Source organism: Hymenobacter sp. BT730, assembly GCF_030542105.1.
GTDB lineage: Bacteria > Bacteroidota > Bacteroidia > Cytophagales > Hymenobacteraceae > Hymenobacter.
The window spans coordinates 230,686-346,028 of record NZ_JAUOFB010000002.1 but is presented as its reverse complement, the minus strand read 5'-3'; the positions used below and the strand labels follow the sequence as shown (position 1 = coordinate 346,028).

Below are 115,343 nucleotides of genomic sequence, written 5' to 3'. Positions count from 1 at the left end.
TCCTGGTAGCTGCCAATCATCATATACACGCCCGCCGTAACCACTAGCAGCACAAACATGGGCTCGGTAACTACCCCGCGCAGAATCTGCCAGGTGCGGTTGCCAGCGTTGTCGGTGAGCTTATTGGGGCCGAAGCGCTGACGCTGCTGTTGTACTTCAGCGGGCGTGAGGCCGGGCGGCATCTGCTTAGCAGTACTTTCAAGGATGGCAGCCCGAGAAGTAGTGACAGACATATTATAGGGATGATAATCAGGTTAATATCCTGAGAACATCGTCAAAAAACGATGACATATATCACCACTCTTCAAACTGAAGCGCATAAAAAAACCCGGCTCTAAGCAGAACCGGGCTTTAAATATAGACTTCAGGCTGAAGGTTACGCAGCGGCCGTTTCGCCGTTTTCACGGTCTTCAATGGCCTTTTTCAGCTTGGCAATGGCCTGTACGGCACGCTCTTCATCCAGACGGTTGATGTTCAGGAGCATTTTGGTTTTCTCCTGACGCGTAATCACCGGGTGGTTCAGCAGACGGATGATTTCCTCCTTCTGCGCAGCCGTAGCATAAGCTACAGCCGGAGCAGGTTCCGCAACGGGGGCTACGGGCTCAGCGGGCACGGCTTTCATGGCCGTGGGTGCGGCCTGAGCTGAGGCAGCAGCAGGAGCCGGAGCGGCTTTCACCTCGGGCGTGTTACCGCCGTACTCCATTTCCTCCGCTGGGGTAGGCTCATAGCCGGCAGCGCGGATAATCCAGGCCAGAATGTTCCGGTAGGCTTTACCGATAGCGCGCGTTTGCGCCATGCTCATGATGGCAAACTCCTGGTAGAACTTCTTTCCCTGCTCTTTATTGGAGCAGATGGCAAAGCCAGCCCCTACCGTATGGCCGGAGCGCATGTCAAACAGCGTCACTTTAGCCTGATATTTAATTTCTGACTCAGTCGAGACATTGATGACGTGGTCGACGATGGGCACAATGCCCAGGCGCGAGCCGGCATACTGCCAGCCTTCCACGTTCACGAACTCCTTGCCCTGCACCGAAGTGGTGAGCTTGTTGTCCTTGATGAACTTGGCCAAGTCCGTGGCCAAGTGCAGCGTTTCGTCGGAGCGTGCAATATCGTAGCTCTCGACTTTCATCTTCCGAGCTGGCTCTTTGGTGTTCTTGGTTACTTCGTTCATGATGTCTTCCCTTTAATACGTTTTGTTGTTCTAGTGTATAACCCCTCGGGCACCTGATAAGTGCAAAACACAGACCATTTTTTAGTAAATTTTCCTGTTGATTATCAATAAGTTACAAAATATTTTTCAGACACTTTAGCCAACGAGGTTAGTCAACAATTGATTTCTGTCGGGCTTAACCTCAACGACACTAAAAAACGGGTCTTACTGCGCCGATAACCAGTTGGTTTCTACGCAATAAGACCCGTGGCTGTTGCTGGCGCACCTGCTGGGGCGGCCGGCGGAGGTTATTCAGAAATATACCCGTCTTTCATCGTGATGGTACGGTCGGCCATGGCGGCCAGCTGGTCGTTGTGCGTCACGATGACAAACGTCTGGCCCAACTCTTTGCGCAGCAGGAAGAAGATTTGGTGCAGTTCCTGGGCATTCTGGGAGTCCAGGTTGCCCGAGGGCTCATCGGCAAAGATGATTTCCGGGGAGTTGATAAGGGCGCGGGCTACGGCCGTACGCTGCTGCTCGCCGCCGCTCATTTCAGAGGGCTTGTGGTCGGCGCGGCGCTCCAGGTTGAGCATGCCTAGCAATTCGCGGGCCCGCACGCGGGTTTCCTTTTCGGAGCGGCCGGCCAGGTAAGCCGGCAGGCACACGTTTTCGAGGGCGGTGAACTCGGGCAGCAGGTTATGAAACTGGAAGATAAAGCCAATGTGGCGGTTGCGGAACCGGGCCAGGCTGGAGCGGCCCAGCGCACTTACGTTTTCGCCATCAAACAGCACCTCGCCGGAATCCGGCGTATCCAGAGTGCCCAGAATGTGCAGCAGCGTGCTTTTGCCCGCTCCCGATGACCCCACTATCGACACGATTTCTGACTTCTTGATGGTCAGGTCGATGCCCTTGAGCACTTCCAGCGTGTTGTAACTCTTGCGGATGTTAATGGCTTGCAGCAAAGCGGGGTAATGAGAAATGAGCGAGGTTAAGAAGCAAATCTACGCAATGTCAGGCGTAGCATTCGATTCTGAGCTGCGAAAGGTTGCGGCATGCCCTTTTCCTGCGTCTGCCACGAATATTGATACCATGCTTTACCAGTGCGCGTAACGAAATTGCCCACTCGGCAAAAAGGCATAATACAGCACCAGAAGTGCCAAAAACACATACCAAAAAGCGGTGAGAGTACCGGCAACGCGCCCAGGCAGGTAACGGGATAAGATGGAATACATGGGTTTAGCTCAGCAAACGGTAAAAGGTATGGGCCACAGCCTGCCAGGATGGCTCGCGGATAATCACGCAACTAAAGCAGTAGAAATGCAGGGTGAGAAAAACGCCCAGCCATACGGGCAGCACCGGGACAACATTCGGCCGCTTTTCCGCAAACTTCTGATACTGGTGCCAGAACAGAATACCCAGTCCCTGCAAAGCGCCCCAAACCAGATACCGCCCCGACCACTCATGCCAGAGCCCCAGCACCAGCATGGAGGCCGCAATGGCCAGCATGGGCCGGCGGGTCAGGCTCAGCAATGGAGAAAATACGTAGTCGCGACACCACTGAGAAAGGGAAATATGGTAGCGCTTCCAAAAGTCATTTAGATTGGGAGCCAGAAAGGGCGCGGCAAAATTTTCCCCGGTCCGGAAGCCCAGCAGCAAGCTTAATCCAATAGCTATATCCGAATACCCCGCAAACTGCACGTAGGCGTTGCCGGCAAACCGCAGGATGCCCAGATACGTGGCCAGCGCCGGATGCTGCGGCTCCAGAGCCGTGAGCAGGTGCCCCAGATGGTTTGTGAAGAGCGCATTGCCCAGTACTACCACCTTTACATAGCCATACAACACCCGCTCCAGCCCTACCGATACCAGCGCGGCATCCCAGCGACGGCGGCGCACATCCCGTAGAAAATCGGGGAAGCGGTTGATAGGCCCTACCAGCATGGTAGGCAGAAAGAACAGATACCTTAGATAATCAGCCCAGGTATGGTGGGGCAGGGTTTGCTTGTAGCGCTCAATGGCGTAGTGAATCTGCCGGAAGGTATAATAGGACAAGCCCAGCGGCACCCCCACCTGGGTCCACCAACCAGCATGTGTCGGCCACTCCGATTTGAATACCATCCAGACAGCCACCGCCTGCCCGATGGCCAGTAAAACAGCTCCGGCGGGGCGCAGCCAGGCGCTTTTAAATACCCAATAGCTGGCCGCCGCCGTCAGCAGCAGCATCAGGGCCGATATGGGAGCTACATACAGAAGGAATGCTGCGGTCAGCAGGCTGATAGCACTTATCTGCCAGCGCTCCGGCAGCAGCCACGCCGCCGGCACCAGTAACAAGAGACTAAAGAACACGATGGTATGAAGGACAAGCATGTCGTGCTGGTTAGCGGGCAGTCAATAATTTAGGATTTGTTTCCTGCCGCAGCTTTTTAGCCAGCCAGGCAGAGTAGATGGCGCGGCCCTGGAAATTCATGTGAGCTCTATCGTAGAAATACCGGAAGTGATAGAAGCCGGGCTCATGCCAGTAGCTGGCCTGGTAGGCCCGCTGGTATTGCGCAATCCGGTAGCGCAGGGAATCACCGTTACGACCACTATAAATAGCTTTTTCCAGTGGGGCGGGCCGGGGAAAATGCAGCAAAACAATGCGCACCCCTTGCCTTTGGAGCGCCCGGAATACCTGATGCACAGGATGAAGCGGGGCAAAAGGGCGGACTGTCCGCTGTTGAATTTCGGCCACCCAATCGGCCAGGTGCGTCGTATCGCGAGGAGTAGTGGGTACCGGAAAATCCACATCCTGCATAGCAAAACTGGGCCGATTTATATCAATATTCTTTTCCGTGAACCCTAGTCTCTGCTTACTGCGGTTAACCAGTTGATAGGAGTAGCGAGCTATATTATTTAGCAGGAAAGAATCCGGCGAAAGCTCGGACCAATCTTTCATGTTGGTAAGGAGCAGGTTTTCCTCAATACAGAGGATGTCCGGCGGATACTCCTGCAAATACTTCAAAATGGGCGCCCGGTCGGTAAACGACTCCAGATTGGCACTGATGCGGAAAAGGCGTACTACCCGGAAGCGGCCGTTAGTCTTTTGGGTGAAGTACGCCGAGGGCATAACGCCAGTGCCGGTAAGTGAACTACCCAGAATAACTACCCGCGTAACACTATCCTTCCGGGCCTGCCACTCCCGTTGCAACAACTGCCGTGCAGCAACCACTACCTCTTGGTGATAGGAGGCTACGGAACGCACAAATCCCCATTTATATAGAATTCCTATGCCCATGAGCATTCCTAACGCCAACACCCATACCCAGATGGGTGTTGGCTCAGCGGGTGGCGAGTTTCTTGCGCGCAACGTCTTCAGCGGTTTGTAAGCTGTTCATGACCATAATTTCTGCCGTGGAAAACTCCGTTCCCAAGGCTTTTTCCAGCCGTACGATGAAGTCCAGATGGGCCATGGAATCCCAGCCGGCCATGCTGCGCGAGTTAGACTCGGGACGAAGCTGCTCCATTGGTACTTTGAAGGCATGCGTAGCTGCCTCTCGCACCAGTGTGCGAAAATCGGGGCCATTAGCGGTGGCTTGCGCAACGTGCGTTGCCAGCCGCTCCTGCACTACTTTCAGCTGCACTTTTCCAGACAAGCCTTTGGGCAACTCATCCAATGAATGAATTACGGTAGGTACTTTCTTCTCTTCCAGCCGCTCGCGGCAGTAGCTGGTCAGCTCTACCTCAGTAGCCGTAGTTCCTTCTTTGAAAACCACGCAGCTAATTAGCTTTTCCCCGAATACCTCATCGGCCACGCCAAAGCTGACCGCTTCGGCCACAGCGGGGTGCGTGTTCAGAACCTCCGTTATTTCCTCGGGGTGAATGTTGACTCCACCCGAAACAATAATGTTTTTCTTACGACCTGTAATGCGGTAATAACCATCGGTGCTGCGCATGGCTATGTCGCCGGAGCGGAGCCAGCCATCCGGCATCAGTACTTCTGCGGTAGCGGTGGGATTATTGAGGTAAGCCAGCATGACATTTTCGCCGCGCAGCAGCAGCTCCCCCTCGGTTTCATCTCCCAGCTCCTCATCAAACTCATTCACTATGCGGGCCTCCATGTCCACGGGCTTGCCCACGGTGCCAATGCGGTAGCTTTCGTCACCAGGGCCGCAGAACAGGCCACCGGCCACGGTTTCCGTGAGACCATATACGTTCACCAGACGCACGCCGAAGCGCACGGCAAAAGCGCCCCACAGGGCTTCTTCCAAATGCGAGGAAACGGAAATGATAAAGCGAAAATCCGGGGTGCGGAAGCTGTCTTCGTAGCCATCTGAAAAGCGCTGAATGAGCGCCAGCATAGCTGGCACGGCTATCAGGTGCGTTACCCGGTACTTGTAAATGGCATCCAGCAGAGCGCCAATATTGCTCAGGTCGAAGCGCAGTGGCCGGATGCAGACGGCCGCGTTATAACCCGCCAGAATTGGCCCTTGGATAATACCATCGGCGTGGTAGAGCAGGAGGATGTTCATCAGACGCGTATCGGCATCAAACCCGTACACGTTTGTCAGTGTCTGCAAGTGGCTGAACAGGTTGCGGTGCGTAATCTGCACCCCTTTCGTATCGGAAGTGGTACCGGAGGTGAACAGCACATAGGCTACCGTATCGGGACTGATGGCAGTGGGTAGTGGGGCGGGCTTTTCCTGGGCCAGCAGGGCCGGATATGTCTGGCTTGCTCCTGCCGATGACTGGGTGCGGCCCAGTAGCTTCCGAAAAAGCTGCCCTTTAGGAGCTTCCTCCAGCCGCACCGGAAGTACTTTATACTGCTTTGCATCGATTTGCTGCCGCTGCAAAAAAGCCTCATCGGCAATGAACGCCACTGGCTCAGCCGTGCGGATAATAGCGCGGGCCCGATCGGGCTTCACTTCCGGGTCCAGTAGAATAGCGGTGAGGCCATAGCGCAGCATCGCCCAGAAAATAAAGGCAGTTTCCACTTCATCCTCCACCGAAACCACTACCCGGTCGCCTTCCTGAAGCCCAAGCCGGGCAAAGACCCCAGCCAGCTGCGCAATGCGCTCCGTGAGCTGACGATACGTGATACGACGATTGCCCAGATCTAGAAAGGCGGCGTTCTGGCGGGCGGGCTCACTGAAGCGAGCTACGGTTTGGACGACATCGGCCCAACGGGTTGCAGTAAGAGTAGACATCAAAATACAGTGCAGATGAAACAGTAATAACTAGCAAGTGGCATGGAGCCCGCCCAGCCGGCACGCTGTTAGGCTGAGCGGCTGCTTTTTAATCAGCGAAGTAACTCCAGTAGTTGGGTTTTAAGCACTTTCCCATTGGAGGAATAAGGCAGCGCATCCAGTACCTGCACCACAGATGGCACTTTGTGCTCCCCTACCCGAGCCGTGAGATGCGCCAGAAGCTGAGGTACTATCAGGGCAGCATCGTGGCCGGGGCCCAGCGTCACAAAGGCAGCCAGGCGTTCCGTGTCATGGCGCTGAAAGGCACACACAGCGGCCTGGTGCACGGCGGCATGGGCCAGCAGATGCGTTTCAATTTCGGAGGGATACACGACTTCGCTTAAGGCATTCTTGATAAGCTCCGTGCGGCGGCCGCGCAATGTTACGCTGCCATCCGGGTTGGCCACGGCTATGTCGCCGGTGTATAGCCAGCCCTCCCGCACCGGCGAAGGAGTAGCGCTGCCGGGGCCATAGTACGGGCCCTGCATCAGGTTATCACTGTAGATACGCAGCTCCCCTTCCTGCCCTGGATCCACCTGCTGGCCCTGATCATCCACAATCTGCGCCAGGCACCCCACGGGCCAGCCTATGGTATCGGCGGTGGGTTGCGCCTGCTCGGGGCGCTCGGCCAGGCATATGCCGGTAGTCTCCGTGAGGCCGTAATAATTAACGATAGGGAGGTTAAACGCCTGCTGGAAGTCGGTGCGCAGCGTAGGCGTCAGCTGGCTGCCGGTGCTCATCACCAGGCGCAGGCTCCGCAGTTCCGTCCCAATGCGGCGCCCCAGCTGCACCCATTGCCGCAGCAGCGCCGGGCTAGCGGCTAGCAACGTGGCCTGGGAGGTTACTACTGCTTCCGCAAGCATGGAGGCGTGTTGTTTCTGAGCAACGGTTGGGATAATGACGCTGGCGCCCACTTCCAGTGGGGCCAGGGCCGCGTTGCGTAGGCCGCTCATAGCATCAGCGTCGCCCACGGCCAGGAAACGGTCGGTGGTTTCCCACCCGAAAGTTTCCGTTACCAGCCGGGCACTGCGGTATAACTGCCCGTGCGTGAGCGGCACTCCTTTCGGCAGCCCGGTAGAGCCAGAGGTAAATAAAATGGCCGCAACATCTGTAGGAGTAATGGTCGGTGGAGTAGGTTCCCCTGTTTCGGGCTCTTCCTCCAGGCTCAGCCAGTCAGAAAACCACCGGGCATTCGGCGGCAGCTCACTGCTCTCGTCCGTGTCTACCACCAGCTTGGGTACTTCTATAGGCTCATAATCCGCTAGCTTTTCAGCTACCACTAACAGAAGCTTTGGCGAAACTGACTCCAGTATGGTTTGAGCGGTGGCAGCAGGTAGCGTCATGCTCAGGGGTACTACTACAGCGCCTTCCAGCCAACAAGCCCAACTCAGCAACAAAACCTCCGCATGTAGCGGCGCATGTATGGCCACCGCATCGCCCGCAGAAATCCTGCTACGGCGCAGGGCCTGCCGAATGTCCGTTACAATGGCATCGGCCTCTGCGTAGCTGAAGCTACTTCCATCTTCCAGGGCCGTGAGCAGCGTGGCTTCTCCATAGTGCTGCTGGGCCCGCGCCCACAGCCGGGGAATGGTGTGCTCCGGCCTGGGGGCCTGAAATTCCTGAAAAGCCAGAAAATGCTGCAGCCGGTGACTTTGGGCACTAACAGGCACTAACTGAATAATATCCAGGGCGCTAAGCTCACGCAGCAACGGCCTTAGCTCTTCCACAGAGCGCCCCAGCTGCTGGGCTATTTCGATGGCGGTGTATTGCCGGGCGGCCCAATAAAGCACGCTGCGTGCCTCTGCCGACAGTTGGTAGCCATGGGCACTTGCCAAATGTTGCTGATATACCGGGTGCCGCTCTAGTAAGTGGCCCACGGCGCCACCAAACCGCTCGGCGCGGTATTCCACCCGGCCGGTTAGCGGGTTAATGTGCAGCAAGAAATTGATCAGGAGCCGGCAGCTGGCCCATGTGGATTCTTCCACAGCCAGATAGGGCTCCAGCATGGGCTGCTTTTCAGTCCATGTGTCCGGTAGTAAGGCAACCAGGCCGTTATAGTCGGCGGTGGCAGGATTTGGTTTTGGTGCCGGGGTATCGGAGCCACTGTGTTCGTTAAAGTAAAACAGCTCAGGCTCAGAATACACCAGCGCCTGGCGGTTGGTTTGCCGGGCCAGGGGCTCCAGGAATTGCATATACTGCTGGCCATGCAGCAGGCGGCCGCCACGCTCAAAGTAAGGATCCGGCTCGTTATTGGCGAGGTGCACATGCGGAAAGAGCAGGCCACCATCGGGCGCAACCACCCGCATCAGCTCCCGCAGCACCCGGGCCTGCTCGAAGCGGTGCAGCACATCCATACCGATGACCAGGCGCACGCTGTGGTCGTTGAGGGGCAGGGGCTTGTTCAGCTCCTGGAAAAGCAGCTGCACGTTGGCCGGGGCCTGCGTGCCGGTTAGCCAGTATGCATAGCCTTTATAGCCTAACACGTCCCGGTCACCGTCCCACACCGTGAGAATAGTCTGCTCCGGGAACAGGCCCGCCAGCCAGGAGGTATTCCACCCCGACCGGTCCCAGAGATTCAGAATAACGTCGCCGGGGCGGAGTTGCCGGCGCAGCATATGCACGAACGGCAGCAGCGCCCGGGTGGCCTCATTAAAGGGTTGAAAGCATACGTAAGCATCATACACGGGCCGCCGCCCTTTACGCCGCACAAACTCATCATATGCTGGCAGGCGCTGGCGCAGGGTTTCATGTATGGCCCGTGCTTTGGGCTCTATCAGTTCCGGCAAAGGCCAGTCAAGCTGGTCACCCAATATCAGATCATGCACTATAGGCATGCCGAAAGTGCCACTGGCGTGGGCCAGCCAGCCCGTTGCCGGAGCCTGCTCCGGCGTATGCATTGGATGGAAGGTATATTCTTTAAGCCTGGAATGCATGCCTGCGGGATTTTGGAATGACATAATAGTTAAATGAGGCGACTTACAGCCCGCTTATCTTGTAGTACAATAGACCGATTATTTTTCACAATAAAAGTAAATCGTATTACTATTCAAATATAAATATTAAGGTTTGATAATACTATATACTGATTAAAATAGGTTGAATTAACCAGCCGCGTCTGTCTGCCCACTATAGCTTTTCTCGCATGGCAGCAGGTGCTGCACACTCAAACCAAAAATATCCAATGGGCTTTTTTGCATTGAGTTTAAAGGAACGAAATGCCACCACAGCACTATCCTGTGCGAAGCGTGGGGCTGAAAAAACCCTGGATATTATATCCTATTTCCCCCTCCGCTGATAATTCCCTACTTTCGCCCCCGCAAATCCCACCCGAATCTTCCTTCAAACCGACCCTCTATGAACATTCACGAGTATCAGGGTAAAGAAATCCTCAAGCGCTATGGCGTGCGCGTGCAGGAAGGCTACACCGCCGACACCCCCGAAGAAGCGGTAGCAGCCGCCCAGAAGCTGACCGCTGAAACCGGTACCGGCTGGCACGTTATCAAGGCCCAGATTCACGCCGGTGGCCGTGGTAAAGGAGGCGGAGTGAAACTCGCCAAAAACCTGGAGCAGGTGAAGGAAATTGCCGGCCAGATCATCGGCATGCAGCTGGTAACCAAGCAAACCGGTCCCGAAGGCCGCAAGGTGCACAAAGTGCTGGTAGCCCAGGACGTGTACTACCCCGGTGCCGCTGAGCCCAAAGAATATTACATGAGCGTGCTGCTGGACCGCGCTACCGGCAAAAACGTCATCATCTATACCACCGAAGGCGGCATGGACATTGAGGAGGTAGCTGAAGCGCACCCCGAGAAAATTCACCGCGAGCATGTAGACCCCCGCGTAGGTCTGCAGGCTTTCCAGGCCCGCAAAATTGCCTTCAACCTGGGCCTTGAAGGTGAAGCCCATAAGGAGATGGTGAAGTTTGTGCAGGCGCTGTACAAGGCCTACGACGACACCGATTCTGCTATGTTCGAAATCAACCCCGTGTTGAAGACCTCGGACAACAAGATTCTGGCCGTTGACGCCAAAGTAACCCTCGACGAAAACGCCCTCTACCGTCATAAGGACTTCGTAGCCCTGCGCGACCTGAACGAAGAGGACCCCTTGGAAGTAGAAGCGTCGAACTCGAACCTGAACTATGTGAAGCTGGACGGCAACGTGGGCTGCATGGTAAACGGCGCGGGTCTGGCCATGGCCACTATGGACATTATCAAGCTGAGCGGCGGTGAGCCGGCCAACTTCCTCGACGTAGGGGGTGGAGCCAACGCCCAGACCGTAGAAGCCGGCTTCCGCATCATCCTGAAGGACCCGAACGTGAAAGCCATCCTCATCAACATCTTCGGTGGCATTGTGCGTTGCGACCGGGTGGCCAATGGTGTGGTAGAAGCCTACAAGAACATCGGCGACATCAAAGTACCGATCATCGTACGTCTGCAGGGCACCAACGCTGAAGAAGGCGCCCGCATCATTGATGAGTCTGGTTTGAAAGTGTACTCAGCCGTATTGCTGAAGGACGCTGCCCAGAAAGTAAAAGAAGTACTGGCAGAGCAGGGCCTGGCTTAAGCCTCCCCGCTTCTAAAGCAAAAAAGCCCCCACCGGAATTCGGTGGGGGCTTTTTTTATGGTTTTTTAGGCCTTCTCCTTTACAGCAGCCGGCTCGCCATCTACTTTCAACTGTACTTCCATGTTGCCCCGGGTGCCTACCGAGTAAGGGCATATCTCATGCGCTTTGGTCACCAGTTCCGAGGCCCGCTCATGGCTTAGGCCTTTCAGGCTAACGTCCAGTATGGCGCTCAGCCCGTAGCCTTCCCCTTCCTGAAACAGCGTTACGGAGCACTGTACGGTGCTAGCGGGGTCCAGCCGCTCTCCTTCCTTCTGGGCTATAACCAGTAAAGCCTGCTGAAAGCAGGAGGAATAGCCGGCCGCGAACAGCTGCTCGGGGTTGGTTGCCCCCTTCTTCCCGCCCAATACCGAGGGTACCGACATTTCCATATTGATAACGCCATCCTCTGAGCGCACTTGGCCACTACGGCCGCCGGTAGCCGTTGACTCGGCCGTATACAGATTCTTTTTCATAGGAGCAGGGTTAATTAGAATGGGTAGATATGAAGGCTTAACCTGCTACCAGTTAGGAAGGTTATCTTGTTTTGCGCATCCTAATGCGGAACAGAATCTAAACTTACCCCCACCAGGCTGCTTGTTGGACGGTATTTTTCTGTTAGTTTTGCCGCCCCTACCCGCCCGGTCGCGTAGTACAACGGATAGTATAGGAGTCTCCGAAGCTCTTGATCCAGGTTCGATTCCTGGCGCGACCACTTAAAACGCCCTCTGTGCAATCGGAAGGGCGTTTTTGCATTCATGGGGTACAGACTGGGGCACAGTATTATCGTTTCGCATCTCTCGTACATTCATCGCCGCCGCAAAACTTCCTAAGTTGGCATGACTTGAATTTCGCGTTTGCTTGGCTGTTGCCCTTTACTTGTCGTAGTGTTTACAGTAGCCTAAATGCCATGCCCAGCTGGGGCAGCGACTGCGTTAGCGGGTAAAATGCGGGTAAAAAGTGTTAAACCCAAACCGAGCGGACCACATGGCCCGCTCGTTGCGTTTCCCCTACGCCTCAAAATGCGGCCAGTCCTTATACCCTGAAGGCCCTGCACCTCTACCCTCCTATTAGTAGTTGTTTGATTTGTCTACAAAGTGGTTTGATTGGTATTATGCTGCCCTCTCAGAGCTGCGGACCTTTGTATTGCTTCTAGTAAGGAAGCTACCACACCACAGACAATTACTATGGCTAACAAACAAGTTTGGCTGATTACCGGCGCTGGCCGGGGGTTGGGCCTCTACATCGCCCAGGCAGCACTAGCAGCTGGTCACGCTGTCGTGGCCACCGGCCGCAACCCGGATAAGGTAGCCCAGGCCCTGGGCCCCGCCGACGACCTCTTGGTAGTGAAGCTGGACATCACCAGCGCGGCTGACGCAGAAGCAGCCGTGAAGGTGGCCGTAGACCGGTTTGGCCGCCTCGATGTACTGGTGAACAACGCTGCCAATTTTTACGCGGGCTTCTTTGAGGAGCTGACGCCGGAGCAGATGAATCAGCAGCTGGCTACCAGCCTTATCGGCCCGATGAACGTGACGCGGGCTGCGTTGCCCGTGCTGCGCCAGCAGCGGGCGGGGCTGGTTATGACTATCTCCTCCACGGCCGGTCTCGTGGGCTTTGAGTTCGGCACCGCCTACGCCGCGTCCAAGTTCGGTCTCGAAGGCTGGATGCAGTCGCTGCAGGCTGAGGTGGCCCCGTTTGGCATTACGACCATGGTGGTCAACCCGGGCTTCTTCCGCACCGAGCTGCTCACGGAGGAATCTACCCATTTTGCCGACCAGCCCATCACCGACTACGACGAGCGCCGGGAAGCACAAATGCAGTTCTGGAAGGGTGCGAACGGCCAACAGCCCGGCGACCCGGCCAAGCTCGCCCAGGCGCTGCTCACCGTTGCCCAGGAGCCAACGCCGCCCCGCCGCTTTCTGGCTGGTGCCGATGCTGTGGCAACCGCTGAGCAGGTCGCTAGCGAGCTTCTGCAGCAAGCCAACGCCTACCGGGAGTTGTCGTCCTCCCTGGCTTTCGACGAGGCCAACGACACCAGCCACGAGAACTAGCTCGGGTTGGCCGCAATCCGCAAACAAACTACCTCCCCGTTTATGGAAAAGAACATGCAGTCCACGGAAGGGCATGCCGGTGCGAGCCGCAGCCTCAGTCGCCGCGACTTTGTGACCAAGTCCGCCCTGCTCGGGGCCAGCTTAGCTGTCGCGCCTGCGTTACTAGTTGCCTGCTCAGAGCAGTCAACAACCAGCCACAACGGGGGCAACCAAGTACCCCCTACCGCTAACAAGGATATGAAAATCCGAAAATTAGGTACCCTTGTCGTCTCCGAAGTAGGCGCAGGGTGCATGAGCATCAGCGCCAACTACGGCCCGCCCGCGGACAAAAACCAGGGTATCCAGCTTATTCGCACCGCCTACGAACAAGGCGTCCGCTTCTTCGACACGGCCGAAGTGTACGGCCCCTATACCAGTGAAACGCTGGTGGGCGAAGCGCTGGCCCCGTTCCGCGACCAGGTCGTCATTGCCAGTAAATTCGGGTTCAAGATTGATGGCACTACCGGACTCGATAGCCGCCCTGAACACATCCGCAAAGTGGTGGAGGAGTCGCTGAAGCGCCTGCGCACCGACCGCCTTGACCTGTACTACCAGCACCGGGTGGACCCCCATGTGCCCATCGAAGAAGTAGCGGGTGCTATCAAAGACCTCATCCAAGCCGGGAAGGTGTTGCACTTCGGCCTCTCGGAGGCGAGCGCCCGCACCATTCGCCGGGCGCATGCGGTGCAGCCGGTGAGTGCCGTGCAGAGTGAGTATTCCTTTATGGAACGAAGCCCCGAGCATAACGGCGTGCTGGCGACTTGCGAGGAACTGGGCATTGGTTTCGTCCCCTGGGGCCCAGTGGGCATGGGATACCTGACGGGCAAACTCGACGCCCGCACGAAGCTCGACCCGAAAACCGACCTGCGTGCGGGGTTCGAACGGTTTACGCCGGAAGCCCTGGCCGCTAACCGACCCATAGTGGACCTGCTGACCCAGTTGGCAAAAAAGAAGAACGCTACGCCCGCCCAGATTTCCCTGGCCTGGCTGCTGGCGCAGAAGCCCTTTATTGTGCCCATCCCGGGCACCCGCAACCTAGACCACCTTCAGGAGAACCTCGGTGCCCTCCAGGTGCGGCTGACGCCTGCCGACCTGCAGGAGTTGGAGAGCGGTTTCGCCAAAATCAAGGTGCACCGGGGCCGCATGAATGCCCAGCAGATGCAGCAAGTGCAAACCGTATAGCGTGCTCCGCTCATGTTCGTAACGAAACGCCCCCGGGCTGCGTCTGTTAAAGGACCACAACAGCCGCTTTCCCTAGCCAAGACGTTGCCGCAGCCCATGACAGTACCCCTCCCTACCTCTTCTCGGCCGGGCATCTTCCCGCTCCCTTCTTCTGGGGGCGGCGAAGTCACCGTGCTGACCATGCAGGAGGCCGAGTGCGGGCTGGGGCACTACGACCGGCGTGATGTATTCAAATGCGTGCTGGTGCTGAAAGGGGCCAACGAGCTGCATTACGCCACCCGCAGCTACCACATCGATAAGCCCGCATTGGTGTTCACCAACCGCCTAGTGCCTTTTTCGTGGGAGCCAGTCGAAGATACAGGTGAGCAGGAGGGTTACATCTGCGCCTTCACCGAACCCTTTTTGCATTCGGCTATGCGCGGCGTCAGCCTCAAGGAGTCGGTGCTCTACCGGGTGGATGGCAACCCGGTGTACTACCTCAACGATGAGCAACAGCGCTATCTGAGCGAGGTGTTTGCCCGCATGCGTCGGGACTTCGATACCGATTATGAGCACAAAGACGACCTGCTGCGCAACCAGCTCTCGCTTATCGTCCACGAGGCGACCCGCCTGCAGCCAGCCAGCCCCTATACCGGCGTTGCCACCAATGCGGCGGAGCGCGTCACTAACCTGTTCATGAGCCTGCTGGAAATTCAGTTTCCTGTGAGCAAGGAATACCATGAACCCTTCCTGAAAAATGCGCAGGACTATGCCGACCGGCTGGCCATCCACGTCAACAGCCTGAACCGGTCGGTGAAGGAAGTGACTGGTAAGCCCACTACAGTCCACATCGCCGAACGCCTCACCAGCGAGGCCAAACTGCTCCTGCACCACACCGACTGGAGTGTGGGCGACATTGCCGACCGCCTCGGCTTCGAGTACGCCACCTACTTCCACCGCTTCTTCAAGCAGCACACCGGCACTACGCCACGAGCCTTTCGTCAGGCGGCGTGAAAAATTACCACGGAACGGCTATGGGATGTTATCGAGGCCTTGGGATATGACCAGGGCGAAGTACGGCGGCATCTGGAAAAAGCCCCAAATAAGCCCCCATTGGGTTCTTGGACTGTAAAGGCGTTTTGCAACTTGTTGGATATTAAATGGATAGAATTATATTTTAGTTAAAAGCAAAATTCCTAACGCAACTACAAATCCAAATAATTATCTGTATTTCAGTTTGTTATGTTGATTTTTGGTTTGTATTAAAACGTTGACCTTCCTCTTCAAGGCAAGAAAATTTTGTCAGCTTTATATAAGGGTTGGTTTATATTCTAAAAAAGAGTTATTATTGAGTACAATCTTATCTTCAATTAATCAAATCAAGTTATGGCATTAGTAACCTGCCCCGCGTGCTATGGGCAATTTAGCAGCACCGCAACACAATGTCCATCCTGTGGTTTTCAGCGCCATAAGTCTCAAAGAACGCTCATCGGCAAGCTGATCAAATACGCATTCAGCGGATTTAACCCATTGATGCTATGATTTTTACTAAAGACCTAACTACTCGTTTTAACGGGAAATAGTATTCGAAGTGAATGAAGCAAGGTGTTGCGATTGACACAGGCTTTTTATCCTTGATGGTTTTAGCAAGATTGTCAATGTTGGATCTGCTATTTCCACTGATCCTGACCTAAAAAAGCCTAGCAATTAAGCAATTGCACCCCAGTGATGAAACCATTTTTCGGCTCTTCATTAGTCATAATTGGGTAGAAGCGAGCTTTTACAATCAGTTTGACTTGAGTAGTTTCTAAGCTATTCATCAGTCTTCCTGAAGAAGCTGCTAATCCGATAATCAGAACATTCTGGGAACCTGCATCAGGCTTCTCCCCTGCATCTTGTTGAGTGAATGGTGAGGGTGCTACGACCGATTGTCAAGTGCTGCTCCTGAATGGCTGACAGCACTTAGTAATATTCTGCTGATGGAGGATCACTAGTCAGGTGGTACGTCTACTTAGCGGGAAGGTGATAGTGTAGAGCTATTCTATGTATAAAGTGAAATATATGAGGCAAAATTGCTGTTATACTCCGTTGCTACTCTTGCTTATGAATTGTTTATAACATTCACTTACTAGCTGTCTCAAGGCTTTGGGACAAGTGAGGAAAGGGTAGATTATAGATTCGACTTCTGGCGCGACCATAAAACCCCATTTGTAGAAATGCAGATGGGGTTTTTCGTTTTGAAAAGGTCTCTTTGTTCAGAGAATCTTCTTATTTGATTCCTCTTCAAAGTATCCGGTATATTTGGTAACGTGTTGTTCCCTGAATTCCCCCCCGCCCCTATCGTGCATTGCTCGAGGAGGACTTTCCCTGTTGTACTTCGCCTGCTGTTTTTTCTAACGGTTGGCCTGGGGCTGCTGACTGGTTGCTCTCATTCGGTCAAGAAACCCGCCTACCGCATTGGGTTTTCGCAGTGTAGCACGTCCGGGCCTTGGCGCGAGGCTATGCTGGCTGGTATGAAGCGCGAATTGAGCTTTCATTCTGAAGCCCAGCTGCGTATGCTGGATGCCCAGGACAATAGCCAGCGCCAACAGCAGCAAATCCGGGAACTGCTGCGCGGTGGCATTGATTTGTTGATAGTTTCGCCCTATGAATCTGGCCCGGTAACGCCGGCTGTGGAGGAAGCCGTTAACCAGGGTGTTCCGGTGGTGCTGCTGGACCGACGCACCGCCTCGCCCCGGTATACAGCCTACGTGGGCGGCGACAATATGGAAGTGGGCCAGACGGCAGCCCGCTATGCCGCCCGGCTGCTTTACCAGCATGGCCACGTGGCCGAAGTGCTGGGCACCCCCGGTTCCTCAGCTACTACCGAGCGCCACCAGGGCTTTGTGCAGGCCCTGGCTGCCTATCCCGGAATGCAGTTGGCAGGCCAGGTAACCGGTAACTGGAAAGAGAAGACCCTGAAGCCGGAGCTCATCAAGCTGCTACGGGCTCACCCAGAAGTAACCTTGATTTTTGCTCATAATGATGCCATGGGCCGCGGCGCGCATGAGGTCTGTGAGCAGCTAGGCATAGCCAAGCGAGTAAAGGTGATTGGAGTAGATGGTATGGCGGGGCCCGGTGAGGGTATTGACCTAGTGGAGCGCGGAGTATTGAGTGCCTCCGTTCTATACTCGCCTGGCGGCGAGGAAGCCATTCGGACAGCGCTGCAAATCCTTAATAAGCAGGCTTTCAAGCGGGAAAACACGCTCGGCACATTGGTCATCGACTCCACTAATGTGCGCACCATGCAGCAGCAGACCGATAAAATGGTCAGCCAGCAGCATGATATTGAGCGCCAGCAGGGCCTGCTACACACCCTGCGTGCCACCTATGCCAGTCAGCAAACGGTACTGTATATTCTGGCAGCGGCACTATTGGGAGCAGCTGTATTGGGCGCCTTTGCCTGGTATTCGGCCCGCCGCAACCGGCAGATCAACCGCCAACTGGCGGCGCAGAATGCAGAAATTGATGCTATCAACCATCAGTTAATCAGCCAGAACGAGGAGATAAGCAGCCAGCGTAATCAGCTGGAAGCCATGGCCGCCAAGTCCCGTACTGATACGGAGGCCAAGCTGCGCTTCTTTACCAACTTCTCGCACGAGCTGCGCACCCCCCTTACCCTTATTTTGGGGCCGGTTGAGGAACTCCTGACCCACAGTCCCAACCTAAGCTCGGCGCAGCGGCATGACTTGGGCCTGGTACGCCGCAACACCCAGCGGTTGCTACAACTGGTCAATCAGCTACTGGATTTTCGGAAGATTGAAGTTGGCAAGATGGCCGTGCGCGCCACAGAGGGAAACCTGGTCACTTTTGTGCGGGAAATTGTAGATGCCTTTGAAAAGCCCGCCCGGTTACGTGGTGTACAACTGCGTATGCTGGCAGCCGAGCCGGTGCTAAAAGCCTGGCTCGACGTGAATATTCTGGATAAGGTGTTCTTCAACCTGCTCAGCAACGCCCTGAAGTTCACACCCGACAACGGCCACATTACCATCAGCGTGCAGGCGGCCGATGAGGGACGCGCGCTACAAGTAAGTGTGGAAGACACAGGGCGCGGCATTACAGAGCAGGATAAGGCGCACATTTTTGAGTGGTTTTATCAGGGCGACCAGGGAGCGGTGGCCAAGGGCTCAGGCATGGGCCTGGCGCTGGCGCTCGGGCTCACCCGTCTGCATCAGGGCCAGCTTACCTTCAGCAGTCAGCCGGGCAAGGGCAGTACGTTTGTGGTAACGCTGCCCCGTGAGCTACCGGAGGCCTTACGTTCCGCAACGCTCATTGAGCCCATGACATTGGCCCTGGATGAGCCGGAAGCTTTACCAGCAGAACTGCCCGCCGATACGCCCATTGCCACTGACCGGGAAACGCTGGTGCTGGTGATTGAGGATAACGCCGAGGTCAACGAGTTTCTGGCCCGGAAGCTGCAAACCGATTTCCGGGTGCAGACTGCTACGGATGGGCACACCGGCTTCCGGATGGCGACTGACCTGATTCCGGACCTGATAGTGTGCGATGTGATGATGCCAGGCCTGAGCGGGCTGGAAGTAGTAGCAAAGCTTAAGGAAGATTGGCGCACCTCACACATTCCGGTGGTATTGCTCACGGCCCGTACCGCCCCGGAGCAGCAAGTGGAGGGCGTGCAGGCCGGTGCTGATCTGTATCTGACCAAGCCCTTTAACCCTACTTTCCTGCTGGAGAGTGTGCGTACCCTGCTGGCCAACCGTGCCCGCCAGCGGGAGCATTACCGCCGGGAACTGTCCATTAACACGGCCACGGTAGCGGCCGCTAGCCCTGACCAAAAATTCCTGGCCGACCTGACCGCCATTGTGGAAGCTAACCTGATGCGCTCTGACCTAAGCGTGGAAGATGTAGCCCGCAGCCTGGGTATTTCCCGCATGCAGCTTTACCGCAAAGTGAAGGCCCTGTTGGGGACCGGCGTTACGGACTTCATCCAGAGCATCCGCCTGACTAAAGCCCGCGAATTGCTGCTCGATGACACGCTCACTATTACCGATGTAGCTTATGAGCTGGGCTTCTCTTCCCCCTCCTATTTCTCCACCAGCTTTAAAACCCGTTATCAGATTTCTCCTTCCGAGTTCCGTACGCTGCACATTACCCCGCATCACTGAAAGATTCTCGAAAGTGGTGTTATAAAATTGAAACCAGGCTGGTAACAGGCCTGGTTTTTTTATTAATAGTTAACTGATATTCAGCTGCATATAGTATTTTAATATACTGAACGCATTTTGAAAGAAATGAGCAATTGTTAGCAGGGTTGACCGGGGATATTTGTCCGAAACCACTACCGCAATGCTTACGCCGCTCCCCATCGTTTGCTTCGGAGAAATGCTCTGGGATATGCTGCCAGCCGGCAAGCAGCCCGGCGGCGCGCCCTTTAATGTAGCAGTGCATCTGCATCAGTTGGGTGTACCCGTGCAGCTTATTAGCCGGGTGGGCGACGATGAGTTGGGTGCAGAGCTGCTGGCCTTCAGCGCCAGCAAAGGCCTCGATAACCACCTGGTCCAGCGCAGCGCCACGCACCTTACCAGCGTAGTAAAAGCCAACGTGAGCCAGCGCCACGAGGTGACTTTCAAAATTCTGAAGCCCGTGGCCTGGGATTATATCCAGCATACCGACGAGTTGCGCGCAGCCGTGGCTGCCTCCGGCGGGCTGGTGTATGGCTCATTGGCTGCCCGCAGCCTTACCACCCGCGAAACGCTGTACCGCCTGCTGCAGGTAGCGCCTTTTAAGGTGTTTGATGTGAACCTGCGCCCGCCGCACTACAGCCGCGAGGTGGTAAAATACCTGCTCCGCCAGGCCGATCTGGTGAAGCTGAATGAGCCAGAGCTCACCGAAATTATGAGCTGGCTGGGCCAGCCAGCTGCAGATCTAGCTACGGCCCTGCCCTGGCTGGCGGGGCGCTTCGGCCTGCAGGCCGTGTGCGTCACGCGCGGAGCCGCTGGCGCCGCCCTCTGGACCGATAATCAGCTGTTTAACTGCCCGGGGTTTCCGGTACCCGTGCAGGATACCATTGGCTGCGGCGACGCTTTGCTGGCAGCCCTGCTGGCCGGCCGGCTGGCTGGCCTGCCACCTGCCACCTACCTGCGCCGTGCCTGCGCGGCCGGCGCCCTGGTAGCCATGCACCAAGGGGCTATGCCGCCCCTCACCCCTGCCGATATCGATGTGCTTGCTTCTTCCACTCTTACCTGATACCTGTATGCCCGCAACCTGCAACCACTAGTTGGCAGCCCAGCCGCCAGCATGTGGTTCTCTCCCAACCAAGTTTCTTTCTCCCCTTACTTAACCCCATTCCCATGCCGTTTCCTATACCCTTCCCCCCCGGCCACTGGCCCCTTACCAAACGGTTGCTTACCCCTGCTCTGGGTGGCTTGCTGTTCACCAGCTTGGCGCTGGCGCCCTTTGGGGCTGAGGCCCGCGCTACTGTAGCAACCGCCTATTCACCTGCATATCTGGAAGATGTGCGCCATCTGGCAATAGCCGGCGGCACCGTTACGGGCCGCATCGTTGACGCCAAGGGCGCCGCATTGCCCGGCGTTACGGTTGTAGTAGCCGGCACCTCGCTGGGCAGCTCCACCGATACCAACGGCTTCTTCACTATTGCAAACATACCGGCCGGCGCGCAGACACTGGTTATTTCCTCAATTGGCTATACTACGGTGCGGATTCCGGTTTCTGTGGTAGAAGGCCAGTCGACGGAGGTGCAAAGCACTACGCTGGCTGAGAATACCCAGGCCCTGAGCGAAGTAGTGGTAGTAGGCTATGGCACGCAAACCCGCCAGGAGCTCACCACTTCGGTTACCTCGGTTGGCGCTAAAGCCATTGAGCGTCAGCCGGTAGCTGGCTTTGACCAGGCACTACAGGGCCAGGCGCCCGGCGTGCAGGTTACTTCCCCTACCGGGGCGCCCGGCTCGGGCATTAACGTGCGGATTCGCGGCAACAACTCCATTACGCTTTCCAACTCACCGCTGTACGTCATTGATGGGGTACCCGTGCTGCCTACCTACGACCGGGAACTCAGCATTGGCAACCAGAAGCCCAACCCGCTGAATACCCTCAACCCGAACGACATCGAAAGCATTGACGTGCTGAAAGATGGGGCGGCAGCGGCTATTTATGGCCTGCGCGCCTCCAACGGAGTTGTCGTAATTACCACCAAGCGCGGCAAAGCCGGTAAGCCCCAGATTGGCTTTAGTGCCTACTACGGCAAGCAGCAGCTGCGCAAAAAGCTGGACGTGCTTAATTCCCAGCAGTTTGCCACGCTCTATAATGAGATGCTGGTAAATAATGGGGAGGAGCCAGCTTTTGCAAACCCCAATAATCAGGAATTCAATACGGACTGGCAGGATGAGGTGTACCGCAGTGCGGCCATTCAGAACTACCAGCTGAACGTGAGCGGAGGCTCGGATAAGACCCGCTATTATATCTCCGGCGGGTATTTCAAGCAGGATGGCATCATCCTGAACTCCGGCTTCGACCGCTACAACTTCAAGTTGAACCTGGATCAGCAGGCCGGGGAGCGTTTGAAGGTGGGTACCAACCTGAACCTGAGCCGCACCTTCAACAACGGAAGCGTGCGCAGCGAAATGGCCCTGGGCAACTCCGGCACGGTACTGGGTACGCTGGCTCAGATTCCCACCATTCCGGTACGGGACGCTAACGGCGTGTATGGGGCCAATCCTTTCTCCTTCTCCGATAACCCCGTTGGTAACCTGCTGGAAACCCATAACAAAGGTATTACCTACCAGGCTATTGGCAATGTGTATGGTGAGCTGGCGGTATTGCAGAACCTGAAGTTCCGCTCCTCACTGGGTCTTGATTTCCGCACCCAGCTGGAGAATGAGTTCATCACCCGCGAGTATCCCGGCACTTCCCGCTCTGACCCAGCTCAGCGCGGCAGCGCCCGCACCGGCACTACCCAGCAGGTTATCTGGCTGCTGGAAAACACCCTGACCTACAACCCGGATCTGGGCGAAAAGAACAACCTGACTTTGCTGGCCGGTCAGTCGGTGCAGGAGTCTAACCGCTTTGCGTCTAACGCCTCCACCCGCTACTTTGCCTCCAATGCTTCGCCTTATCTGCCAGGCGGCGCTGAACGCACCGGAGCCAGCAGCTATGAGGAAGAGTGGGGCCTGATGAGCTACTTTGGCCGGGCTATTTACAACTTTGATGAGCGCTACCTGGCCACCGTCAGCTTCCGGGCCGATGGCAGCAGCCGCTTCCAGGACAAGTTTGGCTATTTCCCGGCCGTGGGCCTGGGCTGGCGCATCTCCAAGGAGCCATTCTTCCCACAGGGCGCACCGGTTTCTGACCTGAAGCTGCGCGGCAGCTTCGGCGCCATTGGCAACCAGGAAATTGGAGTGTATGACCGGTTCAGCACCTACAATACCGGCTATAACTACCAGGGAACCGGCACCGGCATTGTAGGTGGCATTGGTCCTAACCGCATTGGTAATCAGGATGTGAAGTGGGAAACCACCTACCAGTACAACGCTGGCCTGGACCTGGGCATGTTCTCCGACCGCATCACCCTGAACCTGGATGCGTATCTGAAGCGCACCCACGACCTGCTGACCAACGTTCCGCTGGCTCCCAGCACCGGCGCCCAGGCGCTGGACATTATCCAGAACGTAGGGGAAGTGGAAAATAAAGGCATTGAAGTGGGCCTGAACACGACCAACGTGCAGGGCGAAGAAGGCAGCTTCTCCTGGAGCACGAACTTTAACGTATCCATGAACCGCAACAAGGTGCTGGATGTGGGCACTCTACCCAATGCGGAAGGCGAGCAAGCACCGCGCGACATCATCGGCGGCTACAGCATCACCCGTGCGGGTGAGCCCCTGGGCTCGTTCTATGGCTACACGGTGCAGGGCATTTTTCAGTCTGATGATGAGGTGGCCGCTGCCCCCACGCAGAACAATGCCAAAGCCGGCGACATCCGCTTTGTGGATACCAACAACGATGGTAAAATTACGGACGATGACCGGACCGTTATTGGTAATCCTAACCCCAAAGCCATTGCCGGCCTCACCAACAACTTTGGCTACAAAGGACTGGAGCTGAGCGTGCTGTTCCAGGGTAGCTTCGGTAACGACATCTACAACCAGAACCGGCAGTCGATTGAAGGCATGGCCGACCCCGTGAACCAGAGCACCCGGGTGCTTAACCACTGGACGCCTACTAACACCGACACGGACATTCCCCGGGCAGTGCGCACGGACCCGAATGGCAACAACCGTTTCTCTACCCGCTTTGTGGAAGATGGCACTTACGTGCGCCTGAAAAACCTGACGCTGGCCTACAATATTCCGGTTGGCCTGATTCAGAAAGCCCATTTCAGCGGCCTGCGCCTGTACGTAACGGGCCAGAACCTGATTACCTGGACCGACTATCTGGGCTATGACCCGGAAGTTAGCGCTGACCCCTTCTCCTCTACCGGCTTTGGCCGCGACTTTGGGGTGTATCCACAGGCCCGTACCTACACCGTTGGCCTCAACGCCACTTTCTAAGCTTCTCCTTCGATGAAAAAGATATTCATTCCCATCTGTGCCTTGATGCTGCTAGGCAGCTGCAATGTACTGGACAAAGAACCGCTGCCCAGCGTAGCACCCTCTACCTTCTTTAAGACAGCGGATGATGCTGAATCGGCCCTGACGGCAGCCTATGATGGCCTGCAAAGCACTGGTTTATACAGCCAGGACCTGATTGTGGTGGGCGAAATGCCTTCTGATAACGCCACCAGCGCCAACGGTGACGTAACGCCGCTGGACAAGTTTACCTGGACGCCTAATACAGGCCAGGTCTACAACATCTTCCGCGACTCTTACCTGGGCATTAACCGGGCCAATGCGGTGCTGAAGTATGTGCCGGCTATTACTATGCCGGAGGAGCGCAAAAACCAGATTCTGGCCGAAGCCTCCTTCCTGCGGGCGCTGCACTACTTCAATCTGGTGCGGGTGTATGGCGGCGTGCCGCTACGCCTGGAGCCAACCGAAACCGGCGACCCATCAGTGGTAGCTTTGCCTCGGGCTTCGGCGGATGCGGTGTATGCCCAGATCATTGCGGACCTGACCAAAGCAGCAGCTTCCGCTGATGGAGCGGCTAACCCGCGGCGCGTTACCAAAGGTGCGGCCAATGCCTTGCTGGCTCAGGTATACTTGACCCAGCGCCAGTGGAGCCAGGCCGTAACGGCCGCCAGCGCAGCTCTGAGTGGAGGCTACACCCTGGCGTCTTCCTTCAAGTCGCTTTTCCCGGCGGATAACAATGCCGAGTCGATTCTGGAAGTGCAGAACTCCGGCAGCCTGGATGGTAACAACATTCTGCCTGACCTGCTCCTGCCTGCACCACCGGCTACCTACTCCTTCCCCAAGTTCAACATTCCCACGGCGGAGCTCATTACACTGGGCACTTCCAAAGCCAATGACAAGCGCTGGGCTGCCATTGGCCCCGTAGTGGGTGGTACCGACCACGCCAGCTACATTGAAGGCAGCGGCGGCGGCAATGACAGCGGCCCCTTCGTGTATAAGTGGCCCGGCAACCCCGGCGGCTTCAACAGCGCCGACAATACCTACATTCTGCGCCTGGGCGAAACCCTGCTGACCTACGCCGAAGCGGCCAACGAACAGGGCGGCCCCTCGGCCGATGTGCTGGACAAACTAAACCAGGTACGCACCCGCGCCGGCCTCTCGGCCTTAACCATGAGCTCCCCGGAAGCGGCTTCCAAGCAAAGCCTGCGGGCCGAAATAGACCTGCAGCGCCGCCTGGAGCTGGCGTTTGAAGGATACCGCTGGTTTGATTTGCTCCGCTATGCCCATCATAACCAGGCTGAGGCTGGCGCCCATGCCATTACGGCCTTAACCGTGATGCAGCAGGTGGCCGGTAAGACGGATGCGAACTACCTGCTGTTTCCCATTCCGCAGGCAGAGCTCAACAACAACCCGAACATGACGCAGAACCCGGGTTACTAAACGCTGGCGGCGCTGCAATGCCGCCAGCCTGATTTCCGCTGTCGGGGTATCTGCTTCCTCGGCGGTGTGAAGCCGGGGCCGGTTTCGGGTAAGGGAAAATTGAAACCGGCCCTTGCGCTTCTCTCCTTCCATACGGCGTTTTTCGCCTCTGTATTTTGTTTCGGTATGCTCCGTTCCTCCTCTGCTTTCTCTCTGACGCTGCTGCTAGGCCTGGCGCTGGGCACCAGCTGTCAGCGCCTGGCCCAATCTTCCAGTACTACTGCTGCTTTCTGGCTCACTAATCCGGATAAATCGGTCCTGTTTCAGCGGCAAACGCCGGCCTTGCCCCTGGAGGATGCCCCGGCAGCCACCCCAGCCGGGCCTACTATTGATATTGATGAAAAGCAGACCTTTCAATCCATTGATGGATTTGGCTACTGCCTGACGGGTGGCAGCGCGCAGCTCCTGCACGCTATGACACCCGCTGCCCGCAAGGCCTTGCTGCAGGAAATGTTCGGCACCGAAGGCAATAATATCGGCGTGAGCTACCTCCGCCTGAGCATTGGGGCTTCTGACCTCGATGCCCAGGTATTTAGCTACGACGACCTGCCCGCCGGCCAGACCGACCCTACGCTTAGCAAATTCAGCCTGGCTCCGGATCAGCAGCACCTGATTCCGGTGCTGAAAGAAATTCTGGCCATCAACCCCAGCATCAAGCTGATGGGCTCCCCCTGGTCGCCGCCCACCTGGATGAAGACCAACAACAACTCCAAGGGCGGCTCTTTGAAGCCGGAATTTTACGATGCCTACGCCCGCTACTTTGTGAAGTACATTCAGGGTATGAAAGCCGAGGGCATCCGCATCGATGCCATTACCATTCAGAACGAGCCGCTGCACCCGGGCAACAACCCCAGCCTGCTGATGCTGGCCGAGCAGCAGGCCGAATTCATCAAGAAGCACCTCGGCCCAACGTTTAGAGCGGCGAAAATCGATACAAAAATCATTGTGTACGACCACAATGCCGACCGTCCCGATTATCCAATTACCATTCTCAACGACCCCGAAGCCAAGCAATACGTGGATGGCTCGGCCTTTCACCTCTACGGTGGGCCTATTGAAGCCCTGACCAAGGTGCACGAGGCGCATCCGGACAAGAGCCTCTATTTCACCGAGCAATGGGTGGGCTCCAATAGCAAGTTTGAAGAAAACCTGCCCTGGCACGTTCGCACCCTCATTATTGGCGCCCCGCGCAACTGGGCGCGCACGGTGCTGGAATGGAACCTGGCCGCCGATCCGCAGCAGAATCCGCACACGCCCGGAGGCTGCACGGAATGCCGCGGGGCCATTACGCTGGATGGGGACAAAGTGACCCGCGAAGATGCTTACTACATTATTGCCCACGCCAGCAAGTTCGTGCGGCCCGGCTCAGTACGTATTGCCTCAACCCTGCCGGAAAAGCTGCCCAACGTGGCCTTTAAAGCGCCGAATGGGGACAAAGTGCTGATTGTGCAGAATGATAGCCCGGCGGCACAATCCTTCACGGTTCGTTACAATGGCCGGCAGTTCACTTCAACTCTGAATGCCGGGGCGGCAGGCACGTATGTGTGGTAAGGGCTTCTTCAGGCCTTTCAATACACCTCGCCTTAGTCCTTCCGCAAATATGAACAGGATAATATTCAACATACTGGGCGGCCCCCTGCTGGGAGGCGCGGTTTTCCTCAGCGGCTGCGGCAGCAAAGGGGGCAGCGACCCGACGCCGCAACCACCGGTTCCGCCGGTCAGCGGCCCTTCACAGGTGGCCTTGTGGCTGACTTCGGCCAACCAAACCATGAAATTTCAGAAAAGCACGTTGGTGCTTAACTTTAAGGCCGCCAGCGGGCAGAACCCCACTATTCGGGTAGATACCACCCAAACCTACCAGAGCATCGATGGGTTTGGCTACACCCTGACAGGCGGCAGCGCCACGCTCATCAATCAGCTGGGCGCGGCAGGGCGGGCAGCACTGTTGAAAGAACTGTTTGCTACTGATGCCACCAACATTGGCACCAGCTACCTGCGCATCAGCATTGGGGCTTCTGACCTGAGTGACCATGTGTTTACTTACGATGATGTGCCGGCCGGTGAAACTGATGTGGCCTTGGCCAAATTCAGCCTGGAGCCGGAAAAGAAGGATTTGATTCCGGTGCTGAAGGAAATTCTGGCTATTAGTCCGGAACTCAAGATTCTCGGCTCGCCCTGGTCCGCCCCGGCCTGGATGAAAGACAATAGCAGTCTGAAGGGCGGCTCTTTGAAGCCGGAATACTACGGTGCCTATGCGAAGTACCTGGTGAAATATCTGCAGGCTATGCAGGCCGAAGGCATTAGGGTGGATGCCATAACACTGCAGAATGAGCCGCTGAACCCTTACAACAACCCCAGCATGGTGATGACGGCCGAACAGCAGGCTGAGCTGATTGGCAGCTTTGTAGGCCCGGCCCTGAAGGCGGCAAATCTGACCACCCGAATTATCCTCTACGACCACAACACCGACCGGATAGATTATCCGCTGGCTATTCTGGGCAACGCGCTGGCTTACCCCTACGTGGACGGCTCGGCCTTTCACCTGTATGCCGGCAACATTGAGGCGCTGAGTACCGTGCATAATGCCCACCCTACCAAAAATGTGTATTTCACGGAGCAGTGGGTGGGCGGGCCCGGCAACTTTTCCGGAGACTTCAGCTGGCACATTAACAACCTGATAATTGGGGCTACCCGCAACTGGAGCCGGAATGTGCTGGAATGGAACCTGGCCGCCGACCAGAACTATGGCCCCCACACCGACGGTGGCTGCACCACCTGCCTGGGCGCGCTGACCATTAATGGGAGCACCATCACCCGCAACGTGGCCTACTACACGGTGGCCCACGCAGCCAAGTTTGTGCGGCCGGGCTCCGTGCGCATCGATACCAATGTACCCAACAACCTGCCCAACGTGGCCTTTAAAACGCCCAGTGGCCAGAAGGTGCTGATTGTGCAAAACAATGGCAGCGCCACCCAAACCTTTGATATCGGCTACCGCGACAAAGTGGTGACCAGTACGCTGGCCGGTGGCACGGTTGGAACCTACGTTTGGTAGGCAGACCTATTTGCCCTGATTTATAGCTTTGAATACAAATTACCCCCCTGCCAGCTCTGGCTGCTACCTATAGCCCGGAGCCGGTAAAAAGTAAACGCGGAGCAGTCCGCTTCCACCCTCTTCGTCTATGCTTCCTAAACTTCTCCCTTCTCTGCTGCTCACGGCAGCCCTCGGTATAGGCAGTGCTTCGGCCCAGAAAACTGCCAAGCCTGCTGCTCCTAAGGCCAGCAAAACGGCCAGTACTCCCACCTTCTCGGTGGCAGGCAAGAAAGTGCAGGTTTTTACCACGGCCGCTAATACTGAGCTGCGCCTCTCCGCTGCCGGCGACCTGGCTTTTCAGCCGGCCCCACAGCCCCTGGAAACCCAACTGTGCGTGTTTGTAGACCCCCAGCACACCTTCCAGACCATGCTGGGCATTGGGGCGGCGCTAACGGATGCCTCGGCCGAGACCTTTGCCAAGCTGCCCAAGCAGGCCCAGATGGAGTTTATGCAGGCCTATTACAGCCCCACTAAGGGCATTGGCTACACGCTGGCCCGCACGCCCATCAACAGCTCCGACTTTTCCAGCGGCAGCTACACCTACGTGGCCGATAAGGATGCCGAGCTAAAAACCTTCAGCGTAAAGCATGATGAGCAGTTCCGCATTCCGTTTATTAAGCAGGCTATGGCCGCGGCCGGTGGCAAGCTTACCATGTACGTGAGCCCCTGGAGCCCGCCCGCCTGGATGAAGGACAACAACGATATGCTGCACGGTGGCAAGCTGCTGCCCCAGTACCGGCAGGCCTGGGCCAACTACTACATCAAGTTTATCAAGGAATACGAAAAGCAGGGCATTCCCATCTGGGGCCTCACGGTGCAGAACGAAACCATGGCCAAGCAGATCTGGGAATCCTGCATCTACACGGCGGAGGAAGAGCGTGACTTCATTAAGGAATATCTGGGGCCTACGCTGCACAAAGCGGGTATGAAGGACAAGAAGCTCATTGCCTGGGACCACAACCGCGACCTGATCTACCAGCGCGCCAGTACCATCCTCGACGACCCCAAAGCGGCCCAATATGTGTGGGGCATTGGCTACCACTGGTACGAAACCTGGACCGGTGCCGGCATGAACTTCGACAACCTGCGGCGCGTGCACGAAACCTTCCCCAACACCAACCTGATTTTCACGGAGGGCTGCGTGGAGAAGTTCAGCATGGACCGGATAAATGACTGGCAGCTAGGGGAGAAGTACGGCATGTCGATGATCAACGACTTCAACAGCGGTACGGTGGGCTGGACCGACTGGAACATCCTGCTGGATGAAAAAGGTGGCCCTAACCACGTCGGCAACTTCTGCTTCGCCCCCATTCACGGCGACACGCGCAGTGGTAAGCTGCTCTATACCAACATTTACTACTACATCGGGCACTTCTCCAAGTTCATCCGGCCCGGCGCCAAGCGCATCATCAGCTCCTCCAGCCGTGATATGCTCAGCACCACCGCCTACCGCAACCCCGATGGCAGCGTGGCCGTGGTAGTCATGAACAGCACCGACAACAAGCAGGATTTCCAGCTCCGGCTGCAAGGCCAGGCCGCCTCAGCCGTGAGCCTGCCGCACTCCATCCAAACGTTTGTAATTAAGTAAGCATCTCGAACTCTTTACGCTATGAAAGCAGTCCTTTCGTCCATTTTTGTAAATCGTATTTTAATGGCGGGAGGGCTGCTGGCTGGGGCTCTGTTAGGTTCCCTGCCTACTCATGCTCAGCAGCAACCTACCAAAGCGCCCACCGAAGATGAATGGCACCGCCAGGAGGAAGAACGCCTGCACAACGACTGGGCATATCTGAAACGCTATGCGGCAGCTAATGCGCAACTGCCTGCTCCTGCCCCAGGCGTGCCGCGGGTAGTACTTATGGGCAACTCCATTACGGAAGGCTGGCCCAAAGCCGATTCCGCCTTTTTCGCCAGTCGCAAGCCCTATGAGTTCATAGGGCGCGGCATCAGCGGACAGACGTCGGCGCAGATGCTCTTGCGCTTCCGGCAGGATGTGGTGGCCCTGCGCCCAACTGTAGTCGTAATTCTGGCGGGCAGCAATGATGTGGCCGAAAATCGGGGTCCATACCATCCGCACGCGACTCTGGATAACATTATGTCGATGACGGAGCTGGCCCGGGCCCAGGGCATCCGGGTGGTACTGTGCTCCCTTCCGCCCGCCTACGATTTTCCCTGGCGGCCCAACCTGCAGCCAGCGCCCAAAATTGTGGCCCTGAACCAGCAGATTAAAGCTTACGCCGATAAAAACCGCCTGGTGTACCTGGACTACCACACGGCCTTAGCCGATGAGCGCCAGGGGCTGAAAAAAGCTTATGGCGACGATGGTGTGCATCCCAACCTGGCCGGCTACCGCGTAATGGAGCCGCTGCTACAGCAAGCCGTGGCCGCGGCTTTAAAGCGCAAATAAGCCGCCGCGCTGTTTTATTCTTAGGCCAGTTCTACACTTTCTTGATAGGTCAATAGATAAAGATTCCAGACTTCCGTAAAGCGCACTGACTATTTTGTTGAAGTGTTGCCATGATGGTTAGTCGTTCCACGCGTATTTATTTTGAGAATCTGGTAGGAAAACTGCTGGAGCACCCTGATGGATACGCCATAGTACAGTACAATGCCGGCAAGCGCCAGCTAACTGATTTACAATCCTTTCTTACGCATGCCAGCCAGCTTCTGCACTCCCGCAGCTGGCACCGAATGCTGGCGGATCAGTCGGCTATGTCGCCTTTCACCGAGGAGGAAAGCGCCTGGGTGAAGGAGTATTGGCAGGCCCGCAGCGAACGGCGCATTTATGGAGCCATTGTGCTGCCAAAAGATGTATTTGCCCGGCTCTCGGTAAGTACTCTGGTGAGTGAGGCCGAGTCCGCCGCGCTGACGTACCGGGTGTTTGATAACACCATAGATGCTGCTGCGTGGCTGCAGCAGGTTTAACCTCGCTTATAAGCGGCTTTGTACCATCCGGTACCACTTTTGCTCTCCGACCAGGGTATCTTCAAACATCTTGAAGTAGGCAGCAGCTCTTTCCGCCGTGTACATTTTTTGGAGTAAGTGCTCAATGTCATAATCCTGTCCCTGGACCACAGGATCCATGATAAACACATACTCATACGTACCGTCTTTCTCCGGCCGCCCGGAGTAGAGGACTCTGGTTTGACGGAATACCCGCTGCTCTTCCTGCGGAAGTTTTTTGGCCGCCGGCCAGAAGACTTCATTCACAAATTTCTCGAACTGCTGGCGCTTATCAGGCTTTACTGAGTTGACGATAACCCACACGGAGTCGCCGGGGGCGGCTAAGGCGCGCGGTGCTTGTGGTTGCTGGGCCACTGCTGCGGGAGTTTGGAGGAGTACCAGCAAACTGCCAGCTAATATGGTTTTAAGAGGATAGGTCATGGCTCAACTATAAAATGAGAGATAGAAGCCGAGAGCTTAATGCCTGGTTAATTATATGATTATAAGTATAAATATTATTACTTTTAACAAATCAGCAGTAAAAAGTGCCTTTTCCGCCGGACAAAAGTGGCCGCAGACTATAGTCCGGCTACTATGAAACCGGCCCCAGGGCCCTGTACAGTGGTAGTTATTTTCTCACTCAACCCATTTCCTGAAAGCCATGATCAAGCAACTGTTTTCTACCGGTGCTCTGGCGCTTGCTTTGAGCGTTTGCACGGCCCCCGTGGTGCGGGCCCAGACGGAAACGAAGTCGGACAATGAGAAGACCAAGACCAAAGAGGGAGATTCCGTCACAAAGACCAAAGTGCAGGATGATGGAAAAACCAAGATGAAAGGTAAGTCGGGCACCGGCGACAAAATGAAGTCGAAAGCCAAACCGACGGATGGCTCCATGGGCGGCACTACCGGCGGTATGGAAACCAGCAACCCTGCTGGCATGGATAATGCCACCTCCGGCACCTCGGCCGGTGTAATGGTGGGCGGCGCCATGATGATGCCCGATAAAGATATTGTAATGAATGCCTCCGCCTCGAATGAGCACTCCACGCTGGTATCGGCGGTGAAGGCGGCCGATTTAGTGGCCACCCTGCAGGGCCCCGGGCCCTACACGGTATTTGCCCCTACTAACGCGGCCTTTGATAAGCTGCCCACCGGTACCGTAAATAACCTGATGATGCCCGCCAACAAGACCAAGCTCAGCACCATTCTGACCTACCACGTGGTGCCGGGCCGCCTCCTGGCCGCCGACCTGAAAGATGGGCAGGTGCTGACCACCGTGGAAGGCGAAAACCTGACGGTGCACCGCAACGGCGACATGGTGACGATTCATGATGCGAAAGGCGGCATGGCCAATGTGACTATCCCGAACGTGGTATCCAGCAATGGCATTACCCACGTGGTGGATGCGGTGCTGATGCCAACGAGGTAGGCTTCCCGCAGTCAATAAAAAGCCCGCTGCACAGGTAGTACAGCGGGCTTTTTAATGACTGATTTTACGCCAGCATATCGGCATACTTCTCGTGGTGCTTGTGCAGGTAGGATTTCATAAAGGAGCAGGTGGCTTTTACCCGCAGTTTCTGCCCCCGGGCATACTGCAGGGCTTCATGCGCCAGGGCGTCGCCTATTTTCTGGCCCCGTAGCTCTTCCTCAACAAAGGTGTGCGTGAAGTCAATAATACAATCGTCGGGCAGGCTGTAGGCCAGCTCGGCAGTATAGCCATTTACCAGAACGGTAAATTCCTGCTCTTCCTGGTTGTGCTGAATCTGGGGCTTTTGCTGCTGCATATGCGTAAAGATAAAGGGAGGCTGGGAGGCTTAAAAGTGGCCCTCCAGGCTATACGGCTGGTTCGGGATTTTGGCGAAGCGTAGCCACAAGCTGGCTGGTTTACGTATGGCCTACACAGGGGTGCTTATCACCCCCTCGAATCTCCATCTCTACTCCAAGCTTGTATTCCCATGCAAAAGAACCCCAACGACGGCAGCAACGACAACCCGGACGAGTTCAGCGAATTACGTAATAATCAGCAGCCTGATAATATCCGCAGAGGCACCAGCACGCCTGCACAGTCTACCAGCGGCGTAGCCGGCCAGGATGCCAGCGTACCTAATACATCGGCCACTACTCCTAGCTACGGCGAGTTTGGCGCTCCGCAAAATGCTGCCCCGGTGGAGGGTGTACCCGGTGGCGTACCGGCTCCTTCTACCCCGGCTCCGGAACAGCGTGGCAGTGCCCCCCAAAACCTGGCAACGGGCGAGGTGAAAGCAGCACATAATGCTGAAAGTGATGAGCGCCGGGCTTCCTACAAAGAGGACGACCCGCGCTATGGCAGTGGTACCCGCAACTGGGAAACCCGGGAGCCCGCCAACCGCAGCAACGGCTCCGAAGACGAACCCAGCCGCCTGGACCAGAACGTCTAACCCTCCCATCTTCCCTATTCCCATGGCCACATCCAAGAAAACACCCGCCGAAGAGGCCGGCAAAGGCAAAATGACCCCGGAACAGCAGCGCCACCACGACGAGCTGTATAACTACAAGCGCGACGAGGAAGGCACCCTGGACACGTCCGATATGCTGGACGCTGCCACCTCCGGCCAGCCCGATACCCCCACCACCGGCCCCGACCCGGAGGAAAGCCAGGTAGACGAGCTACGCGACCCGGGCTTCAACAACCCCATCGACGATAACAACCGCTAGAACCGGACATTTTATCCAGTTGAAAAAGCTGCCCTGTACATTACAGGGCAGCTTTTTTATGTTTAATCAAATATTTTTTCAGGCGAATACTTGACTATGCCTTTTCTTATGGCGTATGTTTACGTCATACTTCATAAACAACCTATGACGTTCGCCAAACTCACCGCCTTTACCGACGAGCAGCAGCAGTTGGCGCGTATTGCCAAAGCGCTGGCGCACCCGGCGCGGGTAGCCATCATTGAGCTGCTGGCTGCCCGCCAAACTTGCATCTCCGGCGACATTGCCGCCGAACTCCCGTTAAGCCGCACCACCGTTTCCCAGCATTTGCAGGAGTTAAAAGCCGTCGGCCTGATTAAGGGTGACATTGACGGCCTGACGGTTTGCTACTGCCTGAATACTGAGCTGTTTCAGGAAGTGCAGCAGCAGTTTGCCGCTTTTTTCCAGGTGGCCACCGCCCCTGCTGCCGCCTGTGCTCCTACCGGCTGCGGCTGCTGATAGCTAACCTGCCTTTTCCGTTTCTTTTCACTTTCACGCTACCCTTTCTGACTATGAAAACTGCCCCTTTCCCCCGCATGCACGTGTCGTTGTACGTTTCTGACCTCACGGCCACCCTCAACTTTTACACGGCTTTCTTTGGGCAGCCGGCTACCAAGATAAAGCCCGGCTACGCCAAGTTTGTGCTGGAGCAGCCTTCCCTCATTATCTCCTTCGTGGAAAACCCGGAGCGGGTTCAGAGTCACTTCGGCCACCTGGGCTTTCAGGTGGAAACGGTGGAGGAGCTGGACCAGCGCCTGACGGTGGCCCGCGAAGTTGGCCTGGTAAACCGCGAAGAAATAGGGACCAGCTGCTGCTACGCCAAGCAGGACAAATTCTGGGTAAACGACCCCGACGGGGTGGAATGGGAGGTCTACTATTTCCATGAAGACGCCGAGTTCAATGACCCGCGCTATCAGGCAGAATACGACCAGGCAGCCAGCGGCAATACTCAGTGCTGCATTGCGCCCGCCCCTAAGCAGGGCGTAGCAGCTGAAGTGCTGACTACTGCCCCCATGGCCTTCCCCATCACCGATACGGCGGCTCCCGCCACCGCCGGTTGCGGCTGCGGTACCCCCGCTACGCTTACGCTGGTCCCTACTTGCTGCTAATTCCCTCATAGCTTTACCCCGACAGCCATTCATGCACGGCTGTCGGGATAAACCAGCTTGCCTTCCTCCCTTTTTTGCTACCGCTTCATGACGATTCAACCCCTCACGGAAAAGCACTGGCCGGCAGGCCAGGCCATTTATCAGGCTGGTATGGATACCGGCAATGCCACCTTCACTACCCAGGCACCTGAGTGGGCCGACTGGGATGCGGGCCATCTGCGGCACAGCCGACTAGTGGCGCTGCATGATGATGGTCAGGTACTGGCCTGGGCGGCGCTGTCGCCGGTATCGGGACGGTGCGTGTATGGGGGCGTGGCGGAAGTGAGCATTTATGTAGCCGACGAAGCCCGCGGCCAGGGAGTGGGCCGGCAGCTGCTGAGCGCCCTGATCAAAGAATCGGAGCAAAACGGCATCTGGACGCTCCAGGCGGGCATCTTCCCCGAGAATACGGCCAGCATCCGCCTGCATGAATTGCTGGGTTTCCGCACGGTAGGCTACCGGGAGCGGATTGGGCAGCTGCATGGCGTATGGCGCAACACGGTACTAATGGAGCGGCGCAGTGCCGTGGTAGGCGCCGCCTCAGCGCCGCAGCAGTAATTCAATTAACCCTTCTGCTCCCCCATCCTTCTAAGAATGGTTCCTTCCCCTACTGCTGCCCCGACCATTGTAGCCCGCAAAAAGCTTTCCGGGCTAGACCGGGGCCTCACACTGTGGATTTTTCTGGCTATGGCCCTGGGGGTAGCCCTGGGCTATTTTGTGCCGGGTGTGGAGCGTGCCATCAACTACTTCTCGGTGGGCACAGTAAATGTGCCGCTGGCCATTGGGCTTATTCTGATGATGTACCCGCCGCTGGCCAAGGTGAAGTATGAGCAGCTTCCCCGCGTATTCACCAACACGCGCATTATCGGTCTTTCACTTTTCCTGAACTGGATAGTGGGCCCGCTCCTGATGTTTTTTCTGGCTATCTGGCTGCTGCCGGACAAGCCGGAATACATGATGGGGCTGATTCTCATCGGTATTGCCCGCTGCATTGCCATGGTGCTGGTGTGGAACGACCTGGCCGACGGTAGCCGGGAATATGCCGCCGGTCTGGTGGCTCTGAACTCCATCTTTCAGGTGCTGTTTTACAGTGTGCTGGCCTGGCTGTTCATTACGGTACTGCCCCCGTATTTTGGGCTGAAAGGGTACACCGTTGATATCGGCATCTGGGACATTGCGCAAAGCGTGCTGGTGTATCTGGGCATTCCGTTTGCGGCGGGGTTCCTGTCCCGGTCCATTTTGCGCGCGGCCAAAGGAGACGCCTGGTACGATACGGTCTTTATTCCGGCCATCAGCCCCATTACGCTCATTGCGCTGCTGGCTACCATTGTGGTGATGTTTAGCCTGAAGGGGCAGCTGCTGGTGCAGATTCCGCTGGATGTACTGCGCATTGCCCTCCCGCTGGCCCTGTACTTCGGCGTCATGTTCCTGCTGAGCTTTGCGGCGGGCAAGTGGCTGGGCGCGAGCTACGCCGAGAATACCTCTATTGCTTTCACGGCTACCGGCAACAACTTTGAGCTGGCCATTGCGGTGGCCATTGGGGTCTTTGGGCTGAACTCCGGGCAGGCATTTGCCGGCGTGGTTGGACCGCTCATTGAGGTGCCTGCTTTAATTGCTTTGGTGAATGTGGCTTTCTGGTTGCGCCGCCACTGGTATGGCAGCATTAGTACGGCAGCGGCGCCAGGTAGCACTGCTGGTGTGCCCCCTCCTCTAACTACAACGCCCCATGAATAAGCTGGTCACTTCTTCCGTCATTACCTGTCCTGTGTGCGGCCAGCAGCAAACAGAAGAAATGCCGACCGATGCATGTCAGTATTTCTATGAATGCAGGCATTGCCACACCATACTAAAGCCAAAAGCGGGGGACTGTTGCGTGTTCTGCTCCTACGGCACCGTGCAGTGCCCACCGATGCAAGCCGGTAGCTGTGGCTGCTGCTAAAACCTCTCTCCTGTTTGTTTTCCATGGCTAACCCCAAAAATATTCTGGTGCTTTGCACCGGCAATTCCTGCCGTAGTCAGCTGCTGCACGGCTACCTGCAACAGCTTTTAGGCGAGCATGCCCACGTGTACTCTGCGGGCGTGGAAACCCACGGACTAAATCCGCGCGCCGTGCAGGTGATGCGCGAAGACGGCATTGACATCAGCCACCACACCAGTAACCATGTGCAGGAATACACCCACATTCCCTTCGACTATGTGCTGACCGTGTGCGACCATGCCCGGGAAGTATGCCCCGTGTTTCCGTCCTCGGTCCGCCAGCTGCACCATAACTTTCCTGACCCCGCCAAAGCAACTGGTACGGAGGAGGAAGTTCTGCAGCAGTTCCGCCTCGTGCGCGAGCAGGTGAAGGCCTATGCCCAGGCATTTGTATGTGAACATTTCCCGCAGTTGATACAGGATTAGCTATTCCCGCGTATACTGCAGCAGATTCAGGAAATCCTCCCTCTATTACTGCAGAACTATGGCCTCCCCCCTGCTAGTACTCACCGACTTCTCTCCTGCCGCCGACCATGCATTAACGTATGCCAATGCGCTGGCCGAAAAACTGGACACCTCTATTGTGCTGCTGCATGTGCGGCGCACCTCCCTACTGGACCCCGACCTGCTGACCGGCAAAATTTCTCACCTCAGCGAGGGCGAAGTAGCTACTGCCCTGGCCGAGCGCACCCATCACTTGAGCGTGCCGGCCGTGGTAGAAGTAACCACCGACCAGATAGCCCAGGCCGTAACGGAAGCCACCGAACGCCTGCACCCCAGCCTGTTGGTAGTAGGCAAGCCCGATACCGAATCTACCCCCGATGAACTGGTAACCACCACCTCATTGGAGCTGATTCATGCGGCCACCTGCCCTCTGCTGGTGGTACCCGTTACTTCTGCCGTAGCCAGCCCCCCGGTCCGTATAACCCTGGCCGTAGATGGAAATGCTTTTGCCCTGAGTGCTGAATCCGCCAACATACCGCACTTGCTGCATGAAATTGGTGCTCCCCTTACCGTGGTGCATATAGCCACGCCCGACGAAACGGAATCGGCGCAGCTTTCTCTGGACTCCGTTCAGCGCAGTGGCCTGACCATGGAGCTGGAACAACCCCAGGCCCAGGTAGTGCAACACTCTGACCTGGCCGCAGGTATTCAGGAAGCCGTGCTTCTCACCCAGGCCGACTTACTAGTCCTGATTGCCCGGCGGCACAGCCTACTGGGAGAACTGTTCCATCACAGCATTACGGCCCAGGTAGTGAGACATAGTATTGTGCCGGTGCTGGTACTGCCCAGCGAAGACTGAAAACGGTTGGCTATTATATAAACTAACATTAACGCCCTGCCCTTTTGGCGGGGCTTTTTTGTGCCTTGCTATGTAGAGAAAGACGAGTTTACTGATAATTAAAAGGGAAGCATAAGCCATGGGTACGATGACCAGATAACCCTGTAAATTAATTAGATATATTATATATAATAACAAATAAATATTATTTTCAAGACTATTGTTGTATCGGATTAAATTGTGATTAAATTGGCTTATTCAATTATTGTTTAAGGCGTTGGGACTACTTGATTTCCCTGAGCCCAGAGGCGCCCTGTTGCCAGACCTTAGTATCCACCGTGAGTTCCTGGTTGCGAATACGGTTTCCCTTTTACTCTTCCCTGTTAATCCAGGCTGCTTCACGCTGACCATTTAGAGTTCCTCCTTTCCGGAAAGAACTACCCCTTTTGGAGTTATCACACTGCATAATATATAGTGTGCCTGCTACTTCCATGGCCAAACTTTCACCCCCTATTCCCTTCCTTTCTCTACTCCCTTCGCCCATCTAAGCAATGGTGTGAAGGGAGTAGACACCTCGCCCCAACCTTCATTTTAACAGAAGCCGGTCCAGGTTACCGGCTACTGCCTACTGCTTCCTAAGGTCCAGGTTGAACCCACATTCTGTGGGTTTCTGGAGAGCTGTTGTCTACAGCGACGCGTGCTTGTTGATTTTTCAGTAACGAACCAGAACTGCGCAATCATGACCACAACCTCTCACACACCTATTACACACCAGACACCTTTAAACCGTCCACGAAAGGAAACAACGGCCTTTTGGCGGAGCATGCTGGCACTGGTTGCCGGCTTTTTGCTGTTGAGCATTTCCGCCTTTGCTCAAAAAGCAACTGACAAGTATCAAGGCGTATCCTTTGCGCAGTATGCCAATAAAAACCTGGCTTGGATTCCGGGCATTCTGCAAAGCGGGAAGTCAGAATATTATGAAGGCACTTCAACGCTGCAGCGGGTAGTATTTGTAGGGATTCCTACTACCACCGGTAACAACCACGAACTTACCTTCAAGGTGCTTTCTACCAAAGGCGGCATAAATGCGTACGATTTTGTGACGGGTTATGACCAGGCCTTCCAAGACTATTTCAATATCACTGGCAAGCAGATTATAGCAAACGTAGCCCCGGGCAATCCTTTTGATCCAGCGAATGCGGCCGACCAACTGATTTTGGTAAAAACGGATGCTATTCCACAACCTGCCACCGCCACCATCATTGGCGACCTGTTTAACGGAGCCAACAAGCTCACGGCCACTGCTCCAGCCGGCTCTATCTATAATTCCAAAGGCCGCACGGATGTGGCCAGTGCCATCAGTTTCTATGATGGTGCCACAGTAAACTCTAAAACCTATCCGGGTACATCCTGGGCCTCCGCAAACTCTACTATTCGGCGCGGTGTGCAGCTCTATGGCAGCGCGGCAATTACGAGTGCCCAACTGGTGTTTGATGGATACACCAATGTAGACCCCAGCACGGGTGATGGATATGGTTTATATACCCTGAAATGGACTTCCGCCTCCAAGAATATCATGATTTTGATGGCGGGTCACTTGTCAATAGGCAAGTTCTCCAAATACCCAGCGCTGGAATACGGCGCGAATAAAGGCTCTTCTTCCATTAGCGGCGGTCCTTACCACTTCAAGCTGGATATGCTGGACCAAACGATAAGCCTGGGCAACCAGGACAATCAGATTGCCTCCGGCTCTATTCTGCCTCCCCCAGAATGTAACCTCTCCGGCTCTGACCCGGTGTGTGCTGGCGCAACAGTGGCCCATAGCACGCCCGCCGTAACAGGAACAGGTGTCTCTTACAAATGGACCTTATCCGGCAACGGGGTGCTCGTATCCGGAGGAGTGGATCAAAGCAGTCCTTACACCTCTCCCTCCAATTCCATTAGCGTGCGCACTACCGGCGCCGGAAGCTATACACTTACTGTGGAGGTAACCGCAGATGGAAGGACTAGCTCGCCGTGCCCTACCACCGTTACCGTTAATGCAAACCCCACCGGCACCAACACGTCGCAAACACTTTGCTCCAGCTCCCCAGGCGGTAGCACCGCCGTGTTCGATCTGACCAGTAAGAACACCGCCGTGGGGGGCAGTTCCACTATTAGCGTTACCTGGTATACGGGCTTTTCCGGCGGAGTATTCTCCGGCCCTATTAGTGCGGCCGACGCCGCGGCTTACGTATCGGGCAATGCCACTGTGTATGCCAAGCTAAGCGGCACGGGCGGCTGTATTGGATCGGCCCAAAACGCCCTGACAGTCAATACTACCCCCACTGCCACCAATACCTCGCAAACACTTTGCTCCAGCACTCCCGGAGGCACAAAGGCCGTGTTCAACCTGACCAGTAAAAACTCGGCCGTTGGGGGCACTTCCGATATTAGTGTGGCCTGGTATACAACCTATTCCGGCGGGGCTTTCTCCGGCCTTATCAACACCCCCTCTGCTTTTGAATCGGGCACTGCTACTGTGTATGCCAAGCTGAGCGGCGAGGGTGGTTGCGTAGGGGTGGCCGAAAATGCCCTGACGGTGAATACCACGCCTGCCGGAACCAATGTGACGATGGGCTCATGTCCGACAACAGTAGGCGGTAGCACCGCTGTGTTTGATCTGACCAGTAAAAACACCGCCGTGGGGGGCAGTTCCACTATTAGCGTTACCTGGTATACGGGCTTTTCCGGCGGAGTATTCTCCGGCCCTATTAGTGCGGCCGACGCCGCGGCTTACGTATCGGGCAATGCCACTGTGTATGCCAAGCTGAGCGGCACGGGCGGCTGTATTGGATCGGCCCAAAACGCCCTGACGGTCAATGCTTCGCCTGGTGCTCCTGTGGCTACTATTGATCAGCCCAGCTGCTCTCGCACCTTGGGCGGTATCACTGTAACCAGCCCCTTGGATGGCGGTGGAAATGATTATGAGTACAGCTATGATAAAGGCCAGAGCTGGACTGATGAGGTAATTGCCACCTTTGGAGCCGGGCAAGGCTACAATATCATCTACCGGATTAAGGGCACCGGCTGTATCTCCCTGGCTAATAGCTGCCTCAGTGAGGAAGAATTGAATAACCCGACGGTGGCACCTACTTCAGGTAGCGTGCAAACGAAGGGTGCCTCTTCGCAGCGCAGCATTCGCACGGAAGCCTTTCCCAACCCCACCGGCCGGGATGCAACCATTAACTTCTCCGTGCCGAAGAGTGGGCATGTGAAAGTGCAGGTGTATAATGCCATGGGCAGCTATGTAACCACCCTGTTTGATGGGGAAGCCAAAGGCGGTGAAAGCAACGCCGTACTGCTGAAAGGCTCCCAGTTGCCCTCTGGCACCTACTACTACAAAATAACCGCTGATGGCAAGACCAAAACCAACCGCATTAGCTTGGTAAAATAAAGTCTGACCTGATGCATAAACCAAAAAGGCCCGTCCAGAGTGGACGGGCCTTTTTGGTTTACTGCTCTACCGTTAATAGTTATATTTTCAAAGAATTGGTTAATCAATATATAATTAAGTCATAATATTATTTCATCCTTATGCATAAATGTATTTATTTATGATTAGATTATACTATTATTAAAAGCAAGCCCCTCAGACCTACCATGTAGCTGCTGCCTGAGGGGGTACCGACCCACAAGGTCTGGGGTTCTCCGTGCGTGCGTTTAGACATTGTGATGACGGCATAATCTTATTCCAATAGATAAGACACCTACAAACTCCTAGTGTCTGCTCCTCCGCTGACGGCTATACGGCACCTGTTTCGGATACAGCAACCCGCTGCCCTCATGTTGCCCAAGCGGCTGTGCTTGCACAGTTGCCCCTCCTTTTTCTCGCTTTCAGACAATTATAGGCCAGTTACGCTACTGATCTAAAAGGTTTGTAACCCATTACTGCCTGGCAGAAGCCGGTCTAGGCTACCGTTTTTTGCCCCATTGTTCCACTTAGTCCAGGTCGCCCCCACGTGTTGCGGGAGACGTTTGGTGTGCTGCTTTCGGCAGCAAAACACGCTCTGCTATGTATTAATACTCTATTTAAAACGCACAACCATGAGCTCTACTTCTCACACACCATTTGCTACAGCTGCCACAGTAGAAGATAGCTACTGTAGAAAAAATTTTCCTTTCAAAAAACCTATGGGGCTGCCATTCTTGTCCCTAATCTTTGCCTTACTATTTGCATCAGATGCCTTTGCTCAAGCAGTACCACAAGCTTCTTTGCCTACTTGTACAAAAGGCAGCCGAACAGTTACACCAAAGTGCACCTCCCAAGACCTAAGAGTTATAGATGCCTATCTAACTGCTCCTTCGTGTTCTTGTAACGAGGGTGATACTACTAGGGCTACCCTGAACTTTCGGCTCTTTAATAAGACCGGATCAACCCGAACGTCATTTGCTTATTTCGCCGTTTTAAATCAGCGAGATGAAAATGGGGTGCTGATAAAAAGTGATTATGTACATGGTTGCACAGCACCTGTAGCCCCTGGCGACACTTCTATTGCAACTTTCACCGATGAGCCGATAAAATTTGTCTGCGGTGCATCGTTGACACTGGTAAACGCCTATATAGCCTGGACTGATGCCTCTGGTGGTGATACCCGACAATGCCCTCTGACGTTCTGTGATATTTCACCTAAGTGTGGATTTCCCCAAACCATTGCAATTACTCCCCTGCTGACTGCCTCTGTTGATACCACTGCTTCCTGCGATAATTCTTCAACTGGCAGTATAACTGTAACGCCAAGCGGCGGTAAGTCTCCTTATGACATTGTGATTACAAATTCAAGCAATCAAGAGGTTGCTAACCTTCCTAATACTACCGGTGCTCAAACCGCGGATAGTCTTGCCGCAGGTACTTATAATGTAAGTGTGACCGATGATGCGGGCTGTACCTATACTACAACGGCAGTGGTAGGAAGCAAAGTTTGCTGCGTGGCACCTCCCAAACCAATTATCTGTCAGACGCCAGCTGACCTCTGCGGTAATGGCACCATTTCGTTGACGATTTCTAATGCTGTAGAAGGAGACTGGTACTATGTGGTACAGGGCACAGATATTGATTCTCTGCAAGCTGGAAGCGGCGGCAGCCTAACCTTCACTGGCTTAACCCCTGGCGGCGGCCTTAGGGTGTATGGGGTTGATGTCAAAAATAACACGCGTTGCCCCGGAGAGGAGGCTAATTGTGATAATACTACCATCGGAACTTGCTCAGCTGACTTCAGCGCGCGTTCATCCAGCAGTGCCCAAACCCTAGCTCCCACCAAACAGCGCAGTATCCGAACGGAAGTGTACCCCAACCCCACCGGCCGGGATGCTACTATCAACTTCTCCGTACCGAAGAGCGGGCATGTACTGGTGCGCGTGTACAATGCCATCGGTGAGCCAGTAGCTACCCTGCTTGATGGTGAAGTAAAAGCTGGCGAAAATCGAGCATTGATATTTAGGGGTGACAAGCTGCCTTCTGGTACTTACTACTACAAGGTGACTGCCAATGGCAAAACCAAGACAAACCGTATCAGCCTCTCAAAATAAGGCTTTCCGGTTATGCATATGCAAAAAGACCTACCCGTTTGGGTGGGTCTTTTTTGTATGTCACTAGCCAGCCACAATGCCATACGGTATTGGGCTTTTGGCTACTTTGCTACGGCATGAAGCACTTCTCCCGCAACCTTACTTTTCAGGTACTTTCCGCCATTGCGCTGGGCATTCTTGTTGGCGCGCTATTTCCAGCTGTAGGCGCGGCACTAAAGCCTATCGGCGACGTTTTTATCAGCCTGATAAAAATGCTGATTGCACCCATCATCTTCCTCACGGTGGTGTTGGGCATTGGCAGCATCGGCAACCTGAAGAAAGTGGGCCGGGTGGGCGGCAAGGCGCTGCTGTATTTTGAGTTGATTACCACGCTGGCCCTGGTTATTGGGGTGGCGGCCGCTAACCTGGTGCACCCTGGCGCGGGCATTGATACCAGCCAGGTAGCCGCCCGGGCCGAGGAAACCCGGCAGTTCAGTGAAAAAGCGGCCGGTATGGATTGGGTGGCTTTTTTCACCCACATTGTGCCGGAGAATCTGGTGGGGGCTTTTACCAGTGGCGACGTGCTGCAGGTGTTGCTGATAGCCGTGCTGTTTGGGTTTGCGCTTTCCCGCGTGAGCCCCACCGTAAGCGCGCCGCTTATTTCCACCTTTGAACGCCTGAGCCACGTGCTGTTTGGCATGCTGGGCATGATTATGAAGCTGGCTCCCTTGGGCGCTTTTGGCGGCATGGCCTACACCATTGGCAAGTACGGGGTTCACACACTGTTGCCGCTGGCCAAGCTCATGGGGGCCGTATACCTGACCATGGCGTTGTTCATTTTTGGGGTGCTGGGTGCGGTAGCGCGCTATTATAAGTTCAGTCTGTGGCGGATGCTGAGCTTCATCAAAGAAGAACTCCTGATTGTACTGGGCACCTCCTCCTCCGAGTCGGCGCTGCCGCGGCTGATTGACAAGCTGGAGGCTTATGGCTGCTCCCGGTCGGTGGCGGGCCTGGTTATTCCTACGGGCTATTCCTTCAACCTGGATGGTACCACCATTTACCTTTCCATGGCCAGCATTTTTCTGGCCCAGGCCTTTCACATTCCGCTCACACTGGGGCAGCAGTTCACCATTATTGGTATTCTGATGCTGACCAGCAAAGGGGCGGCGGGCGTCACGGGCTCGGGGTTTGTAGTGCTGGCCTCCACGCTGGCCGCCACTAAGGTTATTCCGGTAGAAGGCATGGCGCTGCTGCTGGGTGTAGACCGATTTATGTCGGAGGCGCGGGCCATTACCAACATCATCGGCAATGCGGTGGCCACAGTAGTGATTGCCAAAAGCGAAAATGAGTTTGATGAAGCCAAGAACCAGGCGGCTCTAGCCGGGCAGGTACACGCTGAATCTGATGTGCGGGTGAATCAGTAAATACGGCCCTGCCGCGTTGCCGGGAACTAGTAAAAGGCTGGTTCGTGTAGTTTATATCCCACCCTCTTACTATATGCCGCCCCTCTCCCCCGAGCTACGCAAAGCGCTGCTTAACCTGCCTCAAAAAGAAAAAGACCAGCTCCTGACCCGCCTCGTGGCGCAGGATACCGTGCTCACCGAGCAGCTAGCCTTTCGCCTGCTGGAAGGCGACGAAGCCCTGGAAGACCGGCGCCTGCGCCTGCGTACCCAGGTAGATGACCCCGTGCGCGGCTACCATCAAACCCCCAACGACCTGCTGCTGGTAGTGCGGCAGCTGCAGGCCCGTCTTACCTATCACACTAAAATTACCGGCGACCTGATGGGTGAAGTGGAGCTAAGCGTGCGGCTGCTGACCAATGTATTTCGGCACCAGCCGGAGGCCGTAGCGCGCCTGCACGGCCCTACCCAGCCCCTGCTCACGCACCTGGCCCGGCGCACCCACGAGGCCCTGAAGCAGAGTTCTAAACTGCACGAAGACTACCTGGTAGAATTGGCCCCCGCCTTCGATGAATTGCTGCAACACCTGTATCAGTCGGCTGCAGCGCCGCTGGCCCGGGAGCTGGGCATTCCACTATCCATGCAACACGCTTAGTGCTGCGCTTTAGCTGCTTTACTCCAGGGCGCGGAAGGTGATAGGCATGGTATAGCTTACCCATACGGCTTTCCCTTTTATGGTGCCGGGCGTCCACCAGGGCATAATGCGCACCAGGCGTAAGGCTTCTTCATCCAGGCCGTAACCCAGTCCTTTTACAACTTCCGCGTCGCGGATGCGGCCCGCGTCATCTACCACAAACCGAACGTGCACTTTGCCGGCAATGCCACGGGCGAGGGCCTGCTCGGGGTAATGGGCCTTCTCGCGCATAAACTGCTGAAAGCCTCGCTCTCCACCCGGAAAGACCGGCATCTGATCGGCCATCAGATACACAATAGGCGCAGCCACTATCAGTGCTGGCTCGGGTTGCGCCACTGCGGTGTTGGTAGCTAGGGTTACCATAGACTTCGATTTCTGGGCGCGCAGCTTACCAGCACAGAACAGCAATAGTAAGAGAAGTAGAAAATGCCGATGCATACGCCCAAGTGGTTGGTTTAGAGACCGGGCAAAGCTAGAGGCCGGCTAAGGGGCGGGAGTTACCGGTGTATTATGGTTCTGTTGTGCTTAAGTTGACGGGAAATCAAGCATCTTTTCCGCTGAAAATACAGTACGTGCAGTAACGACTCATATACTGCTGCCATGTCCTATCCGCCCTCCCCCGACCATATGCGTGTACCAGAAAACCTCTCCGATGCCGACCTGCGCCAGGCCCTGGAAGAGCTGGACAGCAAAATCCAAACCCTGCGTAACCGCGCCCACGCCACCACCGCCAACTCACCACACACCTACCACGAGCACATTGCAGCCTTGGAGGTGAAACGAGCCAAGCTGGCCGAGCGCCTGGGGCCCGCCCCGGCAACTAGCACTACCTCCTCGGCCACTAACGATACCGACCGAAGCACCTGGGACGAAATCTGGCGCGGTATTGAAAACCTGCGCGACGATTTGCGGCATATCATCTAGTCCTCCAACTGGTTTTTACATAAAAAGCCCCCGTTTTCAGCAAGAAAAACGGGGGCTTTTTATGTATTTATAACATTGACTATCAACCAGTATACCATAATAAGCACATAGAAAAATCGACTCAACAAACATCCTTTCCCTTCCAAAATCAGTACAAAGCCTATCTGCCTGCTGCCGCTGGCCTCCCACTTTACTTCCCACTACTATGCGTTATACAACTCACTCTCTACTGGCAATTTTCCTGCTAATGGGTGTTTCCTGCACCCAGGACAAGGTGCTGCAAAACCCGCGCAGTTACGCCACCGATGCCCCCGCACGGCGGGATAACAACAAGGCAAAATCCAAAAAAGACCCGGTTACTATTGGTCTGGGTCTTGATTTGAATGCGAATAATCCCCAGAAATTTAAAACGGTAAAAGCCCCTCCTAAATACAAGTATGGGAAAGGCAACTAGTTATAAAACGACTAAAAGCTTCAACAAAAAGGCCCCGACGTAACCGTCAGGGCCTTTTTGTTGTTTTATAGAGGAGCAGCAGAACTAAACTACCGGCTCGCGGAAGCCAACCCAGGTAAAGCGCTTAATCACGAACTCGGGGTTGGTGAAGGAAGCATTACCGGCCGGGTTGCCGCCCGTCACGTGGAAGTCAGAGAAGCCGGCATTCTGATTCACGTAAATGCCGCCGGTGAGGTTGAAGCTAACGGGCGTACCAGCCAGGCTCATCTCATCCATAATCTGCTCCTTAATCTCGGGGTCGGTGGTATAGGCACCGCAGGAAATAGCCCCGTGCTCCTTGGCCAGCTTGGCCGCCAGATGAATGCTTTCCTGCGTGTCTTTGGTCTTAATTACCAGCATAATAGGGCCGAACAGCTCCTGGCTGAACTGCTCTACTTTGTCGGAGCTGGTTTCGTGGATGCTGGGCGAGCAGGTGCGGGCATTCTGAAACTGAGGATTATCAACACTGCCGTGGGCCAGTACCTTGCGGCCCCCATCCAGGCTGAGTTGCTGCACCCGTTCGTGCGTAGCCGGATTCTGGATAGCGCCAAACACGTGGGGCCCCACCTTGGGGTTGGTAGCCAGGCCCGTTACAGCCGCGGCCAGTTTCTGTACTACTTCCTCATAGGGTACCTGCTGGCCACCTACTTTCACGCCGGCAGCCGGCACGAAAAAGTTTTGCGGGGCCGTGCACATTTGGCCGGAGTACAAACTCACGGAGAAAGCCAGGTTCTGCGCGACTTTGTCCAGGTCGTCGCAGCTATCCAGAATAATGCTGTTCACGCCGGTTTTCTCCGTGAAAACCGTTTTGCCCTTCAGGCTTTCGATGTACTCGCCGAACTGCGAACCGCCAGTGTAGTCTATCAGCTTCACGGCGGGGTTTTCGGCCAGGTCTTTCGTGATGAGACGGTCGTTGGCATCCACGGCCAGCTGGCAGATGTTGGGGTTCAAGCCGTGGTCTTTCAGTACTTTCTGCACCTCCGCAATAACTATTGCAATGGGCAGCACAGCTTTGGGGTGCGGCTTCACGATGACCGGGTTGCCGGTAACCAGGGAGGCGAACATGCCGGGCACCGTGTTCCAGGTAGGGAACGTGGAGCAGCCAATCACCAGCGCTACGCCTTTGGGAACGGCGCGCCAGGTTTTGTGCAGGGTGATGCTATATTTACCCATGGGCTTCTCCCAGCGAGTTTCCTCGGGAAAGCGGGTCTGCTCCTCGTAGCCGGCAGCAATGGCCTCCAGGGCGCGGTCGGCGGCGTGCGGGCCGCTGGCCTGGAACGACATCATGTAAGCCTGCCCCGTGGTGTGCATGGTGGCATAAGCAATTTCAAAGAAGCGCTGGCGCATGCCGTCCAGGCTCTCGGTGAGCAGCGCCGCGCGCTGAGCGGGCTTCAGCTTGCGCCACTCCGTAAAGGCTTCTTCGGCGCGCTGCACCAGGGTTTCCGGCGAGTAAAAAGGGTAAGTAATGCCCAGGGGCTGCTGCTCGTAGGGCGACTCCTCCTGGCCCACCCACTGCTCAGGCTCGCCCTGCAACAGTTCGGTAAAGCGCTGGCCGCGCAGGGCCTGGAATTTCTCCCGACCCTGCTGGTCGGCATCAGCCCCGTAGATTTCGGGGGAGGGATTTTCGGGGAAAGCGGCAAAGAACGTGCGGCCGTGAAGGGCCTTCACGGCGGTGTCGAGGGTGGCTTGGTGTTTGCGGGTGGTTTCCGTCATAATTCAGGTGGGAAGAAGCGGGTAAAGTATTGATCGGGCGGTTTATCGGGTTGGTCGAAAACCCCGTATAGCGGACGCAAAGTACTGCTCCGAAAGCTTAAATTTACAAATCCCCCCGAACCTACCCAGCTTATGCTTCCACCGCTACGCTTCCTCTTGCTGGTCTTGCTTCTGGGCGGTGCGCTGGTGGTACCCGCGCCCTCACGGGCTCAGGCGGCCCCGGCTGCTATGCCGGGCGTTTGCGTGGTGCGCCTGAAAGCTCCGGCTGCTGCCCGTGGGGTAGCCAGTGCGGATCTGCTCCAGTCTTCCTCCCTGCAAAAAGCTCTGCAACAATTGGGGGCTACCCAGCCGCAACAAAAATATCCCCGGGCTCTGCTGCCCCGCCCCGGACAAGCAAAAGGAGTAGATCTGCGCCAGATTTACCAGGTGCGTTATCCTGCCGGGCAGCCGTTTGAGAAGGTACGCCAGCAGCTGCTGCAAACCGGCGTTTTTGAGTACGTGGAGCCACTCTACCAGCGCCGGCCCCTCTATCAGCCCAACGACCCTTTTGCCGATTCTACCCGCGCGGCCAATACCGCGCGGCAATACTATCTGAAAAACATCCGGGCTTACCGGGCCTGGGATATTTCCAGGGGCGATACCACGATTGTTATCGGCATTTCTGACACGGGCACCCGCTTTACTCATCAGGATTTGAAGGGCAAGGAAAAGCGCAACTACGCCGACCCGGTTGATGGCATCGACAATGATAAGGATGGGTATGTGGACAATTTTCGGGGCTGGGACCTGGCCGATAACGACAACGACCCCACCGCTGATAAGCTACCCGGCTTTAACCACGGTACGCTGGTAGCTGGGGTGGCCGCCGCCCGCACCGATAACGGCCGGGGCATTGCCGGCGTGGGCTTTCACTGTAAATACATGCCCCTGAAAGTGTACCCCAGCACGGCAACAGGCTTTTTTGCGGGCTTTGAGTCTATTGTATATGCTGCCGACCACGGCTGCCAGGTACTGAACCTATCCTGGGGTGATGTAGGCGGCCGCTCTCAGTACGAGCAGGACATTATTACCTACGCGGCCGTGAACCGCAACATGGTCATTGTAGCGGCTGCCGGCAACTCCAACGCCGACCTGGACTTTTATCCGGCCAGCTACGACCATGTCATTTCCGTCTCCGGCTCCGATGTAAACGACCGGAAAGGCAACAACATTACCTATAGCTACTTTGTCGATATCACGGCGCCCAGCGAGCAGATCCTGACTACGAACTTCGACCACGACAGCGCCTATACTTCCAATGTTTACGGCTCGTCTTTCTCGGCCCCTTTGGTAGCAGGGGCAGCAGCTTTGGTGCGCCTGCGCTTTCCCCAGTACAACGCCGACCAGGTAGCCGCCCAGCTACGCCAAACCACTGACTCGCTCTACACCATCTCCGGCAATGCCGTGTACCGGCACAAGCTGGGCACCGGCCGGCTGAACGTGGCCCGCGCTCTGGCCCTCACGGACCGGTACGAGGCCCGCGTAGTGCGCGAAGACTTTACCCCCGTGCGCACCTATTTTCAACCCGGTGACACCGTCAGCCTTTCGGTGCAGGTGCAAAGCCTGCTGAATCCCATCAGCGGCCTTAGGGTTAGCCTGACTTCCTTATCACCGTACCTCACGGTGCGCAATGCTACTTTTCCGGTGCCGGGCTTATCCACGCTGGCTTTAGCTTCTAATGCCGACAGTCCGTTTGAGCTTGTTGTAAGTCCTGAAACGCCCCAGGCCACTACTGCCGTGCTGCGCTATCATTTTGTGGCCGATAATGGGTATCAGGACGACCAGTATGTGAAGGTTGTGCTGAACCCGGGCTACGTAACCCTGGCAGCCGGCGACCTGCGCCTGAGCCTTACCAGTCAGGGAAATATTGGGTATGACTCAGCCAACCCCTGGTTGGGGGAAGGGGTAACCTACCGTACCAAAGTACCCATGCTTTCTATTGGTGCGCTGGTGGTGGCTAACTCTCCCAAGCGGGTGTCTGATCGGCTCCCCAATGCCCAGAACAAAATTAACACGGACTTTACGGCGCTGAGTCCGGTGCAGCTTTTGAAGGCCCCACGTTATGCTACAGAAGAAGCCGCCGGCGTATTTGCTGACACGCTGCAGGGGGCACGGCCCGTTACCCGGGCCGGGGTGCGGGTGCGGCAACATGCTTATTCCTGGGCTGAGCCCACTGAGCGGCGTAATTTCATTGTTCTGGAGTATCGCCTTATTAACATCACCCCAGATACCCTGAAGCCCTTGCACGCCGGCCTGTTTATGGACTGGGACCTACTACCGAACCCGAGTGGCAACGTAGCCGCCTGGCACGAGCAGCAACGCCTGGGGTATGTGACTGAGCGCAAGAACCCCAGGCATTTTGCCGGGGTAACGCTGCTTCGGGGCGGCACTCCCTCGTTCTACGCCGTGGATAATGCCGCCCCCGCCGACTCGGCCGTGCGCATTTACAATGGATTCAGTGAGGCGGAAAAGTATCTGATGCTGGCCACTGGCACCCGCAACCGCGCAGCCGGCAATACCCCTGCCGGCGCCGATGTATCCTACATGCTGGGCGCTAAGATACCGGCCCTCGCCCCCGGCGACTCCGTCATGGTAGCGTTTGCCGTGCTGGCAGCCGGCACGCTGGATAGTCTGCTCACGACCAGCAGCACGGCCCAGACCTGGTATGACGGCATAGCGCTACCCGTGCGGCCAGCCTTGCCTACTGCGTGGCAGCTGTACCCCAATCCTACTACCGGCTTGCTGCACCTGCGTATTACAGCCACTTTTTCTGCTCAGCGGGTGGTTGTTTTGGATGGTGTAGGCCGCACGGTCTTCCAGCAGCGCTGGCCCGCGCAGCAAACTACCGCAACCCTTCAGCTGCAGGGGTTACAACCGGGCATTTATATGGTGCAGCTACAGGGCAAGGATGCTGTTTTAACGCGCAAAGTGCTGATTAAACGGCCATAAGTAGCGCTAGCCAACCGTCCTGAGGTCCTTCCAGCTGGTGGTATAGGCGGGGGAACGGTTTGCCTGCCGTCCATGCCAGACCTGTTGGCTTTGGGCGGTGCCTGCGGCTGCCAGCTTTACCATACTTCGCCCAAATCGATGATTCAAGGCATCCAAAGTGGTCATGAGGTGCTGCCGCTGCTCCTGCTCTTTACTGGAGGCGCCAAAAAGGTCTAGCTGGGCACAGCCGGCAGGCTCCAGCCCGCTCAGCAAAACGCCTGCCCGCTGGTAGGCAGTACCGGGTTGCCGCAACTGGCGCAGGGCCCGCAGAGCCGCTTTGGTAAGAGCGGTGGTATCGTTGGTGGCCGTAGTCAAAGGCAGCACCAGAGTTTGGGTATGCGGCCCACCGGCCGTAAACCGATTAGTACCTAAGATAACAGTCAGCAGGTGTGCCGATAGACCCTGCTTACGGAGTTTCTCAGCCCCTCGCTCCACAAATGTGGCTATAGCTTCGGTCAGCGGGCCCAGCCCGTTCTGGGGGCGACCGAAAGAGCGGGTGTGGGTAACGCTGTGGCGCCTGGGTGCAGCATCTGGCTCTTCTCCCCCGCCGGCATGCAGCGCCAGGCATAGCTCACCGCGCAGCTCGCGCCAAAGGCGGACACCCACTACGCCCCCCAGATGTCGTCGTACCCAGGCCTCTGGCATAGCTACCAGATCTGCGGCCGTCTGGATATCCTGGGCCTGCAGCTTAGGCGCGTAACGGCGACCAATACCCCAAATTTTGCCTACAGGAGTAGCCGCCAGAGCGGCCGCCTGCTGTTCCGGGGTGGCTAGCACCAGCACGCCGTTGGTGTGCCGCGCCAGGCGGTTGGCCAACTTGGCCAGCGTTTTAGTGGGCGCCACACCCACGCATACCGGAATGCCCGTTTGCTGGCGCACCGCAGTCTGCACTGCCAGTGCGCAGTCCGTCAGATCAGGAAATAAATAGTTCTGCCCGCTCAGGTCCAGAAAAGACTCATCAATAGAATATACCTCTACCTCCGGTGAGAACTGAGAAAGCACCTGCATGACGCGTCGGCTCATGTCGCCATAGAGGGGGTAGTTGGAGGAAAATACCTGTACGGCATGCTCCTGCAAACGGGGCCGGGCCTGATAGTAGGGCTCGCCCATGGCAAACCCGAGGCTCTTGGCCTCGTCGGAGCGGGCTATCAGACAACCGTCATTGTTGCTGAGTACTACCACGGGTATGCCCTCCAGCTGCGGCTGAAATACCCGCTCGCAGGACACATAGAAGTTATTGCAATCAACCAGAGCAAACATAGGCCAAAGAAACTCAGCAGGTGGGTGGCAGGGCGTGGATTACGTGCGTGACTACCCCGCGCACGGTAAAGCTCATGTCGCCGGTTATTTCCACATTTTGGTAGTGGGCATTGGCAGGCTCCAGCCACAGGCGCGGGCCCTGCTGCCGCAGGCGCTTAATAGTATACTCGCCTTCTACCACGGCCACTACCACGTGGCCGTCGCGGGGCGTGAGGGCGCGGTCAATGGCAATCAGGTCGCCGTCGTGGATACCGGCCTCCAGCATAGAGTCGCCGCGCACGCGGGCCAGAAAGGTAGCCGCCGGGTGCCGGAACAGGTGGCGGTTGAGGTCGAGGGGCGGGTCGAAGTGGTCATCGGCGGGAGAAGGAAAACCCGCCGAAAGCGTGCTGCCGATTACGGGCAACTGTAACGGCCAGGGCTCATCGGGCAAACGGTAAAGATGCAGCAGGCTCATACCGGGGTGGATTAGTACTTGATGGCCGCTATTTACTAATTAATTTAGCAAATCCGCATACTCCCCGGTTTCGTATGTACATTTTCGTCAATTATCTATGCAATGCCATAATTTTATAAGTACTATTAAAACCGCTTTTAAAGCAGTATTTAACCAGAATAACCATATAAAAAATTACACTAAACTTTTTAGTTATATCAAATATCTGTATCTTTGGATATGTCGAAAGTAAAGCTTCCCGTTCCGCTTCCGGTCCAGCAGTTTGCCCGCTGCGTAGATGCCACCCGCCGCCCTGCCAACTATGTAGGCGAGTGGCCTGAGGGTGGCCAGGTCTATCCGGTTCGCACCCTGCCTAATGCCCACACCGGCCAGCCCCAGGTGCATATTCTCGGGTTTTATGTAGAAGCGCCATACGGTGCTTTTGCTGCCCGACGCTTTGAGCCCGTGGCCGATGTGTGGCTGAATTAGCCATTTGGCCCATTTCGCCAACCCTTTATTCCCGGTTGTGGTCTGCTTACCCGGCAGACCACAACCGGGCTTTTTATTACTCCCCCGGCCTCAACCCGAACCCCCGGCGCTACTAACTCTAACGGCCGTACTGATAGAAAATACCGGTGTCGGCGGGTGTCCAGAGGCTGGCTTTCTGCCCGCTGGCTTTCAGGGCGTCGTTGGCCCAGGTATTACAGGTATAGAAGAGGTTGTAAGTGCGGCGGGCATCGTAGAACGTATCGTTTTGGCCGTAATTATGCCCCTCAATGTGCTGCACCCGCCCGGCCGCGTCGTAGGCGAAGCTGTCCTTGATGAAGGCAATCAGGCGGCTATATTCGTCTGGTGTTAAATAGATCTTAACGCACTTGTCGTTTTCGGTGGGCTGGTGGTAATAGGTGGTGTGCATGGCCGAGGTGCCCAGCCAGAACATGGCTTTGAAGGCGGTGCTGGCTTTCAGCTGCGACCAGGTGGGCGTATCCAGATAAAAGCCCTTGTCGCCCCAGCCAAAGCCGAGGTAGTGCCGGGTGGTATCGGCGGCGGGCGTGTCGGCGTACGGTAATAGCTCGCTCCAGTCTATCTGGGCGGTGCGCACGGGCACTACAATATCGGTATGCACGCCATTGGAGAGAAGGTAGGCCTCAATGGCGCCCTCGGAGGGCTGGCTCCGCTTGCCTACCGGTATGATGGAAAGAGCGGCAGATCCTACCAGATATATGGCCAACGCCCCCATTAATCCCCCACCCGCCCAGGCGGCGCTTTTCAAAACATTCTTCAGGGCGTGTGGCATAGAAAGCAATTGGGAAAGGCAAAATTTAGCCCTCATACGTAAATGGGCCGGTAAGTTGCGTTAACGGGCAGAGCGGCGAAGTCCGAGGGCCGCTGCCAGTACCAGGCCGGTGGGTATCCACAGCCACCGCAGCTCACTGAGTAAAGTAGCCACACCGCGCTCGGAAAAGAAGCCCCCGCTTACGGGCGAAACGCGCACGGGCCGCCAGGGCCAGAAAAACCGCTCCCCGCTGAACGGCGCCAGCAATGCCACGCCCAGGCCACCATTGGTGAGCATATCCAGCAACGGGTGCGAAACTGTGGCAGCCGCGAACCAGCTCATCAGGGCTACCCGGCTCCACCCACCACGCCAGCGTTCCGGCATTAGGCAAGCCAGGCAGAGACCAACCAACCCGGCGAAAACCACCGAATGTGTGAAGCCCCGATGCCCCCACATGCTTTCATAGGCAATGCCGAGGCGAAACGTTATGGCGTCAAAATCCGGCAGGATAGCGCACAGGGCCGTGAGCCACCAAAAGGCGGCCGGCTGCTTAGTCGTAGTCAGGCTGCGGCCCAGGCCAACAGCCACGGCCGCATGAGTGAAAATTGTAGGCATAGCAACCCGCAAATAGGCACAGGGGATTTACATTTGAAACTCCTATTTCCTGCTAGCAATGCCCACTGATTTTCCTGAATCCGACTACCGCATACCGGCGTCCTACCGGCGCATGGAGAACATGCACATTGTCTTTTGGCTCCTGAAAGATGTCAGCTGGTGCATGGTTTGGAAACCCTTGGGCTTGCTGATGATTGTGCCTACCCTAACTATTGCTGTGGTAATTGCCTGGCGCACCCGCCACATAGTCTCGGAGTGGGCCCACAACGTGGCCATTGTGCTCTGGATAACGGCCAACTCCTACTGGATGATCAGTGAGTTCTTTGAGTTTGACACTCTACTTGTTGCGCCGGGTATTACGGGCAAGCATCTGGCGTTGGGGCCCTTTGTGGCGGGGCTACTGGTTTTAGGCTACTATTATCTGGTACAGAACCCACGGGCGGTTGGACACCGTGCGGCAGCTAGCCAGTAATGGGACCAAACAGCATACTAAGCTGTGGTTAGTAATTCCTGCAAATTTTTCTGCCAGCCAGACAAGTTTTACGGGTGAGTTGCTCTCTTTTATCCGATGTAATACAGGACAAACAAGATATTTACTCTGTTGTAAGAAAAAGCCACAATACAGGTATTACTATAAATTTCTTTGTTGTTGTGACCGAATAAAAGCAATAATTACTGTGTCTAACTAATTAAAATAAAAATTACAGCGTCAACCTTATGATGATATAAATATGTCTAACTATCATTCACTATCAACTCTATTATGCAGATACAATTAACTATAATCTGTTTATTTTCTACCATTCAGCAACCACCTAATAGGCGTATACTGCACTAGGTATTTATAAGATAGCAGCAGTACTGTCACAGAAAAAAATAGACTAACTATATATTTCACCAGATGAAATATATCCAGAGTAGATTGGTAACCCGCTACCCAAATTACAAGTGGAAAATGTATTAGATAAACCCAATAAGAAGCTTGAGACAAGAAACCCATTATCTTGTTATCCGCACTAAAATATTTATGAAATAAGCCAATAAGACCAAAAATCATTAACCATGATAGCAGGGCACAAAAACCCGAAGTAGCTAGTAGCAGCCAGATACCACCTGTGAGATGAAAGGTTATAACTAGCAGAAAGTAGACAATGGAAATCGGAAAAGAAAGAATCAGCCACAATTTCCATTGCCTAAATAAATAATACATACTATTCCCAAGCGAGTATAATAAAAATCCGAAACCAAAATACCCGGTATAGAGAAGTAGCAATGGAACATTAGGTATAAATGTATTGTCGGTAGCAATAGTCCCTTGCTGCATTAACACAATAAAGCCAGCAGACAGAATAGCCAGCGCAAAAATCAACCAGATAGTATTCTTCTCTTGCTGCGTAATCAATTGCAAAATCTGCTGATAGAGCCTGCGTAATAGTGCCGGGCTCCAGAAAAGTATCAGAAGCATAAGAAGGCATATCTGAAACAAATAATACAGGAACCACAAATGGTGGGTGGGCAAGTTTTGGTATATACTGAGATTATACCAGGACGCTAGGGACTGTGCAACCGGAATATGCCCGCTGTAGTAATTACAAACAATCTGTACCAGCGGGCATATCAACAGCCAACCCGCCAGGAAAGGCAGAAGTATTCTTTTGAGCCTGTCCTGCAGAAAAGCCTTGGCACCACGCTTTTGATAAACCAAATGCGAGAACAGCCCTGCCATTACGAAAAAAACCGGCATCCCGAAGGTCAGCAGCGAAACCAGCATATAGTCATAGCCCGGGCTTCTTTGAATATCCTTTACCGGAAAGGGCGCATACACGGCATATGCTAATGCAGAGTGGAATATGACGCATAATAGCATCATGGTTGACCGTAAGGCATCCAGGCTGTGTAACCGGCTTGACGTACTCATGTGCAATGTTTTCGACTTGAGATAAGCACCTTATACTCAAAAAAAGGCCGCGTCCCCTCCCGGGAAAGCGGCCTTTTTAGCATGACAATTTAAAATTACTTCTGCGAAAGCTGAGCAGCACCTGCTTCTTTTAAACGAATCAGGTTCAGCGCGGAGCCGGCTTTAAACCACTCAATCTGACCTTCGTTGTACGTGTGGTTCAGGGTGATGAGGTCTGTGTCGCCGTCTTCGTGGTGCAGACGGGCCTGCAGGGGCTGGCCGGGCTGGAAGCTCGTCAGGCCGATGATGTCGATGGTGTCGCCTTCCTCAATCAGGTCGTAGTCGGCCTTGTTGGCGAAAGTAAGGGCCAGCATGCCTTGCTTCTTGAGGTTGGTCTCGTGAATACGGGCAAACGACTTCACAATGATGGCGCGCACGCCCAGGTGGCGGGGTTCCATGGCCGCGTGCTCCCGCGACGAGCCTTCACCGTAGTTTTCATCACCCACTACTACCGTTCCAATACCCATGGACTTGTAGTTACGGGCTGCTTGGGGTACGGTAGTATAAGTAACACCCTGCGAAACATAGTCGCGCACCTTGTTAGCCTCACCGTTGAAGCAGTTGGTGGCGCCGATGAGCATGTTGTTGGAGATGTTGTCCAGGTGGCCGCGGTATTTCAACCACGGACCGGCCATCGAAATATGGTCGGTGGTGCACTTGCCCTGAGCTTTGATGAGTAGGCGCAGACCATGCAGGTCGGTGCCTTCCCAGGCCTTGAAGGGCTCCAGCAACTCCAGACGGTCGGAAGAAGGATCAACCACTACCTGCACGCCCGAGCCATCTACTACGGGTGCCTGGTAGCCGGCATCTTCTACGGCGTAGCCCTGGGGTGGCATTTCCACACCGCGGGGCTCGTCCAGCTTCACCTGCTGGCCGTCACGAGTGGTCAGCGTATCAGTGAGAGGGTTGAAGGTCAAATCACCGGCAATGGCGAAGGCCGTTACGATTTCGGGCGAGGCCACGAAAGCGTGGGTGTTCGGGTTACCGTCGTTGCGCTTGGCGAAGTTGCGGTTGAACGAGGTGATGATGGAGTTCTTGCGCTTGGGGTCGTCGGTGTGGCGGGCCCACTGGCCGATGCACGGACCGCAGGCGTTAGCCAATACTACCCCGCCCATTTCAGCAAAAGTATCCAGCAGACCGTCGCGCTGCACGGTGTAGCGCACCAGCTCCGAGCCAGGCGTTACGGTGAACTCCGCATTAACAGTCAGGCCTTTGGTTACGGCTTGCTTGGCAATGCTGGCGGCGCGGGTAATGTCTTCGTAGGAAGAGTTAGTGCACGAGCCAATCAGACCAACTTCCAGCTTCTCGGGCCAGCCGTGCTCACGCACTGCGGCTGCAAACTGGGAGATAGGCCAGGCAGCGTCCGGCGTGAACGGACCGTTCACATGGGGCTCCAGCTCATCCAGATTGATTTCAATCAGCTGATCATAGTACTTCGCTGGGTCAGCAAATACCTCATCATCGGCGCGCAGATGTTGGGCTACGCCGGCAGCCAGGTCGGCAATTTCGCCACGGCTGGTGCCACGCAGGTACGTGGCCATGCTTTCATCGTAGGCAAACACCGAAGTGGTAGCCCCAATTTCAGCACCCATGTTGCAGATAGTAGCCTTGCCGGTGCACGACATGTTCTCGGCACCCTCGCCGAAGTATTCAACAATAGCACCGGTACCGCCTTTCACAGTCAGGATACCGGCTACTTTCAGGATAACGTCTTTGGGAGCCGTCCAGCCGGAGAGTTTACCGGTCAGTTTCACGCCAATTACTTTCGGGAACTTCAGCTCCCAGGCCATACCGGCCATTACGTCTACCGCGTCGGCACCGCCTACGCCAATGGCCACCATACCCAGACCACCCGCGTTGGGCGTGTGCGAGTCGGTACCAATCATCATACCGCCGGGGAAGGCGTAGTTTTCCAGAACTACCTGGTGAATGATACCGGCACCGGGCTTCCAGAAACCAATACCATACTTATTGGAAACCGAAGCCAGGAAGTCATATACTTCCTTGTTTTCGGCGTTAGCCACGGCCAGATCTTCATCGGCACCATTCTGGGCCTGAATGAGGTGGTCGCAGTGTACGGTGCTGGGAACAGCCACTTTGGGCTTGCCGGCCTGCATGAACTGCAACAGCGCCATCTGGGCCGTAGCGTCCTGCATAGCAACACGGTCGGGGGCGAAATCGACGTAGGAAACGCCCCGCTCAAACGCTTGAGTTACCTGGCCACCATAGAGGTGAGCGTACAGAATTTTCTCAGTCAAAGTGAGCGGGCGGCCAACAGCAGCGCGGGCGGCCTCAATGCGCGCGCCCATGCCGGCGTACACGGCCTGAATCATTTCTAAGTCAAACGCCATAACAAAAAGGGAAAAAGTGTATAGGGAAAGCCCCCGTAAAGGGTACGCAAATATAGGTACCTGCTGTTGCGAAGCACAAAACTTTCGCAGCTTTGACACATACAGGCTGCGCAACGCACAAAGTGTGCGCTACAACCTACATTTGGCGTTGGTATTTAAACTAACGGAACCCCTCCGTAGTTTAGCCCCGAACTTAACATTCTAACTTTTTTCCTATGCCCGTTGCCTTCTCTCTTCGTAAGGCCGTAGCCGGGGCCGGACTCGCGCTGGCCGCGGTGGCCTGTCAGTCCAATTCTACCTCCTCCACTGAAAACCAAACGCCGGCCAAATCCGAGGCGGGTACTACTACCGGCACCCCGCCTACCTTAAGCAATGGTAAGTGGCGCGGCGTGCTTTCTGCGCAAGGCCAGCAGATTCCTTTCCTGTTTGAAGTTTCGCAGAGCGGTGGCAAGCCCGTGGTAACGCTGCGCAACGGCGAAGAAAAGCTGAAGCTGGACGAAATCACCACCGCCGGCGACTCGATGACCATCCGCATGGGTGTGTTTGATGCTGCCTTGGTGGTGCGTCAGGACGGTGCTGATAAGCTGAAAGGCGCCTGGGTAAAGTACGATGGCAAAGAGCCTTACCGCGTGGCGTTTTCGGCGGAGAAAGGTGAGAGTAAATTATTTCAAACTACCGGGAAAGCAGAGTCTTTCGACGGTACCTGGAACGTTACGTTCAAAGGGGATGACGGCGACACGTATCCAGCCGTTGGCCTCTTTAAGCAGAATGGAAACGACGTAACCGGCACGTTCCTGACTTCCACCGGTGACTACCGTTACCTGGCTGGTCAGGCCGAAGGCAACAAGCTAAACGTAACCACTTTCGATGGCAGCCACGGCTTCCTGTTCTCAGCGGAGAAGCAGCCTAACGGGACGTTGAAAGGCGACTTCTACAGCGGCAAAAAAGGCCACGAAACCTGGACCGCCACGCTGGACCCCAACGCCAAACTGCCCGATGCTAACGCCATGACCAACATGAGGCCCGGCCAGAAACGCCTCGATTTCAAATTCCCGAACATCTTCGAAGGCGGCAGCATCTCCCCCACCGACCCCAAGTACAAAGGCAAAGTAGTGGTAGTGCAAATCCTCGGCTCGTGGTGCCCCAACTGCATGGACGAAACCAACTTCCTGGCTCCCTGGTACGAGAAGAACAAGCAGCGTGGCGTGGAAATCATTGGCCTGGGCTACGAGCGCACGCCCGATCAGAAAGTGGCTTCACAGAAGCTGCTGAAGATGCGCCAGCGGATGAACATTGGCTACGACATTGCTGTGGCCGGACAGGCATCGGCCGCCGAAGCCAGCAAATCGTTGCCGCAGCTGGCTAAGGTGCTGGCCTTCCCCACCACCATTTTCCTCGATAAAAAAGGTGAGGTGCGCAAGATCCACACCGGCTTCTCGGGCCCCGGCACCGGTAAGTATTACCAGCAGGAAATCGACGAGTTCAACGCTACCATCGACAAGCTGTTAGCGGAGTAATTCCCTCGCATCAGTCCATAAAAAAAGCCTGCTTCCCTGGGGAGGCGGGCTTTTTTTATGGCCTTAGTCAAAACAGGTCTATTCCACTGGGCGCGGGCGTTCCAGCAGCACAATTTCCTCGCCGTGATACATAGCGCGGGCAAATTCCTGATACCCGAACTTGTTAGCCAGGTGCAGGGAAGCGGTATTGCCGGGGTCGATGATGCAGGTGGTGCGCGGTGTGGGTAAGTGCTCATCGGCCCAGGCCAGGGCGGCCTGCAGGGCCTGGCTGGCGTAGCCGCGGCCGTGCAGGCGGGGCGCCAGCACCCAGCCAGCTTCGGGCGTGCCTTTCAGCGAGGGCGTCAGGTCGCGCTGCACATCGAAAAAGCCTACGGTGCCCACAAACCGGCCGGTGGCTTTTTCCTCAATAGACCAGGAGCCGTAGCCCAGCATGCCCCAGTGGCCCATATGGGAAAGCATGCGGCGCCACACATCTTCCTCAGAGTGGGGTTTACCACCCAGGAAACGATAAAATTCCGGGTCCTGATGCATAGCGGCACCCTCGTGCAGGTCGGTGGGCCGGGGGCCGCGCAGAAGTAAGTCGGGAGTATCCAGCACGGGCACTAAGGGTGCTGGGGCAGACAGCAGGGAGAATGGTAGGGACATGCGGCAAATTAGCAAAACCCTGGAATGCGTAACATGCGGCCTAATTCGGCGGGCGTCGTAAAGTATTTCGCGCATCCTCCCGACTACCTCTTCCAACGGATCCGCTTCAGCGGATTATACCTTATGAGAAATTCCTTACGCTTTATTGGGCGGCTTTTGGGCGGACTGGTAGTGGTTCTGCTAGTGGTAGGCGTGGCCTTTGCCAACCTGGGGCCCGAGTTTGGCGGCAAGCCTACCAAGGAACAAAAACTAGCCTATGCCAAAAGCGGCCATTACCGGGACGGTGAGTTTCAAAACCTAATACCCACCACGCTCATGACCGATGGCAGCACGTTTTCGGTGCTGTGGCGCTTTCTCTTCAGCAAACCCGAGCGTACCACCCCAAACGCGCCCCTACCCATGCAGCGGCTCGATTCGCTGAGCATCACGCGCAAAACAACCGATATGCTGCGCGTGACGTGGTTTGGGCACTCGGCTAGTCTGGTAGAAATAGGTGGCCGCAATATTCTGCTGGACCCCATGCTCAGCATCAAAATGGGGCCCCTGTCCTGGGTAACGCCCCGGCGCTACAACCCCATCCTGCCCATTTCAGCGGAGCAACTGCCGCCCATTGATGCGGTGCTCATCTCCCACGACCACTACGACCATCTCGACTATAAAACCATTCTGCGGCTCAAGGATAAGGTGGCGCATTTCTACGTGCCGCTGGGCGTAGGTGCCCACCTACTGGCCTGGGGCGTGGCCCCTGAAAAGGTGCAGGAGCTAGACTGGAACGACTCCATTCAACTTCCGGGCCTGACCATTGTGAGCATGCCCGCCCGCCACTTTTCCGGCCGTGGCCTCACCAACCGCAACTCTACTTCCTGGAGCTCCTGGGTCTTAAAGTCAGCCACAAAGCGCGTGTTTTACAGCGGCGATGGCGGCTATGGCCCCCACTTCCAGACTATAGGCGCCAAACATGGTCCGTTTGATCTGGCCCTGATGGAATGTGGGCAGTATGACCGGCAATGGGCCGAGATTCATATGATGCCCGAACAAACCGTGCAGGCAGCCGTGGATGTGCGGACCCGGGTGCTGATGCCCGTGCATTGGGGCGCTTTCACGGAGGCCAATCACCCGTGGGATGAGCCGGTAAATCGGGCAACGGCGGAAGCGGCGCGGCGGCAGCTGCCCATTACCACGCCCCGGCTGGGGCAGCCCATAACGGTTGGGGTTGGCCCGCTGCCTCAGGAGCATTGGTGGCAGTAAAATATGGGTTGCGCTAGGCTACTTTCTGAAACCGCAGCCGCATGCCCGGCTGTGGCCGTAGCGTAATTAAAGGCACCGAGGCAGGCACCATATTCTCTGGTAGTTCCACAGTGAAATGCCGCAGCGTTTCAAGCAGCACCAACTGAATTTCCGTGAGGGCAAAGTGGTTGCCAATGCACAACCGCGGGCCGCCACCAAAGGGCAGATATCCATAGGCTGGCACTGGGGGCTGCGCTTCGGGCGCAAAACGCTCCGGCCGAAATTCGGTTGGCGCTGACCACAACGCCGGGTGGCGGTGCATGCCGTAGAGGTAGATGGAAAACAGCGTACCCTTTGGAATGCACTGCCCCTGAAACTCGTCTTCTTCCAGGGCTACGCGGTCCAGAATCCAGGCGGGCGGATACAGGCGCATCGTTTCCTGAATTACCTGCAGGGAGTATGGCAAACGGGTCAAATCATCGAAAGTGGGCGGCCGATTTACCAGGCCGGCTGCCTGCAATTCCTCGCGCACCTTCGTGGCTTTTTCTGGGTTTGCCGCCAGTAGGTAGAACAGCCAGCTGAGGGCATTAGCAGAGGTTTCGTGGCCGGCCAGCAATAAAATATTTGCTTCATCCAGCAGCTGATCCTCCGTCATGGGCTCGCCGGTATCCTCGTAGCGCACGTCCAGCAGCATTTGCAGCAGGTCGTCGTGGGTTTGGTGGTCCGGGGCGGCACGACGCTGCCGGATGTAGCCGCGCACCAGTTCACGCAATTCCCGGCTCAGAGCATCGTGGTAGCGGTAGCCGCCGGTTATAGTCCACCAGGGCCGCAGGTAGGGCTGCCGAATGGTGCGCACGTAAAAAGCCTGAATCCGGGTAAGAATTTCCGAAAGCCGCTCCCGCTCCGCCTCGCCCATGCTGGTCCCGAAGGTGGCCTGCGCAATAATGCGGAAGGCCACGCGCGTCATAGCCTCATGAATATCCACTAATGCCGGCCCGGCAGCGATGCGCTGGCGCAGCTCCTGGGTCCACTCCTCGGCGGCCGCCAGCATCAGCCGCGTGAGGCCCGCCAGACGCTGGCGGTGAAAGCCAGGCTGAATCAGACGGCGCTGCCGGAGCCAGTCGGCGCCCTCGTTGGTGAGCAGGCCGCGGCCAATGTAGCGGATGAGGCCGTGCGTGAGGTCAGACTTAAGGTAACGACGGTGGTTTTTCTGCAGGATATGCTGGGCCAGTGCCGGGTCGCGCGTCACGATAATGGGCCGGACGCCACCCAAGTGCATACCCACCGTGTCGCCGTGATAAGCATGCGCGCGGTCGAGGTTACCGAGAGGGTCGCGGGCCATGGCTACCGAGGACAGCAGCGTGCGCCAGCGCGGTACCCAGGGAAACGGGGTAGCAGTATCGGATGCCCGGGTTTCCATCACCGAAACATTCTTCTCTATTGCACCTGCTTGTAATGCACTTCTGACATGTCGCGCAGGCGGCCGGCGCTGAACTCGGGCGTAATATCCCGCTGAGGGTCGCCCAGCATTTCATACCCCACCATGAACTTGCGCACGGTAGCCGAGCGCAGCAGCGGCGGGTAGAAATGCATGTGCAGATGCCATTCCGGATGATCCTCTCCATCGGTGGGCCGCTGGTGCAGGCCGGCTGAATAGGGGAAGGAAATCTGGAAGAGGTTGTCGTAGCGAATGGTGAGGCGGCGGATAATATCGGCCAGCGCCTCCCGCTCCTCATCCGTGAGCTGGGTGATGTCCTGCACGGGGCGGCGCGCAATCAGCAGCGTTTCGAAAGGCCAAACGGCCCAGAAGGGCACCAGCACCACAAAGTGTGCATTCTCAATTACAATCCGCTCCTGCTTTTCCAGCTCTATGGCCAGATAGTCGGCCAGCAGGGTGCGCTGGTGTTGCTGGAAATAGGCCAGCTGCTCCGTGCTTTCCTTGGCCGGCTCCATGGGTACGGTGCGCTGCGCCCAGATTTGCCCGTGCGGGTGCGGGTTCGAGCAGCCCATCATCTGGCCTTTGTTCTCGAAGATCTGGACGTAATTGATATCCGGCCGGGCGCCCAGCGTGCGGAACTCATCTACCCACAAATCTACTACCTGCCGAATGGCCGGCGTCGTCATTTCCGGCAACGTTAAATCATGGCGCGGCGAGAAGCAGATAACCCGGCAGACACCTGATTCCGCTTCGGCGCGCAGCAGGCCGCCTTCGTTGACGCCGCCCACGGGCACCTGCTCCTGCAGGGCCGCAAAGTCATTGGTGAAGACGAAAGTGGAATCGTAGGCGGGGTTGATTTCGCCGTTGGCGCGGGTGTTGCCGGGGCACAGGTAGCAGCTAGGATCATAGGCGGGGCGCTGCTCCCCTTCCGGGGCCTCCTGCTGGCCCTGCCAGGGGCGCTTGGAACGGTGCGGCGACACCAGTACCCATTCCCCCTTCAGGGCATTAAACCGACGGTGCGGGTGCTCCGTTGTATCAAATCCAGACATAGAAAGACGATAAAAAACGACCAGAAATTAGGCTTGCTGCGTCGTCAGGTTGACGCCATCTACAATAGTGGCCTGATAGGTTTCCAACTGCAGACCAAGCTCCTGCTGGTAAGCGGCCGTCATGTGGTCAATAAAAGACGCTACCTGCTCAGCCTGCACCAGGTTGATGGTGCAGCCACCAAAGCCACCACCCATCATGCGGGCGCCAAACACGCCGGGGTGCTTCTGGGCCGCTTCCACCAATACATCCAGCTCGCGGCAGCTCACTTCGTACTGGTCGCGCAGGCCAGCGTGGGAACCGTACATCTCCTGGCCAAACGCTTGCATATCCCCGGCTTCCAGGTGCTGACAGGCCCGTACTACCCGCTCGTTTTCCTGCACCACGTAGGCACAGCGACGGTATACTACATCACCCAGCTCGGCGCGGTGCGCTTCTACCTGCCCCATAGTTGCATCGCGCAGGCTGGTAATGTTGGGGTAGTGACTATGCAGAACCTTCACACCCTGCTCGCACTCCTGGCGGCGCAGGTTATACTCTGAGCTGGCCAGCGAATGTTTCACGCCGGAGTTGCACAGCACAATGCGGTTAGTGGTAGTATCGAAGGGGAAGTAGGCGTATTCCAAGGAGCGGCAATCGAGGCGCACCACGTGGTTGGCATGACCGAAAAGGCTGGCAAACTGGTCCATAAGGCCACACATTACTTTGGCGTACTCATGCTCTGCTTTCTGGGCCATGTGCGCCAGCTCCATGCGCTCAATGCCTAAGTTCAGCAAGTGGTTTAAGGCGAAGGCTATGCCGCATTCCACAGCCGCCGAAGACGACATACCGGCACCAATGGGAATAGTACCGCCAAACACGCAGTCAAATCCTTCCAGCGGCAGGTTGCGCTTTTGCAGCTGCGCTACCACGCCCAACAGGTAGTTGGCCCAGGCATGGTCCGTAGGGTGCACCGCATCCAGGGAAACACTCAGCGTTTCCTGCAGATCATGGGAAACCAGGTTTAGCATGCGGCTGCCGTTCAGGCGCACGGCAAAGTAAATGGCATGATCTACAGCGGCAGGGAGGACAAAACCGTCGTTATAGTCCGTATGCTCACCAATAAGGTTTACCCGGCCGGGAGCCCGCACCAGCAGCGGCTCTCCGCTAAAACGCTGGCGAAAATCGGCAGCAACACTTTCAGGAGTGGTGGTATATATCTGCATGAGGAAGCTAAATGAATTGCAATAGAATAAAAACGGCCAGCATATACTATTTCCGGACGCCCAAATTGATACGTCGTGGCAGTTTCCAGGTCTGGGCCGGATTCAGAATCTTACTGAAAACCTGGGCTGGCCCATAGCCGCCTAATGCCTAGTTTGCGGCAGCTGGCACAACCCCAGCCTACCCTCTTCGCGTAGAGCTTAGAAGCCCCCGTGGCTCACCTATTCTTCTCTACAACCAAACTCCCGGTTCCCTATGTGGATTCAGCAGAAACAAAACACCCCCGCTCCGCTTGACGAGCTGCAGGGCCGCACCGTCGGATTGAAATTCGCGTGCAACAAGTGCCACACCGAAGTATTCACCGACCTGATTGGCATTCCCGCCCCCGACCTGCTAGCCAATTCTTTGGAGGACGACGGGCAATTCGAGAAAGAAGAAGTGAAATGCCCGGGCTGCAATATGACCCACCAAATTACGGTGAAAAGCAACTTTGATGGCGTAAGCTTTGATGTATCCGACGTGGATGCCGGCAGTGTTTCCTACCAGGTAGCTGAGCCAGAAATTTAGCCTACAGGCAAGCCGGGGTTACGACTGCTTGTCGCTAAGCACCACCCCGGAACGCTGTTATAGTTAAACAAAAAGCCCCGCAGACCGCGGGGCTTTTTGTTTAAGGGAAACCGGCCACAACAACTGACCTTTCCAGGAAATTCAGGCCCCTACTGGTGGTTTAAATCTCCCGCTCAATGGTGTAGTTAATCAACTGCTCCAGCGAGGTGCGGGAAGGTGACTCAGGGAAGGTGCGCAGGATGGTCAGCGCCTCGTCGCGGTAGCGCTGCATGGTTTTAATGGCGTATTCCAGCCCGCCGGTCTGGCGCACAAATTCAATCACCTGCTGCACCCGGTCTTTGCGGCCGTCGTTGTTTTTCACGTTGTAAATCACGCGCCGCTTGGTCAGCCAGTCGGCCTGCTGCAGGGAGTAGATGAGCGGCAACGTCATCTTTTTCTCCTTGATATCGATGCCCACGGGCTTGCCGATTTCGGCGGTGCCGTAGTCGAACAGGTCGTCTTTAATCTGAAAGGCAATACCTACTTTTTCACCGAAAAGCCGGGCGCGTTCAATAGTTTCCTTATCGGCCCCGGCCGAAGCCGCGCCCACGGCACAGCAAGAGGCAATAAGCGAGGCCGTTTTCTGACGGATAATCTCGAAGTACACGTCCTCGGTAATATCGAGGCGGCGGGCTTTTTCAATCTGCAGCAGCTCGCCTTCGCTCAGCTCACGCACGGCATTGCTCACAATTTTGAGCAGCTCGTAATCGTCGTTTTGGAGGGCCAGCAGCAGGCCGCGCGAAAGGAGATAGTCGCCGACCAGCACGGCTATTTTATTTTTCCAGAGGGCATTCACCGAGAAAAAGCCCCGGCGGTAGTTGCTCTCATCCACCACGTCATCGTGCACCAGCGTGGCCGTATGCAGCAGCTCAATGAGGGCAGCCCCCCGGAAGGCAGCATCAGGCAAAGGGTCGCCACCGCTGATTTTAGCCGTGAAGAACACAAACATGGGCCGGATCTGCTTGCCCTTGCGCTTCACAATGTACCCCATGATTTTATCCAGGAGCAACTGACGGGTTTGCATGGACGCCCGGAATTTCTTTTCGAATTCCGCCATTTCGGCCGCAATAGGGGCCTGTATCTGGTCCAGCGTTATAGTCATGCGGGTATTTTGGCGCAGCAATGATACGCCCCCAGCCGGGCGTTTCCTAACCTTAGCTGGCCGGAGCTGGTTTTCGCAGTGTACTTTCGTACTCTTCGCCCGCTGTCTGCTATTTTAGAGACTATGACTGCTGCCTCCATCTCCACCCGGCCAGTGCGTCTGGATTTTATCCTGACGGCCCCGCACCACACCCGCTCCTTTGCTGCCGATGCCCGCTACGTGCCAACGGGCAAGCCCAAGCCCGTAGTGGTGTTTGTCCATGGTTTTAAAGGCTTTAAAGACTGGGGCCACTTCAATGTGCTGGCCGATTACTTTGCCCAGCAAGGCTTTGTATTCGTGAAGCTGGACCTTTCCCACAACGGCATTGTGGTGGGGGGAACCGGCGACCTGGAAGACATGGATGCCTTTGGCCGCAACAACTTCTCCCTGGAGCTGGACGATATTGGCGCCCTGCTGGATTATCTCTTTGACCCCGCCCAAACGCCGATTCCGGCCACCGAAACCGACCTTTCCCGCCTGGCGCTGGTGGGCCACAGCCGGGGCGGCGGCCTGGTACTGCTGAAAACCGCCGAAGACCCACGTGTGAAGGCGGTAGTAGGCTGGGCTGCCATCAGCAACGTAAACCCCGGCTGGCCGGAGCCCATAATGCAAATGTGGGAGCAAAAGGGTGTACTGCATGTGGAAAATAGCCGCACCGGACAGCAAATGCCGCTCTACTACCAGATTGTAGAGGACTTTCACAAGAACCGCCTCCGCCTGGATATCCCGCATAACGTGCGCCGCAAGCTGCGGGGCCGCCCCATGCTCATCGTGCACGGCGACCAGGATGAAACGGTACCTGTAGCACGCGCCCACGAGCTAAAATCCCTGAAACAGGACGCCGAGCTGCTCATTCTGCCCGACGTACAGCACAACCTGGGCGGCGCCCACCCTTGGCAGTCTGAAGATTTGCCCACGGAAACTCAGCAGGCCGCCGAAGCCACGGTGAAGTTTCTGCGTCGGGTGCTGTAAGCATGCATTACCATTCATCCCCATTCTCTTTGCCTACCGCCTACCTCCTACTCGGCTCCAACCTCGGCAACCGGGCCGCTATTCTCCGCGCAGCCGTGCAGCAGTTACACACTAGCGCCGGCCCGGTAACCGCTACCTCCAGCCTCTACGAAACCGCGCCGTGGGGCCTCTCCGACCAACCTGCTTACCTCAACCAAGTAGTGCAGCTTGATACCGCACTTTCCCCAGAACAGCTCTTAGCGGCTTGCCTGCAAACGGAACAACGAGCCGGCCGTACCCGGCGCATCCGCTGGGACGCTCGTACCCTGGACGTGGATATTCTGCTATATGCTGATTTAGTGTTACAAACGCCGGAGCTTACTATTCCCCATCCGCGCCTGCCTGAACGCCGCTTTGCGCTGGTGCCGCTGGTAGAAATTGCGGCAGACGTAGTACATCCGGAGTTAGGCAGCGCGGTAGCAAAGCTGCTAGCGGTTTGCGCGGATGAGCTGGACGTAGAGAAGTATATTGAGCCCTCCTGAAACAACCTGGCTTGCATAAATATGCCCATCGTTGCTTCGATTATTACAGCTCTATTAAGGGCTAAGGGCAAATTGTCGAAGTTGATTACCTTCGGCAACTCATATATTAGCTGTTACCTGTTTGCCCTGGACGGAACAAAGCTAATAGAGACGCTACCTCCCTGGGTTTAGCTAATACATTCCAGGATACAGGATAAAGGTCATTTGAATAAATTAGTAACAATGGAAAAAATTCAACTTGCGCATCCTGAAGGTAAAAAGGCCATTTCAATGAACAGGCTAAAATATGACGCTTTGAAAAGCACCTTATTAACTTGTTTGGCTAATAAGCAAGCGGTACCATTTCAGGAAATCTTATCTGATGTAGAAAATGATTTAAGAAAAAGAGACGTTAAAATTGAAGGCAAACTTGAATGGAATTTATTTTGGGTATCACTCGATTTAGAATCGAAAAAAGAATTATATAAAGACAGAAGTGTATCGCCTATAAAATATTCAATCTTAAAAAAGCTATAAATTCAAGAAGGATAATAGTTGGTTGGCAACTTAAAAATAAAAACTGCCCACTGAATTTCAGTGGGCAGTATCTTTTAACTGAATATTAAACTGCTATACCGCAGCCGAGCTAACAGCTACTTCCGGCGCAATTTTCTTTACCAAGCCCTGTAATACCTTACCGGGGCCGCACTCCACAAACTCCGTAGCCCCGTCCTGCACCATACTCTGCACGCTCTGCGTCCAGCGGACGGGAGCTGTCAGCTGGCGCACTAAGTTCTCGCGGATTTCGTCGGGGTCGGTATGAGGGGCGGCGTCTACGTTCTGATAAATGGGGCAAATACCCGCCGAGAAGGTGGTTTTAGCAATAGCCTGAGCCAGCGCCGCTTCCGCCGACTGCATCAGCGGTGAGTGGAATGCGCCCCCTACGGGCAGCGGCAGGGCACGCTTGGCGCCGGCCGCTTTCAGCTGCTCACAGGCCAGCTCAATGCCACGTTGCGAGCCGGATACCACCAGCTGGCCGGGGCAGTTGTAGTTGGCGGCTACTACTACGTTACCGCCTTCAGAAATTTCCTGACAAATGCGGGCAGTAGTGTCATCATCGAGACCAAGGATGGCGGCCATGGTGCCGGGCTGCTCGAGGCAGGCGGCCTGCATGGCCTGGGCACGCTGGGCTACCAGACGCAGAGCATCTTCAAACTTGAGCACTTTGGCGGCTACCAGCGCCGAAAATTCGCCTAAGGAATGGCCAGCTACCATGTCGGGCTTCAAACCGGGTATAACGGCTGCCAGGGCCACGGAATGCAGGAAGATGGCGGGCTGCGTTACGTCGGTGCGGCGCAGATCTTCTTCGGTGCCCGAGAACATGATGTCGGTGAGCGAGAAGCCCAGGATTTCGTTGGCCTGATCCATCAGGCGCTTGGCTTCGGCGTGCTGCTCGTATAGCTCGCGGCCCATGCCGCTGAACTGGCTGCCCTGACCGGGAAAAATGACTGCTTTCACTAGAAAAGGAATTTGTGCGGGTTGTAAACAGAAATATTAAAAGCAGCCTGCTCCGGCAGCCAATATTGGAGCTGCAAGCTGCACAAAATGGCCATATCAGGCAAAATTGAGCTTGGGCTGGCTTATTTTACTGGCCGGGTGCTCACTTGGCCACTGGCTTTATCTACTTCAAAAGCTGCGCGGTTAGGCATGCGGTTCGCCCAATCGGTACGCGGCACCAGTACTTGCCATTGTGTACCGGCGTCTATCACGCTGGCTGAATCCACAACGAAAAGGCCCGCATTGGGCTGCTCCTGCACATATTTCCGAACGGCGCTCAGCGCGTCGGCCTCGCTGTAGGAGGTTGGGGCAGTTGTAGCCGAGGAATTTGTTTGCTGCTGACAGCCAGCCAGGCCGCCTAGCAAACCACACGCAAGAATTAAGGGCTTTATCATAGATTCAAAGAAAAAGAAAAGGAGCGGATGATAGGCCTCCGCTCCTTTTTCATATACACATTTTACATTTACCGGGTAATCTGTACCCAGCCTTTATAGGTCTTCTTGGTATTGGCGAAGTCGGCAAACTCTACCTCGGCCTGGTAGAAATACAAGCCATCTACCACGCGCGAGCTAGGGCTGTTATTGCCCTCCGTCACGGTTTTGTTGGTGCCGTTCCACTCAATCAGCGGGTTCTGGTCGCTCTCGTACACTTTCACACCCCAGCGGTTAAACGCCGTGAACTTGGTGCGGCGGATGGGACTAGCCAGCTTCGGCCGGAAGGTGTCGTTCTTACCGTCGCCGTTGGGTGTGAAGATGTTGGGCAGCAGGAAGAACAGACAAGCATCGTGGCAGGCAATGTTGCTGGGCGCACTCACCAGACTCAGCTCGCGGGCTACAGCCACCACATAATAACAGCCAGCCGATGTTTCCAGATTAGCGTGGACGTAGCTGGTCGTTTCTGTGGAGTCGATTAGCCGGAAGTCGGCTGGATTGGAGCTTTGCGTAGGGCTAAAGTAAATTCGGTAATAGGAAATGCCGGCGTTGCAGCCACTGGTAGCATCTATCGTCCAGGAGAGGCGGTTGGCGTAGGGCTTGCTGCCGTTGGGGAAGAAAGGCAATGCGGCCAGGCTGTCGCAGTTAATAGGTTGTAGCGTGAGAACCGGCGGCGTCAGAATACAGCTTTCCTGGCTTTTGTTCAGCAGCGGGCCAATTAGCGGCGACTTATATTCTCCATCGGTTTCCACATAGTAACAGTACAGCTGCCCTGCTTTAAAGGCTCCGGTGCTATTGTCTGTATAAGTACCGGTGGCACTAACGCCGGGCACGGTGGTGAGGAGCGTATAGCCGGTAGCGCAAGGCTCGCGGCGATAAATGCGCGTGGGTCGCACGGTATTATCCCACGGCACACTGTAGTTCCAGTTTAGTACAATACCGTCGCGGGCAGGCGTGGCGGCCGTTTCCAGGCGCACGGAGGATGCCGGTGCCGGGCGCTCGTGCACAATACTATCCTGGGCCGTGGTGCCGCTCTTATGGGTAAACTCGATGCGGTAGGTGAAGGCCTTATCTGTTGTATTCAGGCCATTATCCACGTACACCGTGTCGTTGATGTTGGTAAAGCTCTGCACCCGCGTGAACGTGGTAGACGCGGGGTTAATACCTTCTGCCCGGTACAGATTGTAGCCCACCGGTGGCGCAAAGCCAACCTTCGTAATGTTAGGCTTGGTCCAGATAACCTTTATGGAGCCGCTGGTCTTGCTGGTGCGTTCTACAGTAACGTTGGTAAGGAGAATGGGCCGCCCGACCAATTCCACACATACTTCTTTCGAAACCAGGCTTTTGCCACCGGCCGGCAAGGGATATTCAGCATAGATGCGGTAGCAATAGGTTTTGCCTCGCTCTAACCCCCGGCCATTGTTGTTATCAAGGAAAGTGGTAAGATCATCGGACACTGACCCTACCTGAACGTAGCCAGCAGAAGCCGGGATACCGGGATTACAGGTATCAGGCTGGAAGTTAGCCGGGCCTTCGCGCCGGAAAATCAGAATCTGGGTTGCGTTCTGGCACCCGTATTTGTCCCACGTCAGGTTGATAGCAGCTCCCTGACCACTAGCCTTCAGGTTCTGGGGCGGCGGCCCTACTACCGTGATGCGCCATACTTGTTCGTCAATCAGCGGAGTTTCGCCATCAGTGGGTACGTCTACCGCCCGGAACAGCACCTGATACGGTAGGCGGGCTACATCGGCACAGGTGGTAAGCCAGCGGAAGCGGCCGGTAGCCGGCGATGCCCTGCGGGTTTGCTCAAATAGAGCCCGGAAATTCCTTTTCTCAGCTGGAGTACTTACTGGTAAGCGAGAAAACACCCCGCCAAAAGCCGTCAGGTCAATATCGTTGCCATCGGGGTCGGTGGCCCGGATGCTGCCCCGCACGGAGTCGCCTGCCACCACGCAGATATCACGCGGAATTTGCAGCACGGGCCGCTGGTTATTGGTGGGGTTTACAATGATTTGCATGTCGCGAATCACTTCTCCAATCAGGCGCCGGCCGCCAGCATCACGCCGCCACTCTTCCACAATAATAGCTACGTTATATAAGCCAGCCACGCTGGGCGAGTTCCACACCAATTGCCCGGTTAGCGCATCAATAGTAAACGTAGCTGGAGCGCCAATAGTGGGCGGTGGGTTACCAGCGGGATAGGCCACCTGCTTACCATTCGGCGATACACTTTGCTCGTTGGGGTAGGCATAGTTGGGGACTACTACCGGCCGGGGCAAATTGCCGGTACTCTGGCCACCCGCCACGTCTCCTACCACATACTGACTGGGCGCCAGTCGATACGCGAGGCTGTCATTATCCTCATCAGAAGCGGCCGGGTTGTGCAGAAATACCTGGTTGGTAGTGGCCAGGTCAATAGGCGGTGCGTTCAGCACCGGGGAGCGGTTTACGCCCAGCACGGGGTCAATGGTGATGCGGGTGCTGATGTAAAAAGACAGGTCTTTGGAATTGCTCATGTTGGCAATTCCTCCCTGGCGCAGCTCTCCCACAAAGCTTACTACGTAGCTTTTGGGAGCATTATAGGTATGCTCGAAGTAGTAGACATTTCGGTAAATATTATTACCGAGGAAGGTGCGGCTGGACCTTACAATGGCATTAATCCCACTATTGGTACCATCACCAAAAAAAATCGTTTCGGTATCGTCTGTGTCGGCACCAGAGGTTGGGTCCGTATACAGCACCATCTTAAAGAATACCCGGCGCGGGTCCCGGTTGGCGGTAGTGTCGGACTTGGCTTGAATATCACCGGCCCGGATGTGCGTGGCTTGGGCCTTGAAGCTCAGGAGTGCCGCTAGTAGGAGCAGTATAAAAAACAGGAGTCGGGAGGTCCTCCAACCGGTGGGTAGTAGTAGCGTCATATCAATTGCCCTAGCGGGTAGTTGTACTCCAAGTAAGAAGATCAGGATTATTACGTCCGAAACCTAACAAAATTGTGGGAAGACAAGTTATCCTTGCACTTCGCCCCGGGCGTGTTACGGGAACGAACGGGTATAGATGCAAACGTTGGCGGTGAATTGTTTCGTACCGGGTTGGCTCCTACCTTTGACCAACACAACCGACCTACCCAAACCCTTCAGTAGCTTCTATGAGTTGGATTAGTAAAACGTTTTCCAGCAGCATTGGTCGCAAGATCATCATGTCCATTACGGGCCTGTTTTTGTGCTCTTTTCTGGTAGTACACCTAGTGGGCAACCTCCAGCTGTTTAAAGACGATAACGGTGCGGCATTCAATGCCTATTCCGAGTTCATGAGCCATAACACCGTCATCCGGACGATGGAACTGGTGCTGGTGCTGGGCTTTGGCTTTCACATTTACCAAGGTCTGGTGCTGGCCGCCAAAAACCGCGCTGCCCGTGGCAGCAAATACGTTTCCGACCACATTGAGCAGAACAGCAAATGGTACTCGCGCAGCATGGCGCTGCTGGGCACCCTGGTGCTGTTCTTTCTGATTGTACACCTTTACAACTTCCTGGGCTCCCTGCGCTTCACGGATAACCCGGTGGATGCCGCCGGCAATGAAGACGCCTACCTGCTGGTGGTAAAAGCCTTCAGCAACCCGTTTTACGTGATTTTGTACGTGGCTGCACTGGTAGCCCTGTGCTACCACCTGATGCACGGTTTCCAGAGTGCTTTCCAGACGCTGGGCCTCAACCACCGCAAATACACGCCTATCATTAAAGTAATCGGTTACGCCTTTTCGGTGATTGTATGTGCCGGCTTTGCCGCCATGCCGATTTACTTCTACTTTTTTAAATAAATCCTAACCTCGTCCACCCGATGAATCTGGATTCCAAAATCCCCGAAGGCCCCTTGGCCGAGAAGTGGGACAAGCATAAGTTTAACGTTAAGCTCGTGAACCCCGCTAACAAGCGGAAGTACGATGTCATTGTAGTAGGTACTGGCCTGGCCGGCGCTTCGGCGGCCGCTTCCCTGGCTGAGCTGGGCTACAACGTTAAGGCCTTTACGTACCACGATTCCCCCCGCCGCGCGCACTCCATTGCTGCCCAGGGTGGTATCAATGCTGCCAAAAACTACCAGAACGACGGTGACTCCGTGTACCGTCTGTTCTACGACACCGTGAAAGGTGGTGACTACCGCGCCCGCGAGGCCAACGTGTACCGTCTGGCGCAGGTATCGGTCAACATCATTGACCAGTGCGTGGCCCAGGGCGTGCCCTTCGCCCGGGAGTACGGCGGACTGCTGGCCAACCGCTCCTTCGGGGGTGCGCAGGTAAGCCGCACGTTCTACGCCCGCGGCCAGACCGGACAGCAACTGCTGCTGGGTGCCTACTCGGCCCTCTCCCGCCAGATTGCCTATGGCAAGGTGAAGATGTACACCCGCTCGGAAATGCTGGATCTGGTGATGGTAGACGGCAAAGCCGCCGGTATCATCACCCGCAACCTGATTACGGGCGAGATTGAAAAGCACGCAGCCCACGCCGTGGTACTGGCAACGGGTGGCTATGGCAACGTATTCTACCTGAGCACCAACGCCAAGTACTGCAATGCCACCGCTGCGTGGCGGGCGCATAAGAAGGGCGCGTTCTTCGCCAATCCCTGCTTCACCCAGATTCACCCTACCTGCATTCCCGTATCCGGCGACTACCAGTCCAAACTGACGCTGATGTCGGAGTCGTTGCGGAATGATGGCCGCGTATGGGTGCCTAAAACTGTAGAAATGGCCCAGCGTCTGCGCGCCGGCCAGATTCGGGTGCAGGACATCCCCGAAGAGGAGCGTGACTACTTCTTGGAGCGCAAATACCCCGCTTTCGGTAACCTGGTACCGCGCGACGTAGCCTCACGCAACGCCAAGCAGATGTGCGACGAAGGTCGTGGTGTAGGCTCCTCGGGCCTGGCCGTGTATCTCGATTTCGCTGAAATCATCAAGCGCACCGGTGCCGATTCAGTAGCCCAGAAGTATGGCAACCTGTTCGATATGTACGCCAAGATTACCGGCGAGAACCCCTACGAGCAGCCCATGCGCATTTACCCGGCCGTGCACTATACCATGGGCGGTCTGTGGGTAGATTACAACCTGCAAACCACCATTCCCGGCCTGTACGCTACCGGCGAGTGCAACTTCTCCGACCACGGTGCCAACCGCCTCGGTGCTTCGGCCCTGATGCAGGGTCTGGCCGATGGCTACTTCGTGATTCCCTACACCATTGGTGATGCCCTGGCTCAGACGCCGCCCAAGCCCGTTACCACGGAGCACCCGGCGTTTGCTGAGGCAGAAGTAGCCGTGCGCGAGCGTATCGCCAAGCTACTCAGCATCAACGGCACGCGCACCCCGGATGATTTCCACAAGGCCCTGGGCCACGTAATGTGGGAGTACTGCGGCATGGCCCGCAACGCTGAAGGACTGAAGCACGCCAAAGCGGAGATTCAGAAGCTGCGCCGCGAGTTCTGGAGCGACCTGAAACTAGTAGGCACCGAAACCGAAATGAACCAGGCCCTGGAGAAAGCCGGCCGCGTAGCCGACTTCCTGGAGCTGGGCGAGCTGATGGTAGACGACGCCCTGGACCGTAATGAAAGCTGCGGCGGCCACTTCCGTGAGGAATATGCCACCGAAGAAGGCGAGGCCAAACGTGACGATGAAAACTACGCCTATGTAGCTGCCTGGCAGTATGTGGGTGACAATCAGCCGGAAGTCCTGAATAAGGAAGAGCTGAAGTTCGAAAACGTGAAGCTCACCCAGCGCAGCTATAAGTAGTAGTGAGTAGCTGGTATGGAGTAGGAAGCAAAACTTCCCTCCATACAGCCTTTCTTTCTCACTGCCCTATACCCACTACTCCATACTCTCAACATAAAATGGCCGGAAGTAACCCTAACGCCAAACCGATGAATCTCACGCTGAAAGTGTGGCGGCAGAAAAACCGCAATGCTGAAGGCGGCATCGTTGACTACCAGGTAAAAGACATTTCCCCGGATATGTCGTTCCTGGAAATGCTGGATGTACTCAACGAAGACCTGCTCCGCAAGGGGGAAGACCCGGTAGCCTTCGACCACGACTGCCGCGAAGGCATCTGTGGCTCCTGCGACTTGTACATCAATGGTCGTGCCCACGGTCCGGAGAAAGGCACCACCACGTGCCAGCTGCACATGCGTAAGTTCTCCGATGGCGACACCATCACCATTGAACCCTGGCGCGCCAACTCTTTCCCCGTAAACAAAGACCTGAGCGTAGACCGCTCGGCCTTTGACCGCATCATTCAGGCGGGCGGCTACGTGAGCATCAACACTGGCGGCACCCCCGACGGCAACGAAATTCCGATTCCGAAGGACATTGCCGACCGGGCGTTTGAAGCCGCTACCTGCATTGGCTGCGGCGCCTGCGTGGCCTCGTGCAAAAATGCTTCGGCTATGCTGTTCGTATCGGCTAAAGTGAGCCAGCTGGCCCTCCTGCCCCAGGGCCAGGTAGAGCGCAAAACCCGCGTGGAAAACATGGTAGCTCAGATGGACAAGGAAGGCTTCGGAGCCTGCACCAACATCGGCTCCTGCGCCGCGGAGTGTCCAGTAGGCATTTCCCTGGAAAACATTGCCATCCTGAATCGTGAATTCCTGGCGGCTAAGGCTACCTCGAATAACCTTGCCTAAGGGTTAGCGGTTGAGTTATCGGAAAAGCGAATCGGGTAGCCGGTTCGCTTTTTTGTTGCCTTTCGGCGCCTTCTTAAGTTTTACTACTCCGCATGATTACCATTGTTTCCGGCACCAATCGTCCTAACTCCCGCGCCCGGCGCGTGGCTAATCTGTATGCCGGCATGCTAACCGAGCTAGGAGCGGATTGGCAGATTTTGGACCTGGTAGACTTGCCCGCCGACTTTGTGCTGACGGCGCTATATGAAAACGCCGGGCAGCATCTGCATTTCAATCAGCTGGCACAGCAAGCAGAAGCCGCCGATAAGCTGGTGTTTGTGGTGCCAGAGTATAACTGCTCGTTTCCAGGTGTTCTGAAGGCTTTTATTGATGGCCTGCCCTATCCCGGCGGTATTCGTGGCAAAAAAGCGGCCTTGGTAGGTCTCTCAGCCGGCACGCAGGGCGGTATTCTGGCGCTGAATCACCTCACTGATATTCTGATGTACTTGGGTACCGCCGTGTTACCCGCCCGGGTACGCCTGCCGGGCATAGATGCCCACCTGACGGAAACCGGCGAGCTACACCATACTTTGTTTATGCAGCTGTTGCGGGAACAGGCCCAGCAGTTGGTGGCCTGGTAGCTTCACTCTGCCCTCCCCTACGCACATAGCATATATGCGTGGGCTTTATAACTGGATGAAAAGAAATTAGAGGTGCTTTTTGGCCTAGCCTGGTGCTTGCAATATGGACTATGTGCACGACCACAAGGCAACCCCAGACTGTGTGGGAATAGGCTGGGGTGAACAAAGCATTTGTGTTAGCTAAAGGCCGGCGGATTACCGTTGTCGCAATCGACTAGCAACGGCTTGCCTCTTACAACTCTCGTAGGCGGCGGCCTTGCTGGCGCCTCCAGAGCCCATGTTTGCTCTGCCCCACCATTTGTGCGCCATAAATACCGTAGTGACCGGAAAACAGGTAACTGACCACGCAGGCCAGCCCGGCATATAGGCCGCAACTGCTACCAAACAGCTCCATGGCCATCAGCATGCAGGCTAGCGGGGTATTGGCAGCCCCGGCAAATACGGCTACAAAGCCCATTCCGGTCAGCAAGGGCAGTGGCAACGGCAGCAGTAACGTCAAGGCATTGCCCAGCGTAGCACCTATAAAGAATAAAGGGGTTACCTCCCCTCCTTTAAAGCCTGCCCCCAGCGTAAGGGCCGTTAATAGGATTTTCAGCGCAAAGTCATAAGCAGGAAGAGGCTCGGTAAAAGCCTGCACAATGACCGGAATACCCAGGCCGATGTAGCGCGTAGTGCCAAGCGCCCCTACCAGTAAGGCAATTGCTACACCACCAACAACCGGCCGCAAAGGCGGCCAGTGAATCAGTCGCTGGTACAAACGAGTAACTGTGTGAAGAGACCCGACAAACAGACGTCCAGCAAGTCCAAAAGCAATACCCGCCCCAGCAGCGCTTAGTAAGCCAGGAATAGAAACAGCAGGCGCTACCAATTGGGGATATAAGGTATGCCCAACACCCCAGGCCCGCGTCACATAATCGGCGCAGATGGCGGCCAGGAAGCTGGGTAAAATGGCATCATAACGCAGGCGGCCTATTAGAAAAACCTCCAGGCCAAACACTGCCCCGGCCAGGGGCGTACCAAAAACCGAAGCAAAGCCTGCGCTAATCCCGGCAATGAGCAAGAGGGTACGGTCGCGGGGGCGTAGGCGAAACACTTGGGTAACTTGGTCGGCTAAAGAAGCGCCTATTTGTACGGCCGTTCCCTCGCGCCCGGCCGAGCCGCCAAATAGGTGCGTGAGCAATGTACCCAGCAAAACCAACGGGGCCATGCGCAGCGGAATAGTAGCTTGCGGAGCGTGAATTTCGTCCAAAATAAGGTTGTTGCCTGCCTCTACGTCCCGACCCCAATAATGGTACAGCAGCCCCACCAGCAAGCCTGCTACCGGAAGCAGCCAGATAACCCAAGGGTGCGCTTCCCGCCAATTGGTAACCCAGTCCAGTGCCAGCAGGAAACCCGCCGAGGCGGTTCCGGCCAGGGTGCCCACTATCCCACAGATGGCTAGCCATCGAGCTAAAAACAGGAGTTGCGCCCGATTTTGGTTGCTAAAAGTGGCAATCGGATTTTTCATATATATCAGACCACTCCAAGGAAGCCCAGGCAGTTTTACGCCCCGAAAGTACAGAAGCTTTCCTGAGAGTACAGGTAGCGCCGGGCCTAATACTTTGCATGGCCCCGACATGTATAGGCTCGATATATCGTGCAAAACAGAAAAACCAAAGAGTGACTGTACCTCCAGGTCAGGGCATTTAATTAACTAACCAATATATAGTTAGCCAAAAAGCTGAATTTATATCGGTGGACAACCTGCCTATCTGGTACCCGTATCAGGCCCTACTATGAAACGCATATTTTACTCACTCCTGTTGCTGGCGCCCCTGCTTGGGTCTTGTACCCGTTCGGTTGTTAGGCCGCTCAGCATGGATCGGGAATCGGCCGCCCCACGGTACATGATGGCCCTCTCCGATTCTACAGCGGCAAGACCCGCCGCTTCGCTCCGTTAATTTGTTCCACATTCATAAAAAAAGCCGCCTGGATATCTCCAGGCGGCTTTTCTCTGTTTATGTCCTTTACCGAAAGGGCGCGGCGGGCGGCGGAAATCGTAAGGTGAAGGAGCTACCCAAGCCTTCAATGGAATTTACTTCGATTTGAATTCGGTGCAGATCAGCAATGGTTTTAACCAGGGAAAGACCCAGGCCGTAACTTTCCACATCGGCCGAGTTGGCTTTGTGAAAGCGCGCAAACAGTTGGGGCAGGAAGTCTTTGACAATGCCCAGGCCGGTATCCCGGATTTCCAGCGTATAGCCCCCCCCTGCCGGCCTACCCACTAGGAATATCTCACCCTGCGGCCGGTTATACTTCACGGCATTGTTTACCAGATTAAAGAGCATAGTAAACAGCAGGCCCCGATTTACGCCGGTTAGGGTAAAGTTGCCAGATAGCTGCTGATGCAGGCGCAGTTCGTGCAGGGCCAGACGGTCCTGAATTTCCTCACTTACCTCCGCTACCAAACCGGCCACCGATACGGTATCTTCGCGCTCAAACTGCTCGTTTTCAATTTTAGAAATCAGCAGCAAGGACTTGATAATGGACCGCAGCCGGTGCACGGTGCGCTGCGACTCCACAATTTTCAGCAGGTTTTCATCCGACAGGCTTTCATCAGCCAGCATATTATCGAAGCGATACTGCAGCACGGCCAGCGGCGTAAGTAGTTCGTGGGAAGCATCGGCAATAAAGCGGCGCTCCTTCACGAAAGACTCCCGGATGGTTACCATCATCTCCCGAATGCTTTCATCAAGGTAACGGAAGTCGTCGGTGCTGGTGGGCACGGGCTCCAGGTTGAAGGAAGCCGGGTTGTGCACGTTCTTCAGCCGCCGATGAATAATGGTACCCAGCGGCTCCAGCAGATAGCGGAAGAAAGCCAGGTCGGCCAGCGTGGTGAGCAGACCTACTACCACCAGCAGGTATAACGCATAGCGGCGAAAGTTAGCCTCCGTTTCACCTATGCTGCCCACGCTACGGCCTATTTCCAGCAGGTAATTCTTGCCGTTCAGTGGAAAGGAATAGCTCAGCACCCGGTAGTCCACAATTTCATCTTCCACCGCCCGCCGCGAATTCTCGATGGTGTTGATGCGCGGGCCGGGCTGAATCTGCTCCAGCGAGATAAACTCTTCTTTCAGCAGGTTGTAGCTGCCGTATGTTTCGGGGCTGCTCTCATCCAAAAACGCGGAAATACCGTTGCGCTGAATGATTTTGAGCACTTTCTCCTTTTTCTGAGCCAGCCGCTCATCGGTGGTAAGCAAAGCCAGACGGCTCAACACCGGGGGCAGCACGCCCACCAGCAACAGAATAATCAGCACCCGGGACAGGGCATTGAACAGGGAAAATTTGGAGCGCAGCTTCATAGGCTACAAACTGAAGCGGTAGCCCAGCCCCCGTACGGTTTCCAGCCAGGGCAGCTCGGAGTAGCGCGTCAGCTTCTTGCGCAGATTTTTGATGTGTGCATCAATATAGTTAGACTCGTAGCCATCCTCGGGCAGATTGCCCCAGATATGCTCCGTGAGCTGCAGGCGGGTAAGTACGCGGTTTTTGTGCAGCACCAGGTAGCTCAACAGATCAAATTCCTTTACCGACAGCGTTACTTCCTGGCCCTGGTGCAGCAGCTGGCGATTCTGCAAATCCAGTGCAAACTCTCCGAACTGAATCAAAGGCTTGGCTACGCCAAAGCGGCGGCGCGTAATGGCGTGCATACGGGACAGCAGTTCGGGCAAGGAAAACGGCTTGGCCAGATAATCATCGGCACCCAAATCCAGCCCCCGGATCCGGTCAGCTACCTCGCCGCGGGCGGTAAGGACAATGATGGCGGCCGTAATTTCCTGGGCTTTGGCTTCGGTCAGCAGATCGAGGCCGTCACAATCGGGCAGACCCAGGTCCAATAGCACAAAGTCGTAGGTGTTCACGGCCAGCAGCTCAGATGCCTCGTGGCCAGTGCGAGCCACTTCGCACTGAAAATTCTGCTGATACAGGAAAAAGGCTAACTCTTTGGCCAGGCTCCGCTCATCCTCTACTATCAACACATTCATGAGGAGGAAGCAGCTTAAAACGTCACGTATACTCCCCCGGAGAAAATGGACAAGGGCCTGGAGGTATCATCGGCCAGCGTATGCACGGGGCGCAGGTAGCGCCAGGCTGCTTCTACGGAAACTTTGCCCAAAGAGTACGTTACGGGCACACGCAGCTCATAATTCAACAGCGAAAACCGGGTACTGGTAGAGTTACTGGTGGTACCAGTGCCACCGGGGCGGCCTTTCCCTTTGCGGTTTAGCTGCTGCTCGATGCTGGTTGTGACAAAGGACTGCGTGCCGGCCATGACACTGACCCGCGGCTCAAAGGACAAAATACCCTTGGTCATCAAGACGTTATCAATCTCAAAATACCGCGAGTTATCCAGCACCAGAAAGAAATCCTGGGCCTCACCAAATACATAATCTGCATTCAGCCGGGTGTACAGAAAGCCCCAATCCAGCCCCACATAGCCATCCAGGGAGTTGGATACCGCTGATTTCAGCAACGGGCTGTTTGGCGAAAAGAAGAAGTGCGAATAGCTCAAAGAGCCATCCAAGCGCTGGGTAAAATCCTTATCCCAACCGACGGATAGGTCGGTTTCATCCCGCAGCGTGGTGGTAGAGAACAAGTCGTAATTCAGGGCTGATACCCACGCGCCGGAAGGTGCTTTGTAGGTCAGCTCGGTGGTCCAGTACGGAAATTTTTCAGTCTGGGAACGGCCGAAAAAGGTGGAATTGGTGTATGCCCCCACGCCCACCGTGAAACTGCGCTGTTTGGCAACAGCCGTCGTATCGGGGGCAGTAGCGGCGGCTACGGTTTGTAGGCAAGCCAGCAGGAGCAGGCATACGCCTCCCAGCGTACCCGCTATTCGCCTACTTAATAATGCAGCCATAAAGAGAAAGAAAGCAAAGAGGTACCTAAAAAGGCTGATTACTGAAAACCGGGCCCGATAAAAGCGCCCCCAACAGCACCCACATCAGACCCGGTTTACGGAACAGCAATATGAATTAATGATTTCTACCACGCGGCCCAACCTGGCGGCCAGCGCCGGTCGGCCGGCCCGGCCGGCTGATGCGCGGCGCCCGGGCACTGCGCCCCCGCGCTGAGCGCACGGCCCCATCTATACGCTCCGGCTTCCGCTGCCGGGCTGCCGGAGCTACCGTTTTTATAGGCAGTTCGTCGGCCGTTTTGGGGGCCGCCGAAGTAGTGCCTTGCTCCTGCCGGGCTGCTCCGGCAGCGGGTACCGTTTGAGCAAGCCCAATAGTAGCGCTACCTAGCAGCAGAACAAACAACAGATAGAGTTTCATAGCAGAAAGTGGAACGCAGGTTTATGCTGACAAAGGTAGCTACCAGCGAGTTCCGGCTGGCAGACCCGGGAATTCTTACTTCTGCTTGTGTGCACCGGCCGCATGACCAGTTTCCGGGCGGGTACGGCCCTCGTGTTTTGGAGCACGGGCGGAACGGTGTTTAGCGCCTTCTACTTTATGCTCGGCTTTACGGGCCGTACGAGTAGCGCGACGATCCGCATTTTTAGCGGCCTGCTCCTCGTTCTGACGCTTAGCGCTGGCCACGGCGCTTACTGCCGCCCCTTTATCGGCGCCGGTCAGCTCGGTACCCTGGGCTACGGTCTGCACCGCCTGGCCATGGTTGTCGGCTTTCACTTTGTCGCCCTCGTCCGAGTCTTTGCCTTCGTGCTCGGGCTTGTGGGCCTTCTTGGCTTTTTTCTCCTTCTTAGGCTTAGGAGTCTCGGTACGGGTTTTAGGGGCGTCATCGTCCTGCGTTGCAGTAGCGGGCGCCTGCTGGGCGAAAAGGGCTACGGAATAAAAGGCAGCAACGGCAGTGAGCAGTACTTTTTTCATGGTGGTTGGAGAGTTAGGATGATGATATGATTCAAACTTACTTCCCTAACATGAAAATAAGATGATAACCAGTAGCCCCGCCATTTCGGACTTATCAACGGCTGTTTACTTAGTACAAACGAAAGAGAGCCACCTGCATCAGCAGGTGGCTCTCTTGAATAAAAATGCTAGCAACTACGCTTAGTCCACGTTATCGTGCAGGAAGCGGTTGTCGCCTAGCAGCTCGTTATCGTCGGAAAGGTTGAAGCGCGAGATGTTCCGCTCACTGGAAGGCACCACGTTTTCCAGCTTTACCTGACGGCGCAGATAAGCAGGTGTCTCCAGCTGGTCTTTAATCACCTCATTGCTCAGGCCATTGCTCAGCTCCTGCAAGCGGCGGCGACGCTCGTCAATGCGGGCATCCTGTTGCGGAGCACGAACCGGCGAAGCAGCTACCGGCTCCGGCTGCTGATACACTACGGGCTCAGGCATGGGCGTGGAAGGCGCTGCTACTGGCGGCACATAAGCAGCCGGCGAGGTTTCCAGATCAAACGTCACCTTAGGTGGCTCTGGCGTTACGGGTACCGTTTCTACCACAGGTGCGGCAGCTACGGGCGTTCCAAACGTTGGTACCACGGGCGAAGTAACCGGAGCTTCCTGACGGTCCTTATCGAAGATGTTAATCTGCGGGTCGGGCGTCAGTTCGGTGGGCTGGCTACGGTGCGCGCTGAACTGCGTGTTAATGTTGTGCGTGTCGCGGGCGAAACCAGTAGCAATAACCGTTACGCGGATGCTCTGACCCAGCGTAGAGTCGATGCCGTGACCGAAAATAACCTCGGCATCCTGACCAGCTTTATCCTGAATGTACTCCGTGATTTCCGTGAGTTCATCCATTTCCAGCTCAGCCTGGTCACCAGACATAATGGAGAGCAGGATTTTCTGCGCGCCGTGAATGTCGGTATTGTTGAGCAGCGGCGAAGCCAGGGCTTCCTCGGCAGAGCGACGGGCGCGGTTTTCACCTTCCGTGATGCTAGAGCCCATTACGGCGGCACCGCTGTCCTTCATCACCGTTTTCACGTCTTCAAAGTCCACGTTGACTTCGCTCGTTACAGTAATGATTTCAGCAATGGATTTGGCGGCCGTGCTCAGTACGTTATCGGCTTTGGCGAAGGCGGCGCGGATGGGCAGGTTCCCAAAAATCTCGCGCAGCTTATCGTTAAGAATCACCAGTACGGTATCGCAGTTGTCGCTCAGCTCCCGGATACCATGCTCGGCTTGCTGACGCTTCTTCTTGCCTTCGAAAAGGAAAGGAGCGGTTACAATGCCTACGGTCAGAATACCTAGTTCTTTAGCTACTTTGGCAATAACAGGGGCCGCACCGGTACCGGTACCGCCGCCCATACCCGCCGTAATGAACACCATTTTGGTGCCATTGCTCAGCAGCTCGCGGATCTGCTCCCGGCTTTCAATGGCCGCTTGCTTGCCCCGCTCGGGGTTTGCACCGGCACCGAGGCCTTCCGTTAAATCCACCCCGATCTGCAGCTTGTTGGGCACAGAAGAACTGTGCAGCGCCTGCTTATCGGTATTGCAGATAACGAATTCCACGTCCTTAATGCCCTGGCTGAACATGTGGTTCACGGCGTTAGAACCGCCGCCACCCACGCCAATCACCTTAATGATGGACTTGGATTGAGAAGGAATATCGAATTTAAAATCCATGACTTTTTAATTATGAATTATGAATGCTGAATTATGAATTGATTGGCGGATCGGCTTTTTGCTGACCTGCCAATTCAGAATTCATAATCCATAATTCAGAATTAGCCTTCTAGTACTGTTTGTCGTCAAAGTCATCAATCAGCAGGCCTTTGGTCCGGCTGATGATGTCCTGGAAGAACCGACCCGCTCCCGAAGGCTTCTTAGGGGCGGCAGGCTGCTGGTTTTGCGTAGCCGCTGCCGAAACAGCCGGCCGCTGCTCCTGTACCGGACGGTACTGCTCTTCATCGGCCGTGCTGCGGTTCTGCCGCTCGTCCAGGGAACGGTAGCCCGAAAGCACCAGACCCACGGTAGTAGCGTACATCGGCGACTTAACCGCCTCAATCTTGCTCTTGCCGAGGTGCTCATTGGGGTAGCCAATGCGCGTATCCAGACCGGTTACATACTCCGTGAGCTGCACCAGGTTTTGCAGCTGCGAGCCACCGCCCGTCAGTACAATACCGGCGGCCAGCTTGTCGGCGTGGCCTGTGCGCTGGATTTCAGCATACACCAGCTCAATGATTTCCTCCATGCGTGCCTCAATGATGTAGGCCAGGTTCTTGAGGGAAATTTCCTTGGGAGCCCGGTCACGCAGGCCCGGGATGCTTACAATCTCATTTTCGGAGGCTTCCTCGGCAATGGCTTTGCCGAATTTCACCTTCAGCTGCTCCGCCTGGTTCTGCATCACCAGGCAGCCCTGCTTGATGTCAGAAGTCACGATGTTGCCACCGAAAGGCAGCACCGCCGCGTGGCGGATGATGCCGTCCTTGAAAATAGCCAGGTCGGTAGTGCCGCCGCCAATGTCAATCAGGGCCACCCCGGCTTCCTTCTCTTCCTCTGACAGCACCGACATGCTGGAAGCCAGCGGCTCCAGAATGAGGTGGTCAATTTCAAGGCCGGCCTTCGTCACACATTTGTTAATGTTGTTGATGGCCGTGCTCTGGGCAGTGATGATGTGGAAATTACCCTCCAAGCGTACACCCGACATCCCCACCGGATCCATGATATTTTCCTCGTAATCCACCTTGTAATCCTGGGGCATTACGTGAATAATCTCAGAGCCGGGCGGGGTTACCAGCCGGTACATATCGTTGGTCAGACGGTTCACGTCCTCCACGGTAATTTCGCTGTCGGCGGTTGCCCGCGTGATGCTGCCGTTGTGCTGCAGGCTCTTGATGTGCTGCCCGGCAATACCCACGTTTACCACGCCGATGTTGATGCCGGATTGCTCCTCTGCCTGGCGGATGGCCTTTTTAATGGCGTCCACGGTTTTGTCGATGTTCGACACAATGCCACGCACTACGCCTTCCGACACGGCTTTGCCCATGCCTAGGATTTCCAGCTTGCCAAACTCGTTTCTACGCCCTACCAGAGCGCAGATTTTGGTGGTACCAATGTCGAGGCCGACTACAATCTTATCGTGTTGCATGGGACTGGGGCGAGTGATGTTGAAGGAGAGAAGGTGGGGATATTCTGCAAAAAACGCCTTTTATGGGCGTATGCGCAAGCTTTTGCTTACTCACAAATAATTTGATCTTTGAATTCAACGTTGACGCGGTGGTACGTATCCCAGCCCAATACAGGGGGTATCTGACGGTAAAATACCATTAGTTTCGCAAATTTTTCTGAAATATTCTCCGGTAAGCCAAATTCTACACGCTGGTCGCCTACTTGTTGGGTAAACGATAGTTTGCCATTAGGGCCAATAAATACCTCCGCTACCTGAGCGCGCCAGAATGGATGCTCATCAATAAACCGGAGGAAGTCCAAATATCTTCGACCAGTGGAATCCTGAAAAAATGCAGCTTGCAGAGGCTGTCCTCCCTGACGAGCTATGGGAACAACGCGCGCCGTGAACAAGCCGGAAAGCGGCAAACGGCTTCCGGTATCATCAATGTAGCTATCCTGGCGGGTGTCGGGGTGCACTAAACGGGCAATAGGACGGTTCTGGCGCACATCGGCGTGCAAATTTCCAGCCAGGTCGCGGTACACCTGGGCATCTTTCACGAAGCTATGGGCTTTGAGACGCGCTTCTAGCCCCTTGAGGTTAAGGTCCTCGGGTCGGGCGCCTTCCAGGCGCTGGTTGCCGTTGCGCGTCAGTAGTGCTGTCACTTCCTGCTCGCTGATAAAATAGTTATTAAACTCATTACCAATGGTAACTATGACATTGCTAACAGGGCGTTGTGCTTGCCGCACACCGGCAAACACGGCCAGCGCTGTGAACAGCACAAGGCAACCCGTAGCGAAAAATAAGTTATTTACTTTACGCTTCAACTCCATTCCATCGAATATTTAAAATATTCTTTAAGCGAGGCACCAATTGGTCGATGTCGCCGGCTCCAACGGTGGCCAGTACATCAAAATCATTGTCTATTTCGGCGGCGGCCAGCACCTGTTCCTTGGTTTGCAACGACTTACGGGGAGCAGTAATCTTGGACAAAATCATTTCCGACGTAACGCCGGGAATGGGCAGTTCACGAGCCGGATAAATATCCAGCAGCACCACTTCATCGGCCAGGCTGAGGCTTTCGGCAAAGCCATCCACAAAGTCGCGGGTGCGGGTGAACAGATGGGGCTGGAAGATGACGCGCAGCGTTTTGCCGGGGTACAGGGCGCGCATGGAACGCAGGAACGCCTCAATTTCCCGGGGGTGGTGAGCATAGTCGTCCACGTAGCCGTGCTTGGGCGTGGTCACTACAAATTCAAAGCGGCGCTTTACGCCACGGTAGGCCGCCACGGCTTCCCGCAGGGCTTGGGGCTGCACGCCTTCCAGCTGGGCCACGCAGGTGGCAGCCAGCATATTTTCCACGTTGTGGAAGCCGGGAACCGCCAACTGCAGATCCGTTACTGCACCCGCGGGCCCGTGCAGATCAAAATGAAACTGATGGCCTTGCGCGGTGATATTGGTGGCCCATAGCTCCGGACCCTGCTCAGGAGTGAGGCCGTAGCGGATAACGCTCACGCCAGCGGGAGCTGCGGCCGCTACACTGGGGTCAGCGGTATGGTTAATGATGAGCGTGCCCCCGGCCTGAATCTGGCTCACGAACTGGCGAAAAGATTCTACCAGCGCGTCCTTGTCCCCATAAATATCGAGGTGGTCGGCATCGGTACTCGTTACAATGGCCACCGTAGGATGCAGCGTCAGGAAAGACCGGTCATACTCATCGGCTTCTACCACTACCGGGGCGCTGCTATCGGTAGCGCGCGGCAGTAACAGGTTAGAGCCCAGGTTTACGGAGATACCACCCAGAAATGCCGCGCAGTCTACGCCCGCGTGGTGCAACAGATGCGCCACCATGCTGCTGGTGGTAGTTTTACCGTGCGTGCCGGCCACCGCAATAGTGGGCCGGCCAGCGGTAAGCAAACCCAGCACCTGGCTGCGCTTCCGGATATCATAGCCCTGCTCCCGGAGCCAGGCCCATTCCTGGTGGTCTTTGGGAATAGCGGGCGTAAGCACCACCAGCGTCTGGGCGCGGTTTTCGCGCACCAAGGCCGGCATGCTGCTGACGGCATCCTCATAATGAATGAGAATTCCTTCCGACGTCAGCGCCTCGGTGAGGGGCGTGGGCGTTTTATCATAGCCGGACACCTGGTGGCCGTTGGCTTTAAACCAGCGCGCCAGCGCCGACATACCAATGCCCCCAATACCCAAAAAATAGACGTAGGGAAATGCAGCTACCGGATTCATGGGCGAGACACAAGGGCTAAAAGTTCATCCACAATGGTCCCGGTTGCCTCGGGGTGTGCCAATTGGCGCACATTGGTACGGAGCTGCTGCTGCCGGGCTTTATCCTGCAACAACGCCAGCGCTTCATTATATAAACGGCTAGGTGCTTCGGCATCCGAAACCAGTACGGCGGCATCGCGCCGCACCAGGGCCATGGCGTTTTTGGTTTGATGATCTTCGGCCACGTTGGGCGAGGGCACCAGAATGCTCGGCTTGCCTGTGAGGCAGAGCTCTGACACGGACAGCGCCCCGGCGCGACTAATCACTACATCGGCCGCGGCGTAGGCCAGGTCCATGCGCTGAATAAACTCCAGCGCTTTCAGATTACTGTCGGCAAAAGGAGCCGTCTGGTGCTCTGCCTCGTGAGCATAGGTTTTGCCGGTTTGCCAGAGCAGCTGCACACCGGCTTCGCGCAGGCGGGGTAGGGAGGCAGCTGTGGCGTGGTTGAGGGTGCGGGCTCCCAAGCTACCGCCAATAACCAGCAGCACGGGCCGGGCCGGATCCAGGCCAAAGAACTTCAGGGCTTCTTCCCGATTACCGCTGGCAATTTCCGTGCGCACGGGGTTACCGGTAATTACCAGCTTATCAGCCGGAAAGAAAGAGTCCATGCCTTCATACGCCACGCAGATTTTATTCACGCGGCGGGCCAGCAGCTTGTTTACCAGGCCGGCGTAGGAGTTTTGTTCCTGAATGAGCGTAGGAATACCGCGGGAAGTAGCCGCCAGCAGCACAGGCGCCGAGGCATATCCCCCCACTCCTACCACGGCATCGGGCCGATACTCCTCCAGCAGCTTGCCGGCCTTCCGCACCGAGCGAAACACGCGCACCGGGAACATCAGGTTTTTGGGCGTCAGGCGGCGCTGCAAACCCGTTACATCCAGGCCCACAATCTTGTAGCCAGCCTCGGGCACGCGCGTCATTTCCATACGGCCATTAGCACCCACAAACAGAATTTCCGCATCGGGTTGGCGACGGCGCACTTCGTTGGCAATGGCCACGGCCGGGAAAATATGGCCACCCGTACCGCCCCCGCTGATAATAAGGCGGAGAGGCCCGGAAGTTGAGTTAGCGCTATGGTGCTTGGAATGCGGCATTTAATAAGTCAAGGCGACACCTGAGTGGAATAAGTCAGGCGATGAAATTAGGCGTAAGCGGTTTTCTTATGAATGCGGGCAGTGTCTTCCGGCTCGCCGGTCATGGGACGAATTTCCCGCTCTCCACGGCTCACACTCAGGATGATACCGATGCTGATACCCGTGAAAATCAAGGAGGTACCACCCATGCTAAGCAAGGGCAGCGGCAAACCCGTAATAGGCCCCAGCCCTACGGCTACGCCCATGTTTACCATGGCCTGCAGCACCAGACTAAAGCTCAGGCCCGCTGACAGCAACCCGCCAAAAGCGCCGTAGCTGTTCATCACCGTAATCAGCCCCCGGTATAGGAAGGCCAGGTATAAAAAAAGAACCGCTACACCGCCCACCAGGCCGTATTCCTCGATGATAACGGCATATATGAAGTCGGAGTATGGGTGAGGTAGAATATTGCGCTCCGTGCTTTTGCCGGGGCCTTTGCCTGTAATCCCGCCCGTTGCAATGGCTATATAGCTGTGTTCCAGCTGGAACGGCACAGGCTTACTCTTATCCGTGAAGTTCTCAATGCGCGACTGCACCGTTTTAAAACGCTGACCCGTGGAAAGGCCAATGCCGCCCACTACGGCGCCAATGGCAATCATGACGGCCATTTGCTTGAGGGGTACCCGGCCAATAAACATCAGCAGCAGGCAGGTGGCAAACAGCAGCAGCGCAGTAGAGGCGTTACTCATGATGATGATGCCGCAAATCAGGCCAACCCATAGCATTACGGGCAGCAGGGTAGTTTTGAAGTCTTCTACATGCTGCTGGCGGCGACTAAGCATAGATGCCAGGTGCGAAATCAGCGCCAGCTTGGCCAAGTCGGAAGGCTGAAAGGTTTGATTGATGCCCGGGATGGTTAGCCAGCGGGAAGCCTCGTTGATGTTGGAACCCATGAAATAGGTAAACACCAGCAACGGCACGGAAATCAGCAGCGCATACAGTGCCAGGCGCGAATAGTGGCGGTAATCAATGCGGTGCGCCAGCCACATAAAGAATAAGCCAACGAATATCAGGCCGGTGTGCTTCATGAGGAAGTACTCCGTGTTGCCGCCCATTTTCTTGTAGGCCAGCGTACCCGTGGCCGAGTACACCACCGCAATACTGATCAGCGAGAACAGAATAACAATGCCCCACAGGACCGGGTCGCCCTTCAGGTTATTGCGCAGCCAGTTTTTAATGATGTCCATGGGTCCATTTGAAATCTGCTGTCCGGCGGAGCTAGGCTCTGCCGGACAAGTGGTCTTTACATCTCAGCGCTTATTTTTTCTACCGCTGCCGAAAATTGCCGGCCGCGGTCCTCATAATTCTTAAACAGATCGAAGGAGGCGCAGGCGGGCGAGAGCAGCACTACGTCGCCGGGGGCCGCTAGCTCGGCAGCTCGCCGCACGGCGGTTTCCACGCTTTGCGTTTCCTCCAGGTGCGGCACCACGGGGCCAAAAACCGTCTTCAGCTTTTCATTATCCATACCCAGGCAAATCAGCGCCTTCACGCGGGACTGCGCCAGGGGCACCAGGGAGGTGTAGTCGTTGCCCTTATCGGTGCCGCCCGCAATCCAGATTATGGGCTGATGAATGCCGTCCAGCGCATACCAGGCCGCTTCCACGTTGGTAGCTTTGGAGTCGTTGATGAACGTGGCGCCGTTGATTTCGCCTACGGGTTGCAGGCGGTGGTCGGCGTTGCGGAAGGTGCCCAGCGCCGATTCAATCTGCTCCGGCTCCAGCCCCGCAATGCGGGCGCAGAGCACGGCGGCCAGCGTATTCTGCTTGTTGTGCTGCCCAATGAGCGGGGAGGCGGCCGTACTGATTTCCTGCCCACCGGTGGCTAGGCTGGGCGTCAGGTTGGTACACACCCGGTCTTCAGCGGTATAGTAAGCCGCCAGGTGGAAATCGGGGCGGTGGTGTAGGCTGAAGGGCAGCTGGTTGGTTTCGTAGAAAGCCGAGGCAAACTCTTTCTGAATGACCTCGTCATCGGCATTGTAAATGAAATACCCGTCGCTGTCCAGGTTGCGGGCAATGCGCAGCTTGGCCTGGGCGTAGGTTTCCAGCGAGTAGCCGTACCGGTCCAGGTGGTCGGGGGTGATGTTGAGCAGCACCGCCACCCAGGGCTGGAAGTCGTGGGTGTCATCGAGCTGAAAAGAGCTCAGCTCTACCACATAGTACTCGTGCTGGTCCTGAATGACCTGCTCAGCCAGCGAGAATCCCACATTGCCCGCCAACCCCACCTTCAACCCAGCTTCTTTCAGCAGGTGGTAGGTGAGCAGCGTGGTAGTGGTTTTGCCGTTGGTACCCGTAATGCAGATGCACCTGGCGTTGGTATAGCGGCCGGCAAACTCAATTTCCGAGATTATGGGCGTCTTCTTCGCGCGTAGAGCCTGAATGACAGGCGCTTTCTCCGGAATGCCAGGGCTTTTTACCACCTCATCGGCCGCTAGCACGCGCTCCAATGTGTGGGTACCTTCCTCGTAAGGAATACCCGCAGCCATCAGCTTTTGCTTGTAGGCCAGCTGAATAGGGCCCCGGTCAGAAACAAACACGGTGTGTCCTTTGGCCTGCGCCAACAGGGCCGCCCCTACTCCACTCTCTGCTGCACCCAGGATGACAATGTTCATATTAGCGCAGCTTCAGGGTTACAAGCGTGAACACAGCCAGCATAATGCCGACAATCCAGAAGCGAGACACGATTTTGGATTCGTGGTAGCCCAGCTTCTGGTAGTGGTGGTGCAGCGGCGACATGCGCAGCAGGCGGCGCCCTTCGCCGTACTTGCGGCGGGTGTACTTAAAGTAGCTCACCTGCACCATTACGGAGAGATTTTCCACCAGAAAAATGCCACAGAGCACCGGAATCAGCAGTTCTTTGCGCACTATGAGGGCCAGCACTGCAATGATGCCGCCGATAGCCAAGGAGCCCGTGTCGCCCATGAACACCTGGGCCGGGTAGCTATTGTACCACAGAAAGCCGACACAAGCCCCCACAAAGGCCGTACAGAAAATTACCAGCTCCCCGGAGTTGGGGATGTACATAATATCGAGGTAATCGGCCAGAATGGAGTTGCCACTGACAAAAGCAAAGATGGCCAGCGTAATGCCGATGATGGCCGAAGTGCCGGCTGCCAGGCCATCGAGGCCATCGGTAATGTTAGCCCCGTTGGATACAGCCGTGATAATGAGAATGACGATGGGAATGTATAGGATGCTGTACAACCCATTGAAATAAGGCCCGGCGTAGCTGAACAGGTTGCCGTAATTCAGCTCGTTGTTTTTGGCGAAGGGAATGGTGGTAATCATCAGCTTCACGTCCTGATATACTGTGCTGGCATCCACCGCTGAAAGGTCCCCATTGGGCAGCAGGTACTGGCGCACCGTTACATCCTTGCTGAAGAACAGCACCCAGCCCACTGTCAGACCCAAGCCAATCTGACCCAGCACTTTAAAGCGACCGGCCAACCCCTCTTTATCCTTCTTAACAACCTTAATATAGTCGTCAATGAAACCAATCAGCCCCAGCCACACGGTGCTCAACAGCATAAGAACAATGTAGATGTTGTCGAGCTTGGCGAACAGCAGCACCGGCACCAGAATGGCCAGCAGAATAATGAGGCCGCCCATGGTAGGGGTGCCTTTTTTCTCCATCTGGCCCGTCAGGCCCAGGTCACGGATGCTCTCCCCAATTTGCTTGCGCTGGAGGATGCGAATAAGCGGCTTGCCAAAAAACTGCGCGATGATGAGTGAGGTAACCACCGCCATGGCCGCCCGGAACGAAATAAACTGGAAAACACCCGCGCCCGGCAGGTGGTAGGTTTTATCAAGATAATTAAACAGATAATAGAGCATGGGCGCAGGGTTCAGCGGGTCACAGGGTGGGACATTCCTAACTGCAAATATTCCGCTTTTTGGGTTGGGGTCAAATGTTGTGTTTTAGCAGATTTTGAAGTACTACCGTTTCTTATGCAACTCCATTCGCAGGCTTGTTTTTCATTTTCCCAATAAGGCGAACATTTCCTGCAACACCTGTTTATCATCGAAAGCGGAGCGTACGCCTTTGATTTCCTGATAATTTTCGTGGCCTTTACCGGCTACCAGCACAATGTCGCCGGGGCCGGCCAGGGCACAAGCGGTTTTAATAGCTTCGCGCCGGTCGGCAATGGTGAGTACTTTGCCCAGGTCCTGGGGTAGCACGCCGGCCTGCATTTGGGCCAGAATATCGTTGGGGTCCTCGAAGCGAGGGTTGTCCGAAGTCAAAATTACTCTATCGGAGCCCTTACAGGCCAGGTTGGCCATGATGGGACGTTTGGCCCCGTCACGGTTGCCGCCGCAGCCTACCACCGTAATAACCTGCTGCTGAGGCTGACGGATATCAGCAATGGTATCAAGCACGTTTTCCAGCGCATCGGGGGTGTGGGCGTAGTCTACGATGCCCGTTACGCGGGTTTTCTCCGAAACTACCGGCTCAAAGCGGCCGGGCGCGGAGGTCAGGCCCGACAGCACGGTTAGTACCTCAGCCGCATCTTCGCCCAGCAAAACTGCCGCGCCATAAATGGCCAGGATGTTATAAGCGTTGAACACCCCGATGAGGCGAAACTGCACTTCGTGGCCATCTACTTCCAGGTGCAGCCCGTGCACGGCATTTTCAATCAGCCGGGCCCGGAACGTGGCCGGGCCGCGCAGGGAGTAGGTTTCGCGGCGGGCAGCCGTGTTCTGCAGCATCACCATGCCGCGCTTGTCATCAGCATTAGTCAAGGCAAAGCCCGATTTCGGGAGGGCATCGAAAAAGCCTTTTTTGGCTTTCAGATACGCATCAAAGGTACCGTGATAGTCGAGGTGGTCGTGGGTGAGGTTGGTAAACACGCCGCCCGCGAAGTGCAGGCCCGTTACGCGGTGCTGCACTACGGCGTGGGAGCTTACCTCCATAAACACGTGGGAGCAACCGGCCTGCACCATGCGCGCCAGCAGCTCATTCAGCCGGATAGCATCGGGCGTGGTGTGCGTGGCCGGAATGACTTCTTCATCAATCTGATTCTGCACCGTGCTCAGCAGGCCTACGTGGTAGCCCAGCTCCCGGAATAGCTTGTGCAGCACGGTGGCGCAGGTAGTTTTGCCGTTGGTGCCCGTAATGCCTACCAGCTTAAGCTTGCGCGAGGGCTGCCCGTAGAAAGCAGCGGCCACATAAGCCATGGCGGCCGCGCTGTCCGGCACCTGCACGTAAGTTGTGGCAGGATTTAGCTCGGTGGGCAGGCCTTCGCAGAAAATAACGCTTACCCCCTGCTCCACGGCCTTCGGAATAAATTGGTGCCCATCGGTGGCGGCACCGCGCAGGGCGAAGAACGCCAGCCCGGGCGCCGCCTGCCGCGAGTCCAGCGTAAGGCCGCGCACTGCCACCTCGGCCGGGCCGTGCTGGGCTACCACCTTTAGGCCGGTCAGCAGAAACGAAAGGGAGTGCGAGAGAGAAGATTCCATGCAGAAAAGAACCCCGGCCAGGCAGCTAGCCCGGTGCCGGAGCGTTATACTTTAGCTTTCGATTTAGATTTGATTTCGGGAGCGTCTGAGTCCTCCTGGGTAAGCTGCTGCTTGAGCTTGCGCTGCTTTTCCAGCAGGGCGGCCCGGGTTTTAGCAGGGTCCGGGTCGGCGGGCGTCAGCAGCTTGTTTTCGGCCAGCTTGGTAGCCGCGGGAGCAGGTAGCGGGGCCGGGGCCGCCGCTTTCTGGCCAATGGGCTGTAGTTCCAAAATTACCATTGCGCCCCGCTGCAAAGGTGTTCCGGCGGCTATCGACTGCGCCTTTACCCGGCCAGTGCCGTTCAGACGCACGCGCAAACCGCGGTTTTCCAACAGGAACAAGGCATCGCGCAGGGTCATGCCCACTACGTTAGGCACCCGACCGCGCTTGATGGGGTTCAACTGCAAGGCCAGGGTTTTGGCATTGCTGTCCGTCTGCTCAGTACGCACCCAGTCGTCGCCATCGGCCTGGCTTTCGCTCTTCAGGCCGATACGCTCACACACCAGTTGCAACTCTTCCTGCATGCCTCCGCCCACGGAAGGAATCCGCTTCTTGTTGACGGGGGCCCGGGCCAGCAGCGGCCGTTGGCTGGCCGCGTCGCGGGCCATGGCTTTGTCGGCCAGTTCGCGGAACACAGGGGCCGCCACATCAGCGCCGTAAATACGACCGTTCTTAGGCGAATCGACTACTACAATGCAGCTATACTTGGGATTATCGGCGGGGAAGTAGCCGCAGAAGCTGGTGGAATACACTTTGGTGTAGGCGCCGTTCTTGAACTTCCAGGCAGTGCCGGTTTTGCCGGCCATGGTAAAGTCGGCGGAGCGGATACCGCGGGCGGTGCCTTCGGTTACCACGCCTTCCATCATGGCGCGCACTTTGGCCAGCGTTTCTTCCGAGCAGATTTTCTGATTCAGTACCCGGGGCTCAAAGTGCTCCAGCACCTTATCGGCCTGCTTTATTTCCCGCACAATAATGGGCTGCACTTTCACGCCGTTGTTAGCCACGGCATTGTAGAAGGCCAGGGTTTGTAGCGGCGCCAGCTTCAGCTCGTAGCCAATACTCATGGTAGTGAGTGAGGTGCGGCTCCAGCTGCGGTCGGTGGGGTCTTTCACGTAGGGACGGGCCTCGCCGGCCATCTGGAAGCCTAGCGGCTTGTCCAGCCCAAACTTCTTCAGGTAGTCGGTGTACTTGTCGGGGCTTTTGCTGAACTGGTGGTCGATGAGCTTGGCCACGCCGATGTTGGAGGACTTCTCGAACACCTGCTTCACGGTAATCTTGCCGTAACCGTGCGAGTCCGTTTTTACGGCGCCGCCCACGTACACGCGGCCGTTGCCGGTGTCCACCATGTCATCCAGGGTGATGTCAGGGTTTTCCTCAAACAGGGCCATCATAGAGGCCAGCTTGAAGGTAGAACCCGGCTCAGTACGGCCCTGGTCGGCAATGGCGTAGTTGTAGTCTTCCTTATAAATGCCCTCGGCCACCTTGCCCAGGTTAGCCACAGCCTTGATTTCACCGGTTTTCACCTCCATCAGAATCACGCAGCCATACTGGGCGTTATTATCCACAAGGGACTTGTAGAGGGCATTTTCGGCTACGTCCTGTAGGTTGATGTCCAGGGTCGTTTTCACGTCGTAGCCGGGCACGGGCTTCACCTCGGTGCCATCGTAAATCGGCTTGTTGCCGCCGGGCAGGCGCTCAAACAGCGCTTCGCCGTCTTTGCCGGCTAGGTGCTTGTTAAAGGTGTACTCTAGGCCGGCGCCGTTTTTGTCTTCGTTAATGAAGCCAATGGTGCGCTGGGCCAGTCCGCCGAAGGGCCGGAAACGCTTATCTACTTTCTCGAAAATAGCCCCACCCTTGTTCTTGCCAGCCCGGAAAATGGGCCATTGCGTGAGCAGCTTTTTCTCCTGAAAGTTGATTTGCCGGGAGTTGAGGCGCAGGTAGCGCACGGCTGGGTCCTTGGCACGCTTGGCATTCACCAGCTTGCGGCGGTATTCCTGGGGGCTGCGGTCTTTGAAAAACTGCGAGAGCAGCAGCGCCAGGGAATCTACCCCACCCCGGAAGGTTTGCTCATTAACTACGGAAGGGTCCCAGGCCACCCGGTAGAAGGGCAGCGAGGTAGCCATGATGCTCTCGTTATCGGAGTAAATGTTGCCGCGGGTGGCAAACACCGGCTGGTACACAATGCGGCGCTCCTGTTCCAGGGCACGCCACTTCTCCCCTTCGTTAAACTGAATGCGCGCCACCTTCCATACTACCGCCGCCGAAAACAGGCAAACTCCCAAAAACGCCAGCCGGACGCGGGTAACAATGGACTTTTTAACGTTTCCTTTCATTGCGGCGGGTTGCTGAACGATTGGAAGAAGGTTTGGCGGTAGTTTCTGCTTCGGTTTGGTGTAAGGCGGCTTCGGTAGCCTCCGTGGTGGGCACGCCCACCGGCACGGGCGGCGCGCCTACGTCCACGGGCTCATCTTCGGCGGCAGGTGGGTTGGCGCGGGCGGCGGAGTCGGCCACGGCCTGGGCCGCTACCGAGTCAGCCGTCAGCAAGGGCTTGGTGTCCAGCTCGGCGGCATCCAGGCGGCCGGCGGGCACGGTGATGCGGAACGGCGGCGAGGAGCTTTCCACCAGCCCATAGGCCGCCACTTTGCGGGCCACCTCGCTTTGCTTGCTGGCCTCCATGTAGTCAGATTTCAGGGTAGTATAGTCGGCGCGCAGGTCTTCCGTCTCCAGCTTCAGCTTCTGAATGCTGCGGTTCATGCGCAAACCGTAGTGCGTGTTGCCGATGTAGAGCAGCGTCAGGAACATGATAAACAACACGTGCGGCAGGAAGCGCACGGGCAGCCCCTCGCGGAACAGCCCATCCATACTGGCCAGCCGGTCCAACAGGGAGAATACGCTCCAGGTGCTGCGCTGCCGCGTGGGGCGCGGGCGCTCCGGCTTCTCACGCGCTGGTTCGCGCTGCGGCTCCGGGGCGGGGGCCGGCGGCACTACCTCCCGGGGCACATTGGCCCGGGGCTGCGAGGAAGGCGGACGAAGCGTATTAATGGCCATGCGTAGAGTACTTCTGAATTATGAAATTGAGAAGTCAGAATTAAAGGTGTTGCGAACGGCGATGCGCAGCTTCGCCGAGCGAGCCCGGCTGTTGGCGGCCACTTCCTCGGCAGAAGCTTCCACCGGCTTGCGCGTCAGCACATCAAAAGGCACATGCGTGTGGCCGAACAGGTCTTTGTCGGCTTCGCCGAAAAATTTGCCCTTAGCCATGAAGTTCTTCACCAGCCGGTCTTCCAGGGAGTGATACGACATAACCACCAGCCGGCCGCCGGGGCGCAGCACTTGGGCCGTTTGCTGCAGCATTTCCTGCAGGGCCGTCATTTCATCGTTTACTTCGATGCGCAAGGCCTGAAATACCTGCGCCAGGTATTTATTCTCCTTGCCGCGGGGCATGCAGCTGGCAATGGCTTTTTTTAGCTCGCCAATCGTCTGGATGGAATGGCCGCGGCGGGCGGTGACCAGCGTACGGGCCAAGGTGCGGGCATTGGTTACCTCGCCGTACATTCCGAAAATGCGGTGCAGGGCAGCCTCCTCGTACTCATTTACTACGTCGGCGGCGCTGGGGCCGTCTTCGGAGTTCATGCGCATGTCCAGAGGGCCATCAAAGCGGGTACTGAAGCCGCGCTCCGGGGTATCAAACTGATGGGAGGATACACCCAGGTCCGCCAGCAGACCATCGACGGGCAGGGCGTTGCGCTGTGACAGTTCCTGGTAAAGGTTGCGGAAATTGCTGCGAATGAAGGTGAATTGCGGGCGGGCTAGCTGGGCGGCTTCGCGCTCCGCATCGGCATCCTGATCAAAGCTGTACAGGTGGCCGGTGGTCAGGCGCTCCAGCATGCGGGCCGAGTGTCCGCCACCGCCAAACGTCACGTCTACGTAGCGGCCGTCGGGCTGCATATCCAGCCCGGCCAGGCATTCGGCCAGCATTACGGGGCGGTGGTAGGCGGTATCGTTCTGGTATTCGTTGCTCATGCGGCCAGGGGGCCAGCAGGGCCAGTTTCGGTGGTCAGGAATTTCTGCGCCAGCTTAGAGAAGCTCTGCTGGTCTTTAATGAGGTATTCTTCGTAACGCTCCGGCTCCCAGATTTCGCAACGGTTACCGAGGCCTACAATAATGGCTTCTTTCTCGATGCCGGAGTAGCGCAGCATAGTGCGGGGCAGCATAAAGCGGCCGATGTTATCCAGCTCCACCTCCGTCATGCCCCTGAAGAAGTTGCGCTGAAACTGGCGGTACTCCTCATTGAACTCGTCCAGTGCCATCACCTTATCGTGAATCACGCGCCAGGACTCCCGCGGGTACAGTACCAGGCAGGGCTCAAAACCGCGCACCAGCACCAACTGGTTGCCGGAGGCTTCCGGCAGGTTCCCCTTCACCTTGGCGGGCAGCACCAGGCGCCCTTTCGGGTCCAGCTTGCACTCGTATTCGCCAGAGAGAAGATTCATGAATTAGGTGGGGCGCGTTTCAGGGATGTTAGCAAAAGTACACATTGCCCGGCAAAACACAACCACGATTTACCATTTTCTACCACAATCCAAAAACCGCATTTCCAGCCAATAGAAAGGGTTTTTTGAATATACAAATGGCTACTACTCTCCTTTGTGGGAGAAAGTGGAATCCTGTTTGACAGAATGTCAGGCTCGGGAAACCAAAACCCGTTTTTAAGAATCTGCGCTGTTTTGGGTTCTCATCCTGCCAGGTTACAGCCTCCATAACCAACAGCACTTTTTACCTTTCCGCTCTTCTTGCCTCCCCTTTCAGGCCAGCAAATATCCATGTTTTTTGTGGGATACGGATGATGACCGGCAGCATTTCGTGCCCGTATTCCGTACAGCCCAGCCGAGAGTTTGCACGCAACCCTGCAAAGGGTTGTGTATCTTTGCTCTTGTGAAACGCCCACTTGTACATCGGCTGTTTAGTGCCTGGCTGGCGCTACTGGTCCTTACCGCTTCGGTAGGGTTCACGGTGCAACAGCACATATGCCGGATGAGCGGGCAGCGCACGGCGGAACTGGTCTTCACTACGCCTCAGCATGGCTGTGTGAGCACCATGCCCAAAGCCGAAAAGCCCGCTGCGGGGAAAGCACAGCTGAAAGCCCCCTGCTGCGACTTTAAAGCTCACTTGCACAAGCTGAGCGTGCCTGGCACAGAGCAGGCCTGGAGTAAATTATTAGTACCAGGCCCCATATCAGTGTCCTTTTTAGAGCCGATATGGCCCACGGCCCCTAGTGTTTCCATAGCCCGGCTGCTAACCGGCTGGCATGCTTCTGACTCCTCCCCGCCCTTGTTTAGGGCGGGTCGGGACCTGCTGACTTTTGTCTGCATCTTAGTGGTTTAGCCGTTTTTCAACGCTCCGCTGCCCCTGGCAGCCCGGCCGGGCAACGCATGTCCGTCGGCCTTCGAGTATTGAAATAACTGCTAAACACTCCTTGCCATGATCTTCTACTTCGGGCCCCGTCTATTGCTGGCGAGTGCTCTTTCCCTGGGCGCTTCAGCAGCGCTGGCGCAATCGGCGGCTATGGCTCCTGTGCGGGGCCAGGTAACCGATGCGGCTTCTACAGCTGCTGTGCCCGGTGCCATAGTGCGCTGGCTGGGCACCACCGACGCCACTACGACCGATGCGAAAGGTGGATTCTCGCTGGTACGCCCGGCCCAGGCCGAAACCAGTAAACTAATCGTAAGCTTTCTGGGCTATACTGCTGATACTATTGCGGTGCCGACCAGCGGCAGCCCCTACCTGCGAATAGCATTGCGCCGCAATGCCGAGTTGCAAGAGGTACGCGTGGAAGCAAAGGCCCTGTCCTACTCTTCCCTCACGCCCACCAATACGCAGGTCATCAACAGCCGGGATTTGACCAAATCTGCTTGCTGCAACCTGGCCGAGAGCTTTGAGACCAATGCCGCTGTAGAGGTTTCTACTACGGATGCGGTTTCCGGAGCCAAGCAGATTCAGCTGCTGGGGCTGGATGGGGCATATTCCCTGCTAACGGTAGACAACCAGCCCGCTCTGCGGGGCCTTTCTACACCCTACCGCCTGAGCTATTTGTCTGGCACCTGGATTGAAAGCATCGATATCATTAAGGGTACGGGCTCAGTGGTGAATGGCTACGAAGGCATTTCGGGCCAGGTGAATGTGCGCCTGAAGGAGCCCGACAAAACCGACCGGCTCTCCTTTAATGCGTACGGCAACGACCTGGGCAAATTTGACCTAAACCTTAACACTTCTTCCCGCCTTACCGATAAGCTGAGCACGGTTCTGCTGCTGCACTCCGACCACCTGGGCCGCCGGGCAGACCGTAACCAGGATGGGTTTATGGACCTGCCGCTGGCTACCCAGTATAATGTGTTCAATAAGTGGAAGTATAACACGGGGAAAGGCATAGTAACCGAGCTGGGGCTGGGCGCGCTGCGCGAGACCCGGGAAGGCGGGCAGATGCAGTTCCGCAAGGAAGATGCCGCCAGCGCCTACTATGGTACCACCCTTAGCACTAACCGCTATACGGGCTACGCAAAAGCCTCCTACACCTGGGCGGGGCGCCCCTACCAGAGCCTGGGGCTGCTGCTCTCCGGCACCAACCATGGCTTCGATTCACAATATGGGCGCCGTACCTATGAAGGCAGCCAGCGCACAGGCCAGGCTACCCTCCTATTTCAGAGCGTACTGGGTACCACAGCCCACACTTATCGTACAGGCCTGAGTTATTTGTATGATAACTACCAGGAAGTTTTCCGCACCGGGGTTATCTATCCTACCGAACTGCCGGCCGAGCGGTACCGCCGGGAACATCGAAACCGGCTGGAGCAGGTACCTGGCGCATTTGCGGAGTACACGTACCAGAATGCCCGTAACCTCACGGTAGTAAGCGGACTGCGTCTCGACCGCCACAACCTCTACGGCTGGTTCTTAACGCCTCGCCTGAATGTGAAGTATGATGTCACGCCAACCACCGTGCTGCGCCTGGCAGCCGGTCGGGGCCTGCGTACAGCTAATCCGCTGGCCGAAAATAGCGGTATGCTCGTGAGTTCCCGGGAGTTTATCATTGCCGATAACCTGCAGCCGGAGCGGGCCTGGAACCTGGGCGGCAGCTTTACCCAGTATTTCACGGTGGCGGGGCGAGCTGCTACTTTCATCACCGACTACTATCACACAGAGTTTCAGAACCAGGTGGTAGCCGATATGTACCTGTCGCCTGACTTCCTGGTGATAACCAACCTGGAAGGCCGCTCTTATTCGCGTAGCCTGCAAATGGAGGTGCAGGTAGAGCCAGTGAAAGGGCTGCAGGCTAAAGCGGCCTACAAATACCTGGACGTCCGTACCACTTATGATGGGCAGCTTTTGCCTAAGGTACTGACTCCCAAAAACCGCCTCTTCCTGAACCTGAGCTATGCCACAGCCTTTGATAAGTGGCGCGCCGACCTTACTATGCAGGGCTTCGGGAAACGCCCACTGGCCCATGCCCCGGGCAATACCTCCCATCAGCATGGTTTTGATGCCCGTACCCTACCCTATACTCCCCGCTTTGCGCTATTTAACACCCAGCTCACCCGAGCTTTTAAGCGCTGGGAAGTATATGCCGGTGTGGAAAACCTGTTGGACTACCGTCAAAAAGACCCCATTACCGGCGCAGCCGAGCCATTTGGACCAACATTTGATGCTGCCATGGTGTGGGGCCCCACCTACGGGCGCCTGACGTACCTAGGCCTGCGTTTCCGGTTGGAGTAACCCTGAATCTTTTCTCGTCTTTTTTGCTTCTTTTCTTATGAAATCCATCAAAGCACTTCTTCTTGCCCTAATAGTTCTGGTTTCGGCCCAGCTTACGCAGGCCCAGGATAAAACCAAAAGTAAAACCAAAGGCCCGGCTACCGAGCAGTTGCAAATCAAAACCTCCGCCGTGTGCGATATGTGCAAGGCCCGCCTGGAGAAGTCCTTAGCCTATGAGAAAGGCGTACAAGCAGCAGTGCTAGACGTACCTTCTCAAATGCTGACGGTTACGTACCGGCCTGATAAAACCTCAGCCGAAGCCCTACGCACCGCCGTACAGCAAACCGGATATGATGCTGATACCAAAACGGCTGATGCCCGCGCCTACGACCGGTTGCCTGACTGCTGCAAAAAAACCAATAGCGTGCATTAAGCACGAAGGTTTATATGCAAACAAAAAGCCTGCTTCCAGAAGCGGGCTTTTTGTTTGTTAGCAAAAGACAACCTAAGCGGCAATAGCCTGCTGCGTTACCACATCAAACTCCAGCCGCACGCTGAAGCCCAGCGGCCGCACCAGCCGGCGCCGGTTGGTGCCGGATATCTCCAGCGTAAACCACTCCGCCCTTAAGTATTCCAGCAAATTGGGCCTGCCCAGCAGTTCCATAGTAATGCGGTTAGGGTTGGCAGAGTGATTCGTGAAGCTGGCAATATGTATCTTATGATTGTTAGCCGTCAGGAAGCAGTTCCCGGTTTCCAGTGCAGCTAGTGTGGGGGTGCCCCGGCTAGTGGTTTGCCCTTCTTCCGGATGCCATTCCATAGAGGCTTTGCGCAACATAACGGCTACCACCTCCGGACGCGTCAGCGACTCCAGGCAAGCTAGTGAACCCGGCAGTTGTACTTCCGATAAGTAGATTAAATCCAGGCTGGGGTCTATGCGCAACCGTATGGCACGAGTATTGATACCGAAGGCAGAGCGGATGGATCGGCGCAGATCTTCCTGATGCTCAATTCTTAAATCCACCCCCAACACCACCGGCGGAATAGGCGGCATGGCCGATAAGGCTGGCTGTCTCATAACAATAGGTGGTGTGGCTTTTGCAGCTGGAGTAGTTCTGCTATTAGGTTAGCACTACTGGCCGCAGTATCGGGAATAGGTCACAGTATTAAGTTGATATAAAATATTGATTACCATGGTATATAGTAGAGCAAATAGCCTAATTAGTATACCAGTGGCCCAGTATCAGCTACCAATTCAAGTGATATACTTTTTCTCAGAGAGGTGTATTTTTTTAATAATAAACAGTATAAATTGATTTATTTCATTTATATTCCCCCCAATACTACTTGCTAATCCACTTCCGAAGTATGAAAATATCATGCTTGCTTCTTGATGATGATCCACTGGTGTTGGATTTGCTACAGGCATACGTAGCAATGACGGAGGTATTGGAGGTAAAAGCCGCCTTTACTGACCCCCTGGATGCCCATACCTACCTGCTTAATCATGAAGTGCAGGTGCTTTTTTCGGATGTAACAATGCCCCACCTAAGTGGGCTGGACCTGGTACGCTCACTGCGACAGCCGCCACTGGTAGTCCTCATGACGGCCTACCCTCAATATGCCATGGAGGGTTTTAATCTGGATGTAATCGACTTTCTACTTAAGCCTATTTCCCTGGAGCGCTTCCTGAAAGCAGTAAATAAGGTAGCTAGTATACTGCGTACCAGCTATACCGATACCGATGGATATGATATGCAGTCCGGTAATGGGTCCTTCTTCATTCGTACGGATGCTCAATTTGTTCGACTGCACTACCGCGACGTGCTATTTATTGAGGCCTTAAAAGATTTCACCAAGATTAATACGGCCGATGGCCGCACGCACCTTACACTGGTAAACCTTAAGAATCTGGAAGAACAACTGCCGGCTGGCTTATTTGTGCGCACGCACCGCTCCTATCTGGTTAACGCGGCCAAGATAGAATCGGTAAGTAATCTGGAAGTGCGGGTAGGTGGCCATTCTCTGCCCCTGGGCCAGACGTACCGGGAAAGGGTTACGGAGCGAATTGTAAATCGTACCCTTATCCGGCGGCAACACTAGAGGCCTGCTCGTCCTCGGCTGGTGCTACTGTCATCTGCGCTTCCTTAGCCACGGCAGAAAGCGTAAACCGGAAGACTGAGCCGCGGTTTACCTCACTGGTAAAGGAGAGCTTGCCACCATTCAGCTCTACAAAGTCCTTGCACAGGCGCAGGCCTAGCCCTGTACCCCGCTCCCGCGCTGTGCCCAGGGTAGAGCGGACGCCAATGCCTAACACCTTGTCCCAGTCGGCTCTGGGAATACCCACCCCCGTATCGGTTACGGCTACTTCCCAGAAAGCGCCCACCCGCCGGTTGGAAATGGAGATAGTACCGCCTGCAGGCGTAAACTTAATGGCATTCCCAATCAGGTTGCGCAGAATCAGCCGGGTCATATCCACATCGGCCCTTACAAAGCAGCGTGCCGTCAGCTCGTTCTGAAACAACAGCTCTTTGCGCTCAGCATCATTAAGCAGCAGCGTCAGGCACTCTTCCACCAGCTCATCAAGGGCAAACACTTTGGGCTTCATTCCCTCATTTCGCATCTGGGCCATTGACCAGTTGAGCAGATTATCCAGCAGTTGCAGGGTAGCGTCGAGGGCCCGCGACACCCGTACGGAATGCTCAGCCAACCGCTCCGGCGAAGAAGCACCGATATTTAATAAGGTTAGTAGCGAATACAACGAGCTGAGAGGGGAACGAAGGTCATGCGAGATGACGGAGAACAGGGTGTCTTTGGTGCGGTTAAGACGGTCCAGCTCCTCTTTCTGTCGTTGTATAGCCTGATTTTTACGCGTGAGCAAACGGTTAATGCCTGCCTGCCGCCGCCGGGCCCGATAAAGCCCGGCTACCAGCAGCAGCAGCAGCAGTGCCCCAACTCCCAGAACGTTGCGCCAGCCCGTTTGGCGGCGCAGATTGGCTTCCTGCAGTAGCCGTTCCTTTTGCAGCAGCTCAATTTCCTGTTCTTTTTTCTTGGTTTCGTAGCGAGTACGTAGCTCAGCTATCTGAGTAGCCCGCGCTTCCGCGGCCACACTGTCTTCCAGCTCTACATGATGTGTTAGTGCTTCTAACGCGGCTGATGTTTGCCCTTTCTTCCGATAGATCATCGAAAGTGAGTAGTACAAGTCGCTTAAACGGCTTCTGCTGCCACTGCGCATCTCCAGAGGCAAGGCCTGCTGCAGATTATACTCGGCGGAGGCCAAATTACCAACCGAGTCTTGCATGGCTGCTATGCTCTCATAAAGCGAAGCCTGCAGCACCGGAGGTGCTTTGTGACGGGGCAGCTTATCCAGGGCTTGCTTATAGATACCCTGCGCCAGCGCATAACTGCCAAAGCTGGCATATACGCTTCCGATACTGTGCATGACATAGCCTACAGCCACACTATCATGCAGATCCTGAGAGCGTTGAGCACTTTGCCGTAGATAGAACAAAGCCCGGCTATACTGCTGCTCCGCTAAATACATGCGCCCAATGGCATGCATTGCTACGGCTACTCTCCCTGGTTCCCGTAACTTCTGCCAGATTTTGACAGCGCTTTGATACCCAGTTAAAGCCCGTTCCCAGTTTAGCTGGCTGGCGTATAAGTCTCCTAAGTGCTCATGCACCGTAGCCTGACTCCGCAGATCGTTCAGGCGCGAGAAGCCATGTAGGGCCTGCTGATACCGTAGATGAGCACGGCCACTGTCGCCGAGGGCCACATCTACTATACCTAGCAAATGATATGTCTGGGCTACGCCCTGGCTATCGGCGTTAATGCGGTATTGCTGCAAGGCCAGCCGGGCATGCCGCAAAGCTTCGTTGTACCGATGCAAGTCGAGCAGGGCCGAAGCCATGCGGGTATGGGCGCGGGTGCGGGCTGGTTCCGTCGTAAGCGTTTCCAGTTGCCGCTGGGCTACCCGCAATGCTTCTTCCGGGTTTGGGGAATGAAGCGGTATGGGACCTGCCGTGAGCTGACCGAGTTGGCTGCCTTCATTTAAAGCATTCCACTCGGTGGCCATACCCGGCCGGGCGCCCATCAGCATAAGCCCTGCCCACAGGCAGAGAAAACCAAAACCAGTACGTTGCAATAGGGCAATAGGGCGCATAGGGCAGTTAGAAGCAGCGCTCCGGCAGTTGATACGCTCCTTCTGCTTTCTAAAATAGGAATTATTTTATGCTATGCTATTATTTTTTATTCCCGCTAACGGTTTTCAGGTCAGCTATTTGCCTCTTTTGCTTGCCACAAACGCCACCAGGGCAGATAAGGCTGGTCATGGTGCTCATAATGGTATCCAAAAAAGTAGCAGCTGATAAAAGCCCATAGGTGATGGCGTAGCTGGCTGCGTGACTTATGCGGGTTGGCCGTGTCATGCTCACCCCGGTGCGGCAGGTAGGTGCCAAAGTAAAATAGTTGCATCGTGGCCAGTACTGCCGGCAGCATCCAAAACGCAATTACGTTGGCCATCGGAAAAAACAGCTTCAGCACATTATAGGTGGCGGCCATCAGCAGCACCTGCCAGAGGGTAACATAATTCCAGGCAAAGCGCCCAAACCACCACAGGAAGCCGGCATGGTGGCCATCGTGGAAATCAGGGTCCTCGGGGGTGGCTACGTGCCGGTGATGGGCATGGTGCTTGGGCAGCATACCGGGAAACCAGTTGAAGGCGAACAGCCCGGCCGTAAGCAGGCCAATGGCATTGTTCAGGCGCTTATCAGGGCTTACCACGCCATGCATGGCATCGTGGGCGGTGATAAACAGGCCGGTATAGAGGTGCGTTTGCAGTAGCAGCAGAAGGTACGGCGCCGGTGTGTGCCAGTTGGGCTGGTAAAAAGCCAGCAAATAGGTGAGCAGGGCCACCCAGGCCGTTAGAATCAGCAGGGCCACCCCTACTCCCTTATAACCCAGCGGCGTGGGCTTGAGACGGTGGGAATTAACGGTGGCAACAGGCTGAGGCATATAAGTGGGGCCAGCATTCATTTTGTACTTACAGCACCAGCAAGGCGTCGCGCACTTGCTCCATCAGCCACATGGGCGTGCTGGTAGCCCCGCAAATACCCACCGACTGGCCAAGCTGAAACCACTCCGGCCGCAGCTCAGCTACATTGGAAATGAAGTGAGTAGCCGGGTTGGTTTCCTTGCAGACCTGGTAGAGCACCTTGCCATTTGAGCTTTTGGTGCCCGAAACAAAGACTATTTGGTCGAACTGAGCCGCAAACTTACGCAGGTCTTTGTCGCGGTTGCTTACCTGCCGGCAAATCGTATCGTTCGCATTTACCTGATAGCCACGCTGCTCCAGCTCATTCTTGATGCGGTAAAAGGAATCGGTGCTTTTGGTGGTCTGGCTGTAGAGGGTAATGTTGGCCGGCAGCTCGTGGCGGAGCAGCTCGTCCAGATTTTCGAACACGACGGCGTCGCCACCTGTCTGGCCCAGCAGCCCGCGCACCTCGGCGTGACCGTGCTTGCCATAAATGAAAATAGGTTCCTGGCGGTCGTAGCTGGATTTGATGCGGTTTTGCAGCTTCAGCACCACCGGGCAGGAGGCATCCACCAAAGTCAGATTGTTGTGCAGGGCCATCTGATACGTGCTGGGCGGCTCGCCGTGAGCCCGAATCAGCACGGCTTCATTGCGCAGGCTGGCTAGCTGCTCGTAGTCGATAATGCGCAGGCCGCGCTGCTTCAGGCGCTCTACCTCTTCATCGTTGTGCACAATGTCGCCCAGGCAATACAAATAGCCCTGTTCTTCCAGCAGGTCTTCGGCCATTTGAATGGCATAGATGACGCCGAAGCAAAATCCAGAATTAGGGTCAATACGGACGCTCAGGTGGTACGGCATAGCTATCAGCGTAACCAACTCTACGGTTAGAAGGTTATGACCGGATTGCACATAAGATACAGAATTTTGGGGTTTTATACTGAGGCAGATACTCCTTTGCCCTAAAGCAAAAGCAGCCCTGATGTGGAGCTGCCTATACTTAACTACTGAAAAATTGCCGGGCAGCTAGGGACTACAGCCGAGCCAGCTTCGCGGCATCGTCCTCGGAAACATGCCCACGGTCAATCAGGAAGCTACGGACCAGTGCAAAAGACTCCGCATCCAAACCGGAAGCGGGGTGTTTGAGCAGGGTAGAAATCAAAAACTGTCGGTCTTCGTCTACGTGCTGGCTGAGGCCCAGAAAGGCGGGCAGGTTACTTTCCACACTGAGGCGCAGGAAACGGATTTCAGCGTTATCAGCATCCAGCTTAACTGCTTTTTCAAACTGCTGACTGGCATTCTGCACGTAGGTAAGCTTGTTAAACATAGACGCGTCCCGTGCCCGAATGGCTTCAGCGGCAGCTTTATAAGCCAGCACCACTGCATCCTGCTGATTATAAGCAGCCATAAGCTGATGAAATTTCTCGCCGGCTTCTTTGCTGGCGGCGGCCTGCTGGTACTGACGGCGCAGGGAGACTACGGAATACGGGTTGGCTTCAGTGGACACGAGCGTGGTGAAGGTCAGAAGGAGAGTAAGAAACAGGCGAGAGATTGATTTCACGCGAAGAACATTCGTGACTAGATGGCCCGGAGGCGGTAACGAAAGTACGAACCAACCAGCAAAAGGAGCTTGGTGTTGTCGGGCACGCGCACCCGCTGGCCCAGAATGCCGGCGGCCGGCAGTTGCCGGATGCGGTGGAAAAGCTTCAGATAATACACATAAGCCAGATACACGCCCAGGCGCGCGGCGCGGGGCAGCTGCACAATGCCGGCGTAGCCAGCTTCAAAGTCGGCCCGGATGTCTGCCTCAATCTCGCGCTTTACCTCGTCGGTAAACCGCTCATACTGCACGCCGGGGAAGTACACGCGGCCGCGCTCCTCGTAGTCGGAGCGGATATCCCGCAGGAAGTTGATTTTTTGAAAGGCCGAGCCCAGTCGCCGGGCCGGCTCGCGCAGCCGCTCAAACAAAGCTGAGTCCCCCTCACAGAATATGCGCAGGCACATGAGCCCCACTACTTCCGCCGAGCCATAGATGTACTGCTCGTAAAGGGACTGGTTATAGCTTCGGTCATCAAGGTCCATTTCCATGCTGAACAGAAAGGCATCAATAAACTCCCGATTAATACCGTACTGGCGCACTACGTCCTGAAACGCGTGCAGCACCGGATTTAAGCTGAGCCCCAAATCCAACGCCTCATAGGTCTGTCGCCTGAAGTCGGCAAATAGAGCTGCCTTATCATAGCTATGGAAGGTGTCCACAATTTCATCGGCCCAGCGCACGAAGCCATAAACTGAATATACCGGCAGATGAAACCGCTGGTCCAGCGTGCGGATGCCCAGCGTAAAGGAGGTGCTGTAGCGCTTGGTTATAAGCTTGCTACAGGCCCGGCTGGTTTCAGTAAAAAGGGCAACGTGGTCCATTTCTGTGGGTTATGAATTCTCCTTTTCTACCTCTTTGGCCACCACCTGCCCCGAAATAAGGGAAGGGGGCACACCAGGGCCGGGCACCGTGAGCTGGCCGGTAAAATACAGGTTGTTCACCTTTTTGCTTTTCAGTGAGGGCTTGAGAATAGCCGTCTGGCGCAGGGTGTTAGCCAGGCCATAAGCGTTACCCTTATAGCTGTGGTAGTCCTGCACGAAATCCTGGTGGGCGTAGCTGCGCTTGTACACCACCGCGTCGCGAATACTAGTGCCGCAGTGCCGCTCCAGCCGCTCCATAATCAGGTGGTAATAATGCTCCCGGGTTTCTTCGGGGTCGGGTAAGTTTGGCGCTACCGGAATCAGCAGAAAGAGGTTCTCGGAGCCTTCGGGGGCCACGGAAGGGTCTGTCTGCGAAGGAGCCGATACGTAGAACAGCGGTTTGCTGGGCCATTGCGGCTGTTCGTAGATTTCCTGTGCATGAAGGCTAAAATCCTCGTCGAAGAACAGATTATGGTGGCGTAGCTTGGGCAGGCGCTTGTTCACACCCACATAAAACAGCAACGACGATGGGGCCATCGTGCGCTTATCCCAGTATGCCTCATCGTAGTGGCGCCATTCCGGGGCTAGCAGGTGCTGTTCAGCGTGGTGATAATCGGCACCGGCCACTACTACCTGGGCCGCACGAAAGCCAGCGGCAGTTTGCACGCCAGTGGCACGGCCGTTTTCTACCATAATCTGCTGCACGGGTACGTTGTATTCCAACTTGACGCCCTGCTCCTCGGCAAGGCGCACCATACCTTCCACAATTTTATGCATGCCGCCCATGGGGTACCAGGTGCCTAGCGCCAAGTCGGCGTAGTTCATCAGGGAGTATAAGGCTGGCGTATTCTGTGAGGTAGCGCCCAGAAAGAGAATCGGGAATTCTACCAGCTCAAGCAGGCGGGGGTCGCGGAAAAACTTGCGCACGTGCTGGTGCATGCTTTGCAGCAGATCCAGGCGTAGGGCATCTACCAGCAGGCGCGGGTCGGCAAACTCCAGCAAGGAGCGGCCGGGCATGTGTACGAATTTGTTGATACCGACCTCATATTTATAAGCGGCCTGTCGCAGAAACTCGTCCAGACGGGCCGCGCTACCGGGCTCGTAGCGCTCAAACAGCTGGCGCAGCTCACGCATGCTGGCCGGAATATCTACCGCTTCCGGGCCTTTGAAAATGACCTGATAAGACGGATCCAACCGCACCAACTCATAGTAGTCGGCCACTTTTTTGCCGAAGCGGCCAAAATACTGCTCAAATACGTCGGGCATCCAATACCAGCTGGGGCCCATGTCAAAGGTGAAACCCTCAGCCTGGAACATACGCGCCCGCCCACCCGGACCTTCATTCTTTTCCAGAATAGTAACCCGGTACCCACGCTGGGCCAGCGAGGTGGCGGCCGCCAACCCCGCAAAGCCGGCCCCAATGACAATGACGTCCTTACTCACAGATGATTCAGATTTGGGCGCAGATTTCGCAGATGCGAGCAGTACAAAGGTGGCATAAAGCCCTGAATAGTGGCTGGTGGGCAAAAAACCGGGCCGCGAGCGGCGAAGCTTGCGCTGTCGTCACCCGCGGCCCGTTACGCCCGGGGCGGTTGTACTCTCTCCCTATTCCCTACACGCCGGGGGCGTATACCTTCAATACGTCTTTTAACTCTTTTCGGGCAATGTGAATCCGGTTTTTTACAGTCCCGATTGGAATTTGCAGTTTATCAGCTATTTCCAGGTACTTATAACCGATGTAATACATCATAAACGGCGTGCGGTAGTCGGCCGATAGGCTGGCAATGGCTTCGTTGATGTCCGTCACCACAAAGTCGCTGGTAGCGCCGTTGTGGGTAATGTAGTTTTCGTCGGTGTTGAAGTACTGGAAGTAATCAGTACTATCAATGTTACTGTTGCGCTTCGTTATCTTATTGTAGTTGTTGATAAACGTGTTGCGCATGATGGTGTACAACCATGCCTTCAGGTTGGTGCCGGCTTTGAACTTGTCCTTGTTCAGCAGCGCCTTCAACAGGGTTTCCTGTACCAAATCCTTGGCATCGTCAGCATCGCGGGTCAGGTTCATCGCCACGGGCTTCAAAGAGTAGGAAATCTTTTGTACTTGGTCGGTAAATTCCAGAGAAGTCATCTTGTTTAGCTTTTCGTGGCAAAAAGTTAAACAAATATACGGGAAGAATCGAAAGATGTACCATTGTGCAAAAGAAAATTTTTCACAACCGACTTTTGCCATTCTTTTCCCTCCGTTTGGCCTTGTCAACCTACGAATCCCTTGGTAATCAGGCTCGATTTCAGCGGTACATAATTCCGCCTATCTCCTTCCAGAACCCGGGAAGGCAGCTTTTTCTGATGCTGGCAGGTGAATAAGGCGTCTAGGCTGCTTAACGGAACTCTAAGCAACCACTGGCTCGGCAGGGCAGGTGCATAAGCGGCCCGCCAAGGCCAAGAAATCAGTAATAAGCCGTACCCGAAC

Annotated in this window: 100 protein-coding genes and 1 tRNA gene (2 of these 101 only partly in view); 47 read left to right on the top strand and 54 right to left on the bottom strand. The window is 55.9% G+C overall.

Annotation, left to right across the window (positions count from 1 at the left end):
• The 7 genes from Q4G72_RS08415 to Q4G72_RS08385 all read right to left on the bottom strand — a co-directional run.
• Window positions 1-233, bottom strand: partial view of a cation-translocating P-type ATPase gene (locus Q4G72_RS08415; RefSeq protein WP_303310974.1) — the 5' portion only. Its footprint begins 2,323 nt before the window's first position; the window shows 233 of its 2,556 coding nt (coding positions 1-233); its start codon is at window positions 231-233; its stop codon lies off the left edge, out of view.
• Window positions 234-376: 143 nt separating this feature from the next.
• Window positions 377-1,171, bottom strand: coding sequence for a hypothetical protein (locus Q4G72_RS08410; protein ID WP_303310973.1), 795 nt, complete (start codon window positions 1,169-1,171; stop codon window positions 377-379).
• Between the two features lie 287 nt (window positions 1,172-1,458).
• On the bottom strand, window positions 1,459-2,112 hold the full coding sequence (locus tag Q4G72_RS08405) for an ABC transporter ATP-binding protein (RefSeq protein ID WP_082017007.1): 654 nt from the start codon (window positions 2,110-2,112) through the stop codon (window positions 1,459-1,461).
• A 274-nt stretch (window positions 2,113-2,386) separates the two neighbouring features.
• Window positions 2,387-3,514: an MBOAT family O-acyltransferase gene (locus Q4G72_RS08400; RefSeq protein ID WP_303310972.1), complete on the bottom strand. Its 1,128-nt coding sequence runs from the start codon at window positions 3,512-3,514 to the stop codon at window positions 2,387-2,389.
• Window positions 3,515-3,524: 10 nt separating this feature from the next.
• Window positions 3,525-4,493: a hypothetical protein gene (locus Q4G72_RS08395; RefSeq protein ID WP_303310971.1), complete on the bottom strand. Its 969-nt coding sequence runs from the start codon at window positions 4,491-4,493 to the stop codon at window positions 3,525-3,527.
• Window positions 4,465-6,330 (bottom strand): AMP-binding protein, encoded by a 1,866-nt coding sequence (locus Q4G72_RS08390; RefSeq protein WP_303310970.1) that lies wholly within the window; start codon window positions 6,328-6,330, stop codon window positions 4,465-4,467. The genes Q4G72_RS08395 and Q4G72_RS08390 overlap by 29 nt, the downstream gene beginning before the upstream one ends.
• 92 nt (window positions 6,331-6,422) lie before the next feature.
• Entirely contained in the window at window positions 6,423-9,266 is a 2,844-nt protein-coding gene (locus Q4G72_RS08385) for an AMP-binding protein (protein ID WP_303310969.1), read from the bottom strand.
• Window positions 9,267-9,723: 457 nt separating this feature from the next.
• Here Q4G72_RS08385 and sucC point away from each other — a divergent pair, with 457 nt between their 5' ends.
• Window positions 9,724-10,929, top strand: a complete 1,206-nt coding sequence (gene sucC, locus Q4G72_RS08380) for an ADP-forming succinate--CoA ligase subunit beta (RefSeq protein WP_303310968.1) — start codon at window positions 9,724-9,726, stop codon at window positions 10,927-10,929.
• A gap of 65 nt (window positions 10,930-10,994) precedes the next feature.
• Here the strand turns inward: sucC and Q4G72_RS08375 are convergent, their stop codons facing one another.
• Window positions 10,995-11,441, bottom strand: coding sequence for an organic hydroperoxide resistance protein (locus Q4G72_RS08375; RefSeq protein WP_303310967.1), 447 nt, complete (start codon window positions 11,439-11,441; stop codon window positions 10,995-10,997).
• 167 nt (window positions 11,442-11,608) lie between these two features.
• Here Q4G72_RS08375 and Q4G72_RS08370 point away from each other — a divergent pair.
• From Q4G72_RS08370 to Q4G72_RS08310, 13 genes are all read left to right on the top strand, one after another.
• A tRNA-Arg gene (locus tag Q4G72_RS08370) sits at window positions 11,609-11,680 on the top strand.
• Window positions 11,681-12,152: 472 nt separating this feature from the next.
• Window positions 12,153-13,016: an SDR family oxidoreductase gene (locus Q4G72_RS08365; RefSeq protein WP_303310966.1), complete on the top strand. Its 864-nt coding sequence runs from the start codon at window positions 12,153-12,155 to the stop codon at window positions 13,014-13,016.
• A gap of 42 nt (window positions 13,017-13,058) precedes the next feature.
• Window positions 13,059-14,237, top strand: a complete 1,179-nt coding sequence (locus tag Q4G72_RS08360; RefSeq protein WP_368408976.1) for an aldo/keto reductase — start codon at window positions 13,059-13,061, stop codon at window positions 14,235-14,237.
• Window positions 14,238-14,333: 96 nt separating this feature from the next.
• Window positions 14,334-15,230 (top strand): helix-turn-helix domain-containing protein, encoded by an 897-nt coding sequence (locus Q4G72_RS08355; RefSeq protein WP_303310965.1) that lies wholly within the window; start codon window positions 14,334-14,336, stop codon window positions 15,228-15,230.
• Window positions 15,231-16,525: 1,295 nt separating this feature from the next.
• On the top strand, window positions 16,526-19,378 hold the full coding sequence (locus Q4G72_RS08350) for a hybrid sensor histidine kinase/response regulator transcription factor (RefSeq protein ID WP_368408975.1): 2,853 nt from the start codon (window positions 16,526-16,528) through the stop codon (window positions 19,376-19,378).
• A gap of 181 nt (window positions 19,379-19,559) precedes the next feature.
• On the top strand, window positions 19,560-20,459 hold the full coding sequence (locus Q4G72_RS08345; protein ID WP_303310963.1) for a carbohydrate kinase family protein: 900 nt from the start codon (window positions 19,560-19,562) through the stop codon (window positions 20,457-20,459).
• Between the two features lie 104 nt (window positions 20,460-20,563).
• Window positions 20,564-23,776, top strand: coding sequence for a SusC/RagA family TonB-linked outer membrane protein (locus Q4G72_RS08340; RefSeq protein ID WP_303310962.1), 3,213 nt, complete (start codon window positions 20,564-20,566; stop codon window positions 23,774-23,776).
• Between the two features lie 12 nt (window positions 23,777-23,788).
• Entirely contained in the window at window positions 23,789-25,234 is a 1,446-nt protein-coding gene (locus tag Q4G72_RS08335; protein ID WP_303310961.1) for a RagB/SusD family nutrient uptake outer membrane protein, read from the top strand.
• Window positions 25,235-25,399: 165 nt separating this feature from the next.
• Window positions 25,400-26,824 carry a glycoside hydrolase family 30 protein gene (locus tag Q4G72_RS08330; RefSeq protein ID WP_303310960.1) on the top strand — a complete coding sequence of 475 codons (1,425 nt, stop codon included), beginning with the start codon at window positions 25,400-25,402 and terminating at the stop codon, window positions 26,822-26,824.
• 49 nt (window positions 26,825-26,873) lie between these two features.
• On the top strand, window positions 26,874-28,328 hold the full coding sequence (locus tag Q4G72_RS08325) for a glycoside hydrolase family 30 protein (protein ID WP_303310959.1): 1,455 nt from the start codon (window positions 26,874-26,876) through the stop codon (window positions 28,326-28,328).
• Window positions 28,329-28,455: 127 nt separating this feature from the next.
• Window positions 28,456-29,955 carry a glycoside hydrolase family 30 protein gene (locus Q4G72_RS08320; protein ID WP_303310958.1) on the top strand — a complete coding sequence of 500 codons (1,500 nt, stop codon included), beginning with the start codon at window positions 28,456-28,458 and terminating at the stop codon, window positions 29,953-29,955.
• A gap of 21 nt (window positions 29,956-29,976) precedes the next feature.
• Window positions 29,977-30,771, top strand: coding sequence for an SGNH/GDSL hydrolase family protein (locus tag Q4G72_RS08315; RefSeq protein ID WP_303310957.1), 795 nt, complete (start codon window positions 29,977-29,979; stop codon window positions 30,769-30,771).
• Window positions 30,772-30,881: 110 nt separating this feature from the next.
• Entirely contained in the window at window positions 30,882-31,289 is a 408-nt protein-coding gene (locus Q4G72_RS08310) for a hypothetical protein (protein ID WP_303310956.1), read from the top strand.
• Window positions 31,290-31,295: 6 nt separating this feature from the next.
• Here Q4G72_RS08310 and Q4G72_RS08305 read toward each other — a convergent pair whose 3' ends face one another.
• On the bottom strand, window positions 31,296-31,748 hold the full coding sequence (locus Q4G72_RS08305) for a hypothetical protein (protein ID WP_303310955.1): 453 nt from the start codon (window positions 31,746-31,748) through the stop codon (window positions 31,296-31,298).
• A 220-nt stretch (window positions 31,749-31,968) separates the two neighbouring features.
• On the opposite strand from Q4G72_RS08305, the gene Q4G72_RS08300 reads away from it, so the two are divergent.
• Window positions 31,969-32,736: a fasciclin domain-containing protein gene (locus Q4G72_RS08300; protein ID WP_303310954.1), complete on the top strand. Its 768-nt coding sequence runs from the start codon at window positions 31,969-31,971 to the stop codon at window positions 32,734-32,736.
• Between the two features lie 64 nt (window positions 32,737-32,800).
• On the opposite strand, the gene Q4G72_RS08295 is transcribed toward Q4G72_RS08300, so the two are convergent.
• Window positions 32,801-33,091, bottom strand: a complete 291-nt coding sequence (locus Q4G72_RS08295; protein WP_303310953.1) for a GNAT family N-acetyltransferase — start codon at window positions 33,089-33,091, stop codon at window positions 32,801-32,803.
• A 171-nt stretch (window positions 33,092-33,262) separates the two neighbouring features.
• Between Q4G72_RS08295 and Q4G72_RS08290 the strand changes: the two genes are divergently transcribed.
• The 13 genes from Q4G72_RS08290 (at window position 33,263) to Q4G72_RS08230 (ending at window position 46,046) form a co-directional block, all read left to right on the top strand.
• The gene (locus Q4G72_RS08290) at window positions 33,263-33,724 is read left to right on the top strand and encodes a hypothetical protein (protein ID WP_303310952.1); all 462 of its coding nucleotides are present in this window, start codon (window positions 33,263-33,265) and stop codon (window positions 33,722-33,724) included.
• A gap of 22 nt (window positions 33,725-33,746) precedes the next feature.
• A complete protein-coding gene (locus tag Q4G72_RS08285) occupies window positions 33,747-34,001 on the top strand; it encodes a hypothetical protein (protein ID WP_303310951.1) in 255 nt (84 codons plus the stop codon).
• A gap of 144 nt (window positions 34,002-34,145) precedes the next feature.
• Complete coding sequence (locus tag Q4G72_RS08280; RefSeq protein WP_303310950.1) at window positions 34,146-34,496, top strand: ArsR/SmtB family transcription factor; 351 nt, start codon at window positions 34,146-34,148, stop codon at window positions 34,494-34,496.
• Window positions 34,497-34,549: 53 nt separating this feature from the next.
• On the top strand, window positions 34,550-35,146 hold the full coding sequence (locus Q4G72_RS08275) for an ArsI/CadI family heavy metal resistance metalloenzyme (protein WP_303310949.1): 597 nt from the start codon (window positions 34,550-34,552) through the stop codon (window positions 35,144-35,146).
• An 87-nt stretch (window positions 35,147-35,233) separates the two neighbouring features.
• Window positions 35,234-35,743, top strand: coding sequence for a GNAT family N-acetyltransferase (locus Q4G72_RS08270; RefSeq protein WP_303310948.1), 510 nt, complete (start codon window positions 35,234-35,236; stop codon window positions 35,741-35,743).
• Window positions 35,744-35,779: 36 nt separating this feature from the next.
• Window positions 35,780-36,919 (top strand): ACR3 family arsenite efflux transporter, encoded by a 1,140-nt coding sequence (gene arsB / locus Q4G72_RS08265; RefSeq protein ID WP_303310947.1) that lies wholly within the window; start codon window positions 35,780-35,782, stop codon window positions 36,917-36,919.
• Entirely contained in the window at window positions 36,912-37,124 is a 213-nt protein-coding gene (locus tag Q4G72_RS08260; protein WP_303310946.1) for a GDCCVxC domain-containing (seleno)protein, read from the top strand. The genes arsB and Q4G72_RS08260 overlap by 8 nt, the downstream gene beginning before the upstream one ends.
• A 23-nt stretch (window positions 37,125-37,147) precedes the next feature.
• On the top strand, window positions 37,148-37,588 hold the full coding sequence (locus Q4G72_RS08255; RefSeq protein ID WP_303310945.1) for an arsenate reductase ArsC: 441 nt from the start codon (window positions 37,148-37,150) through the stop codon (window positions 37,586-37,588).
• Between the two features lie 58 nt (window positions 37,589-37,646).
• On the top strand, window positions 37,647-38,465 hold the full coding sequence (locus tag Q4G72_RS08250; RefSeq protein WP_303310944.1) for a universal stress protein: 819 nt from the start codon (window positions 37,647-37,649) through the stop codon (window positions 38,463-38,465).
• Between the two features lie 718 nt (window positions 38,466-39,183).
• Window positions 39,184-41,880 (top strand): T9SS type A sorting domain-containing protein, encoded by a 2,697-nt coding sequence (locus tag Q4G72_RS08245; protein WP_303310943.1) that lies wholly within the window; start codon window positions 39,184-39,186, stop codon window positions 41,878-41,880.
• A gap of 650 nt (window positions 41,881-42,530) precedes the next feature.
• Window positions 42,531-44,012 carry a T9SS type A sorting domain-containing protein gene (locus Q4G72_RS08240; RefSeq protein ID WP_303310942.1) on the top strand — a complete coding sequence of 494 codons (1,482 nt, stop codon included), beginning with the start codon at window positions 42,531-42,533 and terminating at the stop codon, window positions 44,010-44,012.
• 116 nt (window positions 44,013-44,128) lie between these two features.
• A complete protein-coding gene (locus tag Q4G72_RS08235) occupies window positions 44,129-45,415 on the top strand; it encodes a dicarboxylate/amino acid:cation symporter (RefSeq protein ID WP_303310941.1) in 1,287 nt (428 codons plus the stop codon).
• Between the two features lie 73 nt (window positions 45,416-45,488).
• Window positions 45,489-46,046, top strand: a complete 558-nt coding sequence (locus Q4G72_RS08230; protein ID WP_303310940.1) for a hypothetical protein — start codon at window positions 45,489-45,491, stop codon at window positions 46,044-46,046.
• 18 nt (window positions 46,047-46,064) lie between these two features.
• Here the strand turns inward: Q4G72_RS08230 and Q4G72_RS08225 are convergent, their stop codons facing one another.
• A complete protein-coding gene (locus Q4G72_RS08225) occupies window positions 46,065-46,523 on the bottom strand; it encodes an energy transducer TonB (protein ID WP_303310939.1) in 459 nt (152 codons plus the stop codon).
• A gap of 162 nt (window positions 46,524-46,685) precedes the next feature.
• On the opposite strand from Q4G72_RS08225, the gene Q4G72_RS08220 reads away from it, so the two are divergent.
• Window positions 46,686-47,009, top strand: a complete 324-nt coding sequence (locus Q4G72_RS08220) for a hypothetical protein (protein ID WP_303310938.1) — start codon at window positions 46,686-46,688, stop codon at window positions 47,007-47,009.
• Between the two features lie 205 nt (window positions 47,010-47,214).
• The gene (locus Q4G72_RS08215) at window positions 47,215-47,463 is read left to right on the top strand and encodes a hypothetical protein (RefSeq protein WP_303310937.1); all 249 of its coding nucleotides are present in this window, start codon (window positions 47,215-47,217) and stop codon (window positions 47,461-47,463) included.
• A gap of 84 nt (window positions 47,464-47,547) precedes the next feature.
• On the opposite strand, the gene paaN is transcribed toward Q4G72_RS08215, so the two are convergent.
• Entirely contained in the window at window positions 47,548-49,215 is a 1,668-nt protein-coding gene (gene paaN, locus Q4G72_RS08210; RefSeq protein WP_303310936.1) for a phenylacetic acid degradation protein PaaN, read from the bottom strand.
• A 132-nt stretch (window positions 49,216-49,347) separates the two neighbouring features.
• On the opposite strand from paaN, the gene Q4G72_RS08205 reads away from it, so the two are divergent.
• Window positions 49,348-52,203, top strand: coding sequence for a S8 family peptidase (locus tag Q4G72_RS08205; RefSeq protein WP_303310935.1), 2,856 nt, complete (start codon window positions 49,348-49,350; stop codon window positions 52,201-52,203).
• 6 nt (window positions 52,204-52,209) lie between these two features.
• On the opposite strand, the gene Q4G72_RS08200 is transcribed toward Q4G72_RS08205, so the two are convergent.
• The gene (locus Q4G72_RS08200; protein WP_303310934.1) at window positions 52,210-53,502 is read right to left on the bottom strand and encodes a Y-family DNA polymerase; all 1,293 of its coding nucleotides are present in this window, start codon (window positions 53,500-53,502) and stop codon (window positions 52,210-52,212) included.
• 13 nt (window positions 53,503-53,515) lie between these two features.
• Window positions 53,516-53,956: a LexA family protein gene (locus Q4G72_RS08195; protein WP_303310933.1), complete on the bottom strand. Its 441-nt coding sequence runs from the start codon at window positions 53,954-53,956 to the stop codon at window positions 53,516-53,518.
• A 219-nt stretch (window positions 53,957-54,175) separates the two neighbouring features.
• Between Q4G72_RS08195 and Q4G72_RS08190 the strand changes: the two genes are divergently transcribed.
• Window positions 54,176-54,424 carry a hypothetical protein gene (locus Q4G72_RS08190; protein ID WP_303310932.1) on the top strand — a complete coding sequence of 83 codons (249 nt, stop codon included), beginning with the start codon at window positions 54,176-54,178 and terminating at the stop codon, window positions 54,422-54,424.
• A 118-nt stretch (window positions 54,425-54,542) separates the two neighbouring features.
• Here Q4G72_RS08190 and Q4G72_RS08185 read toward each other — a convergent pair whose 3' ends face one another.
• On the bottom strand, window positions 54,543-55,232 hold the full coding sequence (locus Q4G72_RS08185; protein WP_303310931.1) for a TIGR02117 family protein: 690 nt from the start codon (window positions 55,230-55,232) through the stop codon (window positions 54,543-54,545).
• Between the two features lie 60 nt (window positions 55,233-55,292).
• Window positions 55,293-55,826, bottom strand: coding sequence for a metal-dependent hydrolase (locus tag Q4G72_RS08180; protein WP_303310930.1), 534 nt, complete (start codon window positions 55,824-55,826; stop codon window positions 55,293-55,295).
• 58 nt (window positions 55,827-55,884) lie between these two features.
• On the opposite strand from Q4G72_RS08180, the gene Q4G72_RS08175 reads away from it, so the two are divergent.
• On the top strand, window positions 55,885-56,298 hold the full coding sequence (locus tag Q4G72_RS08175; protein WP_303310929.1) for a hypothetical protein: 414 nt from the start codon (window positions 55,885-55,887) through the stop codon (window positions 56,296-56,298).
• A gap of 318 nt (window positions 56,299-56,616) precedes the next feature.
• On the opposite strand, the gene Q4G72_RS08170 is transcribed toward Q4G72_RS08175, so the two are convergent.
• Together Q4G72_RS08170 and Q4G72_RS08165 are read right to left on the bottom strand one after the other, a co-directional pair.
• Window positions 56,617-57,744, bottom strand: a complete 1,128-nt coding sequence (locus Q4G72_RS08170; protein WP_303310928.1) for an acyltransferase family protein — start codon at window positions 57,742-57,744, stop codon at window positions 56,617-56,619.
• A gap of 95 nt (window positions 57,745-57,839) precedes the next feature.
• Window positions 57,840-60,134, bottom strand: coding sequence for an aconitate hydratase (locus Q4G72_RS08165; protein WP_303310927.1), 2,295 nt, complete (start codon window positions 60,132-60,134; stop codon window positions 57,840-57,842).
• A gap of 215 nt (window positions 60,135-60,349) precedes the next feature.
• On the opposite strand from Q4G72_RS08165, the gene Q4G72_RS08160 reads away from it, so the two are divergent.
• Window positions 60,350-61,651 (top strand): TlpA disulfide reductase family protein, encoded by a 1,302-nt coding sequence (locus Q4G72_RS08160; protein WP_303310926.1) that lies wholly within the window; start codon window positions 60,350-60,352, stop codon window positions 61,649-61,651.
• 78 nt (window positions 61,652-61,729) lie between these two features.
• On the opposite strand, the gene Q4G72_RS08155 is transcribed toward Q4G72_RS08160, so the two are convergent.
• Window positions 61,730-62,296, bottom strand: coding sequence for a GNAT family N-acetyltransferase (locus tag Q4G72_RS08155; RefSeq protein WP_303310925.1), 567 nt, complete (start codon window positions 62,294-62,296; stop codon window positions 61,730-61,732).
• A gap of 123 nt (window positions 62,297-62,419) precedes the next feature.
• On the opposite strand from Q4G72_RS08155, the gene Q4G72_RS08150 reads away from it, so the two are divergent.
• Window positions 62,420-63,544 (top strand): MBL fold metallo-hydrolase, encoded by a 1,125-nt coding sequence (locus tag Q4G72_RS08150; protein WP_303310924.1) that lies wholly within the window; start codon window positions 62,420-62,422, stop codon window positions 63,542-63,544.
• A 13-nt stretch (window positions 63,545-63,557) separates the two neighbouring features.
• Here the strand turns inward: Q4G72_RS08150 and Q4G72_RS08145 are convergent, their stop codons facing one another.
• The 3 genes from Q4G72_RS08145 to galK are packed head-to-tail and all read right to left on the bottom strand — an operon-like array spanning window position 63,558 to window position 67,213.
• Window positions 63,558-64,943, bottom strand: coding sequence for a cytochrome P450 (locus Q4G72_RS08145; RefSeq protein WP_303310923.1), 1,386 nt, complete (start codon window positions 64,941-64,943; stop codon window positions 63,558-63,560).
• A 17-nt stretch (window positions 64,944-64,960) separates the two neighbouring features.
• Window positions 64,961-66,010, bottom strand: a complete 1,050-nt coding sequence (locus Q4G72_RS08140; RefSeq protein ID WP_303310922.1) for a UDP-glucose--hexose-1-phosphate uridylyltransferase — start codon at window positions 66,008-66,010, stop codon at window positions 64,961-64,963.
• Window positions 66,011-66,037: 27 nt separating this feature from the next.
• Complete coding sequence (galK, locus tag Q4G72_RS08135) at window positions 66,038-67,213, bottom strand: galactokinase (protein WP_303310921.1); 1,176 nt, start codon at window positions 67,211-67,213, stop codon at window positions 66,038-66,040.
• Between the two features lie 253 nt (window positions 67,214-67,466).
• Here galK and Q4G72_RS08130 point away from each other — a divergent pair, with 253 nt between their 5' ends.
• Complete coding sequence (locus Q4G72_RS08130) at window positions 67,467-67,778, top strand: hypothetical protein (RefSeq protein ID WP_303310920.1); 312 nt, start codon at window positions 67,467-67,469, stop codon at window positions 67,776-67,778.
• Window positions 67,779-67,938: 160 nt separating this feature from the next.
• Here the strand turns inward: Q4G72_RS08130 and Q4G72_RS08125 are convergent, their stop codons facing one another.
• Window positions 67,939-68,919 carry a polyprenyl synthetase family protein gene (locus tag Q4G72_RS08125; protein WP_303310919.1) on the bottom strand — a complete coding sequence of 327 codons (981 nt, stop codon included), beginning with the start codon at window positions 68,917-68,919 and terminating at the stop codon, window positions 67,939-67,941.
• Between the two features lie 123 nt (window positions 68,920-69,042).
• Here Q4G72_RS08125 and Q4G72_RS08120 point away from each other — a divergent pair, with 123 nt between their 5' ends.
• The 3 genes from Q4G72_RS08120 (at window position 69,043) to Q4G72_RS08110 (ending at window position 70,967) form a co-directional block, all read left to right on the top strand.
• The gene (locus Q4G72_RS08120) at window positions 69,043-69,930 is read left to right on the top strand and encodes an alpha/beta hydrolase family protein (protein ID WP_303310918.1); all 888 of its coding nucleotides are present in this window, start codon (window positions 69,043-69,045) and stop codon (window positions 69,928-69,930) included.
• A 29-nt stretch (window positions 69,931-69,959) separates the two neighbouring features.
• Window positions 69,960-70,451 (top strand): 2-amino-4-hydroxy-6-hydroxymethyldihydropteridine diphosphokinase, encoded by a 492-nt coding sequence (folK, locus tag Q4G72_RS08115; protein ID WP_303310917.1) that lies wholly within the window; start codon window positions 69,960-69,962, stop codon window positions 70,449-70,451.
• Between the two features lie 222 nt (window positions 70,452-70,673).
• Window positions 70,674-70,967 carry a DUF6958 family protein gene (locus Q4G72_RS08110; protein ID WP_303310916.1) on the top strand — a complete coding sequence of 98 codons (294 nt, stop codon included), beginning with the start codon at window positions 70,674-70,676 and terminating at the stop codon, window positions 70,965-70,967.
• A gap of 93 nt (window positions 70,968-71,060) precedes the next feature.
• Here the strand turns inward: Q4G72_RS08110 and fabD are convergent, their stop codons facing one another.
• The 3 genes from fabD to Q4G72_RS08095 form a co-directional block, all read right to left on the bottom strand.
• Complete coding sequence (gene fabD, locus Q4G72_RS08105; RefSeq protein WP_303310915.1) at window positions 71,061-71,948, bottom strand: ACP S-malonyltransferase; 888 nt, start codon at window positions 71,946-71,948, stop codon at window positions 71,061-71,063.
• Between the two features lie 122 nt (window positions 71,949-72,070).
• Entirely contained in the window at window positions 72,071-72,382 is a 312-nt protein-coding gene (locus Q4G72_RS08100; RefSeq protein WP_303310914.1) for a hypothetical protein, read from the bottom strand.
• Between the two features lie 68 nt (window positions 72,383-72,450).
• Complete coding sequence (locus tag Q4G72_RS08095) at window positions 72,451-75,336, bottom strand: T9SS type B sorting domain-containing protein (protein WP_303310913.1); 2,886 nt, start codon at window positions 75,334-75,336, stop codon at window positions 72,451-72,453.
• A 227-nt stretch (window positions 75,337-75,563) separates the two neighbouring features.
• On the opposite strand from Q4G72_RS08095, the gene Q4G72_RS08090 reads away from it, so the two are divergent.
• From Q4G72_RS08090 to Q4G72_RS08075, 4 genes are all read left to right on the top strand, one after another.
• Window positions 75,564-76,235, top strand: coding sequence for a succinate dehydrogenase cytochrome b subunit (locus tag Q4G72_RS08090; protein WP_303310912.1), 672 nt, complete (start codon window positions 75,564-75,566; stop codon window positions 76,233-76,235).
• A 20-nt stretch (window positions 76,236-76,255) separates the two neighbouring features.
• Complete coding sequence (locus Q4G72_RS08085) at window positions 76,256-78,190, top strand: fumarate reductase/succinate dehydrogenase flavoprotein subunit (RefSeq protein ID WP_303310911.1); 1,935 nt, start codon at window positions 76,256-76,258, stop codon at window positions 78,188-78,190.
• Window positions 78,191-78,318: 128 nt separating this feature from the next.
• Window positions 78,319-79,074 (top strand): succinate dehydrogenase/fumarate reductase iron-sulfur subunit, encoded by a 756-nt coding sequence (locus Q4G72_RS08080; protein ID WP_303310910.1) that lies wholly within the window; start codon window positions 78,319-78,321, stop codon window positions 79,072-79,074.
• A gap of 92 nt (window positions 79,075-79,166) precedes the next feature.
• Window positions 79,167-79,694 carry an NADPH-dependent FMN reductase gene (locus tag Q4G72_RS08075; protein ID WP_303310909.1) on the top strand — a complete coding sequence of 176 codons (528 nt, stop codon included), beginning with the start codon at window positions 79,167-79,169 and terminating at the stop codon, window positions 79,692-79,694.
• 232 nt (window positions 79,695-79,926) lie between these two features.
• Here Q4G72_RS08075 and Q4G72_RS08070 read toward each other — a convergent pair whose 3' ends face one another.
• The 19 genes from Q4G72_RS08070 to mraZ all read right to left on the bottom strand — a co-directional run bounded on the left by Q4G72_RS08070 (window position 79,927) and on the right by mraZ (window position 102,128).
• A complete protein-coding gene (locus Q4G72_RS08070) occupies window positions 79,927-81,201 on the bottom strand; it encodes a voltage-gated chloride channel family protein (protein WP_303310908.1) in 1,275 nt (424 codons plus the stop codon).
• Window positions 81,202-81,700: 499 nt separating this feature from the next.
• Complete coding sequence (locus Q4G72_RS08065; protein WP_303310907.1) at window positions 81,701-83,035, bottom strand: sensor histidine kinase; 1,335 nt, start codon at window positions 83,033-83,035, stop codon at window positions 81,701-81,703.
• A 3-nt stretch (window positions 83,036-83,038) separates the two neighbouring features.
• Window positions 83,039-83,713 (bottom strand): response regulator transcription factor, encoded by a 675-nt coding sequence (locus Q4G72_RS08060; RefSeq protein WP_303310906.1) that lies wholly within the window; start codon window positions 83,711-83,713, stop codon window positions 83,039-83,041.
• Between the two features lie 14 nt (window positions 83,714-83,727).
• Entirely contained in the window at window positions 83,728-84,588 is an 861-nt protein-coding gene (locus Q4G72_RS08055) for a hypothetical protein (protein ID WP_303310905.1), read from the bottom strand.
• 115 nt (window positions 84,589-84,703) lie between these two features.
• Window positions 84,704-85,003 (bottom strand): hypothetical protein, encoded by a 300-nt coding sequence (locus Q4G72_RS08050; RefSeq protein ID WP_303310904.1) that lies wholly within the window; start codon window positions 85,001-85,003, stop codon window positions 84,704-84,706.
• Window positions 85,004-85,078: 75 nt separating this feature from the next.
• Window positions 85,079-85,555: a hypothetical protein gene (locus Q4G72_RS08045; RefSeq protein WP_303310903.1), complete on the bottom strand. Its 477-nt coding sequence runs from the start codon at window positions 85,553-85,555 to the stop codon at window positions 85,079-85,081.
• A 180-nt stretch (window positions 85,556-85,735) separates the two neighbouring features.
• Entirely contained in the window at window positions 85,736-87,253 is a 1,518-nt protein-coding gene (gene ftsZ / locus Q4G72_RS08040; RefSeq protein ID WP_303310902.1) for a cell division protein FtsZ, read from the bottom strand.
• Window positions 87,254-87,362: 109 nt separating this feature from the next.
• Complete coding sequence (gene ftsA, locus Q4G72_RS08035) at window positions 87,363-88,718, bottom strand: cell division protein FtsA (RefSeq protein WP_303310901.1); 1,356 nt, start codon at window positions 88,716-88,718, stop codon at window positions 87,363-87,365.
• A gap of 86 nt (window positions 88,719-88,804) precedes the next feature.
• The gene (locus tag Q4G72_RS08030; protein WP_303310900.1) at window positions 88,805-89,518 is read right to left on the bottom strand and encodes a cell division protein FtsQ/DivIB; all 714 of its coding nucleotides are present in this window, start codon (window positions 89,516-89,518) and stop codon (window positions 88,805-88,807) included.
• A gap of 34 nt (window positions 89,519-89,552) precedes the next feature.
• Window positions 89,553-90,977: a UDP-N-acetylmuramate--L-alanine ligase gene (gene murC / locus Q4G72_RS08025; protein ID WP_303310899.1), complete on the bottom strand. Its 1,425-nt coding sequence runs from the start codon at window positions 90,975-90,977 to the stop codon at window positions 89,553-89,555.
• On the bottom strand, window positions 90,974-92,110 hold the full coding sequence (gene murG / locus Q4G72_RS08020) for an undecaprenyldiphospho-muramoylpentapeptide beta-N-acetylglucosaminyltransferase (protein WP_303310898.1): 1,137 nt from the start codon (window positions 92,108-92,110) through the stop codon (window positions 90,974-90,976). The genes murC and murG overlap by 4 nt, the downstream gene beginning before the upstream one ends.
• A 47-nt stretch (window positions 92,111-92,157) precedes the next feature.
• Window positions 92,158-93,336 carry an FtsW/RodA/SpoVE family cell cycle protein gene (locus Q4G72_RS08015; RefSeq protein ID WP_303310897.1) on the bottom strand — a complete coding sequence of 393 codons (1,179 nt, stop codon included), beginning with the start codon at window positions 93,334-93,336 and terminating at the stop codon, window positions 92,158-92,160.
• 56 nt (window positions 93,337-93,392) lie between these two features.
• The gene (murD, locus tag Q4G72_RS08010) at window positions 93,393-94,757 is read right to left on the bottom strand and encodes a UDP-N-acetylmuramoyl-L-alanine--D-glutamate ligase (protein WP_303310896.1); all 1,365 of its coding nucleotides are present in this window, start codon (window positions 94,755-94,757) and stop codon (window positions 93,393-93,395) included.
• 1 nt (window position 94,758) lies between these two features.
• Complete coding sequence (gene mraY / locus Q4G72_RS08005; protein ID WP_303310895.1) at window positions 94,759-95,979, bottom strand: phospho-N-acetylmuramoyl-pentapeptide-transferase; 1,221 nt, start codon at window positions 95,977-95,979, stop codon at window positions 94,759-94,761.
• Between the two features lie 141 nt (window positions 95,980-96,120).
• Complete coding sequence (locus tag Q4G72_RS08000) at window positions 96,121-97,602, bottom strand: UDP-N-acetylmuramoyl-L-alanyl-D-glutamate--2,6-diaminopimelate ligase (protein WP_303310894.1); 1,482 nt, start codon at window positions 97,600-97,602, stop codon at window positions 96,121-96,123.
• 44 nt (window positions 97,603-97,646) lie between these two features.
• Entirely contained in the window at window positions 97,647-99,971 is a 2,325-nt protein-coding gene (locus tag Q4G72_RS07995; RefSeq protein WP_303310893.1) for a PASTA domain-containing penicillin-binding protein, read from the bottom strand.
• Complete coding sequence (locus Q4G72_RS07990) at window positions 99,955-100,686, bottom strand: FtsL-like putative cell division protein (RefSeq protein ID WP_303310892.1); 732 nt, start codon at window positions 100,684-100,686, stop codon at window positions 99,955-99,957. The genes Q4G72_RS07995 and Q4G72_RS07990 overlap by 17 nt, the downstream gene beginning before the upstream one ends.
• A gap of 18 nt (window positions 100,687-100,704) precedes the next feature.
• Entirely contained in the window at window positions 100,705-101,658 is a 954-nt protein-coding gene (rsmH, locus tag Q4G72_RS07985; RefSeq protein WP_303310891.1) for a 16S rRNA (cytosine(1402)-N(4))-methyltransferase RsmH, read from the bottom strand.
• A complete protein-coding gene (mraZ, locus tag Q4G72_RS07980; protein ID WP_044512732.1) occupies window positions 101,655-102,128 on the bottom strand; it encodes a division/cell wall cluster transcriptional repressor MraZ in 474 nt (157 codons plus the stop codon). Before mraZ ends, rsmH begins: the two co-directional genes overlap by 4 nt.
• Before the next feature lie 442 nt (window positions 102,129-102,570).
• On the opposite strand from mraZ, the gene Q4G72_RS07975 reads away from it, so the two are divergent.
• From Q4G72_RS07975 to Q4G72_RS07965, 3 genes are all read left to right on the top strand, one after another.
• On the top strand, window positions 102,571-103,020 hold the full coding sequence (locus Q4G72_RS07975; RefSeq protein WP_303310890.1) for an HYC_CC_PP family protein: 450 nt from the start codon (window positions 102,571-102,573) through the stop codon (window positions 103,018-103,020).
• A 96-nt stretch (window positions 103,021-103,116) separates the two neighbouring features.
• A complete protein-coding gene (locus Q4G72_RS07970) occupies window positions 103,117-105,405 on the top strand; it encodes a TonB-dependent receptor (protein ID WP_303310889.1) in 2,289 nt (762 codons plus the stop codon).
• 37 nt (window positions 105,406-105,442) lie between these two features.
• Complete coding sequence (locus Q4G72_RS07965) at window positions 105,443-105,817, top strand: heavy-metal-associated domain-containing protein (protein ID WP_303310888.1); 375 nt, start codon at window positions 105,443-105,445, stop codon at window positions 105,815-105,817.
• Between the two features lie 72 nt (window positions 105,818-105,889).
• Here Q4G72_RS07965 and Q4G72_RS07960 read toward each other — a convergent pair whose 3' ends face one another.
• Window positions 105,890-106,459, bottom strand: coding sequence for a hypothetical protein (locus Q4G72_RS07960; protein WP_303310887.1), 570 nt, complete (start codon window positions 106,457-106,459; stop codon window positions 105,890-105,892).
• A 290-nt stretch (window positions 106,460-106,749) separates the two neighbouring features.
• Here Q4G72_RS07960 and Q4G72_RS07955 point away from each other — a divergent pair, with 290 nt between their 5' ends.
• On the top strand, window positions 106,750-107,484 hold the full coding sequence (locus tag Q4G72_RS07955) for a LytR/AlgR family response regulator transcription factor (RefSeq protein WP_303310886.1): 735 nt from the start codon (window positions 106,750-106,752) through the stop codon (window positions 107,482-107,484).
• Here Q4G72_RS07955 and Q4G72_RS07950 read toward each other — a convergent pair.
• The 8 genes from Q4G72_RS07950 to Q4G72_RS07915 all read right to left on the bottom strand — a co-directional run.
• Window positions 107,465-109,546: an ATP-binding protein gene (locus Q4G72_RS07950; RefSeq protein WP_303310885.1), complete on the bottom strand. Its 2,082-nt coding sequence runs from the start codon at window positions 109,544-109,546 to the stop codon at window positions 107,465-107,467. The genes Q4G72_RS07955 and Q4G72_RS07950 overlap by 20 nt on opposite strands.
• Window positions 109,547-109,656: 110 nt before the next feature.
• Window positions 109,657-110,397, bottom strand: coding sequence for a fatty acid desaturase (locus Q4G72_RS07945; RefSeq protein WP_303310884.1), 741 nt, complete (start codon window positions 110,395-110,397; stop codon window positions 109,657-109,659).
• A gap of 28 nt (window positions 110,398-110,425) precedes the next feature.
• Window positions 110,426-111,274, bottom strand: a complete 849-nt coding sequence (locus Q4G72_RS07940; RefSeq protein WP_303310883.1) for a 4-hydroxy-3-methylbut-2-enyl diphosphate reductase — start codon at window positions 111,272-111,274, stop codon at window positions 110,426-110,428.
• 172 nt (window positions 111,275-111,446) lie between these two features.
• Window positions 111,447-111,974 carry a hypothetical protein gene (locus Q4G72_RS07935; RefSeq protein WP_303310882.1) on the bottom strand — a complete coding sequence of 176 codons (528 nt, stop codon included), beginning with the start codon at window positions 111,972-111,974 and terminating at the stop codon, window positions 111,447-111,449.
• Between the two features lie 17 nt (window positions 111,975-111,991).
• Entirely contained in the window at window positions 111,992-112,834 is an 843-nt protein-coding gene (locus Q4G72_RS07930; RefSeq protein WP_303310881.1) for a phytoene/squalene synthase family protein, read from the bottom strand.
• Window positions 112,835-112,843: 9 nt separating this feature from the next.
• Entirely contained in the window at window positions 112,844-114,316 is a 1,473-nt protein-coding gene (crtID, locus tag Q4G72_RS07925; RefSeq protein ID WP_303310880.1) for a bifunctional phytoene desaturase/3,4-desaturase, read from the bottom strand.
• Between the two features lie 169 nt (window positions 114,317-114,485).
• The gene (locus tag Q4G72_RS07920) at window positions 114,486-115,001 is read right to left on the bottom strand and encodes a sigma-70 family RNA polymerase sigma factor (protein WP_303310879.1); all 516 of its coding nucleotides are present in this window, start codon (window positions 114,999-115,001) and stop codon (window positions 114,486-114,488) included.
• A gap of 261 nt (window positions 115,002-115,262) precedes the next feature.
• Window positions 115,263-115,343, bottom strand: partial view of a MerR family transcriptional regulator gene (locus tag Q4G72_RS07915; RefSeq protein WP_303310878.1) — the 3' portion only. 831 nt of this gene lie beyond the right edge of the window; only the last 81 of its 912 coding nucleotides appear in the window; its start codon lies off the right edge, out of view — the gene reads right to left on this strand; the stop codon is at window positions 115,263-115,265.

Bases quoted from the DNA above. Each gene is read 5' to 3' on its own strand.
- Q4G72_RS08365 (WP_303310966.1), top strand. From the start codon at position 12,153: ATGGCTAACAAACAAGTTTGGCTGATTACCGGCGCTGGCCGGGGGTTG.
- Q4G72_RS08140 (WP_303310922.1), bottom strand. From the start codon at position 66,010: ATGTCTGGATTTGATACAACGGAGCACCCGCACCGTCGGTTTAATGCC.
- Q4G72_RS07995 (WP_303310893.1), bottom strand. From the start codon at position 99,971: ATGAAAGGAAACGTTAAAAAGTCCATTGTTACCCGCGTCCGGCTGGCG.
- Q4G72_RS08295 (WP_303310953.1), bottom strand. From the start codon at position 33,091: ATGCAGCAGCAAAAGCCCCAGATTCAGCACAACCAGGAAGAGCAGGAA.
- Q4G72_RS08340 (WP_303310962.1), top strand. From the start codon at position 20,564: ATGCCGTTTCCTATACCCTTCCCCCCCGGCCACTGGCCCCTTACCAAA.
- Q4G72_RS08145 (WP_303310923.1), bottom strand. From the start codon at position 64,943: ATGGAAACCCGGGCATCCGATACTGCTACCCCGTTTCCCTGGGTACCG.
- Q4G72_RS08180 (WP_303310930.1), bottom strand. From the start codon at position 55,826: ATGCCTACAATTTTCACTCATGCGGCCGTGGCTGTTGGCCTGGGCCGC.
- Q4G72_RS08000 (WP_303310894.1), bottom strand. From the start codon at position 97,602: ATGGAATCTTCTCTCTCGCACTCCCTTTCGTTTCTGCTGACCGGCCTA.
- Q4G72_RS08050 (WP_303310904.1), bottom strand. From the start codon at position 85,003: ATGAAACTCTATCTGTTGTTTGTTCTGCTGCTAGGTAGCGCTACTATT.
- Q4G72_RS08360 (WP_368408976.1), top strand. From the start codon at position 13,059: ATGGAAAAGAACATGCAGTCCACGGAAGGGCATGCCGGTGCGAGCCGC.
- Q4G72_RS08245 (WP_303310943.1), top strand. From the start codon at position 39,184: ATGACCACAACCTCTCACACACCTATTACACACCAGACACCTTTAAAC.
- ftsZ (WP_303310902.1), bottom strand. From the start codon at position 87,253: ATGGATTTTAAATTCGATATTCCTTCTCAATCCAAGTCCATCATTAAG.
- Q4G72_RS08110 (WP_303310916.1), top strand. From the start codon at position 70,674: ATGGAAAAAATTCAACTTGCGCATCCTGAAGGTAAAAAGGCCATTTCA.
- Q4G72_RS08170 (WP_303310928.1), bottom strand. From the start codon at position 57,744: ATGAGTACGTCAAGCCGGTTACACAGCCTGGATGCCTTACGGTCAACC.
- Q4G72_RS08045 (WP_303310903.1), bottom strand. From the start codon at position 85,555: ATGAAAAAAGTACTGCTCACTGCCGTTGCTGCCTTTTATTCCGTAGCC.
- Q4G72_RS08100 (WP_303310914.1), bottom strand. From the start codon at position 72,382: ATGATAAAGCCCTTAATTCTTGCGTGTGGTTTGCTAGGCGGCCTGGCT.
- Q4G72_RS08085 (WP_303310911.1), top strand. From the start codon at position 76,256: ATGAATCTGGATTCCAAAATCCCCGAAGGCCCCTTGGCCGAGAAGTGG.
- Q4G72_RS08075 (WP_303310909.1), top strand. From the start codon at position 79,167: ATGATTACCATTGTTTCCGGCACCAATCGTCCTAACTCCCGCGCCCGG.
- Q4G72_RS08070 (WP_303310908.1), bottom strand. From the start codon at position 81,201: ATGAAAAATCCGATTGCCACTTTTAGCAACCAAAATCGGGCGCAACTC.
- Q4G72_RS08215 (WP_303310937.1), top strand. From the start codon at position 47,215: ATGCGTTATACAACTCACTCTCTACTGGCAATTTTCCTGCTAATGGGT.
- Q4G72_RS08375 (WP_303310967.1), bottom strand. From the start codon at position 11,441: ATGAAAAAGAATCTGTATACGGCCGAGTCAACGGCTACCGGCGGCCGT.
- Q4G72_RS08240 (WP_303310942.1), top strand. From the start codon at position 42,531: ATGAGCTCTACTTCTCACACACCATTTGCTACAGCTGCCACAGTAGAA.
- Q4G72_RS08275 (WP_303310949.1), top strand. From the start codon at position 34,550: ATGAAAACTGCCCCTTTCCCCCGCATGCACGTGTCGTTGTACGTTTCT.
- Q4G72_RS08300 (WP_303310954.1), top strand. From the start codon at position 31,969: ATGATCAAGCAACTGTTTTCTACCGGTGCTCTGGCGCTTGCTTTGAGC.
- Q4G72_RS08310 (WP_303310956.1), top strand. From the start codon at position 30,882: ATGATGGTTAGTCGTTCCACGCGTATTTATTTTGAGAATCTGGTAGGA.
- Q4G72_RS08410 (WP_303310973.1), bottom strand. From the start codon at position 1,171: ATGAACGAAGTAACCAAGAACACCAAAGAGCCAGCTCGGAAGATGAAA.
- Q4G72_RS08250 (WP_303310944.1), top strand. From the start codon at position 37,647: ATGGCCTCCCCCCTGCTAGTACTCACCGACTTCTCTCCTGCCGCCGAC.
- Q4G72_RS08400 (WP_303310972.1), bottom strand. From the start codon at position 3,514: ATGCTTGTCCTTCATACCATCGTGTTCTTTAGTCTCTTGTTACTGGTG.
- Q4G72_RS08185 (WP_303310931.1), bottom strand. From the start codon at position 55,232: ATGCCACACGCCCTGAAGAATGTTTTGAAAAGCGCCGCCTGGGCGGGT.
- Q4G72_RS08330 (WP_303310960.1), top strand. From the start codon at position 25,400: ATGCTCCGTTCCTCCTCTGCTTTCTCTCTGACGCTGCTGCTAGGCCTG.
- Q4G72_RS07955 (WP_303310886.1), top strand. From the start codon at position 106,750: ATGAAAATATCATGCTTGCTTCTTGATGATGATCCACTGGTGTTGGAT.
- Q4G72_RS08080 (WP_303310910.1), top strand. From the start codon at position 78,319: ATGAATCTCACGCTGAAAGTGTGGCGGCAGAAAAACCGCAATGCTGAA.
- Q4G72_RS08335 (WP_303310961.1), top strand. From the start codon at position 23,789: ATGAAAAAGATATTCATTCCCATCTGTGCCTTGATGCTGCTAGGCAGC.
- Q4G72_RS08120 (WP_303310918.1), top strand. From the start codon at position 69,043: ATGACTGCTGCCTCCATCTCCACCCGGCCAGTGCGTCTGGATTTTATC.
- Q4G72_RS08165 (WP_303310927.1), bottom strand. From the start codon at position 60,134: ATGGCGTTTGACTTAGAAATGATTCAGGCCGTGTACGCCGGCATGGGC.
- Q4G72_RS08390 (WP_303310970.1), bottom strand. From the start codon at position 6,330: ATGTCTACTCTTACTGCAACCCGTTGGGCCGATGTCGTCCAAACCGTA.
- Q4G72_RS08235 (WP_303310941.1), top strand. From the start codon at position 44,129: ATGAAGCACTTCTCCCGCAACCTTACTTTTCAGGTACTTTCCGCCATT.
- Q4G72_RS07960 (WP_303310887.1), bottom strand. From the start codon at position 106,459: ATGAGACAGCCAGCCTTATCGGCCATGCCGCCTATTCCGCCGGTGGTG.
- Q4G72_RS08325 (WP_303310959.1), top strand. From the start codon at position 26,874: ATGAACAGGATAATATTCAACATACTGGGCGGCCCCCTGCTGGGAGGC.
- Q4G72_RS08225 (WP_303310939.1), bottom strand. From the start codon at position 46,523: ATGCATCGGCATTTTCTACTTCTCTTACTATTGCTGTTCTGTGCTGGT.
- murG (WP_303310898.1), bottom strand. From the start codon at position 92,110: ATGCCGCATTCCAAGCACCATAGCGCTAACTCAACTTCCGGGCCTCTC.
- Q4G72_RS07920 (WP_303310879.1), bottom strand. From the start codon at position 115,001: ATGACTTCTCTGGAATTTACCGACCAAGTACAAAAGATTTCCTACTCT.
- Q4G72_RS08015 (WP_303310897.1), bottom strand. From the start codon at position 93,336: ATGGACATCATTAAAAACTGGCTGCGCAATAACCTGAAGGGCGACCCG.
- Q4G72_RS07930 (WP_303310881.1), bottom strand. From the start codon at position 112,834: ATGGACCACGTTGCCCTTTTTACTGAAACCAGCCGGGCCTGTAGCAAG.
- Q4G72_RS07990 (WP_303310892.1), bottom strand. From the start codon at position 100,686: ATGGCCATTAATACGCTTCGTCCGCCTTCCTCGCAGCCCCGGGCCAAT.
- ftsA (WP_303310901.1), bottom strand. From the start codon at position 88,718: ATGCAACACGATAAGATTGTAGTCGGCCTCGACATTGGTACCACCAAA.
- Q4G72_RS08055 (WP_303310905.1), bottom strand. From the start codon at position 84,588: ATGGCTGCATTATTAAGTAGGCGAATAGCGGGTACGCTGGGAGGCGTA.
- Q4G72_RS08290 (WP_303310952.1), top strand. From the start codon at position 33,263: ATGCAAAAGAACCCCAACGACGGCAGCAACGACAACCCGGACGAGTTC.
- sucC (WP_303310968.1), top strand. From the start codon at position 9,724: ATGAACATTCACGAGTATCAGGGTAAAGAAATCCTCAAGCGCTATGGC.
- Q4G72_RS08065 (WP_303310907.1), bottom strand. From the start codon at position 83,035: ATGAAGCTGCGCTCCAAATTTTCCCTGTTCAATGCCCTGTCCCGGGTG.
- Q4G72_RS08320 (WP_303310958.1), top strand. From the start codon at position 28,456: ATGCTTCCTAAACTTCTCCCTTCTCTGCTGCTCACGGCAGCCCTCGGT.
- paaN (WP_303310936.1), bottom strand. From the start codon at position 49,215: ATGACGGAAACCACCCGCAAACACCAAGCCACCCTCGACACCGCCGTG.
- Q4G72_RS08355 (WP_303310965.1), top strand. From the start codon at position 14,334: ATGACAGTACCCCTCCCTACCTCTTCTCGGCCGGGCATCTTCCCGCTC.
- Q4G72_RS08155 (WP_303310925.1), bottom strand. From the start codon at position 62,296: ATGTCCCTACCATTCTCCCTGCTGTCTGCCCCAGCACCCTTAGTGCCC.
- murD (WP_303310896.1), bottom strand. From the start codon at position 94,757: ATGAACATTGTCATCCTGGGTGCAGCAGAGAGTGGAGTAGGGGCGGCC.
- Q4G72_RS08150 (WP_303310924.1), top strand. From the start codon at position 62,420: ATGAGAAATTCCTTACGCTTTATTGGGCGGCTTTTGGGCGGACTGGTA.
- Q4G72_RS08280 (WP_303310950.1), top strand. From the start codon at position 34,146: ATGACGTTCGCCAAACTCACCGCCTTTACCGACGAGCAGCAGCAGTTG.
- Q4G72_RS07945 (WP_303310884.1), bottom strand. From the start codon at position 110,397: ATGCCTCAGCCTGTTGCCACCGTTAATTCCCACCGTCTCAAGCCCACG.
- Q4G72_RS08230 (WP_303310940.1), top strand. From the start codon at position 45,489: ATGCCGCCCCTCTCCCCCGAGCTACGCAAAGCGCTGCTTAACCTGCCT.
- Q4G72_RS07970 (WP_303310889.1), top strand. From the start codon at position 103,117: ATGATCTTCTACTTCGGGCCCCGTCTATTGCTGGCGAGTGCTCTTTCC.
- mraY (WP_303310895.1), bottom strand. From the start codon at position 95,979: ATGCTCTATTATCTGTTTAATTATCTTGATAAAACCTACCACCTGCCG.
- Q4G72_RS08195 (WP_303310933.1), bottom strand. From the start codon at position 53,956: ATGAGCCTGCTGCATCTTTACCGTTTGCCCGATGAGCCCTGGCCGTTA.
- Q4G72_RS08060 (WP_303310906.1), bottom strand. From the start codon at position 83,713: ATGAATGTGTTGATAGTAGAGGATGAGCGGAGCCTGGCCAAAGAGTTA.
- Q4G72_RS08125 (WP_303310919.1), bottom strand. From the start codon at position 68,919: ATGACTATAACGCTGGACCAGATACAGGCCCCTATTGCGGCCGAAATG.
- Q4G72_RS08255 (WP_303310945.1), top strand. From the start codon at position 37,148: ATGGCTAACCCCAAAAATATTCTGGTGCTTTGCACCGGCAATTCCTGC.
- Q4G72_RS08315 (WP_303310957.1), top strand. From the start codon at position 29,977: ATGAAAGCAGTCCTTTCGTCCATTTTTGTAAATCGTATTTTAATGGCG.
- Q4G72_RS08130 (WP_303310920.1), top strand. From the start codon at position 67,467: ATGTGGATTCAGCAGAAACAAAACACCCCCGCTCCGCTTGACGAGCTG.
- Q4G72_RS08270 (WP_303310948.1), top strand. From the start codon at position 35,234: ATGACGATTCAACCCCTCACGGAAAAGCACTGGCCGGCAGGCCAGGCC.
- Q4G72_RS08305 (WP_303310955.1), bottom strand. From the start codon at position 31,748: ATGACCTATCCTCTTAAAACCATATTAGCTGGCAGTTTGCTGGTACTC.
- murC (WP_303310899.1), bottom strand. From the start codon at position 90,977: ATGAATCCGGTAGCTGCATTTCCCTACGTCTATTTTTTGGGTATTGGG.
- Q4G72_RS08260 (WP_303310946.1), top strand. From the start codon at position 36,912: ATGAATAAGCTGGTCACTTCTTCCGTCATTACCTGTCCTGTGTGCGGC.
- rsmH (WP_303310891.1), bottom strand. From the start codon at position 101,658: ATGAGCAACGAATACCAGAACGATACCGCCTACCACCGCCCCGTAATG.
- Q4G72_RS08190 (WP_303310932.1), top strand. From the start codon at position 54,176: ATGTCGAAAGTAAAGCTTCCCGTTCCGCTTCCGGTCCAGCAGTTTGCC.
- Q4G72_RS08220 (WP_303310938.1), top strand. From the start codon at position 46,686: ATGTCCTATCCGCCCTCCCCCGACCATATGCGTGTACCAGAAAACCTC.
- Q4G72_RS08205 (WP_303310935.1), top strand. From the start codon at position 49,348: ATGCTTCCACCGCTACGCTTCCTCTTGCTGGTCTTGCTTCTGGGCGGT.
- mraZ (WP_044512732.1), bottom strand. From the start codon at position 102,128: ATGAATCTTCTCTCTGGCGAATACGAGTGCAAGCTGGACCCGAAAGGG.
- galK (WP_303310921.1), bottom strand. From the start codon at position 67,213: ATGCAGATATATACCACCACTCCTGAAAGTGTTGCTGCCGATTTTCGC.
- Q4G72_RS08345 (WP_303310963.1), top strand. From the start codon at position 19,560: ATGCTTACGCCGCTCCCCATCGTTTGCTTCGGAGAAATGCTCTGGGAT.
- Q4G72_RS08175 (WP_303310929.1), top strand. From the start codon at position 55,885: ATGCCCACTGATTTTCCTGAATCCGACTACCGCATACCGGCGTCCTAC.
- Q4G72_RS07940 (WP_303310883.1), bottom strand. From the start codon at position 111,274: ATGCCGTACCACCTGAGCGTCCGTATTGACCCTAATTCTGGATTTTGC.
- Q4G72_RS08090 (WP_303310912.1), top strand. From the start codon at position 75,564: ATGAGTTGGATTAGTAAAACGTTTTCCAGCAGCATTGGTCGCAAGATC.
- Q4G72_RS08095 (WP_303310913.1), bottom strand. From the start codon at position 75,336: ATGACGCTACTACTACCCACCGGTTGGAGGACCTCCCGACTCCTGTTT.
- Q4G72_RS07950 (WP_303310885.1), bottom strand. From the start codon at position 109,546: ATGCGCCCTATTGCCCTATTGCAACGTACTGGTTTTGGTTTTCTCTGC.
- Q4G72_RS07965 (WP_303310888.1), top strand. From the start codon at position 105,443: ATGAAATCCATCAAAGCACTTCTTCTTGCCCTAATAGTTCTGGTTTCG.
- Q4G72_RS08160 (WP_303310926.1), top strand. From the start codon at position 60,350: ATGCCCGTTGCCTTCTCTCTTCGTAAGGCCGTAGCCGGGGCCGGACTC.
- arsB (WP_303310947.1), top strand. From the start codon at position 35,780: ATGGTTCCTTCCCCTACTGCTGCCCCGACCATTGTAGCCCGCAAAAAG.
- Q4G72_RS08200 (WP_303310934.1), bottom strand. From the start codon at position 53,502: ATGTTTGCTCTGGTTGATTGCAATAACTTCTATGTGTCCTGCGAGCGG.
- Q4G72_RS08385 (WP_303310969.1), bottom strand. From the start codon at position 9,266: ATGCATACGCCGGAGCAGGCTCCGGCAACGGGCTGGCTGGCCCACGCC.
- Q4G72_RS08285 (WP_303310951.1), top strand. From the start codon at position 33,747: ATGGCCACATCCAAGAAAACACCCGCCGAAGAGGCCGGCAAAGGCAAA.